Source organism: Bradyrhizobium sp. CW1 (genome assembly GCF_023100665.1).
GTDB classification, from domain to species: Bacteria; Pseudomonadota; Alphaproteobacteria; order Rhizobiales; family Xanthobacteraceae; genus Bradyrhizobium; species Bradyrhizobium canariense_D.
This window is the reverse complement of sequence record NZ_CP064685.1, coordinates 170285-285627: the sequence shown is the minus strand read 5'-3', so window position 1 is coordinate 285627 and position 115343 is coordinate 170285. Positions and strand designations below refer to the sequence as shown.

Here is a 115343-nt window from a genome sequence, read left to right as displayed (position 1 = left end):
GCGCACACGCTGCTCGGTCCGGAGGCGATTGAAATCGTGGCCATCAAAGAAAACCTCGCCTCTCCAGCTTGGTAGCTCGCCGACGATGGCCTTCATCAGCGTAGTCTTGCCTGCACCATTCCGGCCAAGCACGGCGACACCGCCGCGCCTGGGAATGCCGAGGGTAATGTCAAACAGCACCTGGCTGCGGCCATAACCCGCGTCAAGATGCCTTATGTCGAGGAACTGTTGTTTAAGCACGGCGTAAGTAGATCTCCTGGACACGTTTGTTGGCCTGGATCTCCGCGACGCTTCCTGTCGCAAGCACCTTGCCTTGGTCGAGGACGGTGAGGCGGTCGCAGATATCGCGGATGAAATCGAGATCGTGCTCTACGATAACGAGAGAGCAATGCTCCTTGATTGGTCGCAAGAGTTCGCCGGTGACGCGGCGCTCCTCCAGACTCATGCCTCCGGTGGGCTCGTCCAACAGCAGCAGCCGGGGCTTGCCCGCGAGCGCCATCGCAATCTCCAGCCATTGTTGTTGACCATGAGAAAGCGCTGCTGCGGCATCAAACGCACGATCAGCAAGACGAAACTGGGTGAGCATCATCATGACTTGGTCGTGCAACTGTCTGCGGCTGCGCGAGAACACAAGATCAAGAAGCGAGCAGTGCCCCTGCAGCGCGAGCAAGATATTGTCGTAGAGGGTGAGGGTTGGCAGCACCGATGTGATTTGGAACTTCAGGCTCATGCCAGCCCGAGCGCGCTCGGTGGGCGTGAATGCGGTGATATCAGCGTTGATGAAGCTGACCTTGCCTTGGGTCGGCACCTCCGCCCCGGCAATGCACTTCATCAGCGTGCTTTTGCCCGAGCCGTTCGGCCCGATCAAACCGTGGAACTCGTTCTCGCCGACCGTGAGAGCCGCGCCATCGAGTGCCGTAAGCTTGCCAAAGATCTTTCCAATGCCTGCGGCTTCAAGAAGCGGCATGATGCTGCGCCCTCTTCTTGTTTTGCGCTTTCGCGGCGAAGCCACCCACGCGCTCGCGCTCCGTCAACACTATGCTGATAAGCCCGAGCGGCCGGAAAAGGATCACGAGTAGCAGGAGCAGGCCCAGAATGATCGGCCAGATGTCGCGGTAATTGTCCGACAGCCAGAAGGAGAGGCCTTCGACAATGGCCGTACCGATCACCGCGCCGATCAGCGTGCCGGAGCCGCCGAACAGCACGTAGAGCACGACCTGCGTGGAGACCACAACGCCGATCATATTGGGCCACACAAAACCCTCGTGGAAGGCATAGAGGCTACCGGCCAGGCCTGCGATGGCGCCGCTGATCGCGAACACTATGGCCTTCAGATGCTGTGTCTTATAGCCGAAGAAAGCGATGCGCTGCTCGTTCTCGCGGAGTCCTGCGAGCGCGAGACCGAACTGCGAGCGCACCAGGAAGCGGCATGCTAAGTAGACAATGACGAGAAGCCCCAGTGCGAGATAGTAAAAGATCGGCCCTTCCGAGAGTTCGTAGGAGCCGAGCGTCATCGGCGGAATCGAGGGAATGCCGTTCTGGCCGCCAAGATAGTACCAGCCTCGCGCGAGACGATCGGCGGCATAGGCGCCGGTGAGCGTACCGAGCGAAACGAAGATCACGCTGGCTGGATGCCGGCCGAGTAGGAGGAAACCACCGAGCAGCAGCGCGAAGACGAGGCCGATTAGTGTGCCCGCCGGCAGCACTAAAAGGATTGAGGTGATGTCGAGATCGCGTGCAAGCAGCGCGACGCCATAGCCTGCCGAGCCGAAGAAGAGGGCCTGCCCGAAACTCATGATCCCGGCATACCCCCACACCAGATCGAACGAGAGAGCGAAGAGCGCCAGGATCACGACGCGAGTCGCAAACACCGTAAGATAGTCGTGCAGCATCACCGGAAGGACTAGTGCTCCAATCAGCACTAGCCCTTCGATGATGAGCAGGACCCGTCGCGCAGGGCCAACTTGCCCTGCAAAGGCGGTTTCCGCCATTTCAGCCGTCGCACAATTCACTTCTAATGTGGGCACCGATGGCCTCTCTACCGCGCTCATCGCTTCCGCCGCGACTCGTCAGCATTCCCTGGGATCAACAAGCCCATTGCTACGTTCCACGATTTCAAACTTCCCGCTTTTGCACACCGCCGTGTACATGTTCATCTTACAGTGCCGCTTGCCCGGCACCATCTCGGCGGGTCCGCCCGGACCTTCCGCGATCTTGGCGTGATCGAGCGTCGCAGCCACCGACTCGCGATCGACCTTCCCGGCTTCCTTGACCGCGGCCTCCCAAAGTTTCAGACCGCGATAGGTGCTGGGCGCGGCACTGCTCGCGGCAAACAGGGAATCTCCAGGATAGTCCTTTTCATAGGCCGCCTGAATTCTGGCGGAGACGGGATCATCTTTGGCGACTGCTTTGTAATAGTCGAGGCAACTCGCAAGCCCTTCCATCTCATTGACCGGATGGAGGCTAAGATAATTCTCATCCTCATTCACGGCAGCAAGCCGTCCGCCGTTCTTGAGATAGCCCGCTTCATAGAGCTGCTTGAATAAGGGGCCGACACCGGGTGGAATGACAGTGTTGAAGACAGTGTCGACCTTGTTAGAGATAATCCCGTGGACAGTAGCGGAGAAATCGACCTGGTCGAGAGGATAATACTCCTCGAACACGACCTCGCCGCCATTTGCTTCAATCAACTTACGGGCGTATGCATTCAGATTACGCGGCCAGATATAGTTAGAACCTGGAAGGGCAAACCTCTTGCCGCCGTTTTTGATCAGCCAAGGGATAAATGTGTCGCATTGCTGCGCCGGTGTGGCGCCGGTGCAGAACAGGTATGGTGTGCATTCCTGACCTTCATAGAATTGTGGATAAATATAGAGTGTCTTGCCCCGTGATACGATTACATCCTTGATCGCGTTGCGCATCGAGCTCGCGAGGCCGCCGAGGACCATGTCCACCTTGTCGCGCTGGATCAGCTTGCGCACATTGCCCACCGCCACCGATTCATTAGAGGCGGTGTCTTCGATATAAAGCTCGAGCGGCCGGCCCAAAAGTCCGCCGGAATTGTTGATTTCCTTGATCACCATTCTGGCGACGTTGGCATCCGCCTTTCCGGCAAAGCCGATTGGGCCGGTGAGATCGATCGCGATGCCGACCTTGATGGGGCCTTCGGCCGCATTGGCCCAGTCGGGGCGGATCACCCAACTGCTGGCTCCTGTGGCGATCGCACCAGCCGTGAAAGCGAAGTTCGAAAGGAAACGACGACGTGTGAGTTGGACGCGATCAGCAATCATATGACTACACCCCCCTTTGCGCGATGAGGCCTTGCGGGCGGAACTTGATGAAACAGATGGCAAGCACGAAGACGAGCACGTCGGCGACTACCGGTGCCACTGCCCAAGGTAGCGCCGCGGTAAGAGCGCCGATTACGCCGGCCCCTGCCACCGGTCCGATGAAGGAGCCGACGCCACCGACCATGACGGCAACAAATCCCTGGATCAGAAAACGAATTCCGAGATCGGCAAATAGATCGAAAACCGGCACGATAAGCGCACCGGCGAGCCCCGCTAACGCTGCGCCGAAAGCAAAGGTGGCGCCATAGATGAACGTCGTCGAAACGCCAGAGGCGCGCGCCAGCGCTGGATTTTCCAGCGTCGCCCGAACGCGCAGGCCGAAGCTCGTGCGCGACAGGAGCAGATAGCAGGCCCCCATCACCAAACCCGTGATCACGAGTATCGCGAAGCGCCAGGCCGAGATGTGCATAGTGGCGATAGCGATAGATCCGCCAATCGGCTCCGGAACCGTCAGATAGAAGCCGCCAATCAGGCCCCGCACCGTTTCTCGGATGATAAGACCGAGGGCATAGGTGCCGAGCATCGCCACGATCGGTGCCGCATAGAAGCGGCGGATAATGAGTGCTTCGAGTACAAAACCCAGCAATCCGACGAGGATCGGTGCGGCCGCCATACCGACCCAAACGGGGAGACCATGGCTATAGGCGAGATACGTAATATAGGCACCGAGCAACACGAACTCGCCTTGGGCAAAATTGAAGATGCCCATCATGCTCGCTATGACTCCGAGGCCCAGTACGATCAGGACCATGATCGCGCCGAAGCTCAGAATGTCGAATGCCGCCATGAATGCGTTAGTCATATGTTGCGATCCACCCGGACGCCATCGCAGCCCGTCTCACATCTTCTTCCAGTCGCCCATCTGTTCGAAAGCATGGGCGGCGCGGTAGACGGTGGATTCCTCGAAGTAACGACCGACCAGCATCAGGCCCACTGGTAGGCCGTCGACCATTCCGCAGGGCAGTGACATGGCTGGATGATGCGTAATGTCGAATGGCGCGGTATTGGTGAACATCTCGATCGCGCGAGTGAAATAGTCTTCGCGACTGGCGCCGGCAGGCGGCAGCGGCGTTGCCTTCATCGGCGTCGTCGGCATGAGTAGAAGGTCATAGGTCTCGAGAGCCTTGTCGTATGTTGCAGCGAGGCGGCGGGAAATATTGACGGCCTTGCCGTAAAACCTGGAACCAAATGTGTTGTTGATGTAAGTGCCGAGCAACAGGAACAGCTTGTTCGTCTCGGACAACGAGTCTGCCTGCCGCCGCCACCCGCGATGGAAATCCATCAGTGAGGTCGGGTAGAGATCGCCTCGGCTGAGACCATAGCCGTCGCCGAACATCATGGTCTGGACGGCGCCCTCGGTTCCGATCGGGGTCCAGATCGCCGCCCCCAGGAGATGCATCGGAATGGAGACGGTCTCAACAGTCGCACCAAGATCTTTAAAGCGCTTGGCTGCCTCGCGCACGCTTTCATTGACCGCAGCCTCCGCGGACGGCTGCTCGAAACCTTCCTTAAGGATGCCAATCTTCATCCCTTTGATGCCTGCACCCAAGGCCTTGGTGTATTCGTCAACCTTTGGTGCCTTGATGCGCGAATCGTAGCCGTCGTCACCGGCGATCACCTCGAGCAGCAGCGCGTTATCGGCCACTGTTGCCGTGATCGGTCCGGTGTGATCAATAAAGACCTCGATCGGCATGATGCCCGTGTAGGGAACGAGACCCCAGGTCGGCTTCATACCGTATGTGCCGCAGAACGAGGATGGCATGCGGATCGAGCCGCCCTGGTCGCCCCCGATCGCCATGTCGACCTCGCCCAGCGCGACCACAACCCCGCTTCCCGAGGAAGAACCGCCGGCCGAATAGCCCATCCTGTGTGGATTATGCACCGGACCGGTCGCATTGGTGTGGCTGCCACCCGAGAGACAGAAGGCCTCGCAGTGAACCTTGCCGGCAATCTCGGCACCAGCATCGAGCATGCGCGTAACGATGGTGGCGTCGAAGTCGGGTACGTAGCCTTCGAGGGTGGCCGAGCCATTCATCATGGGCACCCCGGCCAGCATGATGTTGTCCTTCAGGGCCACCGTCTTGCCCTTGAGCTTGCCGCTCGCCGCGCCCTTCACCGTCGACTTGCGGTACCAGGCGTTGCGCGGGTTCTCCTCCGGTGACGGCCGATAGCCCGGAGTGCGTGGATATTTGACCACCGGCAATTCGTCGGGCATTGCAGCGACGAGATTGTACGCTTCGAGCGAGCCCTGCATCAGGCCTAGGAACGAGGCAACGTCCTCATCGGTCAGTGAGAGACCACACTGTTCGGCGATGCTACGAAGCTGGGTTGGCGTGGGAAGGGCGACTGACATGAGGCTCTCCTAAGAAATTTCATCCCGGCATTTGGACGTGCCGCCCATCGATTATTCTACGATGGCCACTTACTCGCCACATACTGCGGAGCAAGTGCATTCGCCCAAAGTGGGCGCGCAACGTGATCTGGGTAATATTGGGTAAAACGGCTTCGGGTGCTGAATGCATTTGGGTGCGGAGCCCCTGCCGAGCCGCCAAACCTTGCCACTTCCTGTCGCGGTTAACGCGAGCAGCTCGTTTTTGACGAAGCGGCGCGGCGACACAAGCAAACCAGCGTCGTCAGCTTAGAGTTGCAATGTGGCAGCGATCTGACAGAGCAACGCAATGCATTAGCGGCTTAGTTTCCGCAGGGAAACATCCAGCTACTTCACCTTGGAGATGTGCTCCAAACATTTAATGGCCAGACGTTGAAAGCTGCAACGTATCGATTCAATTCCCTTCGGCGCGCCGCCAAGTACGGGGGGCCGTGCCAGTGCTGCGCTTAAATTCGCGACTGAAGTGATAGACGTCGCAGAAACCGCAGCGTTCGGCGATAGCATCGAGCCCCGCGTCAGTTTCCAAAAGTAACTTTTGCGCCATCAAAATACGCTCTCGGATCAGCCAGCGCCGCGGACTGATCTGTAGATACCTTTGGAATAGCCGCCGCGTTTGTGCGGCACTGAGACCGGTGACGGAGGCCAGTTCCTCGGCATGCCAGGATCGCGCTGGAGCCTGCCGCATCTTTGAGACGATGGCGCGCAATGGGGCTGGAAGACGAGACTCACCGTGCGGAGGTGAAGGCGCTGCTATGAGGTGCAGCAGTTCTGCCACAAGGTGATTGAGGGCCATATCGACGTTATCATCTCGAGCGCGCAAAACACCAAACAGCTCTTCGAACCACCGGTCGATGTTGTTCGGCGCCAATATTGTTGCGAGGGTTGCACCACCGCCGAACACCTTTCGCCGAATGGCTGCACAGTTTGGTCCGTCGATCCGTACCCATAGAACGGTCCAGGGATCGCTCTCGTCGGGCCAGTGCGCATGCGGTGTCTCGTTGGCGATCCACATCAATTGATTGCGCCCAACGCTCAATGTCCTTCCCTCGCTCGATACGAAGCCATGACCCGCTGTGCAGTAGAGAATGTCCTGGCCCGGATAGCTATCTCGCGCGATGTGATGGTCAGGGGCAGTGATGACTTTACCAGCCCTCAGCACCGTAAAGGCGCAGCGAGTCCAGGCGACATCAGGAAGGACATACTGATGGCTCTCAGGGAAAAATGTGCGCTGCAGTATTTTTACCATGCGCGTTTTATATAAGTCAGAGCGTGCTTTGTCCATTTCTACGCACGAGCTGCACATCTATGCTCGCTCACAACGACTAATAAGCAAACTCGCCGATGGGCCATCCTGGATGCACGTTTTGTCTCCTTGGGCGGCTGCTGCGAGTATTTAGGGAGGAGCTGGTGTCAATACTCAGCGCCCGCGAACAGCGCCTTCACGTTGAGCGCCGCACTTTCCTTATGCCGATATCGTGGAGGCAATCCACACAAGCGCGAGCCTTAAGCACCTTCAAGGGAGGAATCGATGGGTAAACCGAAAATCACCGTCGTAGGCAGCTTCGCGGTGGGACTTACCATTAGGGCTCCGAACATTCCCGTCTTCGGCGTCACAATGCTCGGCAGCAGTTTCGATATGGGGCCTGGCGGAAAGGGCTCAAACCAGGCGGTTGCGACCGCGCGGCTGGGGGCGGACTCCTCGCTGGTGGCCATCATCGGCAAAGACAAGTTCGCCGATATCGCAACCGATCTGTTCAAAGCCGAGGGCGTTGGTACAGTGCATGTCAAGCAAATCGCTGAGAGTCCGACGGCGGTGGGCTTCATCATTCTCAACGAGCGCGGTGAGAACTTCATCATCATGGACTATGGCGCAACCAACGCTATGGACCCGGCTTATGTAGATCGCGCCGAGAGCCGCATCCGGGAGAGCGACGTCGTCATGGCGGTGCTCGAACCCCCGGTCGAGGTAGCAATGCGAGCCATGGAGCTGGGCCGAAAACACGGCAAGAAAACTGTCCTTAATCCAGCTCCCGCCGCGCCGCTTCCTGATGAGATTTTCCCGCTAGTCGATTACCTGACGCCGAACGAGAGCGAACTTCGTATTCTGCTCGGTCTACGGCCGGACGATCCGCGCCCTTCGCGCGAGCTAGTGGAGATGCTGCGCAAGCGCGGCGCCGCCAATGTCATCGTAACCCTTGGCGACCGCGGCGTGCTCATTGTGACCGACACGATCGATACAGCCATCCCAGCCGCCGAGGTCGACGTCGTGGACACGACTGGCGCTGGCGACGCGTTTAATTCCGGCTTCGCCGTGGCTCTGGCCGAAGGACGGGATGTGATCGAAGCGGCGCGGTTCGGGGTTTGCTGCGGCGCCCTGGTCTGCACCAAGCTCGGGGTCATTCCTGGCATGGCAACACGTAGAGCAGTCGACGAGATGTATCGTACAAGTTTCGCGTCGGCTTGAAAGGATTCAGAATGAGCCTGAACCACATGCTTCCAGATGCCGACTTGGCCTGCTCCGTCGTCAAGAGAGGCATGAGCGAGGTGAGGATCGGCTGTGAGCCACCATATCCAAACCCGCCGCACTTCGTGTGGCATGGTCTCGCTGTCGCTGCAGGGCATCCGCATATCGAACCATGTGCACAGTGATGGCCGGCGGCTTGACAACTTTGTACATCGACACTCGACCGAAGGACGACACGCAGTTGATAGGTGGCGAGGCGACCCTCCGAAATTCCTTGACAGGCGCCGGTTCGACGCGCCGGACCTTTGGCAATAACTTTGAGAGCTAGTGAGCAAGATGCCGCGGATTTACGATTGGGCCGCGCGCGAAGCTGAGCGCACGGTGACCGTAGCCGATCTGTGCGCGGCCCGAGACTCGGGCAAGCGCTACACTCAAGTCACCGCTGAGACGGCGGACGAGGCAGCAGCTGCGGAGGAAGCTGGTGTCCAGATGCTGGTTGCCCGCGCCCGCAACGTGGAGGCCGTGCGCAAGGGTTCGAAACGGCTTTTCGTCACTGCGGCGCTGGGCTTTGCCGATGCCGTAACCCGGGACGATATCCTACGCACCGCATTGAAGGCGCTGACCGACGGCGCCGATGCGGTCATCACGGCACGCGGCATGGCGACCGTCTCTATGCTCGCGGCCGAAGATATCCCGGTCGTGGGTCACCTGGGACTCGTTCCAAGGAAATCGACCTGGGTCGGAAAGCTTCGCGCTTTCGGCAAGAATGCCGACGAGGCCTTGACGCTTTTTCATCGCTTCCGCCGCCTCGAAGAGGCAGGCGCTTTTGCAGTCGAATGCGAGGTTATCCCCGCCAGAGTCATGGCAGAGATCCGTCGGCGAACCGGACTGGTGACGGTTTCGCTTGGCTCCGGACCTGATGCGGACGTTATCTTTCTCTTCACCGAGGACATATGTGGTGGCGAAGGCCGGCGGCCCCGGCACGCCCGGACCTATGGAAACCTGCAAGCGTTGCAAGAGCGTGTCAAGGAAGAGCGTGTGAAAGCCCTCAGTGCATTTCGCGCTGACGTCAGTGCGAACGCGTTTCCGGGGCCGCAGGAAACCTCGATTATCGACGACGACGAATTCGCCGAGTTTATGTCAAGGCTGAAGCAAGAGGGCTTTTGAGTTCTGATCTGAGTCTCGTGCGGGCGATGACCGCGATGATGTCTCGGCGCCTGAGAATCTGGCCGCATAGGCGAGCTTCTCTCTTCAAAACGTTGATGGAGTAGCAAATATGGATGACATCTTATACGGGGCGCGCGACAAACGCGGGAATTGGACACCGAACAAGAGGCCCGAACGCGCGCCGATTTTTGTCTGGCCAGTGCAACCGAAGAAAGTTATTCGTTGGTTGCCGGGGTACTTCTTGCCCTGGAATACCCTCTATTTCGTGATCTCGCTTGTATCGTGGATCTATCTGACACCCGCGCTTGATACAATGCGGGAATTCCGCGCTGACTGGATTTTGCTCATTCTGCTGCGCAACGCTGGGCTAACGCTCCTAGTCTATGGCAGCTTTCACTTCATCCTCTATATCCAACGGCGCCAGGAAACCAACTTCAAGTATAATGCAAAGTGGCCCGACACCGACAATACGGCCTTTATGTTCGGAAGCCAGACGGCTGAGAACGTGTTTTGGACCATGTGTAGCGCGGTGCCAGTATGGACCGCATACGAGGCGGCCACCTGGTGGCTCTACGCTAACAGCTATCTGCCGTACGTCGATTTCGGACAGCACCCGGTGTACTGCGCCATCCTCGTGTTGGTGATGCCGGTCTGGCGCGAGTTGCACTTCTATCTGATTCACCGGCTCATTCATATCGGGCCGCTGTACCACATCGTACACAAAGTACACCACAAGAACGTAAACCCGGGGCCGTGGTCGGGCTTGTCAATGTCTCCCCTTGAACACATCGCCTATTTTTCCGGCGTGCTGATCCATTTCGTCGTGCCCTCCCACCCGGTGCATGCAATGTTTCAGCTCATGCACGCAGGGTTGTCCGCCGCGAAGTCTCACACCGGTTTCGACCGGGTGGTGGTGGACGATGCGAAGGCCGTCAACACGGACAACTTCTATCACTACCTCCACCACAAGTATTTCGAAGTGAACTACGGTGAGCGTCGCATCCCGCTCGACGAGTGGTTCGGCACAGCTCACGACGGTTCTCCGGAAGCGGACGAGAGGATGTACAAACGCATAAAGGCCAAGAAGTGGGCGCGCGGCAGTTAGCTCTGATGTTGCGGAATGTCCGTCCGGCTCTCTTCTTACGAGCACTGCGCACGCGCGGGAGCCTCCCGTCCGCCCGCCAAGGACATCTGCGCCGGTCGCGGATTTGCCAAGGCATCGGTGCAATTGTTGCGATATAGATTTAGAGGGATACGGAATGACCAGCCAAGGAGAATGGGTTTCCGCCTGTGCTACCAATGCATTGATGCCCGAAGAGACCCTTCGCTTCGATCATGGTAGCCGCACGTTTGTTATTGTTTGCTCTCCCGAGGGAGACTACTTCGCGATCGATGGCCATTGCTCCCACGAGAAAGTCCACCTAGCGGATGGCATCGTCGACGGCGGAATCATTGAGTGTCCCAAGCACTTCGGGACCTTCGACTACCGAACGGGCGAGTCGCGTGCTTTGCCCGCATGCGTCGACTTGCGCAGTTACGAGGTGAAGGTCGAGAACGACACCGTCTTCATCAAGCTCTAAACGGAGCCAAAGGGCGGAATGCAGGACAATGTCGAAGCAGAGCTTGCTTATACTACAGTCCCTTTGGGCGATGGAACGGCGCCAGCCCGACGGGGTCGAACGTTCCATCGATCAGAACATAGCGATGATCCAAGAAGCCGGGTTCGACGGCATTAGCACCTCGTGCACTGATCCTGCGCGCGTCGCCCTGATTGCACGTGCCCTAGACGGCTCGGGACTTGCAGTCGAGGGCATGTGCTTCCCGCAGACGATCGATCACCTGAAAGCTGCCATTGACCTTGCTCGGCGCCTCGACGTCGTGCATCTCGACGTCCAGCCTGACATTCGCCCGCGCCGTGTCGCCGACTGTGTCCCGCTGCTGGAAGGCTGGATCAGGGTGGCGCAAGATGCGAACATGCCGATCTACTTCGAGACGCATCGCAATAGGATGACGACAGATCTCCTGTTTACACTCGAGTTGATGGATCAGGTTCCCGAGATGCGGATGCTCGCTGATCTCTCGCACGTCCTATTGGGCCGCGAGTTTTGGTATCCGATCTCGGACGAAGACGAAGCGCAGGTGCGGCAGGTGCTCGACCCCACCTGGGCATTTCATGGCCGCGTTGCATCGCGCGAGCAGATACAGGTTGAGATCACGTTCCCTCAGCACAAAATCTGGTTGGATCTGTTTCTCTATTGGTGGAAGTATGGATTCAAGAGCTGGCAAAGGCGCGCTGGTGCGGATGCCCGTCTCGCTTTCGTCTGCGAACTTGGTCCGCAGCCTTATGCAATTACCGACCGACAAGGCAACGACAGCACAGATCGTTGGAAGGAAGCTCTCTTACTCAAATCCCTCGTGCGCAACGTGTTCGAGAGTCTGGCAAACGATGCGCCGCCTTCAACTGGCGATCGGGTGGCCACTTGAGTGCAAAATCCACAATAGTGATTGTCGGCGCGGGCGAAGCCGGCACAGCCGCCGCCATCGCCCTGCGCGAACGTGGATGGCGGGGCAGACTGGCCTTAGTAGGCAACGAAACTATACTGCCATATGAGCGCCCGCCTCTATCCAAGGCGCTCCTGCTCGACGAAATGAACCCTGGACCCAAGCTGATTGTGACGTCACAACGCCTTGCCGAGTTGGAAATAGAGTATCTCCAGGGAAGCGAAGCGGTCTCAATTGATCGCGCGGCCAACATGGTTACGCTCTCAAACGGCTCAGCGATAGCGTATCACCGTCTCCTACTGGCCACGGGAGGCCGACCTCGGAAACTGAGCGTTCCGATCGCCGAAGGAGCCGAGGTGGCGACACTACGGACGTACGAGGACGCCACGCGCATCCGCCATGTCATTGGTCAAGGATGCGACGTGATCGTGATCGGAGGCGGCTTCATCGGGCTTGAGGTTGCCGCGAGCGCCGTCTCGAGAGGTGCTTCGGTGACCGTACTCGAGGCAGGATCGCGGCTACTTACGCGGGCAGTGCCAGCTTCTATGGCCGAGTTGATCAAAGCCAAGCACGAACGTTCTGGCGTGCGCATCGAGATAGCCGCGATCGTCGAACGCATCGATAGGAGCGAAGGCCGTTCCAAAGTGGTAATGGCCGACGGTCGCTCGCGTGACGCCGATCTCGTGATCGTTGGGGTCGGCGCGACGCCGAATGTCGGCCTTGCGCAAGCGGCGGGACTAGCAATCGAGGACGGTATCGCTCTGGACGAGACGCTCGCGACTTCAGATCCGCACGTTTTCGCGGCGGGTGACTGCTGTTCGTTTCCTCACCGCCTCTACGAAAAGCGAATCAGGCTGGAGGCCTGGCGCAATGCCCGGCGGCAAGGTGCGGCGGCGGCGGCGAACATGTTGGGCGAGAACCGTCCTTACGAGGACGTTCCTTGGTTTTGGTCGGATCAGTACGACGAGACACTGCAAATCGTGGGCCTCGTTCCGGAAGGAGGAATTCCCATAATCAGAGATTTTGGTGCGAGGGCTCAGATCTTGTTTTACCTCGCAGCAGATGGACGCCTGGTGGCCGCATGCGGATTCGGGAGCCTAGGTGTCGTAGCGAGAGAAATTCGTGCCGCCGAAATCATGATCGCGAGGCGGCTTAGACCTCCAGTAGACGCGCTCGCAAGCCCCGAGATGAACATGAAGAAACTAATGGGTTAGAATAGAATTCAGTATCCGAGACCGCCTCAGCGCCGATCCTGATTGCAGCCGGAGAACTGGCGTTAATCCGATGCCTATGCTGCTCGCCGCTCGGGCGCGCTACGCGGCTGGCTTATGTGGTCCTCAATGACGCTGGAGCTATACGAGCGCGGGGTAGAACGGCTGGATGCTGATCGCTGCGCTCCCTGCGCCAATCAGCTTGCGCTCGACGTCGCGCCAGGATCCATCCCCGGCCGACTTTGGGGGGGCGCCGCGGCCACGATCGAATGGTCCTAGATACGAGGACCGAAAACCTGCCCGGAGTGCCCGCCGAGGGCCTCGTCTAGGACTGCGACTATCGATCACAAACGTCTATAATCTGCGGATGACCCTCGATCCAGAGCAGGCCAAATCTCCGTGTTGCAATCGGTCTGAATGAGAAGGGCCCCGTCCAATGCGGGGCCCTTCGTGATGTGGATCGTTCACGCTGGGGTAGCCAGAAGTAGGAGACGAAGCCCCGCCGTGCCTAATCCCCGACGTAGACGCCGCCTCGTTTTTTCGCGATCAGATAAACTATGATGCTAAGCAACGCGACGGCCGTGCCGTAGAATGGAAACACCCAGGACAGATTAGAGCGTTGGAGCCACAGCAGCAGGAATGGTGTGGTACCGCCGAATATCGTTGCGCCAATAGCGTACCCGAGCGCGACGCCGGTGGTCCGAATATTTCTGGGCATCAACGTTGTGGCAATAAAGTTATAGAGCGCCATATTGCAGCCGACCAGAGTTCCGCCCACCAACATAACGATTGAGAAGGTCAGAATGCTCTTCTCGGCATAGAGCAGGGATAGAAAGAACGACGGGATTAGCAGCAGGCGCATCATCACGAACGCCCGCGATGGTTTCACCTTATCCGCAAAGGCACCGATTGTCGGCGAGAACACCATCCAAATCGCGCCCATGACCGTCACGATGCCATACACATAAGTGCTGTTTTCCTTGAATACGCCATTGGCAATGTTAGGCAAACCGAAATTGTACGTGTAATTAGCGATCTGCACGCCGCCAACAACCAGAATCGCGGCGAAAAGGGACAGCCTTGCCTTCCAAAGCGCTTTCCACACTCCGCCGGTCGTTTTTTGAATGCGCGAGTCCTCGTCGACCCGATGCATGGCGCGAGCGATTAGGGTTTCTGGAAGGGTCTGCCGAAGATAGATGATGAGCAAGCCTAGAACACCTCCGACGCCAAACGGAACGCGCCAAGCCCAATCGCGCATGACTTCAGGGGACACGGCGCCGCTGACCAGGAAAGCAACCAAGCTGGCTCCGATCGAGCCCACCATGATGAATGTGCCATTGATCAGTCCGAGGTATCGTCCCTCCTGACCTGCCGGTGCCAATTCGATCGCGATCGCATTTGCAACGCCCGCTTCGGCGCCTACGGCGAGGCCTTGCACCAGCCGAAGGGAAACCAGCACGATGGTGGCAGTGATGCCGAGATCCTTGTAGCCTGGCAGCACTGCGATCATCAGCGACGATAGTGCCATGGCGGAAACAGCGATCAGCATCACGGCTTTGTGGCTGATGCGATCTGCGATCGGGCCGAGCAGCGCCGCCCCTAAAGGCCGTGCGGCAAACCCTGCTCCGAATACTGCCAGTCCCGCGAGCAGCGAGACGACAGGGTCAGTGGCTGGAAAGAAGTGCGGCGACAGGAATGCCGCCATGAAGCCATAGAGCTGCCAGTCGTAGAATTCGAGGGCGACGCCCCCGCCGAGGCCCAGAGTCATTGACCTCGTCGCGACGGACTTTTCGATCTCAACGACGTCCCCTACGGGGTGTGCTGTCAATTGCATGGTTTGCTTCCGCTCTTTTAATCAATTCGTCATGGATGATGGGTGCAGGAGTCCGAGGCGAGAGGTCATCGCCGTTCGTGGGCTTCCGTGGCGCTGATGCGGAATACAAGCGAGCACCTCCGCGCTGTGAGGGGCGAACTCAGGCGAGAAGACCGAGGTGCGCGGAGAAGACGTCCCCGAGCCATTTCGTTTTGATATTGCAAGCAGCCTGCATATGCGAGCGTCTGGCTCATTTCACCGTTTCCCTCCTGTTGCACCCGCGCTTTGCGCGTCGCGTTCGTCTTTCTATGGCGATGGCGCCGTGAGTTGGCGGCATCCTCCGCGGGCGAAAAGTGCCTCTCGCTCACGGTCGCTATTTCCCAACGCCGGTCGTACTTGCCCTAGTCCGTACGTGAGGAGCACAACACGCAGATAGCCCAATGTCAATATTGCGACACAGCAATACGGTCTTGGGCTAGCTAATTACTTGTTTTTGCGATCGGCAGAGCTCCTGCGGAAAATATGGAGCGCCTGTAAGGCGCTGGAGAATAGCGTATTCTAGCCCAGCTGCCGTATTTCCCGGCCCGATTGCGCTATCCCAATCCGCGCGTTGATTGCCTTGCGGGCCTGAAATGCTGAACGTCTCGACGAAAAATGGCTCTGAACCGCGGACTCCGCGGGAGCGATCAGCGCCCGCCTCTCTCAACGTCCGGGCGCAACTGAACAACACCAACAATTCAAGTGCTCAAAGGGGAAAGGCCATGGACAGCGGCGTTACGATGGGCTGAGTCGGAATCTCCGGTCGCCGTCCATGGGACTCACGCGCACGAGCAGGTGATCGCGTTCGCGGACATGTCGCTGTACTCCCATCCTAACCACCTTGACGAAGCATAGTGGAAGGCAAACGGCTGGGCCGCCGTCATCCGAGGTGTCGGCAATGCTTCAGTAGATTGCTGCGCGGCCCTGTCATACGGCGAAGACGGTTTGCGCTTTGCACTTCTTGCGAGGTGCGACGAAGGTGCGCATCACTAACAGTACGCACGAGTCAGTCGCCGTGGCGTCGCACATCGCCCGTTTTAGGAACTCAGCCACTGGGCGGTTACATCGCGAACCTAATACTGCGAACGGCTCCCTTACTCTCAAGCCGAGAGGGGAGCATGGCCAGGTAGTGGCATTTCAATTGGTGAAGACCGCCGCCTTATGGCTCGTCATGGTGGAGCCGTTCCGCACCAATGACGGAAGGCAAAGGCCCTTCCGTCGAATATCTCATTCTCCCCGATATCTGGGCGGGCGTTTTTCAAAGAAGGCATCCATGCCCTCTTGCTGGTCCGAAGTCGTGAAGGCCACCCGAATTGCCTGTCGTTCGAATTCCACACCCGCATCCAGAGGCGTCTGATACGCGGCGAGCACCGCTGATTTGGCGAGTTCGACGGAGCGCGGCGGCTTCTGCGCAATGAGGCCTGCGATCTCGAGCGCTCGCGCGCTCGCCGTGCCGGTGGGGACGATGTCCGCGATGAGCCCGGCACGCAGCGCGGCCTGAGCAGAAATTGGCTGACCGCCCAGAACCATCAACATTGCCAATGATTTTCCTGCTACGCGGGTCAATCGTTGAGTGCCGCCATCGCCAGGGATCACGCCAATATTGATTTCCGGCTGCCCAAACTGTGCATTCTCGCCCGCCACCACGATGTCGGCGAGCATGGCCAGTTCGTTCCCGCCGCCGAAACATACACCTTCAACGGCTGCAATGATGGGCTTCACGCAGGTCGTAATATCTCTCCAATCATTCCGCCTGATAGGGTTGTTGATGGCTTCGAACCCGCGCTGCTGCATTTCCTTGATGTCCGCGCCCGCACAAAAGAAGGCGTCGCCTCCTGTGAGCACGATGCAACGTACCTCCTCGTCGGAAACGGCAGCGCGGCAGGCTTGGGCAATATGTGCGATGAGTTCATTGCTCAGAGCGTTTCGTTTCGCATGTCTATTCATGCTCAACAGCCGAACATGTGCGGACGGCGTGGAGGCGATGACGAGGTCTGATGTGGTCAAAGCGTGATCCGCGAAGGTTTGGCTTGGAGTTTATGGCGCTTCTTCGCGCAAGCCGCGAACGAAGGCCACGGCGGCTAGCCGAACGCCCTTCTATTGCGGGCATCGGTAATGGTCTCGACTGAGAATCCGAATGAGGACAACACCTCGTCGGTGGCAGCACCGATCGGTGCTGGGTGGATCCGGATGCCTGGCGGGGTACGCGACAGGCTAATCGGAAGACCGGCCAACGGGACGGTTCCGCGCCCCGGTACATCTACTTGCCACATGATGCCATTGTGCGCAGTTTGGGCCTGACTGACCGCGTCCGCGATCTCATTGACGGCCGTGCAAAGGAGATCCACCTCAGACAGTCGCTGCACCACCGCCTCGGTCGTGAGTGAGGCTATCGCCTCCGCGCAATGTTCCTGAACCCTCGAAAGATTCGCAACCTGACCTTCGCGGGTTGACAGCTCAGGTCGCGTGCTGATGTCGGGTAGACCGAGCGCTTGGCACATCAGCCCAAGCGGATTGTCACGGAACAGCATAACCACCGACACCCAGCCGTCTTTAGTTTTGAAGAAGATCGACTGACTGATCCAGTTCGTCTTCGTTCCGTAAATGCTCTCGCTCGCAATTTCACAGAGTTGCATGGCGAGTGCAACATCGTACAGACAGGTCGAAACGACTTGGCCGAGCCCGGAGGTTTGACGTTCAATAAGGGCCGCGAGAACACCTTGTACAAGCGACATAGCAGCGCCGTAGTCAACGATAGGCGAATTGGTCAAGTGAGGCGGTTGATGCTCTTCAAGCCCGCCGCGAGCAAGCCCGCTGAAAGCCTGCGCCAACATATCCTGGCCGGGCCGGCTCGCCAGAGGCCCGCTTTCACCGAACCCGAACCCAGCGGCATAGACCAACCGAGGATTGCGCGCGCTCAGTTCGGGGAATCCGAGGCCTAGTCGCTCCATCACGCCCGGTCGGAAGTTATGCATGAGCACGTCGGCCTTATCGACCAGCTGAAGCAGGATTTCCTTGGCGACTGGGTTCTTGAGATCCAGGGCGAGTGTACGCTTATTCCGTCCCATGGCTGCATAGTAGGAGCTCATTCCGCCAACCCGAGTCGCCTCGAAATCGAGCCCACGGGTGATGTCGCCCTGGGGTCTTTCGACCTTGATGACGTCCGCGCCGAGATCGCCCAAGACTTGGCCGGCAAGAGGGACCTGCATCACCATTCCTACTTCCAGCACGACAATTCCATTAAGGGCGCCGGCTTTCGGGGTGAGCGTGTTGTCTGCGGGTTCAGCGATCACTTGGCGACCTCTCTAATGAATCTGATTTTGGCTGGCCACAAGCCGGCACACGAAAGCTACAGCACAACTCTAAGCAGGTCAAATCATATGCTAGCTCAATGCGGCATTGATATATCCCAATATATGTGGAATTGGATTGCGGCGCGGTCGAGCACTGTCCCCGGGAATTCCGGTACCAACGCCGGCGTAGAGCGATGATGAATTCGCCATCGCGCCCGCATGGCATTTTTCGACGAACCTAATTTGGATGGACACCGATGAATTTGAATTACATCGCCGGGGAATGGCTTGCTGCGTCGAACGCAGTGCCGAACGTGAATCCTTCGAACACGTCCGACGTGGTCGGCGAATTTGCGCAAGCTTCGGCAAGCGATGTGGAGCGAGCGATTGACGCGGCATTCGACGCTTTCCGAGCCTGGTCCCGTTCAACCATCCAGACTCGGCACGATTGCCTCAATGCGATCGCCGCCGAGATCCTTTCACGGAAGGAGGAACTTGGGCGGCTTCTCTCCCGCGAAGAGGGTAAGACCCTTCCAGAGGGGATTGGCGAGGTCACGCGTGCAGGACAGATCTTCCAGTTCTTCGCGGGTGAATGTCTGCGTCTCCCAGGCGAGAAGCTGCCGTCCGTTCGCGCTGGGGTGGACGTCGAGATTACCCGAGAACCCGTGGGCGTTGTGGGGCTCATCACGCCCTGGAATTTTCCCGTCGCGATCCCTGCCTGGAAGATTGCTCCTGCTCTCGCGTGCGGGAACACGGTCGTATTCAAGCCAGCAGAGCTGGTGCCAGGATCGGCGCACGCGTTAACGGAGATCATCTCGCGCGCAGGTATTCCGCCAGGTGTGTTCAACCTCGTCATGGGCCGCGGCTCCGTCGTTGGTGAGGCCATGCTGAAGAATATCAAAATTGCCGCGATTTCATTCACCGGCTCGACTTCCAGGGGGGAATACATCGCGCAGAGTTGTACGACGGCTCATCCGATGAAAAAGGTTCAGCTTGAGATGGGCGGGAAAAATCCGATGGTCGTTCTGGACGACGCCGACCTCAACGTGGCCATCGAATGTGCAGTGAACAGCGCCTTCTTCTCGACGGGCCAGCGTTGCACTGCCTCCTCCCGCTTTATCGTGACAGATGGCGTCCACGACGATTTCGTTGCAGCAATGGCAGAACGTATGAAATCCCTTGTAGTGGACGACGCCTGCAGAGCCGGAACCCACATTGGCCCGGTGGTCGATCAGCGTCAGCTCGATCAAGATCTCAGCTATATTCGTCTAGGCCAGGATGAAGGCGCCAAGCTCGTGGCTGGCGGCGAACTGCTTAGTCGAGATATGCCGGGCTTCTATTTATTTCCTGCCCTCTTCGCGGAAGTCGACAATCGAATGCGGATCGCACGAGAGGAAATATTCGGACCCGTTGCAACGGTGATCCGTGCTCGTAACTATGAAAATGCCCTGGAGATCGCAAACGATACCCCGTTCGGACTGTCGGCTGGGATTTGCACTTCGAGTCTGAAGTACGCGAGTCACTTCAAACGCAATGCTCAAGCGGGGATGATCATGGTCAACCTGCCAACCGCGGGGGTGGACTACCACGTTCCGTTCGGCGGCCGTAAGGGCTCATCCTACGGACCGCGCGAACAGGGCAGATATGCCGCCGAGTTCTACACGACAGTCAAGACGTCCTATTCCTTCGGCGGCAACATCTGACCAGGTGCCACTTCCGGAAGAGACAGCACAACCAGAATGCGCTTGGCGCATTCTGGTTTCAGATGATGGACATGTCAGCTTCGTTGGTGGGCTCTAACGATCCGGCCAATTGCCGCAAGGCCCACTCGAGATCCTCGATACGATCCGGCACGCCGATCGAGATTCGCAATCCCGAGATCAGCGACGGATCGACAAGCAGAGCGGAAGACGGCGTGGTGATCACTCCGCGTTGCAATGCTCGGGCGGCAACATGCTCGACGGCGCCACTCGGCAAATCCAGCCAGACGTGAAAGCTCGGTGGATGGTTGGGCCTAACATGCGGCCGTAGGATCTGTGAAGCGAGTTTGACGCGGTTCTTCGCTTCTTGTGCCAACGACTGACGCACCTTGGCGGCAAGGCCGTTCTCGATCCACTCGGAGGCGATCATGGAGGAGATGGGAGACGCCATCCAAACGGTCGCCCGCATGGCCTGATGGATACGGGGTATATACTGTTCGGGCACGACGAGCATGCCCAGGCGTAGGCCGGGCGCCAGACATTTCGACAGCGTATTGACGTAGAACGTCCGCTCCGGAGCCAGCGAGGCGAGAGGAATGCTGGCCTGGTCCAAGAAGCCGTAGGCATCGTCCTCGACGATTAGGATGTCGTGCTTGCGTGCAATTCGCACAATCTCCTGGCGGCGAGCGGCTCCCATGATTGTGGCCGTGGAACTCTGGACCGTGGGCATCGTGAACAGCACTCGCGCATTGCCCGAAGCCGCCGCTCTGTCGAACGCTTCCGGAACGAGGCCTTCGCTATCCATTGGAAGCCCGACCAGCTCAAGCTTGGCGAAATGAGCGTACGATTTCATGCCATGGTAAGTGGCGGCCTCGACGAATACCTTGTCACCCGGCTGACAAATGGCGCTCAGTGTCAACGAGAACCCGTGTTGCGCCCCATTCGTGACGACGAGATTGTCAGGTCCGGTATCGAAGCCGGTATCGCGCAACAGCCTGGCGAACTGGCTACGATGATCCATCACCCCGGACTGAGAGAGGTAGCCGACATAATCGGAGATGTCACTGGGGAACGTCCACCTGCTATCTGCGAGCACTTTCGGCAACCGCGAGGGGCCTGGTATGTTCAAGCTCAGGTCGATCACCCGCCCGCGAGACTGGACGCTCTGGCGCTGTTCTGCAACAAACGTCCCCCGGCCAACGTGGCCAACGAGCAGGCTTCTGCGTTGCCCCTCTGCGTAGGCCTTGATCACCGTGCCGACGCTGAGACCGAGGCGCTCCGCCAAGTCACGCTGAGTCGGGAGTTTCGCCCCGACAGCAAGCGACCCGGACGAAACGTCCTTCTCAATAGCCTCGAGTAAACGGAGAAAAGCGGGTGCCTTGCCGGGGCGCAGTTCGGGATACCATTTTTGCATTTCAACCGCTTATCTTAGAGGACCTTGACCTTCAACTCCCGAGGCCGAGCTCGCAATCATGAATTTGGGCGAGAAGCCGCTGATTTTCAACAGATTTCCGACGTGTCGAAAGACGGCGGAGCGCTCCGGATACAGGAGAGGTCAGTGACCGCCGCCTCGCCGCACCGTCACTCGCTCCATGAAGGACCCAAGCGTCACTTAGGTAGACCTGCCTCGATTGTGAAACCTAAAGTACCTTGACCGAAAGGAGCTCCGTCTTTTCGTCCGCGATAAGTGGGTTGCGCAATGGTCGGCCAAACGCTTTCGATTCCACCTCGAAGACGTCACCGCTGCGCGGCCTGACCCCGGCGGCGAAGCTCAAAACGCTCGCGCCGAAGAAATGCACGTGAACATCACCCGGCCGACGGAAACCGCGATACTTGAAGTGGTGATGTTCAAGGTTGCGGATGGTATGTGACATGTTGTCTTCGCCGGAAATGAATTTGTCAGACCAGATCGTTGAACCGGCCCGCGATACGCGCACGGTACCCGTTACGTCACTCGGGAGCTCGCCGAGCAAGGCTTCGGGACCGTAAGAGCACTCGCGCAATTTTGAATGGGCGAGATAGAGATAGTTCTGCTGCTCCATCACGTGATCCGAGTACTCGTTGCCGAGGCTGAAGCCCACACGCAGGACCTCCCCTTGGTCGCCGATGACGTAGAGGCCCACGACCTCTGCTTCATCGCCGCCATCTTCGGCCCACGCCGGCAAACTAAGCGGATGCTCGGGAGGCACCGCCCACGAACCATCCCCCTTGTATGCCCACTCGGGCTGCACCCCGATGCTTCCATGATTCGGCTTGCCACCTTCAAGACCGAGTTTGAACATGCGCATCGAGTCGGAGAGATCATCTGCTGCTAATTTTGCGTGCATGGCATCTCGAGATTCGGCGCTTCCGAGATGCGTTAGGCCCGTCACGGAAATGGTGCAGCGGGACGGCTCCGCATGATCGAGCGGCAGAAGCAACCTCTTCTCGGCAACAATTTCGTCATAATCGACTTCTCCCTCACCCCCCCGTGCCGAAATAAGTTGTTCCAAGGACGCATCCGAGCGCGCGGCTTCCAGCGCAAGCTCGCGGACGCTCGTCGCATCTTTGACGACCACCGGCTGGGCACCATCATTGAGAATGGCGCCCACCTGCCGACGGCCTTCCGGCGTCACAAATTGAACTAGTCGCATCTCGCGTTCCTTACACCTCAGAGGGCTGCAGGCGACCGCTGAGCATCAGCAGCGCCTCAAACAAATAATAGCTACCGAAGATAAGCTCGGCATTTTTGACGTAGTCCTCGGGCCGAGAATCTTCCCGTTTGTTGAAGCAGCCCTCGACCAACATGCCGACGGGTCTGTTGTCATCGTCTCCCAACGGGGTGAGATAGCCATCGACGAGAGCGGCGGCCGTCTTTTCCGCAGCATCTTTGTATTTTTGACGCTTGCCTTCACAGGGCGCGACCGAACTCAGCTTGAACAGAGTAGACGCCATGAAGGCGCTCGCGGCTGTGTCTCGTTCAGTATTCGGGGCCGCAGGATCGTTGAAGTCCCAGAAAGAAATGCCGTCGGCTGGCACGTGATCAATCCACCAATCCGCACCCTTGACTGCGGCAGCAAGGAAGCGCTCGTCGATGCCTCCCGAGAGGCAACTGATGGTCGAACCCAGCACGCCCCATGCCTGCGCCCTCGCCCAAACGCTGCTTTCGCTGTATCCCTTGTGCGTATAGCGTTGAAGCACTTCGCCACTCTGCACGTCGAGGGAAGAGGATTGAACGAAGGCACCATCTTCTCGTTGATGGATTGAGAGAACCCGGGCTGTATGTTTGGCGGCGACGTCCAGCATTTGGCTGTCGTTCGACTCCCTTGCAGCCCAAAAGAGCAGCAGAGATACCACCAAGCTATCGATGCTGCTTGCGGTCGCTCCAACATGTGATCCTTCTTCGGCATTTGCGCCGAGCGGCACCAAACCCAGCTTGGGGTCGAATCGATGTTTGATGTCTCTTGCCGCCGCGAGACCCAACTCTCGCGCTGACTTGCTTCCTCCGAGCAGCGCCCCCAGGCCCGCACCGTAGTAGAACGTCGCAGCCTTGAAGGCTGTGTCGGCATTTACGCGGGATACGAGACGCTTACAGACTGCGTCAGCCAAATGCTTGTAGCGCTCGCCCGCCTCGTCTCGCGACGCAAGCCACAACATTCCGAGCCAGTAGCCGCCGGTCCAATCACCATGAGCTGTCGTTTTCCAGATTCCGGTATTTGGATCGGCCCAATGCGGGAAACTATCGCCAACCTGCTGCGCTGTCGAACGAATGCGATCTTTGATGCGCTCGATCGCTTCATCCCAGTTCCTAGTCATCTCACGTCCTTGTTGCCGTTATCGGGCGCTTGGCCACTCCATACACATGGCAAGGGTTGCATGATTATTGAGATATATCAATCGCGGATTGGTTCAGCTCTCTTGGTTGACATCGGGGCATTGCCCTCTTATCGTCGCCCGACTAGCCCGCACTTGCTTGCCAAATTGCTCGTCGGGTCACGATTGGTGCGACGGTCTCGATTTGTCCTAAACGGCGCTCACATGGCCACTCGCGACTGGCTATCGGTCCGAGTCGCAACGGGCATCGGCCTCGAATACTGCGAACGTTCCCCTGCAGGAGCCGCGCGAATTCGTCCTCACAAGGCTAACGCAACGTCCAACAAGTTTCGGCTACGATCTGGCCGGACCCTTCGCGGTCGGAATGTACGAAGATCGGGCGGCGTCACCCGGCAAGAGCTCTAAAATTGGTACAACCCTCTGTCGTGCCTAAGAGGAGGCCGGACATCCCGAAGATCACCCTTCCGAGACTGACGCGCGTGGAGGCTGAGCAGATATCAACGAGCATTGGAACGAAGACCAGCAGATGCGTTGAGCCTGCGAGCGCCTCGGCCGACGTGAGAGACCAGCTTCAGTAGATCCTTCGAGACGAACATTCTCGCAGGTCATAGCCAAGATGAACAAGTTCTATCTTATGCACCAAGAAAGTCTGCGTGCTTCTCCCGCCGCCCTTGGTGTCCGGGATCGAGGACTTCGACTAGGAGGAGATCGCCGCGCCGTACAGACTTATCGGGTGTCGCACGCAGAATGCCGACCTGCTTTTACCTGCAATCTGATTAGTATGTCCGCGGAAGGACCGGATGGAGCCACACTCCTGCGAGTGCTTCGAAGATGGTCCCCCGCAGTTCAAAAAAGCACGCCTGCTCGGAAAGCTTCTGACGGAATGGGTGGCATCGCATGCCCTCACTGGCCCGGAACCTGAAAAAGAGGCCGCTGCTGGACTTCTCCAACAGCGGCTTAAGTCGAGGGAGGAAGCAGACAAGCCCGGTCTGCCAGCGGATCCGGCGTGCGCTCACATGTAGACCGGGTTCAAATCACGTGTAAGATCGGCGAATGATACGATGAGTAAAATCGGGTATAATGCGTTGAAAGTGACAGGCATCGGGAAACTTGCCAGTCTTCTGCCCGTCGGCCGTAAAGGTGCGTCGTTGGAAATCTACGCACCATCTTTGCGCAGCCTTCCGAAGGGCTCCATACTCGTGATGGCTACCTTGCCCATTATCGATTGGAATGACTGTCTGCTGCGCGGCTTGCAAAACGTTTCCGAGATAACGCGCGCCCACACGTACGCGGCCATCATGATGATCGATCCGTTCGCGTGTTGGGAGGACGTTGCCGAAGCGTTGAAAAAAGCTGGGGTCAGCGGAGTAGTAAATTTCCCACCAGCGTCCATGATTGAGCGATCTGCGGCTGGCGAACCGGTCGATTCCGGCCAGGAGCTCGAACTTCGGCGCATGGAATGGTTTGCTAGCCTGGGGTTTAAGATCTTGTTCGCCGCTGCCGATGATGCTGCAATGATATCGGCAGAGAGACGTCTTGGTCCGCATCTCCATGGCATTGTCTACTTGCCGGAAACGGCTCTCGCGCTGAGGATTTGCGACGAGATGGAATTGGCCAGGCTTGACCAACAGGGGTCGTCGATCCCAAAGTTCGCGCTCTTGGACGTGACAGCTTCAAGGCGGCCGTTGGGCAAAAACAAGAGGGCAACTGCTACTCCAAGATCCTCAGCCCCTTGATCTTGTTGTACAGAGTTTTTCTTGAAAGCCCCAGATACCGGGCAGTCTTCCCTCGATGCAGCTTGTTTCGTTTCAAGCCCTCGATGATCCACTCGCGTTCGGAGAACACGCTTGTCGGCTTCAGAGGTGATGACGCCGTCAACAGTGGCCTCAGGACATCAGCCGTAATGTGCGTTTGTTGCAACGTCACCAGCTGATTCACGATCTGGCGTAATTCTCTCAAATTGCCCGGCCAGTTGTGGCCTGCGAGCGCCAAGAACGCAGAATTTTCTATACCGAGCGTCTGGGCGTTCGAATCTCCTTTAGCCTCGACCGTGAAATGCTGAACAAGCTGCGGAAGGTCCTCGAGACGATCGGGCAGCGGGGGTAACCCAATATCCAGCCCGGCAAACAGCGCAACAAGCCGAGGGCATAGTACAGCGTTAAGAGCCCCCCCGCGAGCAACGGTTGCAGTTGCAATGATCCGTGCAGAGGAACGTGCCAGTGCTACGCTATTCAGCGGCGTGAAACTGCCGGTTTCCAGATAGTCGGCAAGACGCTCTTGCCCGTCCCGCGACAATTGATCGACATGCATGAGCAGGATCGTAGAATCCGTTGCGGTTTCCAGGAGCGACACTTGGCGTCGCCTGGTCTCAGTCTGCCCGGCGCCGAACAGGACGCCGACCGTATCGATGGCTGGGCCGGGCCGACATTGAAACAGCGCCGGCTTGGTCAGTTTCTTGTCGCTGAAGGCGTGGACCAGACTGGCTATTCGTCGCTTTCCTGACCCCGCCTCGCCCCACACCAGCACAGGACTGGGATGGCCTGCCAAGCGCCTTGCAGTCTCGAGCACGCGCTTCATGATTGAGGATTGCGCGATCACACCGTGCCTGAACCCGCTCAATTGGAGCTGACGCTCGAGAAGATCGACCTTCTCCCGCAACAAGTGAATGGTCTTGAAGCCTGAAGTCACCTCAAGGACCGACATTTCCAACGGGACGCGGTCGAGCGACGAGCCGCCGATGAAGCCCTGAACACCTGTTTCGCGGCAGATATCGAGGAGTTCGTCAGGCTTCGTAATTGGCCCGCCCCCCATCAGGCAGATCGTGTTCCTGTCGATGGATTGAGCGACGCGAGCAACAGCGCTTGTGCGCGCGGCGAGCTCGGACAGGCTGATCGTGGGGTCGCATCCGCTTTCGATCGGCCGGTTGAGATTGAAATTGATGCAGATGGCCTCGACGCCGGCTTCGACCATGCGCCTTGCCTCGGGCTGGGTGCGCGTATAGCCGATTGCCATCAGGCCGTGTTGTGCAGCTTTGACCAGGAGTTCGATTTCCCGCTCGTAGCCAAGGCCAGACTTTTCCAGCAGAGATCTTCTGTAGTCATCGATGTGGATCACGGAAGGAAAGTTGGTGACCCCGGAAAAGCCCCACCTGATGATGCGCTCGAGAAAGCGGTCGATGTCGAGCTTTGGATCGAAGGTACAGGCCCCGAAAAAGACTGGCAATTTCGTTGAAGGCAGGATCTCGGTCCGGCCGAAGCCAGCCACGAATTCGTTGCTGTTGCGGATCGGAAGAATTGAGGCAGGTGAAGAGCCACCCATTGCGCGAAACCGGCCGGCATTGAGCGCAAGCACGAAATCCGCGCCCGCCCGTTCGGCAGCTCTGGCGGCCATGCCTGATCCGATCCCCGCCCCGAGTACAAAAGAACGAGAGTTCCGGAAGAACCGCCTGATCCCGCCGCCCTTGACCTGGTCCACCCGCGTGTGCATGCCGTCCCGCCTCCTGCAGGGCAGGTCGGAAGGCTAGCTCCAATTTGCCGGCGCATGCAACCGTCGCAGCGCATTTCCGTTCATCATGAAGAGGTGGCAGTCCGCCGGCGAAGCCGCAAGACGAACCTTGCCGGACCTACTGGGCGCCGCCGCGTTCGGTGCCTTGGCAACCATCGATTCTCTGCCAGCATTGCCGTAGATGTAGGTGACGCTGCCAAGATGCTCGACGAAATCGACGTCGATCTCGATCCCAATATCGGTCTTCTCCGCCGCGGATGGAGAGAAATCATCGGGGCGAATTCCGACCGTGATCGGCTTGCCGACAAGCGATTGGTTCGGCTGGACGGGAACGAGGATTGTCGCGCCTGCATCGAGCTTGACGCCCATGCCCGTCGCGTGCGCTGATTCGATGTGGCCGCTGAGAAAATTCATCTTAGGCGATCCGATGAACCCGGCGACAAAGCGAGATGCCGGATTGTGATAGAGGTCGTGCGGACTGCCCACTTGCTCGATATTGCCGTCCTTGAGTACGACGATCTTGTCGGCCATTGTCATTGCCTCAACCTGATCGTGGGTCACGTAGATCATGGTGTTGCCAAGCTGCTTGTGTAACTTGGCAATCTGCACCCGCATCTGCACCCGCAACTCAGTATCGAGATTCGACAGCGGCTCGTCGAACAGGAACACTTTGGGTTCGCGTACAATGGCACGCCCGATAGCGACGCGCTGCCTTTGTCCGCCTGAAAGTTGCCGAGGCTTGCGTTCCAGCAGATGACCGATCTGCAAGAGTGATGCAGTCTCGGTGACCCTGGCCTTAATCCCGGCCTTCGGAACTTTGGCCATACGCAGGGGGAAGGCAAGGTTCTCGCGCACGGTCATGTGCGGATAGAGTGCGTAGCTCTGAAACACCATGCCGATGTTTCGGTCGGCGGCATCAACGTCATTGACGACTTCATTGTCGATCAAGAGCCGCCCGCCGCTGATACGCTCGAGCCCTCCGATCATTCGGAGCAGTGTCGACTTGCCTGAACCCGATGGTCCAACGAACACGACGAATTCGCCATGTTCAATGATCAGGTCGACATTCCGCAGGATTTGGATCGTCCCATAGGCCTTATTGATACCTTCCAGGCGAACATCGGCCATCACGCTCTCCTCGGTCGCTGGCTTCCAATGGTGGCTCGGGCTATCCCAACCTCAGACAGGCTGGACACGATGAAATCGGGCGATACCAGTGAGGGATCATCTCGGGGCGGCACGCCGGTCGTGACCAGCACGGTCGGAAGCCCTGCTCTCTTGCCAGCCTGAATATCAGTCTGAATCTGGTCTCCGATCATCAAGGTGGCGCTGCGTACCGTGCCCAGGCGGGAAAGTGCAGTCTCGATCATATGCGGCTCCGGCTTACCAACAATCAAAGGCTCCACTTTCGTGGCGGCAGCCACGGCGGCGATCGTAGCTCCTGCCCCGGGCTCGAATCCACCTGCCGTCGGCAACAGGAGGTCGGGGTTGGTGCCAATAAAGGCTGCTCCATTTAGGATCGCGTCGACCGCAATCCGCAGCTTCTCATGCGTAATTTGTCGATCGAGCCCCATGACCACGGCGTCGGGCTTTCGATCCGTCACCTCGAGCCCCGCGTCTGTCATGGCTTTCGTAAGGGATGGCGCGCCGATGACGAATATACGCCCAAACTTCGGGTATGTAGCGCGGATGAGCTCGGCGGCGGTGATGGCGCTGGTGACCACGTCCTTCGGCGCAATAACAAGCCCAAGGCCTTCCAGTTTTCTGACGACATCTGCTGGCGTGTGCGTCGAGTTGTTCGTCACGAAGCAGATGGGCAATCCGGCTGCCTGCCACCGTCCAAATGCCTCCACGGAATCGACGATAGCCGCGTTGCCGCGGTAGACGACGCCGTCGAGATCCGAAATGATACCGTCCACTGGCGGCCAAATGGGGGGAGAAGCGACACTAGCCATTCATCAGCATCCCGCCATTCACGTGTACGATCTGCCCGGTCATGTAGGAAGCTGCAGGACTTGCAAGAAAAACAGCAAGACCTGCGATATCCTCCGGCACGCCGACCCGTCCGAGCGGGATACGGCCCCCGTGACGTGCCTCGGTTTCCTCGCGCGGGCGCCCATGCATCGGTGTATCGATGATCCCGGGCGCAATGGCATTCACATTGATCTTGTGTGGGGCACATTCATAGGCGAGCAGCTTGGTGAGGTCGTGAACAATTGCTTTCGACAAACAATAGTCGGCGCCGCCCGCCTGGTAGTTAAAGACTGCACCTTGGGACGATAGCGAGGATCCGATATTGACGATCCGGCCCCCTTTGTCCTTCATGAAGCGCTCGATCGCGAGCTTTGAGCAGCGCAGGACCGCGACCGAGTTGATCTGGATGGTCCGCTCGATTTTGTCCGCATCGCCATTCAGGAGCGGTTGGGCAGATTTGACGCCCGCATTGTTAACCAGCACATCGAGCCGGCCAAAGTGCTTGGCGACCGCGTCCAGAACCCTATTAACATCGTCCTCACTTGCGACATCCATCGCCATCGGTAGTACGCCGTTGCCATGGGGCAGGCTTGCCAGAGTGCTCCTGAGAGTTTCCAGGTTGGCATCGGTGGCAAGGACATTCGCTCCACCAGATCGAAACGCATTCACGATGGCAGACCCGATGCCGCCCCCGGCACCGGTCACGAGCACCGTTCTGTTTGAAACTGAGAACTGTTCGGTCATTCCAACTCCAGGATCGTTTGGGATTTCAGAAACTCGTCAACGGTCTCGGCGCTCGGCATGGAGCTTTGCGCGCCGCGTCTAGTCACACAGAGCGCGGCTACCGCCAGCGCTTTCCTGACCGCTTCTCTCAAGGGCAGCCGTTCGGCCAGTGATGCGGCGAATGCTCCGTTGAAGGCATCGCCTGCGGCGGTAGTATCGACCGCTCTCACGGGAAAGGCTCGCAGGGCAAAAGAGCGGGTCTTATCAGCATAATAGGCGCCCTGTGCCCCGAGGGTGATCAGCGCGGCACCTGGCCCGAGATCAAGAAGCTTGGACGCAGCGTGGGCGGCACCTTCAAAGTCGTCGACCTCGATACCTGTCAGCTCAAAAGCCTCTGTCTGGTTCGGTGTGACGAAATCGACACAGCTCCACGCTGTCGACGGAAGCCCGGACCTCACTGGCGCCGGATTGAAGATCAGCTCGAAGCCCTTGTCCCGCTTCAGCTCGAAGAGCCTGTTGAGCGCTCCGACCGGCATACCCATTTCGGCGACCACGATCGCATTGTGCTGAATGAATTCCGCGGCGTTCTCAATCATCTGCGGCGTGACGTTTAGGTTGGCGCCGGGATCTATGACAATCATGTTAGTGCCGTCGTCACCGACCATGACCAGAGCCGAGCCGGAGACTTCGCCCGGCGCGATTTCGATCGCGTCGGCGCAAACGCCGGCCTCTGTCAGGGACTGCAGGAGCCAATGACCCGCATCATCATCGCCAAGGCGCGTGTAAAAGTGCGGTCTCAAGCCAAGCCGAGCCGCGGCGACAGCCTGATTGGCGCCTTTCCCTCCCGGGTGACGGGTCAGCGTTCCCATCAGGCTTTCACCTGGCGTTGGCAGCCGCTCGACATTGAAGCAGAGATCGAGGTTTGTCGTTCCGAAGAACATCAACGGCCTGGCACTCATTTTACAGCACCAAAGGTAAGGCCACGCTCCAGGTGGCGCTGGCCGATGACGATCAGGATCACGGGAATGATCATCGTCACGACCAATCCTGCCGCCATGACGGGATAGAATTGCACGCCCGGGTTTAGCAGCTTGAGCAGAGCGACGGTTACCGGCGCCTTGGTCGAAGAGAGGATCAGGCCGAGGGCAAAATTGTGCCACGCGAGCAGGAAGATGAGCAGAGAGGCCCCAATCAGACCAGGTTTCAAAAGCGGCAGCACGATATGCAACACGACCCTGACCGGCTTGGCGCCATCCATGGCAGCCGCCTCTTCGATGTCCTTTGGGATATCTTCGATATAGGAGCGGCTCAGCCAAACGATCATCGGCAGTGTGACGACCTGGTAGACCCAGATCATGCCGATATAGGTGTCATACAGGCCAATCGTTTGGAAAACGCTGAACAGGGGGATGACGACCAGTAGGACCGGGGCAAAGCGGAACCCCAGAATGAAGAAGGCAATGTCTTCTTTGAGGGGTATGTCCCGTCTTGCCAGCACGTAGCCGGCAGGGACCCCCACGAGCAGGGACACGATGACAGAGCCAAGCGCTATGACAACGCTGTTCGTGATCGGGGTCAGGAAATCGATCTTGATAGTGCCGTAGCTGGTTGCTCCGGCTTGGGCGACGTCAAACAAGACGCGAAAGTTTTCCAATGTCGGCGAGAACAGGAAGGTCGGCGGCCAGGTCATGACCTCTGCCTGCTGCTTGAGCGACATCATCACGATCCAGACAAGCGGGAAGGCCAGGATCAATGCGCAAATGCCGACGAGCAGGTTGAGGATCAAATTGACGGAGGTGGCGCGTCTCAGTCGCATACGTTGGCCCTCAGCTGACGCGCTGCCGCACGACGCGCCACAGCTTGACCATGGCGAACGTTCCCACCAGCACGATCATCCAGTTGACGACCATGAGGGCTGCACCACGCCCGAAGGCGAGATTCTGGAATGCGACAATGTAGGCGCGCACGGAAAGAACGGAGGTGCTATCTCCAGGCCCGCCTTGCGTAGTGCCAAAGATGATGTCGAACTGATTGAGCGATTCGATCAGCCGAAACACAGCCGCGATCAGAATGTAGGGAGCGATCAGCGGCAACTCGATATGCACAAAGGTTGCCCACCCTTTTGCGCCATTGACACGCGCGGCCTCCCTCACTTCTTCATTGATACCCTGAAGGCCTGCGAAAATGATCAGCGCAAAGAATGGCGTGTAGGTCCAGACGTCAATCAGGACGAGCGAGAACATTGCGGTGTTGGGATCTGAAATCCATGCAAAACGGGCGATTCCTGCAAGCGAGAGCAGATAGTTAAGGATCCCGCTTTGCGGGTCCATCATCGTCGTCCACATGAGCGCTACGCTCATCGGAGGCAGCACGAGGGGCAAGAGGATGACCGGCCGCATCAGCCGTGCAACGATGACTTCTGTCGCGAACAATTTTGCAAGTGCAAGACCGAAGGCAGCCTCCGCAACCACCGCCGATCCGGCGTAGACAAGAGTGGCCCGAATGCTGTTCCAGAAATCATCCGACTTGATCAGCGCTGCATAGTTGTTGAGGCCGACGAAGTGGACCAGCGGCCGACCGAACTTGAGATCCGTCAGCGACTGAAAGACGCCATAGAAGAACAGAAAAAGAAAGCCGAGCAATATGGTGATCGCTGGCGCTATGGCTGCGATGCTCCACCAGTCAAGATGCGACTGCTCGGCGCGCGTGACCGCCTTATCGTTTGACGCAACAAGTGGGCTGGCTGAAGACTGCAGCGTCACGAGCCCGTCGGATCCTCGAAGGTCCATCTCGGTCTATCTCTAAAATGCATGGGGCGGCGATGAGCTCGCCGCCCCATTTGTTTCACATTGACGAACGGATTTCCGAGGCAAGGGCGGCCAGCGTCGCCTTCACGTCGGCTCCGTTGACCATTTTCTGCATGGCTACGGCCCATGCGTTCATTGCTTCGGCAAAGCCTACGCGGGCTGTGAAGGCGAGTTGCGCCCGTTCCTGCACGGTTTTAAACGTGTCTACGAAATTGTTGAACTCTGGCTTTGCCGCATAGTCGAGCCAGGCCTTGTCGCTCCAGGTCGAGGCGCGCGGAGAGTTGACGAGCTTGCCGGCGATGGCGCCGTTCAGCTCGACTTGCTTCGATGTCGCCCATTGGATGAACAGCCAGGCGCCTCCTTTTTTCTGGGACGCAGCGTTCATCGCAAGCGACCAGATCCAGATATTCGACTCGAAGTTCTTGCTAGTCGGTGCGTGCAATGGGGGTGCGAACGCGATTTTGCCGGACGCGGGCTTGCCAGCCACGTCGTTCCAAAACCCGAACATATTAGAATCAATCGCCATCGCGGTGCGCCCTGAATTGATGCCATCAACGACCTGGTACCAGTTGTCATTGGCAAAGGACGGCGCCGCGCATTTCTTGATCATGTCCACATAGTCTTTGTGGAAGGCGATCGACTCGGGCGAATCCAGCCCTGTCTCCAACTTGCCGTCCTGGACGACGAAATCATGCACGCCATAGGACCTGGCAATCGAGATGGCAGCTGTGTGGATGCTGCTCCAAAAGCGCACGCCGCGCACGCCCAAAGGGGTGATGGCGGGATCCGCAGCCTTCAGCTTTTCGCAGGCGGCGGACATCTCTGGCGGAGTCGTTGGGACCCCAATGCCGTATTTTTCAAGTATGTCCTTACGGTAGAACAGCTGGATGTTCTCAAAGCCATGCGGGATCGCCCACACCTGCCCGCTTCCTGGCTCGATTTGGCCTTCCTTGACTTTCCAGGTCAGCGCATCCCGCAATGCAGGGAAGAAATCCTTGTAGTCGTAGCCCGCTGCCGTGAGCTTAGCGTCGTTCAGATACTGATCGAGCGGCTCGAGCAACTGGCCCGGTGCGAGATCCCAGGCCGGTTGAATGCCCGTACCCACCACGTCCCAGCTGCGGGATTTTGTACTGAGCTGGATGGTCAGCTTATTCCAATAGGCATCGTCGGGATACAGTTCGGGCGTCACCTTGATGCCGGTGAGTTTCTCGAATTCCGGCAACTGGGCCGCGACCGCGTCGGCATACGGATGAATGTCGTAGGCCCAGACGATCGACGTGCCTTCGAACTGGCGCCAGTTGATGTCCTCCGCCTTAGCTTGGGAAAACGCCATGGCCGTTCCGGCCAAAAGCGTGGAGCAGATGAGAGCTTTTTGTGCAAAACTAGCCGTATGGCCGCGCAAAGCGGCGAGCGTCCTTGGCATGATTCCCTCCGATGGGCTCTTTGGCCCGCAAACCACGCGCCCCCTCCTCTTCAAGCGGCCGCGGCGTTGCCGAGGCTAATCTTCGCGCATCTAACGAAAGCGGCCTTTGAGGCTCGGATTGGGTAAGGTTGGGTAAGTCAAAAAATCGGGCGATTGGGAAGTATCGATTGGAAGAAGCGGAGTTTGGAATGGGCCCCGGTTGACGACAACAGCCTGGCGAGCGCTGTGATGGCTGCGTTTGTACCCCAGTTCGAGACGAACAGCACTAAGGCGCACAGGGCGAGCATCGCGATCGGTGCTCCGTTGCCGTATACGATATACGGCTTCTGGAGCGCGATCCAAGCGGCGATGTGATGGGCGTTAGTGCAGCCAAGAGATATGGGCGCAGCAATATTCGCGTTGAAGCGGTCGCCGCCCTGCACGGCAATCCTGTCAGGAGAAAGCGCTCAAATGAATCTGCACCTACTCCATCCCGTCACAGGTGGAGAAGTCGTGAGATTCCCGGAGAGATCGTCGTGCATGGCGGCAATCAGCAAGCAACATAGACTCTAGAGAAGCTTGTGCGGCTTGGACCGCGCGCATACTCGCCTTCAATGAGCCGGCTCGACCATATCAGGAGCGGTCTCGTCTATTGGTTGAGACGGATCCTCCGATCCGTTTGCGGGCAAGAGGTATCGGCAGCCCCGATGGGATTGGCGGGACATCGGTCTCGGCGGGCAGTATATTGGTCCTCGATCCACGCTAAACCTAACCGAAAGTACTGGCGCATTCATGCGACCTCTCCGCTGACGAGGCTAGACGAGCGATCGCTTGCGACAGGTCGGACGAGGCGAGGTACCGCAGCAATCAGACGCTTGGTATAGTCCGCCCGTGGATTGAGGAAAACCTCATCCGTATCGCCACTCTCGACGACGCGTCCATGGCGCATGACCATGACCCGGTCGCTGAGATGGCGAATCACGCCGAGATCGTGCGAGATGAAGAGATAGCTCATACCGAGCTGCGCCTTGAGATCCCCGAGCAGGTCGAGCACCTGCGCCTGGATCGAGACATCCAGAGCGGAAACCGGTTCATCGCAGACGATCACGGCTGGCTTTGGCGCGATCGCACGCGCGATCGCGACGCGTTGGCGCTGGCCGCCCGAGAGCTCCAGCGGCCGGCGATCCAGGAATGCTGGCGATAGGCCCACCGACTCGAGCAGCTCAATAATGCGCAGGCGACGCTCCGACCCGGTGTCCACATCAAGGAGGCTGTCAGATATGATGCGGCCGACGGTCCAGCGTGGATCAAAGGAGCTGAGCGGATCTTGATAGATCACGGAGATCGAGCGGCGTCGCGCCCTACGCTTGCGTTCGGCGATTTCGCTCCACGCCTCTCCCTGGAACAGAACGGCTCCCTCGTCGGGAGTATCCAGAGCCATCGCCAGGCGGGCTGTGGTGGATTTACCTGATCCTGATTCCCCCACAAGGCCCAGCGTTTCGCCTGACCGAAGCTCGAAGGACACGCCGTCAACCACCGTCCGCGGGACGCCATCAGGGCCGTTGAATCGCTTCACAAGATTGGTCGCACTGAGGATGATTGCAGTGGATTTAGGCGAGTGTGGTTGTTGCAGCGGGCTCAGAGACTTGGGTAGGCGTGCAATCGCCGTGGACGACAAACGGGAGCCGCGGGGACGTCCCGAGGGTACCGCGTTCAGGAGCTGCGAGGTGTAATCGTGTTGCGGGTCGCCGAAGATCTGCGCAGCTGGTCCACGCTCGACGACCTCGCCTTCGCGCATGACCAGAACATCATCCGCCATGCGCGAGACCACCGCCAGGTCATGGCTGATCAGGATCAGAGCCTTGCCCCGTGCCTTGGTTTCCTCCAGCAGCGCCAGCACCTGTGCCTGCACGGTCACGTCGAGCGCGGTGGTTGGCTCATCGGCGATCAAGAGGTCTGGATCGAGTGCGAGCGCCGACGCAATGAGGGCTCGCTGGCGTTGGCCACCGGACAATTGATGCGGCAGCTGCCGGGCTTTGATCTCAGGCTCAGGAACCCCAACGAGTTCGAGCAGCTCAACCACGCGGCGTTTGAGTTCCTCACGGGAGTGGACAGCACGATGGAGAAGGAGGCCCTCGCCGATTTCTCTGCCGACCTGACGGAGTGGATCGAGCGAGAGAAGGGCGTCCTGCAGCACGAAGCCGATCTTCTTGCCCCGGATGAGCCGCCATGAACGTTCATTGAGGTCAGTCAGGTCTGTCCCTGTGAAGTTCATCTCGTGCGCATGAACATGTGCCCCATGGCCCGCAAGCCCGACGAGAGCGCGCGCGGTTACGCTCTTGCCGGAGCCGGATTCGCCGACGATCGCGAGGCAACGCCCCGATCGAAGCGAGAACGACACGCCACGCACGGCCGTGCCGTTTGGATTGTCGCGTCCGAATGACACGCGCAGCGAATCTACGTTGAGAAGACTTGGCTGAGGAGGCTGGGGGGGAAGAACATGCAACATGTCAGCCCTTTCCTTCGAGGCGGTTCTGCAGATAACGTCCGATCACCGTCACGCTGAGAGCAAAGATCACCACTGCCAGACCCGGCATGATCTCGAGCCACCACGCATAGATCACGTAGTTGCGGCCAGCATTCAGGAGCGCCCCCCATTCAGGGGCTGGAGGGGGAACACCGAGTCCCAGAAACGCAACGCCCGATGCCCAGATGATGGCTTGGCCGACGCCAAGCGTGATCATCGCGGTCAACGGGTTCATGGCATTGGGGAGGATGTGCCTTCGCACGATACGCCAATACGGGTGTCCAAGCGCCTTGGCTGCCTCCACATATCCTGCGCCCTTAACAGACAGGACCTTCCCCCTGATCATCCGGGCATAACCCGGGGTTGTTCCGATCCCGACCGCGATGACCAACGTCAGCACAGTCGTGCCGAAAACGGCCACGAACAGAAGCGCAAGGAAAAGCACCGGTAGCGCGAAGAGTGCGTCGAGCAAACGGCTGAGAACATTATCGATGGCTCCGCCGCAAAGACCGGCGGCGAACCCCAGAACGAGTGCAATTGACACGCTCAACGCGGTCGCGCCAAGACCAATGGTCAGGGACTGCCCTGCCCCTTCAACAATGCGGGAGTATAAATCGCGACCGGACTGATCAGTCCCCAGCCAGTGGCTTGGCGAGGGGGCCTGTAGTGAGGACGCCAGGTCAATCGCCAGCGGATCATGGGTCTGTAGCAGCCAGGGCGCGGCCGCCGCTGTTAAGAAGAACGTAACGATGGTTATGGCCAAGCAAACCCGCAAAGGAATTGCCTGTGCCGTTGAAAGTGCTTCCCTCCAATAGCGAGATTTGAGGACGTCTGGTAGCGCGGCAGAGCAAGTCATGCCAATTTGATCCTTGGGTCAACGATACTGTAGGCGAAATCGACGGTCACGCTGACAATGACAAACAGGCCAGCGGAGACCAGAATGACGCCGGAGACGACGGGAACGTCGCGCGTGGCTGTAGCGGCGACCAGGACGCCGCCAAGTCCCTGTCGGGCAAAGACGGCCTCAATTAAAACGGCACCGGACAGAAGCTTACCGAACGCCCAGCCTGACAAGGTGATTGCTGGCAAAGCTGCATGGCGCAGGACATGACGAAACCGCACACCGAGATCGCCCATGCCTCGCGTTCGCGCCGAAGTTACAAAGGGCAACTCGAGCAAACGCGTGAACTCACTCGTAACGACTTGCCCGAAGAGCCCAGACAGTTCCAACGCCAGCGCCAGGGTCGGAAGAATGAGGCCGATCGCCGAATTTCCTCCCACCACAGGAAAGATGCGAAGCTGTACGGCAAAGACGACGAGCAGGATGGTGGCTAGCCAGTAAGGCGGCACGGTCGCCAACAGAACCTGCATCCCGCTCAGCAGCTTTGCCCAGAAATTATCTCTCCCGGCTGCAAAAACTGTGGTCAGAATAGTGATCACCCACGCGGTTAAGAGCGCGGCGACCGCAAGGAGGACGGTTGGCCCAATCTGTTCGGCAATGATGGCTGTCACTGGCCGGTGCTGGTGGTAGGATTGGCCAAGGTCCCCCTGCAAAATCCCGGAGATGTATTTCGCGTATTGCAAGAAAATCGGCTGGTCGAAGCCATATTTTGCGTTGATTGCCGCAAGCTCTTGTCGAGGGGCCGCCCCTACATTGCCGCTGACGACGTTGAGAATGATCTGGGCGCGGTCACCTGGCAGCAGACATTGGACAAGGAAGGTGAATGTTGCCGCAGCCCATACGGTCGCTGCGGCGGACAGGATGCGATGTGCGAACCACACGGCCCGTCTGCGGGCTGCGACTTTCACGGGGCGGATTTCTTGTCGAAATAGCTATCATAGAAGACCGGCTCGCCGACGGAGCCGCGGTCGAGCCAAATGTCCTTTAGATGTGCTTGCACAGCTAGAGTGACGTCCAGGACTGCGAACCCCACGACAGGAGCGTCAGCGACGATCTTGCGCTCTGCTTCCTGATAGAGCGCGGTTCGCTCAGCATTGTCGAAGTGTTTTTCGGCCTTCTGAATAATGTCCCACAGTGCCCGGTCCTGGTAGCGTGAGGGATTGAAGCGATTGAGCTCACCATTAAGGTCAGGCTTCCAGGAGATGCGGAAGATTTCAGCGCCGGGAGCAACCCAGTAGAGAAGGACGACCTCGTAATCGTTCGGACCGAGATTTTTCCCGGCGAAGAAATCGGCCTGGTTCGTTGGCTGAAGCCGCACGTCGAAGCCGGCAGCCTTTGCCTGCTGTTGGATCACCTGCACGGCCTGCTCACCGTCGGGCTTCAAGAACGAACTCGAATAGGAGATGCGTACGACGAGCGGCTTGCCATGCTTGAGGCGAACGCCCCTGCTGTCACGCTCGGTCCAACCCGCCTGATCCAGGAGCTGATTGGCTTTGCCGACGTCATACCTGTATGACGGGGCAAGCTCGCTAATATATTCGGGCGAGCTTTGGCTTAGCGCGCCATTGCCTTCAAACGGCAAGGAGCCCAGGAACGAGGACTCGACCGCGGCTTTTCGGTCGGCGGCATAGGCAAACGCCTGGCGAACGAGCAGATCGTCAAAAGGCGAGCGAGCCGTATACAACGCCAAGCGCAGGGGCGTGCCACCCGTAATGTGCCGCAAGACAGTGAAGCGCGAGTTCGCATCTTTCCAAGCGACGGCTGGAACGTCGTAAGCTGCATCAGATTCCCCGGTTAGCAGAGAGCCATACCGAACGGTCTGATCGGGGAAGAACTTCCACTGGATCCCGTCAACGTAAGCCGGTCCCTGGTGCTTGGCTGTTGCCGGCGCGGAGTTGTAGTCGGGATTGCGGCGGAATATAACCTCTTTTCCCCGATTCCACTTCTGGACGATGAATGGACCCGATCCGACCGGGTTCTCGCAGTTCACCGCAAGTCCACGCTTGAGCGCCGTTGGCGACAGAATGCCCTGGGACGACTGGGCCAGAACATTGAGCAACGGCTGGAACGGCGCCTTTAGCGTTAGTCGAAGTGTCGCGGGCGCGATTGCCGCTGCCGATTCAAAGTTGTCGCTGAGGTAAGGAGCGGCCGTCGGATTGCGGAGGTCCGGATTGGTGCTGAGCCAGCCATTGATGTTGTCGGCGACTGCCTGTGCATCGAGCGGTGTCCCGTCGGTGAATTTCACGTTCGGCTTGATCTGAAACGTGTACACTTTCTTGTCGTCGGAGATGGTCCATGATGTAGCCAGCCATGGCACAATCTCCCCGTCCTTCGTCCGGGCGACTAGATTGTCGCTATATTGCCGCTGTAGATACCACTGCTGGACCCATCCTCCGAACAAGCAAGGCGGCTCCTGAAAGTGGCCATATCGAATAATGCCGCCGCGCCTCGTACTGTCGCTCGAACCGTCCTGAGCAAAAGTGCTGGGCGCATAGGCGATCTGCGAGAGCGTGGAGAGCGTTATTGCAATGGCTGCTGCCTTTTGCTTTCTGTAAGCGTGTGGCTGGCCCGCGAGAAGCGCAGATGATTGTGTGTCGGACAGAGACATATCGAACTCCAAGCTACTGATAGTGAAACCGCGAGGCAGACGGGCGATCAGGCCGTCGCCCGCTCTTGCGACGGAACGCCCCCTGGGAGCGCAAGGCCAAAACGGTCACGCAAGCTTTCTTCCCGATACTCGGTGCGAAACAGTCCGCGGCGCTGCAGTATTGGAACGACATGATCGATGAAGGCGGGCGCACCATCCTCCAACACATCTGGGATGATGTTGAAGCCATCAACTGCGCCGGCGCGGTACCATGCCTCGATCGAATCGGCGATCTGTTCCGGTGCGCCCGCGATCACGCGATGGCCGAAACCTTGAACGCTGCTTATGATCTCCCTAACTGTCCGGCCTTGGCGTGCCAAGCTTTCGATGGTGCGGTGATGACCGACCGAAAATGGGACATCATTTGGATCGGGCAGCAGTTCCTCGGGAATGGGTTTGTCAAGGCTGAGCTTTTCGGGCGCCACATTGATGCCTCGCGCCAAAGCGACAAGCGCGCCGGGCAGATCGAGTAATTCGTCGATCGCTCTCTTGCGGCGATACGCCTCCTCTTCCGTGCCGCCAACGAAGGTGACCAGGCCCGGCAGTATGATCGGCGCCGTCCGCCGGCCGAGTTGATGCGACAGCGCACGCAGGCGTCCGGCCTCGCGCAGCGCTGTCTCCAGGTCGCCTGCAGCAGCGAACACCAGATCGGCGCTGCGCGCGGCAAGCCGCAATCCGTCGTCCGAGCCTCCCGCTTGAACAATGATCGGGTGCACTTGTCGCGAACCGGGGTGCGTGAGCGGACCGCGGACGCTAAAGATATTGGTGTTGGGGTCGAGCAGTCGAAAGTGGGGATTGGCGTAGATTCCAGATGTCTGATCCCCGACGATTGTTCCATCTCCCCAGCTCAGCCATAGCCCACGGACCGTTTCGACGAAGTCTTCGGCGCGCTTGTAGCGCTCCTCGCGACCGAGCTCGCGCCCACCGAAATTGCCGACCGTCGCGGGGCTGGAGGTCGTGACAGCATTCCAGGCGGCGCGGCCGCCGCTAATGACATCAAGTGATTGGAAACGACGCGCCAGGTTGTACGGCTCATTGTACGTCGTCGACGCGGTTGCAATCAGTCCGATGTGTTTCGTCTCACGTGCGATTACCGTGAGAACAAGCGTAGGTTCAAGCCCGTTGAGTGGCGGTCGGCGGGTAATATCCCAAGATATTGCCGGGGTATCTGCAAGAAACACCGCGTCGAGCAAGCCGCGCTCGGCCACCTTCGCTGCCCGAAGATAATGCTCGATGTCAAAGAAAGCGCTCGGATTGGTGCTCGGCCAACGCCATGCTGCGGCGTGTCCGCCCGCGCCGTGAAGATTAAGCCCAAGATGAAGCGTTCGGATTGCAGAAGACATGAATTCTCCAGGCGCGGGATGGCATGCGCAGTTCAAGGGGTGTGTTGGCTCGGCTACGCTATCTGGCTGCTTCTTGCGCGCTCGCGCAGAGAACGAGCGGCATCCGAGGACGCGGAGAGGCCGCCGGTCGAGATTAGCGGATCAGGTGAAGCAACCCGCGCGCTCAAGGAGCCCGAACACTTGACCAAGCGCGAACCAGCTGGACCTCTGACGAATTCGCTCGAGCGACGGTCGGCCGGGGGACATTGTGTATTGTACTTGCCCGAAACTCTGCTGGTGAGCCTTACAATGCGTGCAACTCGCGCGATGACCAAAGCCGCTGTCATGACAACTCCACGGCCGACACCAGCGGCCTTCGATCGCGAGAGAATCAAGCGACGGGACATCAAACGCAATAGTTGCGTATTTCAATCTGCTACCGCGCGCTGGCATACTCTTCTACGACAGCCTCGTCGTCTTCGAGCTTGCAGGATTTGTGCGCGTGCAGTCTGGTTGTCGCAGTTTCTGAGCGCGATCCCAAAGTCACGCCGAGGCGAGTGATTGCAAATCTGATGTGTCTCTTGGAGCATCGTCGTTCGGGGCGCGCGCTCGGTGTCAGCGACGGGGGTCCTCGAGTATCCCTCGATAGGATAGAAGAACTTTCAGGCCGATCGGCGACGGACACAGCCCCACCGCTTGCCGGGCACCCTCGTTGCGCGCGGGCAGCGCTCTCAGCCCAGCACCGCCAGCATGAGTTTTAGTGGCCTCGCGTGCCTCTGTGGTGTGACTGTCAAAGCGTGTCAAGCTCATCGGTTAGTGATCGACTTGGGCGCGCGAGATCAAGCTTCTTGAGCAAGTGTCTTTGCCTCCTGGCCAAGCCTGCGCTCGCATGTCTCGCGATACCGGACCGATCCAGCGGGAGCTGAGATAAGGCGCTCCGCGAACCCAGCAGCGACGCCGCTGCGGGCTGGTCGACAGTTCTCGGCTCGGCGCTTTACTTGTCGATTGCCGCGGGCTGCCGACGTCACATAGTTGCCAACGTTGCTCACGACCTTTCTGATCGAGGCAGGATGCTGACGACTTCGCCGGAGATGCCGTCGGCTCAGCCACCTGGGTTGCGCTGCGCTTCTGGGACACCGACCTGACTGATCCACCGCTGCTGTTCATTCGTAAGCAGCTCCTGACGGGTAATGGTATTTAAAGCCCGCTCGAAGCGAACTTGTCGCGTGCATCCTGAATAGAATGCGACAGATCCCGCGACAGCTCGATGATCGGTCCAGCTGCGGACGCACCATCAAGGTCGCGCACAATGGCCCCGATGCAGCAATTGGTTGCTTCCAGCACCGCTAATGAGACCGACATTTCTGCGGGGGTGCGAACCCGAGCAAAATCGAATTGCGCCAGAGGGGCACCTAATCCGCGAAGGTGTTCAGCGGCGGAATTGTACGCCTGCCAACCTGGTTTTGGGAAAGCAAGGAGGGTCATTGCAACGGTCTCTGCTGCGCGACTGAATGAAGGGATCGTAGAAGCGATAGTCTGTAACCAATTGAGGCTACGGTTCTTGTCGAATGTCTAGAGCCCGCCGCGGCATTGAAGTGAGATCGTATTGACCTGATGCGGCTCAAGAACGTAGCCCCGCTTGTGCGGGCAAAAAAAGTCCGCGACCAGAGCGTTAGAGAAATCGTGTTGGCCTTCTGGGGAAGGAAATCCGCAGCCAAGCGGCAATTCCGGCCCCGAGTCGCTTATGTCAGTCGAACGGGACAACGCGTTTCCGTTTATGGGCGAGGCAGGCGTCTCTGCTCGGTGCGGGCGGGCGGACGGGTTCCGTTCCCTGCAATAACACTGAGGCAAACTTGCTCCAGGCCTAGTGTAACTCGCCGGTGACGAACTGCGCTCGTCCCATGCCGAATGACCAATCCTCATCCGCATTGATCACGAAACTTATCATGAGGTCAGTTGACGCTACTCCACAGGACGACGACAGCCTCTCGGCGAGGACGCGGTAAAACTCCAATTTGGACGCCTTGTCGCGCGGTCGGCTCGTCAACTGCAGCATGACCAATTTATCGGTCCGATTGATATCAAGACCTGTGTCAAGCGCGACGAGGCTGGATTTGGGGTGCTGATGCACCACCTGATAGCGATCGCGGGGCGGCACGTGGAGCGTTTCGACCAGAACTTCGTGAGTGACATCCAAAAGCCGTTGGATCTCCGCGTCACTTCGTCCCTCGATCAAATCGAACCGCAAAAATGGCATGGCGATGCTCCTGGAGGCTCAACTAACAAAGCTGCGGCCGGCAACCAAGGTGGACCGAGCAATGAAAAGCTGCAATACTCGTTGTATGTTTTCTCTGCCGAGATCGACATCATCATTCAAGATGACGGTCATCTATTTTTAAGATGGACGACGGAGCACGCCAACTCACGCGGCCCGAACACTTGCCAGGAAGCGATCGACATCCGCTTTCAGCAAAGTGGACTGGTGGTTCAGCCCACCTGCAGCCGCAAGCACATCAGCCGCAGCCACCCCGGTCTGGGCAGACGCCTCGCTCACCCCGACGATGTTGCGCGATACGTCTTCGGTGCCTTGCGCGACCTGCTGGATGCTGCGTGCGATTTCGCGCGTCGCGACACCCTGTTGCTCCACGGCGGATGCAATCGCAATTGCGATCTCGTTGATCGAGGATATCGTGCCGCTCACGCCCTCGATTGCTTGGACAGCCTCGCTCATGGCGCCCCGCATGCCGTTGACTTGGGTCGAGATCTCCTCCGTTGCACGTGCGGTCTGCCCTGCGAGCGACTTCACCTCGCTTGCCACGACGGCAAACCCCCTTCCCGCCTCGCCGGCACGGGCGGCCTCAATGGTTGCATTTAGCGCCAGCAGGTTCGTCTGGCTTGCGATCGCAGTTATTAACTGAACCACGTCTCCGATCTTTGATGTCGCGGCTACAAGACCTTGAATTGTGATATTAGTCCGTTGCGCCTCTTCAACGGCGCCTCCGGCGACCTTGGTCGAACGCGCCACCTGATTGCCTATCTCGGCGATCGAGGCCGAGAGCTGCTCAGTGGCCGACGCGACCGACTGCACGCTTGAGCTGGCCTCTTCTGCAGCAGTCGCAACCACTCCGGACTGGCGGCTGGCAGATCTCGCCGTCTCCGACATGCCTTGGGACGTCGTCCTCATAGCGGAAGCCGAGTGAAAGAGGGCATCGAGTGACGTGCTTACACCTTGTGCGAACTCGTCGGCCAGCTTGCCCAGGAGGCCCCGTTTTTCCGTCTCGGCCATCAATTTCATCTCGTCCTGTTCCTGGCGAAGGCGAGCGGTCTCTATCATGGCGTCCTGAAACACTTTGACGGTCGTCGCCATCTCTCCCACTTCATCCGCACGCGAGAGCGCAGGAATCGCCGATCTTGTATCGCCACTGGCGAGCTTTCGCATCGCCCGCGTGAGACTGGCGATCGGCCGCGTGATACTGCGGCTGAGAAGAATTGACGTGGCCACGACAAGCGCAAGGGCTATAAGGATGAGAAGGCCAATGCGCTTTGCTTCTGCCATGAATATCGCGTCTACGTCGTCCAGATAGATGCCGCCCGCGACTGCCCAGTCATAGGGCTTGAACCCCACGACATAGGCGATCTTGGGAAGTGGGTCGCCGACGCCGGCACGGGGAAAGCTAAAGGCGACAAAGCCGGATCCGCCGGACTTCACAAGATCGACTTGCAGCCGGGAGAAAAAGACACCGTTGGCATCCGAGGTGTCCTTCATGCTCTTGTTCTGAAACTTGGGATTGGGATGCGCGACCAGTACGGAATCCATGTCGAGGGCATAGAAATAGTCGTCCTTGCCGAAACGCAATGATTGAAGCAGTTGCTTGCTCCGTTCCAAGGCCTGCGCATCGGAGAGCCCTGCCGCTCGGGATCCCTGGTAGTCCAATTCAAGCACCTGCTTCGCCAGCAGGACGAGCTGCTGAAGCTTGTCTTTTCGGTCCTCGAGCAGGCTGCTCTTGAGGGCCGACAAGCCGACCCCGGCCACGGATGCAATACCTAGAACAGAGAGAACCACCATCAACATCAGCCTGGAAGAAATCTTGAACTTGGCAAGCATGAAAAATCCTCAACACGCTGAGTCCGACCATCACTCCGCCTCATCTATCGCACATTGATAAAAATTGCCTTTAGCCCACAGGGCCACCTTGATATCAGGGCCAGTCGAACAAGGGCGCTGGGATGTGAGTTTATGCAAGCCTCGTTGCGATCACTGCGGTTCGCGGCGAACCATTACCAGTTGAGATGACGGTCATCTCGTCTCTAGATGACGACGCGCGCCGCATGGTTCCCCAATGCGTCTTTCACGCGGCCCACATTGGTCGTTAGGATGATTGTGACGACATTCAAAATGTTGCTGCTGCTGGCTTCAAGAGTGGACTGGAATGGATCTCTCCGATCTCAAAGTGTTCGAGACGGTTCTGCGTCTTGGAAGTATCAGCCGTGCGGCAACGCAGCTGTGTACTGCTCAATCCAAAGTCACAACTCGTATCCGAGTGCTTGAGGGCAAGCTTGGCATTTCACTCTTCGAGCGTCACGCACGGGGCGTAACGCCAACCCCGGCAGCCCGCAGGGTCCTCCCCTATGTCGCGAGGCTTTCAAAACTTGCCGCGGATGCCCGAGCTGCGGCACGGGATGATGGTGTGCCGAGGGGCACTCTGCTGATCGGAAGCCTCGAGACGACCACCGCGTTGCGATTGTCTCCGCTTCTGCCAAGGTTTGCCAGCGCCTGTCCCCACGTCCAGCTCACGATCACGACCGGAAACACTACACGCTTGTTGAATGACGTCCTCGAGTATCGTCTCGACGGCGCGTTTGTCGCGGGCCCGGTCGATCACCCGGACCTGCATCAACGGCCTTTCTTCCACGAGGAGCTCGTGCTGGTAACGACCCCTTCGGTCCGGACAAAGGACCTGGCTGCCATCGGGCCCTTGAAGATGATCGTCTTTCAGACCGGCTGCTCTTATCGCACCCGTCTGGAGACGATGCTGATGGAAATGGGGATCACTCTGTCCGAGCCGCAAGAGCTTGGTTCTCTCGACGCCATCATCAGTTGCGTCTCCGTCGGCCTTGGTGTCACCTTGATGCCGAGAGGTGTCATTGCAGCTGCCGCCCGGGACGGCAGGGTCGCTGCGCATGCGTTGCCGCCTTCCCGGACGGCCGTTGAGACGGTGTTCGTCTGGCGAAAGGATGTCTATGTATCGAGCGCGATGACAGCCCTGTTCGATCTGATCGAATTCTGGCCGTAACTCGAGCCGTCCAGCCTAGGACCGCCGCTCGCCTTCGAAGTAGTTCAATAGGCCCGTGCCTGGTGCGCAGTTGACATACTCGAAAAGCTGGTTGTTCTCCGGCAGCACGAAGACTTCATGCCAGGTTCTGAGCTGGTTCTTCGCGCCGAACTTGCGGTAACGGGCCATTGCGGCGCGGAAGATCGCCCCGTGCGACGGATGATGCTCAGCCCAGTTCTCCATGTGGCCGAGCGAGAGAAAATATCCGAGCGCATGAGTCTCGAGCTCGGGTGCCCCGCCGACATCGCATGTTTGCTGAAACCGCAGCGAGCAGCAACCCGTTGCCTCAGGACTTTCGCGCAAGAAGTCCATTCCGCGTTCGAGGGGAGCTCGCAGGTCGCGCATGTAATCTTCGGTTTGGTCGGCATCGCAGCGCCCCCAAAAGGCCGCCGACCGAATCACCGTGAGGTTCCGGGGCGTAGCGATCCGCCACCGATTGGACCTGGTCTCGCGCGGCGTCGCGGATGGGAGCTCAGGCAGCGCCGACGGCAAGGGATCGACCGCCGCGAGTGGGATCCGGTCGCGCATCGCGCCGTAGTAGCCGCAATACGGTGTCGGGTAGAGCGCCACTTCGTTAGAGCGACTCATTCCGGCTGGATAATCGTTCCAATACAGCGTCTCAAGGCGTTCAATCGGAACGGTCAAGCTCTCACGGAAGTAGCCCGTTGCCTCCGAACACCTCGCCGAATCGTTCCACCAATTTGCCACGCGACTATCTTCGAGCCAATCATCACGACGGGTCCGGTCAACCCAATAGCTCGCAACCACATGCGTATAGAGGCCGTTGTGATCGACGAACCACGCATGATCGTGCACGTGCGGGCCGTTCGGCAGGCTGACGGCTTCGGACATCCACCGTATGAAGCCGGACTTGTAGACGGCTTCCGCGTTCGGTCCCTGGATGCCGTGAAATGCAACACACAAGGCGTCGCATTTGCGTGGGAAACCGACGGACCAACGCTGAACCACCGGCTCGAAACCTTTCGGCTTACGCAGCGGATTGATCCGCTCCAACACCTGAAAATTCATAGCGAGCTCCGTTCCCTAGTGGATTCCAAAATATGCCTTGTGAAGCTCGGAATTCTCTTTCAAGAGTTCAGCGCTTCCTTTGGCGACAACGAGTCCTTGTGCCAGCACGTAGCCGTAATCGGCCACGTCGAGCGTTTGACGCACGTTCTGCTCGATCAGCAGAACCGAAAGCCCGGCTGTCTTCAGTTGTCGGACTATTCCGAAAACCTCCGAGACAAATAACGGCGACAGTCCGAGCGAGGGCTCGTCGAAGATCACGAGTTCCGGATCGGCCATCAGCCCTCGCGCGATGGAGAGCATCGACCGCTCACCGCCGGACAGTGTTCCCGCGAGCTGGCTTCGCCGCTCCTTCAGACGCGGGAACACCTCGAACATCTCCTCCATCCGGGCCGCAACGCGCCTGTCGTCACGCATGATCAATCCGCCCACCTTGAGGTTATCAAGGACGCTCATGCGCGGCATCACGCGATTGCCTTCCGGGACCGTCGCGATCCCGAGGGCCGCGATCTTGTGGGTAGGCATGTTTGTAGTCGCTACGTGCCCAAAGCGAACCTCGCCTTTCCGGATCCGGGTCAACCCGAGGATGGCCCGGATCAACGTGCTTTTGCCGGCGCCGTTGGCCCCCAGGATGGCCGTTACCGTACCGGGCCTGACCTCGATGGTCACGTTCTTCAGAACGTCAGCGCGATCGTAGCCGGCGTTGATCGCATTGGCCGACAACGTCCGCGCCGCGGTTCGTCGCACGCTGATCATTGCCCTATCCCGAGATAAGCTGCCTGCACTTCGGGGTCGGCTATCAACCCGTCAAAACTGCCTTCGAAGACTTTTCGGCCGAAATTGAGCACGATGCAGCGATTGGAGACACGCCGGATGACGTCCATTTCGTGCTCCACCAGGACCACGGCGAGGTCCGGCATCTCGGACCTGAATGCGAGGAGATCGTCCATGAGTTCGCGCGTCTCATCCGGGGTCATACCGGCGGAGGGCTCATCCAGCAACAGCAGGCGCGGCCTGCCGATCAGCGCCCGGCAGATCTCGATCCGCCGACGATCGATCATCGCGAAAGAGTTCACAGGCTGGAACAGCCGGTCGGCAATCGCGGCGTTGAAGCGGGACGCAATCTCCCTTGCGCGATTGACCGTCTCCCGCAGCTCTCTGCCCCACCGCGCGCGCCGAAACATATTTGTAAGGAGACCGAGATCGCAATGGCAGAGGGCTCCGACCGCAATATTGTCGAACACGCTCTGATCGAGCATCAGCCTCGATCGCTGAAAGGTTCGCGCGACACCGGCACGACCGATCATCTGGGGCGCACAGCCAAAGAGGTCGCGGCCATCGAGCCGGATCGTTCCCGCGTTCGGGTCGTAAAGTCCCGTGATGACGTTGAAGAATGTCGTCTTCCCCGATCCGTTGGGCCCGACCAGCCCGATCGTCTCGCCGCGGCCGATTTCGACGTCGAAACGGTCGAGCGCGACCAGCCCGCCGAATGTCTTGGTGAGACCGGCACAATGCAGCAGAGTGCTACTCATTTTGGCGCTCCGTCGATGAAGCGGGACAGGTCCCTCACCGGACGAGGCAGGATGCCGCCCGGGCGGAACAGCAAGATGACGAGCACGAGCAAGGCGAACAGCAACAGGCGGAATTCCTGGATCGACTGCAGTTTTTCCGGCACTTCCAGGATGATCAGCGCGGCTACGACGGAGCCCCACAAATTGCCGATTCCGCCCAGCACCACGATTGGAGAGCATCAGCAGGGAGTCCCCGAGGCCCGCGCCGTTGGGTGTCACGAACCCGTTCATCATCCCGTAGAGCGCTCCAGCCATGCCGATGATGGCGTTGCCGAGGACAAAGCCGACGACCTTCCACAGCCGGATCGACAGGCCGAACACCGCCGCGGCGGTCTCATCGCTGCGGACAACGTCCAGGGCGATGCCGACCCACGAGTTTTCCAGACGACGGACGAGGATGAATACGAGGCCGAACATGCAGACCGAGAGCGTTGCATAGGGCAGATAGAACGACACGCTCCATGGACCAATCTGTTTGAGCCGGGCGAAATCGAGCCCCATGATCGAGAAGCTTCCGATCTTCAGCCCCTGGGGCCCGCCGAGGACGTCGTTGACTTCGAGCCAGGTCCGCAGCAGCACGCCGAAGGCGATCGTCACGAGCGCGGCATAGTGCCCGCGCGTTCGCAGCACCGGCAGCAACAGCACGAGGCCCATTGCACCCGTCACAATCGCGCCGATCAACGGCGCAAATGTGCGCGGAACGGTGGTGTATGCAGTCACTAGGGCGGCCGTATATGATCCCACGACGAAGAAGGCCGCGCCTGCGAAGTTGGCGATGCCGGCGAATGCGAGCTGCAAGTTGAGAGCGATGCAGGCAGTCGAGAAGATTGCTACCGTTGACAACATGAGAAGCGCGTAGTGATCGGCGTGAAACAGGACAATCAGGATCAACGCACACAGCAATGCCATGCCATTGGCAACGCCTCGGTAGTCGCCGCAGGTGGCGGCAATCTCCCGGCCGATCTGCGTTCGATCGGACACTCCAAACGCCAGAACGAAGGCTGCGAGCAAGGCGAGAACGACGGGCTGGGATTCGGCGTGCATCATCACGCCGCCGCCGGAAAACAGGAGCGCCACCACGGCTGCGACGAGGGCGCGCGGATGACGACGAATCCGTGGGACGGAGAGCGAGGGAGCCGGGCTTGAAAGGCTGCTCATGTCACACCCGTTCGCTGCGCTGTTCTGCAATGATTCCTGTCGGGAACAACGCAATCAGGATGATGATGACGGCAAAGGCCACCACATCGCGATAAGCGCTCGAGATCGGCATCGCCACCACAACCAGCGTCTGCACGCCGGCGAATAGAAATCCCCCGATGATCGGCCCGATCAGGCTTCCAAGACCGCCCACCACAGCCGAGGCGAATCCGATAATGCCGAGCAGAACGCCCATGTTGAAGCTGATCTCGCGGTAATACAGCCCGAGCATGCAGCCGGCAAAGGCGGCGAGCCCGATCCCAATGCGAAGGTCCCCAGCACCACGCGCTGCTGGTCGATGCCTGCAAGGCGTGCAACCTCGTCATCCTGGGCCACGGCGCGGATCGAGAGCCCGAACCGGGTGCGGGTCACGAACAGATGCGTTCCCACCACCAACAGCAGTCCGGCACATACGATGATCACACTATCGATACCCACACTGAAGGAACCGGCATTGATCATGCCACTCGGCAACAGAGCCGGAAACGGCTTCGGGTTGCCCCCGTTGGGCACGCCAAGCCGGATGGCCTCGCGTAGCACGGTGCCGGCCATTAAGGTCGCGAGCAGCACATTGATGCTGGGGGCGCCGCGCAAGGGGATCACAAGAATCCTCCCGATCACGATGCCCGCGAGCGCCCCGGCGCCGACCGCAGCCGCCAAACCGGTGAGCAAGGCCAGCGCAGGGGGCAGCGCAAAGAGAGCTCCCGAAACGCCGGCGGCTCCCAAGGCTGAAAAACTTCCGAGCGTCACGACGTCACCATGCGAGAACTTGATGACGTCGAGCACCCCAAAGAACAGCGAAAATCCAACGGCGATCATTGAGTAGATCACCCCCAGCATGAGGCCGTTGAACAGCTGCTGCGCTACGATCCCGATGTCCATCAATGTCTCCGCACGCTAGGGCGTCGCATGACGTCTGGTCAATTGAGGCGGAGTTTTCGTTTGCTGGCGGCATATTCGCTATCCGGCCAATAGACCCATTTACCATCCTGGGCGACATAGACGTTGGCCCTCAGAATGTTCTGCCTGTGGTCGTCGAAATTGATCTCGCCGACCAGCGACTTGTATGCCTTGGTCGTATTGAGCAGGTCCCTGACCTTGGCGCGGTCGGGGCCAACCTTCTCGATCGCATCCATGATCAGAGTGGCGGCGGAGTAGGCGAAGGGGCCATAGGCGTCCGGGTCTTCGCGAAAGCCCGCCTTGGCGTATGCGTCGAGAAACGCTTGACCCTGCTCATATTTGGTGATGGGAGCACCGTTGTGGAAGGAAATCGTTCCTTCCGCCGCGGCACCTGCGCCTTCCAGGAAGCCTGCGTTCATGATGCCAGAGACGCCCGCAAGCTGAGCGGTGACACCGACCCGATCCATTTGAGCCCGCAATCGGACGCCGAGCGGCGTCAGGCCGCCCACCATGATCAGATCTGGCTTCAGCTCCTTGATCTTGGTGAGCTCAGCCGTGAAGTCCTGCTGATCCGGGCTGACCGGAAAAATCGCGACGATCTCGCCGCCGGCCAATTTGAGATATTCGCTGAAATATTTGTTCTGTCCCTTGCCGTAGTCGGTGGTGTCGTGAACGACAACGTATTTCAGGAAACCCTGCTTGGTGAGGAACTCCGCTGCGAGCTTGCCTTCATTGATCATCGTCCCGTTGACGCGATGAATTTCGTGGTAGTCGTTGCCATAGGTGATCTCGGGCAGGATGGCGCCCCACACCACGACCGGCAATCCGAACCGGGCATAGGTATCAACCGTCGCGATGCCTACGGCAGAGCAATAGTGGGTCACACCGGCGATGATGCTACGATCCGATGCGGCCTTGGTTGCGACCTGGATGCCGATATTCGGCTTGCATTCGTCGTCCAAGGTGACGAGCTCGAAAATGTACTTTGCCGATGGGTCGGCGTTTCTCAATTGCACGGCCAACTGCGTGGAATTGCGGCCCCCGATACCGGGAGCTGAATTCCCGCCCGACAATGGTCCAATAAACGCAAGCTTTACGGTCTCCTTGGCCAAGACCGGAACTGTTCCGGTCGCCACCGCGACCAGCGCGCCGCATGTCAGCAGCAACAATTTGTTTATCAGCTTCATTGGCAATGCCCTCCCCTGCTCGGAAAAACTGTATCCATCGCGCACGAGCGAGACAGTGCGAATCTTCGCAAATGGGCGTGCGCGAACGGAGCACGAGCAGGTGGACCGGCGATGATCGCCTACAATCGAGACAGATTGCTGCTGCTTTGGGCAACGGATTGCCTTCGACGAGGCGGATGCGGACGCAAAAAAAACACCCCGTTGCAATCGGCAACGGGGTGACTGGGTCGCAGGACATCTGCGACAAGTCGAGGGAGGTAGTCTTCGTAATCACGACAGCCAGGGGCTCATCGCAGACGTCGAATAAATCCTTCATACCATCGCCACGGCAAATTCCCGCGGGGCGTTCGTGCAAAGGGTCTTGCACGAACACCTTGATGGCAATTGGCGGCTCATGCGATCTGGCGGCTGGCTGCCGGTGTGTTGCCGAATTCACTGGAAAGGTCGACTGCGACAGTCTTAGGCAGGCAGAGGACATTAACCGCCGCGGTCATCAGTGCGATCGCGATGGGATAGATCAGGCCGGCGTAGATGTTGCCGGTGTAGCTGACGAGCGAGAGGCTGATCAGCGGAACGAAGCCGCCGAATATCCCGGTGCCGATGTGATAGGGAAGCGACAGCGAAGTATATCGCAGCCGCGCCGGAAAGAGCTCGACGAGAAATGCGGCATTCGGCCCGCAGACCAGCGCTACGAAGATGAGTTGCGCCAGGATTAGCGCGGTGACGACCACGTAATTGTGCGCAGCCGTGGCGCTTGCAATCCCCATGTAGATGGGGACGTAGAGCGCGGCGGCGAGCAGCAGGCCGGCGACAATCAGCGGGCGGCGTCCGATGCGGTCTGACAGGGCCCCGCTCACGACGATCAGGGGCGTGCCAAGGGCTAGAGCAACGGCGACGCAGACATTTGCCGTCAGGAAGTCCACCTTGAGAACGCTCTGCAGGAAATACAGCGCATAGAATTGTCCAGTGTACCACACGCATCCCAGACCCGCCGTCGCGCCGAAGAGAGCATAGAGCGCATAACCCAACCCTTGTCTCGTCCCAAAACTTTCGCGAACCGGCGCGCGCGAGACCTTGCCGGCCTGGCGCATCTGCTCGAAAACCGGCGACTCGCTCAGCTTCAGACGAAGATAGATCGAAAACACGACGAGAAGTGCAGACAGTAAGAACGGGATACGCCAGCCCCAAGCACGGAAAGCTTCCTCCCCGAGCGATAGCCGACACGCCAGCACGACCAGAATTGCAACGAAGAAGCCCAAGGTGGCTGTGGTCTGGATAAAACTGGTGAAGAAGCCTCGACGGTTTACCGGTGCATGCTCAGCCACATAGATGGCAGCGCCACCGTACTCGCCGCCGATGGCCAAGCCCTGTACCAAACGGAGCAAGACCAACGCGACAGGTGCAGCAAAGCCGATATTTTCATATGTCGGCAAAAGGCCGACCGCGGTGGTCGAAATCCCCATTAAGATAAGTGTCAGCAGAAACGTGTGCTTGCGTCCCAATCGGTCGCCAAGACTGCCGAACAGGATGGCACCGAACGGCCGGATGACGAATCCGGTCGCAAAGGTCGCAACACTGATCAAGACGGCGGCGGTGGGATCATTGGCGGGGTAAAAAAGGGTCGAAAAGAACACGGCAAGGCTTCCATAGAGATAGAAGTCATACCATTCGATAACCGTGCCTGCACTTGAGGCAAGCACCACCGTCCAGATGCTCAGGTTCGGGGCGTCCGCTTTAGGTTCGCTCATCATATCTCTCCATGGGCCTTGTTGGGCACGTGTTTTCCCGGGCGCGTGCGCCGCAGCGCACGCGCCTTTTCCACCCGGCAATACATAGAAAGTTGCGGACCCGTTAGGCCGCGATAGAAGTTCGCGTCGGCGCATAGCGCGCAAGACATGCGCTTGCTTCTGCCGAAATTCGCTTCACCAGCTCACCGGCGGGTGGAATGTCGTTGATGAGACCGATTGCTTCTCCGACCGTGACATTGGCCGTATCGTAGTCGCCGGAGACCCACGCCTTCTCGACGCGCTGCAGCTCGGCTTCTTGCAGTGTGCGCAGCTCGTCTTCCCGGCCATGCCACCTTTCGATGAAGCCGTTCTTCATCAGGCGTCCGGTGTACTCCGAGGGCCAAGCCTTTTTGCGGACAACGTCGTAGACACGTGTCCGGATCGTTTCATCGCCGGTGGCTGCCAGCACCTTTTCCTTAGCGTTGCGATGAATGACCGATTCTTGCGTGGCCCAAAACCGCGATCCGATCAAAGCACCGTCGGCACCTAGCATTAGCGCGGCGGCGAGACCGCGTCCGTCAGCAATGCCTCCGGCGGCAAGAAGGAGAACGCGCGGCGCTCGTTGCGCGATCATATCGGCGACTGCAGGAACGAACGGCATCGTCGAGCGCGCCGTGAGTCCGTGGCCGCCGGCCTCCGTACCCTGTGCGATGATAACGTCCGCGCCGACGTCGATCGCCCGCTGGGCATGCTCGAGCGTATGCACCTGACAGATCAGGGGGATGCCGGCCTGCTTCACTTTCGGGGCATATGGCGCAGGATCCGAGAACGACAGCATGATCGCTTTCTTGTGCCGCTCCAGAGCGAGATCGAGCAGACCCGGATCGTTCGCCAGCGCCCAGGTGATGAATCCACAGCCGACGTCCGGGCGGCTCACCTTTGCGGACTGTTCTTCGAACCAGGCGCGGTTGGCATAGCCGCCGCCAATAAGGCCGAGAGCACCTGCCGCGGAAACCGCGGAGGCCAGCTCGCCGCCGGAGGCCGGATCCATCGGCGCCAGCACGATCGGGTGCTCGAGCCCAAAAAATTCGGTCAGTCTCGTCTTGATAGCCATGTCTCTTGCTCTCCTAGGCTTATGCCCGTCTCGGATACTGGGAAGCTAGATTGGCTGTTGACAACATAAAAGTGATTATTATTGATCAGAGTCATCATTCCGGGAGATGACCACATGGACAGCACGGATCTGAATTTCTTTTCCGCGGTCGCCACGGCCGGCGGAATCGGCCGCGCCGCCCACAATCTCCACACCGTGCAATCGAACGTGACCCAGCGAATTCGAGCGCTGGAGAACCAGCTCGGTGTCCGACTTTTTGATCGGTCCAAGAAAGGCGTTACGCTCACCTCCATGGGCAACAGGCTGCTTCCTTACGCCAAGCGCATCAGCGATCTGTTGGCCGAGGCGCATTGCGCAGTGAAGGACGAGGCGTGGCCGGGCGGGGAGCTGCGCATTGGATCAATGGAGACGACGGCGGCGTTGCGCCTACCACCGTTGCTCACCCATTACGGCATCGCTTATCCCGATGTTGACGTCCAAATCGAGACAGGCCCGACCGCAGCGCTGGTCGACTGCGTATTGTCTCGGAAGCTTGACGGAGCTTTTGTCTCTGCACCGGTCACGCACGGTGAACTGACCTGCACACCGATCGTGGAGGAGGAGCTGGTGCTGATCACGCCGCCGATGGTGACGTCCCCCCAACACCTCGGCAAATTCCTGGCTTCGGGAAGCGGCCGGAAGGTGATCGTGTTTCGTGCCGGTTGCTCCTATCGACAGCGTCTGTCCGAATATCTTGCGCATCGTGGTTTCGTCGACCTGCGCTGGATGGAAATGGGAACGCTCGACGGAATCATCGGTTGTGTGGCGGCTTCGGTCGGGCTGTCATTGGTGCCGCGCGTCGTCGCTGATTCTGCCGAACGACAGGGCTTGATCCGCCTGCATTCGCTGCCGAACGGGACCGGCAGGGCCACCACGGTGTTCGTTCACCGCAAGGACGCATTCGTGTCCTCCGCTCTGCGGGCGTTCATGGAATGCGCCGGATCGGGAACGAACCAAACAGCTCCGCCCGAGCAACCGGCAGTGGCGCTCAAGCAGCCTCGAAAGACGGCCTCGCCGCCTTGACTGATGCCACGATAAAGCGATGCACTTCTGCAACCCGCCGCGTTTCGTGCGTATCGGGATGCGACGTCAACCAGTAATTCCGCACGAAACGAATGTCGGGAAGCAGACGCTGCAATTCGGGATAGCGCTGGGCCACGTAATCATGAAGGATTCCGACGCCGTGTCCACCACGAACGGCCTCCATCTGCGCAACGACGCTACCGCATTCATAGCGTCGCGACATGAGCCGGCCGAGCACTGAGGCATAGTCCAATGCCCTGCTGTAGACGAAATCCTCGACCTGGGTGACGAACAGGCGGCCGGCAAGATCGGCCTGCGTCTTGATGGGACCCTCGCGCGCGAGATAAGCATCAGCAGCATAGACACTGAGCGTGTAGTCGGTGAGTTTGGACAGGATCAGCTTACCCTGCTTGGGCCGGTCCAGCGTGATCGCAACGTCGGCCTCGCGCCTTGACAGGGAGAATGTGCGCGGAAGCGGCACGAGTTGAATGACAAGGCCCGGGTGCTTCGCGGCCAGCGCGCCCAGCCGATCGGCCAGGAAGTAGTTGCCAAGCCCGTCCGGTGCCCCTACGCGCACGGTTCCGGTGAGGGCCTCGGCGGCGCCTCCAATGCTCGATCCCACTTTGAGGAATTCGCTCTCTGCGCGCTCGGCAGCCGCGACGAGCGCCTCGCCCGCCGCCGTCAGCGCGCAGCCTGTAGTGTGTCGTTCGAGCAGTTTGGCATTCAAGCTACTCTCCAGCGCGGTCAGTTGCCGGGCGACCGTTGCATGGTTCAGCCGTAGGCTTTTCGAGGCCTTCAGAATCTGGCCGGCACGCGCCACTTCTAGGAATATCCGAACGCGCTCCCAATCCATTGACTACACTTTCTGCACAACGGAGCCGCGAATTCGGCCGTTGATGCCGCATTTTTATGCGCTGCATATCTGGCTCGATCAAGCATCATGTTAGGGAGAGCAGCCAATGCCCGTGACTATTCCGAACTTCATCAATGGCGAGCTGGTGCCGAGCCGGGGCCCTCGCACCGCGCCGGTTTACAATCCCGCGACCGGCGAGCAATCGGCAACGCTCGGACTTGCCACGACGCAAGACGTGCGGTCGGCCGCTGCAGCCGCCCGCAAGGCCTTCCCGGGCTGGGCGAACACACCGCCACTGCGCCGTGCTCGTATTCTCAACCGTTTCCTGCGGATCATGGAGGATCGAATCGATGAACTTGCCCAAGTGATCACCGCCGAACACGGCAAGGTGCTTTCGGACGCGAAGGGCGAGATCCAACGCGGCATGGAGGTGGTGGAGTTCGCGACCGGCGCGCCGCAACTGCTCAAGGGAGAGATCACCGAGAATGTCGGGACCCGTGTCGACAGCCACTCGCTGCGTCAACCGCTCGGGGTGGTCGCTGGCATCACGCCATTCAATTTCCCGGCAATGGTCCCGATGTGGATGTTCCCGGTTGCGCTGGCCTGCGGCAATACGTTTATCCTCAAGCCGTCGGAGCGCGATCCCTCGGCCTCGCTCGTGCTTGCGCAGTGGCTGAAGGAGGCCGGGCTGCCCGACGGCGTGTTCAACGTCGTGCATGGCGACAAGGAAGCGGTGGATGCCATCCTAACGGATCCCGATATCGTGGCGGTCAGCTTCGTCGGCTCGACGCCGATTGCGCGATACATCTATGAGACGGCGACCAGCCACGGCAAGCGCTGCCAGGCGCTGGGCGGCGCCAAGAACCACATGATCGTGATGCCTGACGCCGACATGGACCAGGCCGTCGACGCTCTCATGGGCGCGGCTTATGGCTCCGCCGGCGAGCGCTGCATGGCGATCTCGGTAGCCGTTCCGATCGGAGACACCACCGCCGATCGTCTGATCGAAAAGCTGGCGCCCAAGGTCCGCGCGCTTAACATTGGTCCCGGTACTGACCCCGAGGCCGAGATGGGCCCGCTGGTGACGAAGCAGCACCTCGACAAAGTCCGAGGCTATATTGATGCCGGCGTTGACGAAGGCGCGAAGCTGATTGTGGACGGGCGCGATTTCCATCGCCAGGGCTACGAGAAGGGCTACTTCATCGGCGGCAGCCTGTTTGATCGCGCGACCACGGACATGAAGATCTATCGCGAAGAGATCTTCGGACCGGTGCTCGTGGTGGCCCGGGCCAAGTCTTATGACGACGCGGCCGACATGATCAACCAGCACGAGTTCGGCAACGGCACCGCAATCTTTACCAGGGATGGCGATGCGGCGCGTGAGTTTGCGCATCAGATCCAGGTCGGCATGGTGGGCATCAACGTACCGATCCCGGTGCCGATGGCATTCCATTCGTTCGGCGGATGGAAAGCCTCTCTGTTCGGCGACCATCACATGCATGGCCCCGAGGGCGTTCGCTTTTATACCAAGCTGAAAACGATCACGACCCGTTGGCCGACCGGCATCCGGGCCGGCGCCGAGTTCGTGATGCCGACGATGTCCTGATCTTCTCCGAATGGAAGGCCGTGGCAGCCCCACGGCCTTCTCAACCCGCCAGTTGGCCCGGCCCCCAAATGGTGAACTCTGGCAGTCGCGCCAGAGAGCTGAATTCGGCCGATCAATCCGTGAATATCGCTGGGCCGGGATCAGATTGGCCCTGTCGATCTCCATCGGCCGCTCGAGGCTGTCATGCTCGCTCTCATCAGCTCCATTGGGTCACTGGGAACGCTCACCTCTCGGCCAAGCTCCCGTGGTGAGCGCCCTCGGAGAATATTCGACCACTTCTCCGATGAGAGGGATCGCCGCAGCACGCACTCTCCGGCCGGCCGTGACATGAAGCCGCCAGGCGCGCTCGGCGCCCTTGAAGCCCTGAATCGGCGGATCATTCCAGAGCAACTCGATCGTCCCGTGCAGAATTAGGACATCGCCGACGACAAAGTCGACAAAAAGCAGTCCCGCCCTGGGATTGGACATAAAATTCCCAAGCGTGTTGAAAAAAGAATTACCCGCAAAGTCCGGAACGGTGATCTGGTTATCCGCCACGTGAATGAAGCCTGGCTTACCGCCGCGGTGAGAAATATCGCAATCGAACGATGATCCGTCATCTGAAGCCGCACATGAGGCGACGAAGAAGGTCGCCGAGTGGCGGATCAGCTCTCGTGCCGCATCGTCCAAGACGGCGAACGCCTCGACCTCGCCGGGACCGAGTTGCTCCGGCGCAGCGGATGGTGCCGCGCTGATATGGCGCGTGTGGATGTATTGAGGGCAATTGCCAAAGCTCTGCACGACCGCCACCTCGAAACTTGTCTGGTCGAGGGTGATCAGCGTTCCGTTCATGCGGTTTCGCCGACGATTGGTCAGGTCTATGCCCAGCACGCCCAAGCTGGCGCCCACGGAAAGATTCGTTCCGAGCAGGTCGAAGGTTTTCGGTAACGCTTCGATGCGCAGCCGTCCTGGATCCGGTGAAGAGACGAATCCGCGCGGGCCAAACTGGACCGAAGGGATCGGCCAGCCCGCTCGGTCCGACGAGCCGACAAGGAGGTATTCGAGTCCTGCGAAGAATTCACGGTGCTGATCCGGCATCCATGTGCGGATGGAGGTTTTCCCGCGCTCGCTCATTCTGTCGGCCACGCCGACGCGTCGCTGCACGTCGATCTCGCCCTGGTGAAAAGGAGACGAGCTCCGTTCGGAAAGGCTGGTCATGACCGCACCTCGAAGAAGATTTGCCGATCAGCTCGCAGGCGCGCTTGGCATCCGCTGAAAATTCGGAAGTGCTTCCAGCCGCCCCAGCCAGGCGACAATGTTCGGGTAGGAGGACAGTTCAATGCCTCCCTCCGGAGCGGCCCGTGTGTAGCTGTAGCAAGCGAGATCAGCCACGGTGGGATGGGTTGCCGCGAGAAACTCGTGCTTCGCAAGATGACCATCCATCACGCTGAACAGACTGCTGGCGATCTCGGCCGCTTGCCGGCCATCGACGGGCAAGTTGAACACCTTGCCCAGCCGAGCTGTCGCTGGTCCATATGCGAGCTGTCCGGCTGCCACGGACAGCCAACGTTGCACGGCAGCCGCACTGACGGGATCTTCCGGAAGCCACGTCTCGGTAGTGTCGTAGCGCTTGGCCAGATAGATCAGGATTGCATTGGAATCGGCAACGACGGCGCCGTCATCATCGATGACAGGTATCTGCCCGAACGGGTTCATCGCGAGATAGGCCGGCGTCTTTCGCTCGGCAGGGGGCGTCGGGATCAACTCGTAGGGAAGCGAGAGAAGGCCGAGCAAGAGCTCGACCCGGTGGCTGTGTCCGGACAATTTGCCGCCATAGAGCTTGATCGTAGCTGACATTCCCAATTCGCTTTCGCTATTCAAACGATGTCTCGGTACTTATCATTTCCCATTCGGGCGATAATCGAATGTTCCTTCAATTTACCATTGCGGTTTTCGCAACGATCCAGACGAGCAGAATGACTGGCCGCCTTTTTTCCCTCTGAACTCGCGCAACACGTTCTTCTGAACCTCTCCGATCGTATTCCGGGCAGCTCGCTCACGCAGAAATCGTTGTTCGGCAGGTTGTATGGAACCAGCCGTCCTTCAGCACCGCCACGCCATCCCTTTCCCCTGCAGCTCCTCCTGCCGTCGGGACGGCGGCCGCGACAACTCGCTCGCCGAAATCGATGTGGCAGTCCGACGACGGCGCTTTCGAGCACATCTGGAATGCGGTCGATCTCGAGTTCGAACTCCTTCGGATGAACGTTGTAACCGCCCGAAATGATCCCATCCTTCGCGCGCCGACCTTCAAAGGGAGCCGACGGCGGAACGCACGAGTTCTGTCGGTCACTGCTCCAACAGCTCGCTGAGAACGCGCTTCATCTCGGCCCCCCTTGATGGATCACTCAGTCCGCAACTGCCCGCTCAAGCTCGGCCACTCTGGGTCTGACCGTCTCCTGCTGCGAGGACTGGACCGGCCGTTCGTCCCCCTCGCCTGTCTCCATGTCGATAAAAACGGCCGGCTCGCGCTGCGAACGGTCAATCGTCAGCGAAAACACATCGAAACGATTATAGTAGCCTACGACATCGTGAAATTGCTTCGGTTCGACGCATTGCGCGACGTCAATATCGGCATATGCGATGCCTTCGCTGTCTGAGAGGACGTCGCTGATAATCTGCCCTGTTGGATCGAGGATCATCGATACAGCATGCGGTGTGCCCTCGATCACATCCAGCATGGCGGGGTTAGCCTGTCCGAGCGCGTCCTTCATACCTACGTCCATGCAGGCGGACGAAACGATGTTGAAGCATTTGGCTTCAAACGAATGAGCTCCAGCCCGGATCTCGATGGCCCTGCGTAGGTCATAGCCCCCCTTCTCCTTGGAGGGACGCGTCGGCCAGATCGGCGGGTAGGTCGAAATATGAACTTGCTCGCCCTGCGCCATCAATGAATAGCGGGCAAGTGGATTCGTATTCTCACCACAAATCAGCATGCCAATGCGGCCGATGGAGGTCTGCGCGACGCGCAACCCACGCGCGTCTCCGGCAGCCCAGATCAGCTTCTCGTAAAAGGTCGGAACGAGCTTGCGATGATGATTCAGGATCGATCCATCTTGGCCGATCAAAAGATTGGAGTTCCAGATACAGCCAAGGCTGGCAACCGTCCCTTCCGTAAAACCGATAGAGACCACGACGTTGTGGCGCTTGGCCGCCATCCTGACCTTTGTCAATTCCGCGCTGTCGAGCCGCAATGCCTGGGCCGACAACGCTCTGAAGAAATCATGAGACATGATCGGCGCCTGCAGCGCCGCCCACACGGGAAAGCCGGGAATGAACGATTCCGGGAAAGCAACCAGCGAGGCACCGTTGCGTGCCGCCTCGGCAACGAGGTCGCAGGCCTTGTCTGCACTTTTGGCCGCGTCGAGGAAAACTGAAGATGTGTGGCACGCGGCAGCTTTGAAGCGCGGCAAATTCGACGGCATTTGAGACGATCCTCTCGGTTTCTGGCACCACAGGTTAGTCTTTCGCCGGCGGGTGGCGAATGCGGAAAATCTGCACGAGCGGTTGCGCGTCTTCAGACGACCAGGACCGGCACGCGATAGATCGCGTTGCGTCGGCCGCCGGCCGGCTGATTCTCGCCCGATCGCGAGATCGCCCGAGACAGGAGACCGCAGCATCCCTCTTTTACTATCCAATCACAGGTGAACTTGGTCCAGGATCGTCCTGACACCTTCTCCAAGCGGCATCCCTGCCAGCTCCGCCCTTCATCGGCGCTCAGTTCGACCGCCGCAATTCCGTCGTCACCCCAGGCCCATCCCCAGACCTGCAAAACCTCGTCACGCCTGAGCTGACGATTCGGCTTTGGCGCCACGATGACCGATTGGGGGGCGATCGCCCACACCGGCTGGGTCGAGCCGTCCGGCGCGAGGTCGTTGTACCATGTGGTGGTGAAGACGCCCGGAGCCCGCTCCGAGCGCAATTCGAGCTTGCGGAGCCATTTGACGCTGTTCGTGCCGTAGAAGCCCGGGACCACCAACCGCAACGGATACCCGTGCTCAGGAAGCAGCGGCGCTCCGTTCATCTCATAGGCGAGCAAGACGTCGTCGGATATCCGGGAGAGCGGCAGATCCTTGATGTAATGTCCGCACGCGATGCCTCCGAAGTCGCCGGAGTCCGCCCCCTGTGACCAGACGAAATTTGCGCTCCTCGCCACGCCCGCTGATGCTAGCACATGATCCAGACGAACGCCCGCCCAGCGCACGTTGCAGACCCGCTGCGTGGGCTTGTCGGGCGCCAGCGGGCTGCCTGCACATTGATGCACCGAGACCAACTCGGTCTTTGGAAGCGACTTGAGCTGACCGACGGAGAAGCTCGCGGGCGTCTCGACCAGGCCGGCGATTTCCAGCGTCCAATCATCCCCATGAGTGACATCGAGAACACCGAGATGGCACAACACGATGCAGCCTTCGACTGGCGTGATGCGGTCGGTCAGCAGATGCGGTTCAGAGGGAATTCGGCCGAAGAAGCCGCGTACCTTGTACGTAAAGTCGTCAGCCATCGCAGCGCTCCCTCGCGCCGGCATTCTAGTACATCACGGGAGGACGTCGACCGTAAGAAATTCCGCAGATACACTTGCGCGTATTCGATCACTCGAATTCGTTCAGATACGCTCTGTCCGCCTTGAAGATCTCATGAAGGAACCGCAGCAGCGTACGCACCCTACCCATATATTCGATATCCTCATGGACGGAAATGTAGAGCGACCGCGTGACCACCACATCTTTCATGAGCCATACAAGGCGAGGATCCTTTTTTGCCGAGAAGAAGGGCAGAAGGCCGATGCCACGCCCGACAGCGATCGCATTCTGCTGGGCTGCCATGCTGGTCGATCGAAACACGACGCTCTCCGGCACCAGGACGTCGTGCAGCCACTGCACCGGCTGGATAGCCACGAGATCGTCGACATAATCAATGAAATCGTGACGCTTCAATTCTTCCATGGTGCCCGGCGTCCCCCGTTCCACGATGTACCTGGACGACGCGAACAGCCCAAGCTTGAACTCGCCAGCTTTTTTGACCGAAAGTTTGGGGCCCACGAGGGGAACGAAGCTGATGCACACATCCGCCTCGCGTTTGGTCAGATTGATCAGATGCCTTTCGGTCACAAGCTCCACGACAACGCCCGGGTGCTTCTCATTGAATTGGACCAACTTCTCGGCAAGGTAGAAGGCGGCAATACCCTCCATGCTCGTCAGCCGGACGCGACCAGTGGGCTCGGCGGGCGTGGCGCGGAAATCTTCCGATATCACCAGGGCCGCGCCCTCAATTTTCTCGGCCTCTTGGTAGAGCTTGTGCCCGTCCTCCGTCAGCACGAACCCGTTCGGCTTGCGGTCGAAAATCTTGATACCAAGATCTCGCTCAAGCTCTGAAATGCGCCGGCTGACCGTCGTGTGGTCGACTTTGAGGCGCCGCGCGGCCGGCATCAACCGCCCCTGCCGGGCGAGTTCAAGGAAGAATTTCAGGTCGTTCCAGTCGAACATTCGCTCCTGCGTGCCAATCCGGAAGAGGCCAACGACGAAAATCCGACGGTGGGTGACCGCCCCCCGCCCGATCAAACAGCCTTCTACGGCGGCTTTCAAGATGCCTGAAGGCGATTTCCGTGCCTTCGGTGCCTGAAGCCGCGGGGCGCAGCCCGCTCTCGCGCTCCAGCCGCAACGATCTCGGCCGTTATAGCTCTACCATTCCCTGAGGCACGCATTCTCGTTGATACAGATACTCGAGAATTTCCTTTCTATACTGCAGACTCCCGGCGTGGGTCGCCAGTTTGAGCCGGTCCCGCGGTCGCAAGGTATCGATCTCCCAAATCCGCCCGATTCGCGCAGCCGGTCCGTTCGAGAGCGCGACAATTCGATCGCTCAGGAAGATCGCTTCGTCTATGTCGTGCGTGACCATTACAACCGTGGTCGGGGTCTTTTCCACGATGCGAACCAGTTCGTCCTGAAGGCTCGACTTGGTCAGCGCATCGAGCGCGCCGAACGGCTCGTCCAACAGCAGCACCTTAGGCTCGACCGCAAAAGCGCGAGCGATGCCCACCCGCTGCTTCATTCCACCTGACACCTCGAAAGGGTATTTGTTGATGGCGTGCTCCAGGTGAACAAGCTTCAGCGCCTGCTCCGAGCGATCCTTCAATTCGGATGCCGCGGCACCCTTGAAGGCCTGTTTGACCGCAAGGCGAACATTTTCGTAGCAAGTCATCCAGGGCAATAGAGCATGGCTCTGGAAGACCATTGCGCGCTCCGGCCTCGGGCCAGAAATCGTCGTCCCGGCGCAGCGTATTGCACCCTTTGTAGGCGCCAGAAGGCCAGCAACAATGTTTAGCAACGTGCTCTTGCCGCAGCCTGAATGGCCGATCAAGCAGACAAACTCGCTGTCTTCGATAGCGAGCGAGATTCTATCCAGCGCAAGAAGCCCCTTGCCAGAACGGTCAACAAACGACATTGACACATCGTTGATCTCGAGATCCGCCATCGTCCTATTCCCGGAAGCTGAGGCTTTCGCCTATTCGCTTGAGCAAAATATCTAGCGCCAATCCAATACCGCCGACCAGGACGATGGCGACGATCATGCTCGCGATCTGGAGATTATTCCATTCGTTCCAGATGAAGTACCCGATGCCGCTCTGTGCGCCGACCATCTCGGCAGCCACGATGACGAACCAGGCGATACCGATCGAGATCCTCATTCCCGACAGGATCATAGGCACACTGGCGGGAAAGACGACGCGCGTGACATGCTCTAGTCGTGGAAGACCGAATACGCGCGAGACGTTCAGCCATTCAGCCCGCACGGAAGCTGTCCCGGTTGCCGTGCTGATCAACATCGGCCAGACCGCACAGATGAAGATGATGAAGATCGTCGAGACGGTGCTGTCGCGGAACGTATAGAGCGCCAGCGGCATCCACGCGAGTGGCGATACCGGCCGCAGGATCTGAATGAAAGGATCCAACGCGCGATGGCAAGCAGGCCATAGACCGAGCAGGAAGCCTAGGGGCACCGCGACGAGTAAGGCCAGCGTGAAGCCCAGTGCTACGCGGCCCATGGAATAGGCCAGATGCCATGCGATGCCCAGATTGTTGGGATTGCCGTGATCGAAGGCGTGTGTGATCAGATCCCAGCCGCGGAGCGCGACGATCCACGGTGAGGGGATCGCACCGGCCTGCTGACCCGGCGCGCTCTGGCCGGCAAGGCGGACATATTCGGCATCGGCGACGCTAACACCTCCCGACGAACCGGCGGTGAACCAGCCCCAGACGCTTACAAATGCGATGAAGATCGCGACCGAGGATACCCAGGGCTGCTGCAGCCGGCGTGACACCTCCATCAGCCCCCCTTCCGGACCGAAGCCAGGTAGTCCTGCGGCTTATTGGAATCGAATTCGTTCCCGAGAATCCTTTCGGTGCCGAAGCCGACCGCTGGCGGCGTCACGCCCTGCTCGCGCATGATCCGAGCGGCATCGGTCGCCAGCATCACCTTTTCGGCGAGCACCTTGTAGTCGACATCCTCCTTTAGCATGTTCCAGCGCCGGAGCTGGGTCATCAGCCAAACTGCTGCCGAATATTGCGGAAACGGCTGATAATCAACCCGCCGCGGATCTTTCCGGATGGTGCCAAGGCCGTCGGCATACGTGCCGCTCAAAACCTGCTCGAGGACAATTTCGGGAGCATTGAGATATTGCGGCTCTGACAGCACCTTCGCCATGCCGACCCGGTTCTCCGGCTTCGAGACATGAAGACTGGACGCGATGATGGCGCGGTAGAACGCCATGAATGTGTTGGGATTTTGCTGGATCCAGCTTTCCGCGGCGGTGACAGAGCAACAAGGATGTCCATCCCAGATATCCTTCGAGATCAGATGAATGAAGCCAGCGCCTTCGTAGACCGCGCGCTGACCGCCCGGCTCTCCGCCGAAAAAACCATCGATGCTTCCGACGCGAAGGCTCGCCACGTATTCGGTCGGAGGTACGATGCGGTATTTGACATCTTGGTCCGGATCGAGCCCGGCGGTAGCCAAATAGTTGCGCAGCTGCAGGGTCTGGTGACTTTGCTCGAACGGGACCGCGAATGTGAAGCCCTTCCAGTTCTTGGGATCCCGATTGTCCTTGTGCTTGTTGGCCAAAACGAGGGAGTTGCCGTTCTGGTTCAAGATGGTCAGCACCTTGATCGACTGGACGTTACCGCCGAGGCCGGCTGTCATCGTCAGGGGGACCGGCATCACCTGCTGCGAGACGTCCAGCTCGCCGTTGAGCATCTTGTCGCGGATCAGCGCGATACCGGCGATCTTCTGCAGACTGACATCCAGACCTTCCTTGCGGTAGCTGCCGAGCCTTTCGCCGTAGATCAGCGGAACGGCGCAGGTGATCGGGAGGAAGCCAACAGCCAGCTTGGTTTTCTCGAGAGGCCTTCGCTCCTGGGCAATTGCCTTCAAGGTGTCGATTGGCAGGATGCTGGAGAGAGCGCCGATGATCACCCCAGCGCCAACGGTGCGAAGCAGTTCCCGCCGCAAAACCGGCTGCGGGAAAAGGCCATGCAGAAGTGCCTGCTGGACGCTTTCGGACACGGCCTCTTCGACAGTCGGCTGCGCGGGAGCATGCGCTCCGCAACTGCACAGGCTGCCGATGAAACGATGGTGATGTGAGGCGTCGCGCATTTCTGTCCCCCTGGTCAAAATGTTCGGCTCAAAATCGTAACATTGACGCGCGAAGGGCCAACGGCGAAATTGTGCAGGAGCATCTGCAGTTCCGCGCATGCCATTCGGAATTCCCAGCTCTGGTTCACTCCGCCGATTACGGCATCGTCCTTGAGCGCCCGAACAGGATGCGATGCTGCATCTCGTCGAAGCGGCCATCCGCGTTCGTTTCCCGCGTCAACAACGACACCGCGATCGCCACGGCAAACGACAGCGGCATGCTGATGATGGCCGGGTTACGCAGCGAGACGAACCACCAGGCGCCGCTGACCTGGGCCAGCGGCTTACCGAGCACGTCGACCTGGATGGTCGGTGACAGCGCAATGAGCACCAGCGAGCTTAGCGTGCCGATCATGATGCTAGCGACGGCCGCTGGCGTCGTGAAGCGACGCCAGATGATGGCGAGGACCAGTGATGGAAAATTGGCGGCACAGGCGATGGAGAAGGCGAGCCCGGCCATGAAGGCCACGTTCTGGCCTTCGAAGGTGATGCCGAGCACGATTGCCAGCACCGAGATGGCAACGGTGGCGATCCGCGCCACTTTGAGCTGCTCAGCCTCCGATGCCGTACCGTGGCGAACGACGTTGGTCCAGACATCATGGCACAACGTAGCCACACCGGAAAGCGTCAGGCCTGCCACCACCGCCAGCATGGTGGCAAACGCAACTGCGCAGATGAAACCGAAGAAGGCGTCGCCGCCGACTGTGAGGGCGAGCAGAGGTGCAGCCATGTTGCCGCCACCGCCGGCTTTCATCACCGCCTCCGGGCCGACCAGCACCATGGCACCAAAGCCGATGATGAACACCATCAGGTGGAAGAAGCCGATCAGCCCGGTGGCATAAAGTATCGATAGTCGCGCGGCCTTGGAGTCCCGAACCGTGTATACCCGCATCAGGACGTGCGGCATCGCCGCGGTGCCGAACATCAGCCCGAGGCCGAGTGAGATCGCGTCCCATTGCCCCGAAACCACCTTCGAACCTGGCTGCAGCACTCTTGTGCCGTACTTCTCCGCCGCTGCGGCGAACAGCTTGAGCGGGTTCATGTCGAAATGCATCAGGACCAGGACTGCCAGGATCACTCCGCCGGCGAGCAGCAGCGCCGCCTTCACCACCTGCACCCACGTGGTGGCGAGCATGCCGCCGAACAGCACATAGATGAGCATGGCAGCACCGACCAAAGCCACCGACCAAGTGTAGGGCAGGCCGAACAGCAACTTGATCAACGATCCGGTCGCGACCATCTGGGCGATCAGGTAGAACAGGATCACCGCCAGCGTACCGACCGCCGCGGCGAGCCGCACCGGCTTTTGGCTGAGCCGATAGGCGACCACGTCCGCGAACGTGAATTTCCCGACATTGCGCAGTGGCTCGACAATCAGAAAGAGGATGATCGGCCAGCCGACCAGCCATCCAATCGAGTAGACCATGCCATCGAAGCCATTCGAGGTGACAATGCCGGCGATGCCGAGCAGCGCGGCCGCGCTGAGGAAGTCGCCGGCGAGCGCCCAGCCATTCTGCCATGCGGTGATCTCGCCGCCCGCGGCAAAGAAGTGCTCCGTGGTACGGGTGCGCCGCGCCGCCCAGTAAGTAATCAGGAGCGTCAGGACCATAAATGCGAAGAAGAAGCCGATCGAGAGCGAGTTGTTCGCCATCGCGAGGTCCTATCGTTCGAGGTCACGAAGGCTGGCATCGAATACCCGGTTCGCCCACAGCACATAGATGAGGCAGAGCAGGAACGATGAAACGATGACGAGAGGGCCGAGCACGATGCAAAGCGAGAGCCCGGGCGCAAGCACAGTGCCCAAAAGCGGCTTGTCGAATGCGAACAATGCCATGAAGCCGAAATAGATCGTGATCATCGTCGCACAAAGCAGCAGCGCGATCCGAAGGCGCCTGCTCGCAAGCGTGACAGAACGAGGCGCGACGCCGGAATTGACGGAAGTCTGCGCGTCCATCCACCCTCCCAGAAGGTCTTGATATCCACTACCGGCCAGCTTCCGCCGAGCCGCAAGCGTCGGGAACCACGAAACTTTGCAATGTACTGTGCAGATTTGCGGCCTCGTCGAAGGCGATGCTGTGTCGTCTCGACGGTCGCGGCGATGACAACCATGCCGGCAATGACGGCGCGCCTGCGACGGCATTGATCCTTGCATGCAAGGATTACGTTGGCGGCGCGGGCTTGGACACGCGTGAGGGCGGCACCACGATGGGTGGCGTGAGTCCGAGCTGCGGACATGCAGTCAAACCGGAAACCTCGCAGAATAGCGGGCGCGACCTCCATCGGTACCGGAAGTACAAGAGGAGTTCTATCGGGGTTCTCGCGCAGCGCGTCACACTGCCGATCTACTCGACTTTCCAGGCCCTGCACCGTGTCCGCGGTGGATTTGTCGGTCAGCGCACCCGTCCATCAAACAGACCCGTGCGTTCCTCCTGGAGCGAGGCATGGTGTGCGACAAAGCCTACATTCCCTGTTCGAGTTGCCCGGTATCTTGGCAATTAGCGCCAATGTTTTTCGCCTTGCATGTTGCGCATCATCGAGGGTTTAGCGGAAGACTCGCATCGATGGATGGGCGTATCGAGGGACTATCGAGCGAGATCGAAACGCTGGCCAGTCAAGACCGGGCCTGCCAGCGAGCCGAGCTAAGCGGACCCCACCAGCATGACGAACACGCTTGCTCATCCCGATGTCACCAGCGACGGCCTCTCTCTTGCGGTCAGGGTCGGAGCCGCGATTGACAAGGATGTGGCCTCTGCCGGCTTCTGGACGCCCGGGTCGGTCTTCAAGAGCGGCAGCGCCTCGCAGGTCGTGCCGTGCGGTTGGCTGGACCACGGTCGTGCCGGGGCATCGCAGCGCGTCTGAATGCCAAGAGAATTCGTCGTCTTCAGCGTAAAATCAGCCCTATCTGAACGTCATGAAAATGATGGCGAATTTGAAAACCGGAACGTCGGCAGATCACCGGCGCCATGACAGGTTCCATCCCGGACCGACCTGGTCCGCTACTGGAATCGTGGGTCGGGTTCTCAGTCCAAAGTGAACCATTTTCATGATTATTCCGTTGAGAGATTATTTTTCACGTGGTATGATGGATTTTCGAAATCCAAGCCCTCAGTGACCAAAATTCGAGGACGGGGAATGTTTTTCAGAGGAATGTAAGTGAGCGCAGAATTTTCAGGATCGGTGAATGTTTTTCACGATAGGCGATTGCCTGAGCCCGCTGTCCCCGCGGGTTATGCCGCGCTCATCGACACTTACAAGCTGGCCGTGCCGGTCCCCCGCACCCTTTCGGCCATCGGAGCCCGGCACCGCATCATTGAACAGGATGGTTGGCGGATCTACACGCCTCGCCATGCTCCCCAGGCCTCGCTTGAGGGACACCTGACTTTTGCCCTCAAGAACGAAGGAGTCGATCTTTCCGTCCTGAAGCGGCTTTTCCTAGTCGTTAACGAGGGTGACATCGCGGAGCTTGTCCGGCAGAAGCCGACCGGAATTTACACACGCCGCATCTGGTTTCTGTACGAGTGGTTGCTTGGCCGCGAGCTGAATCTGTCGCTTACAGACAAGGTCTCATATGTAGACGCCATCGATACCGACCTCCAGTTCGGAGGGGTTGGCACGAATTCCGCCCGGCATCGCGTTCGCAACAATCTTCCCGGCACCCCGGAATTTTGTCCGCTCGTTTTCAAGACGGCCGCGCTGAACCAATTTCTCGCGCAGAACTGGAAGGAGCGCGCGCGCGCTGTCGTCAGCGAAGTCCCGAAGGATTTGCTCGCGCGGACCGCCGCCTTTCTGCTGCTGAAAGATTCAAAGTCCAGTTACATCATCGAAGGCGAAAGGCCGCCTCAGGATCGCATTCAAAGATGGGGACGCGCCATCGGCGAGGCTGGACGCGCGCCGCTCGATGAGCAGGAGTTTTTGCGCCTGCAAGGCATCGTCATCGGAGACGAGCGTTTCGTGAAGCTCGGGTTCCGGCAGGAAGGCGGCTTCGTCGGAGAGCATGACCGCGATACACAGCGCCCTATCCCGGACCATATCAGCGCGAGGCATGAAGACATCGCCTCTCTTATGGCAGGATTGATCGCATTCGACCTCGCCGCCGAGAACGAGCTCGATCCCATTATCGCGGCGGCGGTGCTCGCCTTCGGCTTTGTTTATATCCATCCATTCGAGGACGGCAACGGACGCATCCATCGATACCTGATGCATCATGTCCTCGCGCGGCGCGGATTTAATCCGGCCGGGGTCCATTTTCCAGTGTCGTCGGCGATTCTAGACCGGATCGCCGAGTACAAAGGCGTGCTGGAAAGCTATTCCAGCAGGCTACTTCCGTGCGTACAATGGGAAGCGACCCCAAAGAATAATGTGAAGGTTTTGAACGACACCGGGGATTTTTACCGCTTCTTCGACGCGACCCCGCATGCCGAATTTCTGTACGAATGTGTACGCCAGACGATTGAGCTGGACCTTCCGAATGAGACGAGCTTCCTGCGCAACTTCGATATGTTCCGATCCGGAGTCGAAAACATCATCGACATGCCCGAGCGAACGCTCAACAACCTGTTTGGCTTTCTGCGACAGAATCAAGGAAGACTTTCAAAGCGGGCACGAGAGAAGGAATTCGCCGAGCTCACTCAAGATGAAGTTGTGAAACTTGAGCAATTGTACGCGGACTCATTCGGTCAAAGCGGAGCCTTAAGTGACTAACGGCGCGTCTTGCGCAGAGACAGGAAGCCCATTCTTTCCAGCGGTGGTACGGGTCGTGTCCACGGTTGTGGTGTAGCTCGGTAGAGCAAAGCCACCCGGTCGTGCGCCTCTAATAGCGCCGTAGCAGGCGGGCGCCATTGCCTGGCCACCGGAAATTCTCCGGTAGGATCGGGTTGCGACACGCCAACGGCAACAACGCAACCAGAGGAACCACCGATGATCGACGACATAATGCGAGCAGGCGCGACATTGCCGGGGCGCGGCCGATTTGGACCACGAGCAGGCGCTATGGCCTCGATTGGGCTTTGGCTGTGTCGGTTGCATTCGGACGGCTGCTTCGCCACTCAAAACGAGCAAGAAACAACAGCAATTGGCGTCTCCCGGCGACGGCCTATGCGGAAGCCCGATTGACCGACCCGCGTACCCGCTTCAAACCGTGACGTGGCGAGAAAGCTCGGGCGAGACTCACGAAATCCTCGGCCGGCATAGGCCGTCCGAACAAATAGCCCTGGTAACTGAGCTGTCCATGTCGCGCCAGGAACGCATATTGCTCCTCCGTTTCGACGCCTTCGGCGATGACTGAAAGGCCAAGGCTTCTGCTAAGCGCTATGATCATCTGGGCTATCGCGGCGTCATTAGAGTCAACCAGAACGTCCTTGACGAAGCTGCGATCGATCTTGAGCTGGTCAAGCGGCAAACGCTTCAGATATGAAAGCGCTGAATAGCCGGTTCCGAAATCATCGAGGCTGAAGCCGATGCCAATCGCTTTCAATTTGCCCATCTTGGCGATCACATCGTCGACGTTGCTGACTAATGTGCTTTCAGTGAGTTCGATTTTGAGGCGATGGGGATTGGCGCCGGTTTGCTCAATGATCGCGCGGACCTCTTCGACAAAATTCTTCTGACGCATCTGCAGGGCGCTGACATTGATTGCGATGGTCAGGCGTTCGGTCGCCGGATCGCTTGACCAGCGAGCCAGCTGACGGCACGCGGTCTTCAACATCAAGGCGCCGAGCGGAAGGATGAGGCCGGTGCTTTCTGCGACGGGGATGAATTCGCTAGGAGAAATCATCCCTTTATGCGCATGCGGCCAGCGCGCCAGCGCTTCTGCCCCCAGCAGCCTTCCTTCGTGATCGACCTGCGGCTGGTAATGCAGCAAAAGCCGTTCCTTCTTAAGGTCTTCTCGTAGATCGGTCTCGAGGGCAGCGCGGGCTGTAATCATAGTCTGCATGGCCGGGTCGAAAAACCGCAGGCCATTTCGCCCCGCCGTTTTCGCATCGTACATTGCCAGATCGGCTCTCTTGAGCAACTCGTCAACGTTGCACTCATCAGTCGAAAACAAGGTCACGCCAACACTTGCGGTACAGGGATATTCATACGCATCGAGTTGGAAGACCTCGGTGAAGGCTGCGAGTATCTTTTCGCCTATCGCTTCCGCCTGTAAAGCTGCGACCTTTGCTTTCTGTGTACCCAGATTGGCGAGAAGAACGACAAATTCGTCGCCGCCAAAGCGGGCAACTGTGTCATCCGCCCTCACACAATGCGAGAGGCGCTGAGCCGCACATTTCAGCAGCATATCGCCCATGTGGTGACCCAGCGAGTCGTTCAGTGTCTTGAAATTGTCCAGATCAATGAACAGCAAGGCGCCGTAGGAGTTGCTACGGATATTCGCATTGACCGCCTGGCGCACGCGGTCGATCAGCAGGACGCGGTTCGGCAGGCCTGTTAGCTGGTCAAAGAAAGCGAGTTCTTGGATCTTTTCCTCAGCGTGCTTCAGTTTAGAAATGTCATAATACGAGCCGATGTAGTTGGTGACCTCGCCCGTCTCGTTTTTCACAGCGGATATAGTCAGCCAGCGCGCGCAGTTTTCTCCGCGCCTGGTCCTGAGACTCATATCACCTTGCCAGCCGCCAGTTGCTTGAACGGAATCCCACATACTGCGGTAGAATTCGGAATCACGCCGATGAGACCGGAACAGTCTCGGGGTTTGTCCCACCAATTCTTCGATCGTATAGCCGGTTAAGCCCACGAAGGCGCGGTTGGCACTCAAGATTACGCCTTTGGTATCGGTGACGATCATGCCTTCCTGAGCATTGAAAGCAGCCGCGGCTATGCGCAATTCAGAGTTTGACTTGTCCAGAGCCTCCCTCTGTCGCTGCAGGTCGGCCTCAATGGCTTCGCGCCGCCTGATCTCTTGAGAGAGAGCGAGATTGTTTTCGGCCAACTCCGCTCGATGTCGATTGGACTCCACGAACTTGATTTGTAACCGCGCCGCATTTTGACGCATTCGCTCGAAGCCGATCGCCAGCATAAATAGCACGATGGCGAAGAGGCCAAGATAAAAAACGGAAACGGGTGAAAGCGTACGGCCGTATAGTTCATCCTCGCTGGCCAGCCGAAGGACGGAAAGTCGAGTGCCGGTAACTGGCGAGCGAAGTGCGAGATATCCTTTCAGTTCGGAAGCGCTGAGATTTGACAGCGGTTGTATGCGGCCAGACGAAATCTTGGCTAGCGAGGGGCCTTCGGTGACAACGGCCGAGTGCTCTCGCTCGATCGGGAGCAGCACCTGCCCATCGTCTCCCAGGAGGAATTCGCGCGGCTGGCCGAGGTCGTTGGTAGACACCAATGAGGAAAGTAGATTGAGACTGCTCACGGTCTCGACCGTTCCCCTTATCTTGCCCTTCTGGAGTACCGGTACGCTGACCACAATCAGGCGGCGCTTGTCGTCAATCTGAATATATGGTTCGGCCAGGGCGTTACGCCCCGGCGAAGCTGTCGTCGCGCTGGACGAGCCGACATCAACTTGCGCCACGCCGTTGCGATCGAAGAAAGCCAGCCGCAAATAGGCGGCTTGGCCCTGATATTTCTCCTCAACCATCGTCGCCTGAAAGCGGCGCTCGATTGCAGCCAAATTGGCGAAGAGGCCGTATTTGACGGACATTCCGAGATCGAGATTGCTGAAATAGTTGGAAATGTCCTCGCTGGCTGCGAGCCGTGCCGCGGCTTGCCGCCGTTCAGCTAAGAAATCGCTGACCTCCGCGGCGCGCGCTTCACCGAGCGACACCAGACGCGCATCGGCGTTTTGCCGCAACTCCACTTGCGACGTATAGAGATTGCCAATCAGATAAAACATCGACAGCAGAAACGCCGCTGCCGCTATCAAGAGCCAGCGTGGCGCTAACGATCGACTGAATCTAATCAGCGAAGATATCATTAATTCGTTTTCGCGAAATATTCCGGGAAAAATCGACGGATGCCTGGATAATATTTGTCCACCAGCCGGTCATAGAAGCCGGAGGCCTTGATCTCGCTCAAATACGCGTTGAATTCATTGCGCAAAGCTGGAGCGTCCTTCGGAAAGGCGGTTGCCAACGTTTGCTGCTCGGAGATCGGCCCCAGAATCTTGATTTTGCCCGCCCATTTGCGCAAATCCAGAATGGCATCCGGCACGTCGAGCAGTGTCAATTCGGCCTCTTTGTTGAGCATGGCCGGGACCATCTCGTTCAGGTTGGCGCTCTTGTTGTAAGCCTTTAAATCGATACCGACGTTGACCAGGCCGTAATTGGATGGATCCAAGCAGGTGCGCTCCATCACGAGTACGCTCTTGGATCCGATCGCCTTCCGGGTGTTGACGATGTCTGCCGCAAGATCCGCGCCGTCCTGGATAGGCTGCAGATCAGACTCGGCTGGTGCCACCAAGAGAACCTGCGAAGGAAGGGTCGGCTCGGAATATAGAAGAATGGCCTCACGCCAGGGCAGCACGGTGAAGCCGCTCGATATCACATCGCCTTTGATGGGATAGTCACCGGCCAGCGTCACTTCGCCATTTTTGCGCACCACATCCTTGCCGAGCAGGTCGCGGATGACCGAATAAAAATCTGAGTAGACAAGCTTGTAGGAGACGCCAATTCTTTTGGCGAAGCCCTGCATCAGCTCGACGTCCAAACCATCCCCCGCGCCGGTCACAAAGTTGGCGTAGCGGATGCCAAGATGGCGGATTTCGCCTCGCTGCTTGATCTCTGCAAGATCAGCTGCCCAGCCTGAAGTCGCGAAAAGGAAGACCATGGCGCCGCTTAGCGACCCGCGGACAAAGCGTTTCAGGGACATGGAGGCGCTCTTTACCTTTGTGCCAGTAGAAGCGCCTGCAATCTATAGCTGTGAGTTTAAGAAAGGATGGCGAAATACAACAAAGTAGATTTCAGTTTTCGGAAAAACCAGTTTGTCGGTAAAGGATTGATTGCAGGCCAGGTGCTGAGTGCAACGGAAGATTGTTCGATCCGGGCGTGCCTTTCAGTTTCTTGAGGTCGTTCAGCACCGACCGCCACGGACCCATCGCGCTCAACAGCGTGCTTAAGCATAATATGGTCAAGTATCCGGAAAACTGCTGCCAATGCGGCGTTTCGCCGGACAGTAAGTGATGCCCTTGCTGCCCTATTTGCGCATAGAACAGGACCAGCGGCGCGCCGCCCAACATGCTGGTCGTCAGGTACTGAAGAGGGGTGACGTCAAGCATCGCGGCAATGAAATTCACCAGTGGTGCGGGCACCAGCGGCGAGAGGCGTAGTCCGAGCAAGGTCAACCAGAGTCTCACAGCCGATTGCTGACATAATGAAGCGCTGCGACGTTGAATGTGCTTTCGATAGAAGAGAAACGCGCTCAAACCGCCAAAGGCACTGCCGAGCAGCACGGTGGCGCCTCCCTCCAACCCGTCCATGTAAAAACCGGCGGCCAGGCAAATCATTGGCATGGAGGGAAAGGACAGAAATGCAAGGACAGTGGATGTGACCAGAAACGCCACAGCGGTGCCGAGTGGATGCGCTTGGGCCATTGTTTCAAGCCCCGGAAACACCTGCCAAAAGGCCTCTCTCGAAATAGGTGATGCAAGATATGCCAGCGTCAGAAACATGACGACTGCTATATAGACGATCAATGGCTGGTAACCACGCATCGGCTATCCCAAGCTGGATAGAAGAGGCGGCATGTAATCAAAGCTGTTGTAAGTATTCCAGAAAAGAACCTTCTTGTTCTTGAGCGCCCCCGCTTTAGACATGGTGAGCAACGAGCGCCATGCTTTCAAAGTGAAGACTGGATCAAGGATGAGTCCGGCTTCCTCCAACTCGTTCGCCCACGCAACGTCGGCGGCTTCGACCAAGCCGTAGCCGGGCTGCCAGCTGGTGGAATCCGGCACGAATATCTCGTCTTGCATCACGCGAAGCACATCAGGGGAGATGCCTGGAAAGCGGATTTGCTGCAGCCACTGGACCGTGCTGCGAGCGAGTTTGGCAACATTCCCCTCCACAAATGGCAAGGAGGGTTGCCGGTTGACAAGCCATCGCGTCAGATATGATTTGTCCTGATCGGCCACTCCCACGACCTTGGTCTTCCATCCCATCAAATGGACGCCCAGGAGAAGGCCCAAGACCGTCGAGCCGCTGCCCATGGCGACAAAAATCACGTCGGGCGGTGCGCTCCACGCCTGAGCGGCGCTAAGGAACTGCGCCAACTCGGCAATCGCATTCATATGCCCCAACACACTCAGGTCGTTCGAGCCGCCTGGGGGAACGAGCGAATCCGTATCCGAATGTAGCCAATTTCTCGCATATTCCTGGGAAGCTTGGCCCACCAATTCAATGTTGTTCTTGGCTATGGCAACGTGTTCAACCAGGCCTCGCAAAATACCCAGCCGCGCCATGTCCGTGGTAGCTCCCGGCACCTCGAAAAGCACCAAGTCCAGGGCACAATTCAGCGGCTGTCCGTCACCGGTCAAATCGGCCACACGATTGGCTAGGGCAAACTGCAGAGCATGATTGCTAGAGACCGCGCCAACGGTCCCTAAACGCTTGGAGCCGGACCACTTCAGATTCGGGAGCAGGAATTCGTACTTCCGCGCCTTGTTGCCAAAGACGGGATAACGCGCACTGCTCTCATTCATCACCAAAAGATCAGAGCAGTCTATTTGTCGCGTCACAGATGACGGCAACTGCAATAGCTGGTTGTTTCCCCTCAAGAAAATGGGGGTCCATGGAATGGTGGCGCGGCCGTCAGCCTGCCTCAGGAAAACCGAGTTACCGGGTTCGCCCTGGCGAACGTAATCGGCAAATGACTTATCGCCGGAGAGCGTGTTGCCGATGAAAGGACCGCCTGCGGCATCGGGATCCAGCAGGGACGGAAAGAATCTACCGAGTGCCAAGGATTGCGATTTCAACGCTGCGGACGAGGGAGCCAAGCCGGCAAGATCAGCGGCGTGCGGGAGCGGCGACAACGGGAGGGGGCGACGTTGATGGGTGGCGACCGCGCTCAACGCGGCACCTCCGCTCAGCGCGGCACCGCCTAGGAGGGCCGCTTGCATGAAGTTCCGGCGAGAGAGGTTCATTGCCTGGATGCTACTCGGTGTAGCTTCAGGTTAACGCTTTTTTAACCCTATTCCAATCCGCATGCGCGCTCACGGGCGAAATATGAAAGGTTTGCTTAACGCAGACGCGTTGAAGGCGTGCTCAGTATCAAATCTAGCTCAAACCAGCTTGGCAGTACGGCGATTAGCCCCGCCGTATTGTTGTTTTGGCGCAAGGGCTTCGCCCATCGGACCGCATCAAGAGATATACTCCGGGTCGGCCGGAAAGTGGATCAGAAGGGGCCTTTTTGCTAGTGCGCGCACTTCCCGTCTGCGCCCCTATTGTATCCGGCGTTGGCGCCACTCGGCTGTTGCGCAATCTCCGCACGTCGTTGGTGTAGGCGCCGAAGCACGGCACGATCCGCTGGCGCCTTGGCCAGCACCGCGCCCGAACAATTGCGAACGAGAGTGGCTGACTCATAATCGCGGTGAGAAACACCAGACCCAAGCGCTTTTCCGATCCGGAATGCGTGTCCGGCCTGCGGCAAGCCAATGCCAGCGTGCCGACGACTCCAACGAGGGGCGGTTGTGCTACGCTTGTACTGTTTGGAAGACGACCCGCTGCCGAGCCGCCTGCCCGCAGTTGGGCCGACAGTCCGCTGAAGCCGACACGGTGACCGCGTCGACGTCGGATCGGCTCAGACACTCGAAATGAATCAGGCTTGCGGCCTGCGCCCCAGCGGAGCGCCTTTTGTGCGGATCAGTCGCTCTTCAAGCATATCCAGCCGATCCTGCCCCCAGAACCGTTCGCCTTTGAAGACATAGAACGGCGATCCAAAGACACCAGCTTCCAATGCGCGAGAGGTATTGGATACGTATTCCAGGCGGGCAGCACCTGCCGCCCCCTCCAACAGCGTCAAACCGTCATAACCGGCGCGATCCGCAGTTCTCAGCAGCGTGTCGCGGTCGGCGAGGTTCTCGTCCTCGACCCAAATCGCGCGCATCATTGCGTTCGCGAGAGTGTCGACATTCAAGCCTTGGTTTTGCGCCGCAATTACCATGCAGGACGCAAGATCCACGTCGACAGGAAAATAGGAAGGCTCGATGTTGACGATCATCCCGAGCCGCTCGCTCCAACGCTTAAGCTCCTCGATGCGATAGTCGCGTCGCTGCCATGAACGCTTTTCAAGAACGATCCCGCCGCTTGCTGCATAGACATCCTGCATGCGCATTGGGATATAGTGACACGAACTCCGTGACGCGCGGTTATCTGTGACAATCTGACCTGCCCTAAATAGGCCCAGTCCGACATCAGCCAGACATAGTAGTCGATGAATGGCGCATCTTGATCAAGCATAGCATCAGGCCTTCGGAAGGTGGTGGGCGTGGATCAGTCTCGGCTAATGACGATAAGGACGGTTGCGCGGGCGCCAACCCGCCGCACGTGGTGAACGAGGTGCCCCGGAAACTGCAGGAAATCTCCGGGGCCCATGACGACACTGCGGTCCGCGAACTTCACTTCGACGCGGCCCGTAATGACGTAGAGCGACTCCTCGCCGGAATGTTCTGCGTAGGTTGCCTCACTGAAGTGGGCCGGCGGCGTCATTAAGAAAGCTTCCGCCCGTCGGCCCGGCCCCGCTGGCGATAGGGATACAAAAGAGTATCCATGGACCGGATCCTCCTCCGGCTGCCGGTTCGCTGTACGAACCAGATGGATGTCCGAGTCCGCGACCTGTTCACCAAATAGCAGCGCCACGGGAATGTCCAAAGCACGAGAGAGCTTCATCACGGTTGCGATCGACGGTGCCTTGGCGTCTTTCTCGATCCGGGACAGGAAGCTTTTGTTCAGTCCCGTCGCGAGAGCCAGCTCGTCGAGTGTCATGTTCTTGTTGCGGCGCCAGGCACGCAAACGAGCGCCGATCCGTCCCGCCGGCAGCTGCTCTGAAACACTCGCTTCGAATTTGGTCGTCCGAATTGTCTTCTTGCTCATCATTCTTCATCACCGGACTGGCAGACCAGATTTCCACGATTTTTTGTCTCCCCAAGCATCGTGGCGACTGAATGTGCTTTGTCAATCAACGAAGAGGTCCAGCGCGGAGCGGTAGGCCTCGCGCGCTCGTCATGAGCACACCTCGTCTTAGTCCGTTATAGCGCGCCATTTCAATAGTGACGGACTGATATATGGTTCCCCCTGGGCAACAAGGTGCCCGACAGACTACACGTGGAAAAAACTGTCACGACCGGATCTGGATCGCAGAAGCCGGTCTTCGGGCGCTGATTTGCATCGACGAAAGCGGAAACGAGATCCGGCGCATGCAGGGCGAAGGTGCCGACCGCTTTCTGTTCCCGAACGATCTCTGCTTCGGTCCGAATGGACTGCTCTACATGACCGACTCCGGCATGGCTGCTGAGGATTTCATCAACGGGCAAGCCTTCGTCGACGACTATATGAATCTTGATTGGGACGGCCGTGTGTATGAGATCGATCCAGCGGCGATGAAAGTCCTGCGCGTGCTCGATCGCAAGATCCGGTTCACCAACGGCATTGCCTTCGGTCCCGACAATCAGCTCTATGCCAACGCGTCCTTCACCGGCGAGATCTACCGATACGACGTGCTCGGCGAAGCCTCGCCGAAACGTGCGGTCTTCGGCAACGTCCTGCAGCCTGATTCCAATCCTGACTTCAAAGGGCCGGACGGTATGGCCTTCGGGACGAATGGCCGCCTCTATTGCACGGTCTACAACCAGAAGAACGTCACGGTGCTGGACCGACGGGGCGAAGTCGTCGACCGGCTGATCCTGGATGGGCCGCAGCCGACGAATTGTGCCTTTACACTCGAGGGCAAGAAGCTGCGTGTCACTGAAGTCGGCAAGGGCCAGGTCGAGGAGATCGATATGCCCTGCGAAGGGCTGCCGCTGTATCTGCCGAAATTCGCCTGACGAGGCGCCTCACGGTTTTGTCCCGCGAGGCGTTCCGCCGACGCTCAAAGGAAGCCGATCGATAGCCAGGGCACGGCTGCAACGATCAGGGTGCCGATCAAGAGCGCGATCATGTAGCCCACGATCGGCTTCATGCCCTCGTCCGGGTTGATGCGGCTGATGGCGCAAGCCGCGTAGTAGCCGACGCCGAACGGTGGCGCGAATAGGCCGATGCCCATCGCGAGAACGACCACCATCGCGTAGTGGACGTCGTGCACCCCCACCTGCCGCGCGATGGGGAACAGGAGCGGGCCGAACAATACGATGGCCGGGATCCCCTCCAGCACGCTGCCGAGGATCACGAAGGTCGCGGTCGTCACCGCTAGGAAGACAGGGACGCCGCCGGGAAGGCCGGTCATGAACTTTGCCAACGAGGCTGAGAATCCCGACTGGGTCAGCGCCCAAGCCATGCCCGTCGCCGCGCCGATGATGAGCAGGATCGCCCCCGACAGCGAAGCCGTTTCGACCAGCATCGGATAGATACGGCGCCAGTCGAATTGCCGATAAATGAAGAGACCCGCACAGGCGGAGTACAGGATGCCGATGGTCGAGACCTCCGTTGCCGTCGCAACGCCTTCAACGACGGCGGTCCGGATCACGAATGGCAGTGCTATGGCCGGAATCGCAATCACAAAGGCGCGGCCGATCTCTCGCCCCGTCGCGCGTTTGACGTGGGACAGGTCCTCGCGGCGGTATCGCCACCACACCACGGCCGCGAGCATGAGCGCGAGCACCACGCCCGGAAGCAACCCGCCGGTGAACAGCCCCGAGATCGACACACCGGTCACCGAGCCGATCGTGATCAGAACCAGTGACGGGGGAATCGTCTCGGTCTGCGCGCCCGTCGCGGCCAGGAGCGCAACGAGATCGCCGGGCTTGGCCCCGCGCTGCCGCATCTCGGGAAACAGCACAGGAGCCACGGCAGCCATGTCAGCCGCCTTGGAGCCGGAAATGCCCGAGACCAGATACATCGCCCCGACCAGCACGTAGTGCAGTCCGCCACGCACGTGACCGAGAAGGCTCGCCAGGAAGCTGACCATGGCGCGCGCCATGCCCGTCATCTCGATCAGAAGGCCAAGAAAGACGAAGAGAGGCACGGCAAGCAGGATCAGGTGGCTCATGCCCTCGTCCATTCGTCCGATCATCACGACGTCGGGCGTGCCGGTTGTCAGGGCAAGATAGCCGACCGTGGCGAGGCCAAATGCAAACGCGATCGGCACCGCCGCAAAGACCATCGCGCCGACCACGAAAACGAAGAAGATCAGAAGATTCAGATTGCCAAGCGGCTTCAAGACCGGCGCCAGCAGAACGAACGTCCCGATGATGCCTGCGACGATCGCCAGGGAGGCCAGCAAGCTGCGCAGGCTCGCGATGCGGATGAGCCGGAGGACGGCTGCGATCAGCATCAGCCCGATCCCGATCGGCAGCGCCGCCGCACGCCAGGTGTTGACGATCTCGAGCGCCGGGGTCGTGACGAACGCCTCGTCCGCGGCGAACTCATAGGCCGGCCAAACGACGAGCACGAGAAATGCCAGCGATGCCGCTGCTGCGACGACGTCCAGGAACGCGCGAAGTTCCGCACTGAGAACGCCGACAATGGCGGTCATCCGCATATGCTCGCCGCGCTGGAACGCGATCACGGATCCGAGCATGGCGAGCCAGAGGAAGAGAATGCCGGCGAGCTCGTCGGACCAGACGATCGGCGAGCGGAACACGTATCTACCCACGATGCCCGAGGACAGGACTGCGATCTCCGCAAGGACGAGCAGTGCCGCCGGGACTGCGACGACGTGGCCAAGTATCCTGTTCGCTGTCACCACCCAACTGCGCGCGTCCCCTTGAGATCTGCCGGCCGCCATGCCGGCATCGACGTGCGGCGTATGGCTCATACTGGTCATGATAGCTGGCCCGCGGCTTTTTCGAGCTGAGACCACGCCTCCTCGCCAAACTTGCCCTTCCAGTCGGCGTAGAAGCTGGTTTTGGACAAGGCCTGGCGGAAGGCGCCACGATCCACATGGATGAACTTGAGGCCCTTCGCCGAGAGGTCAGTTCGCAATGACTGGCTGAGCTTCGCGATGTCCGCCCGCTGGTCGACGGCGGAGCGGTCGAGCTCGCGCGTCACAATCTCCTGTACGTCCTTGGGTAGGCGCTCGAAGGCGCGCTTGTTGCCCAGGATCCAGTAGCCGTCCCAGACGTGCCCGGTCAGGCTGCACGTGCTCTGCACTTCGTAGAGACGCGCGGTCGCGATGATCGGCAACGGATTCTCCTGGCCGTCGACAACCTTGGTCTGCAACGCGGAATAAACCTCATTGAAGTTGATCGGCGTCGGCCCGGCGCCGAGCGCCTTGAAGAGTGAGGTGAGCAGCGGCGCCGGTGGAACGCGGATCTGGAAATTCTTCAGGTCATCCGGCCTCCGCACCTCGCGGCCCGACGAGGTCACCTGACGAAAGCCGTTGTCCCAGGCCTTCGACACCGCCATGATCGGCGTCTTGGCGATCTGCGCCCGGATGTAGGTGCCGAGGTCGCCGTCCATCGCCTTCCATACGCTGTCGTAGTCAGCGAATGCGAACCCGGTGTTCACGATGCCTGCGCTAGGCACGAGGGTGGCAAGTATCGAGGACGATTGGTTGAAGAACTCAACGCCGCCGCTGCGAACCTGGGTCAAGAGCTCGGTATCGGAGCCGAGCTGGTTGGCCGGGAATAGCCTAATCTCCAGTCGACCGCTCGTCGCTTCGCGGATACGGTCGATCGCCTCCTGCGCCCGGATATTCACTGGATGCGTCGGATCCTGTCCGGTCGCGAACTTATAGACGAACTCTGCGGCATACGCCGGCCGGGTGAGAATCCCGCAGAGAGGAACGGCCGTGGCGGCCATCAACAGCGAACGGCGGCTGATGCTTCCGGTCTTCGAGACAGTCATGTTTTCCTCCTGATCCTGCGTTGACGTTGCTGCCGACTGCTTTAGTCTGCGCCGGCGTGCAGCTTTCCGGGTTCTTCGCTTGCCGGCTCTCGACCGCCGGCGTTCGGGGAAGAGCCATCGCTCGCCGCGCGACCCGCGGCGGGCGAAGCTCTTCACTGAGGTTTGGCTGAGTTGGCGCTTAGCGCCGGTACTCTAAAGCCACTGCTTGATCTGCCTCGCGACCTCTGCGGTGGAAATCCCGTAGCGGTCGTGCAGTGTCGGAAGTGCGCCGGCGTCAAGAAATTCGTCCGGCAATGCGATCTGGCGAAAAGGCGGATGGACACCGGAACGCATCAGAAGTCCGGCAACCGCCTCGCCAAGACCGCCAATTGTTGTGTGGTTCTCGGCAACGACGACAAGGCGGCCCGACTTACCGGCTTCCCGCAAGATCGTCTTGGCATCGAGCGGCTTGATGGTTGGAACATGCAGCACCGCAATATCGACGCTGTCGCCCCTCAAAGTTTGCGCGGCTTCGAGCGCACGCATGGTCATGATGCCGGACGAGATGACTAGGGCGTCCTCCCCGCCACGGATCAGCTTGGCCTTGCCGAGCTCGAATTTGTAGTCGTACTCGTCAAGCACGACTGGCACCTGCCCGCGCAGCAGGCGCGTGTAGACCGGTCCCTGATGCGCCGCGATGGCGGGCACCAGTTGCTCGATCTCATGGGCATCGCAGGGATCGATGACCGTCATGTTCGGCATCGCGCGAAACAGCGCAAGATCCTCCGCGGCCTGATGGCTCGGGCCATAGCCCGAGGTCAGACCCGGCAACGCGCAGACGATCTTCACGTTGCGGTCTTCCTCCGCGATCGTCTGGTGTATGAAGTCGTAAGCCCGCCGCGATGCGAACACGGCGTAGGTGGTGGCGAACGGCATGAAGCCTTCGGCGGCGAGGCCGGACGCGGCGCCGAACAAAAGCTGCTCGGCCATGCCCATCTGGTAATAGCGGTCCGGAAATTCCTTCGCAAAGATGTGCAGGTCAGTGTACTTGCCGAGATCGGCCGTCATGCCGACCACATCGAGACGGCTGCGTGCGAGCTCGACGAGCGCGTGTCCAAAGGGCGCCGGCTTCGTCTTCTGTCCCTCGGTCGCGATCGATGCGATCATGGCCGAGGTGGTCAGGCGAGGCTTGCCCGGCTTCGGTGCGGATCTGACGGTCTTCATGCCTGCCTCCCGGCTTCCAGCGCGGCGAGCGCGAGCTGCCATTCGTGCTGCTCGACGCGGATGAAATGGCTCTTCTCGCGCTGCTCCAGGAATGGAACACCTTTCCCCATCAGCGTGTCCGCGATGATCATCCGTGGCTTGGGCTCAGGATGGGACTTGGCGGCGTCGAAGGCGGCAACTACGGCATTGAGATCGTTGCCGTCGACGCGCTGCACGAACCAGCCAAAGGCCTGAAGCTTGTCCACCAGCGGCTCGAATGCCATGACCTGCGTGGAAGGACCGTCCGCCTGCTGATTGTTGACGTCGACGATGCCGATCACATTGTCGAGCTTGTAGTGGCCTGCCGACTGGATGGCCTCCCAGACCGAGCCTTCATCAAGCTCGCCGTCAGAGAACAAGGTGTACACCCGCGCCTCGGATTTCTTACGCTTGAGCCCCAGGCCCATGCCGACTGCGATGCTGAGCCCAAGCCCGAGCGAACCGCCCGACATTTCCATTCCGGGTGTGTAGGAGGCCATGCCCGACATCGGCAGGCGGCTCTCGTCGCTGCCATAGGTTTCGAGCTCTTCCTCGGGAACAATCCCCGCCTCGATCAAAGCCGCGTAGAGGGCGATGGCGTAGTGCCCGTTCGACAGAAGGAAGCGGTCGCGTCCTTCCCAGGACGGATCCTCCGGCCGGTAGCGCATTGCGTGGAAATAGGCCACCGCGAGAACGTCGGAGATGTCCAGCGCCTGGGCGATATAGCCTTGGCCCTGGACTTCACCCATGCGCAGCGCATTGCGGCGAATGTTGTAGGCGCGGTCCGCCAGCTTGGGCGTGTTCGCAAGCGTGTTGGTCGGCGTTTCCATCGATCTGACCTTGTCTCGCTAACTCAGTGGATGAGCATGCCGCCGTTGACGTCGATCACGGCACCGGTCACATAGGCCGAGAGGTCCGACGCCAGGAAGGTGTAGATGCCGGCGACGTCTTCCGCCGTGCCGAGGCGATTGAGCGGAATGCCTTCCAGGATTTTCGCTCTCATCTCATCGGTCAGCTTCCCTGCCGTGATGTCGGTGCCGATCAGGCCGGGCGTGACGCAATTCACGCGAATGCCATCCGGGCCAAACTCCCGTGCCATCGCTTTGGCGAGGCCAAGCACGCCGGCTTTCGCCGCCGAGTAGTGCGGGCCGCCAAAAATTCCACCGCCACGCTGGGCCGAGACCGACGACATGCATGCAATCGATCCGGATTTCCGTGCGCGCATATGCGGGATCACCGCCTGAGAGAGAAACAGGATGCCCTTGAGATTGACGTCCTGAATGCGATCCCAATCGGCCGCCGAAATTTCCAGAAACTTCACCGGCTGGGTGATGCCCGCATTGTTGATCAAAACATCGATGCCGCCGAAAGATTCGATCACGCGGGCGACCGCCTGCTCGCAGGACGACTTGTCGGCGACGTTGCACCCTAGCCCAGTGTGGGAGGTTCCAAGCGACGTCGCAGCATCCGCGGCAGCGCCAGCGTCAATGTCCAGAATGGCGACCCGAGCGCCCTCGCCGGCGAACCGCCGGGCGGTGGCAAGCCCGATCCCGCGCGGCGAGGCTGCGCCCGAAATGATGGCCGTCTTACCGCTGAGCAGCATCAGTTCCTCCCACGAATTTATTCTTCCTTGGCAAGGCAAGGAATGACCCGCGGAGGATGAACGGACAAGCGCGCAGTTGTCACGGACCGATGAATCTGGTTCACTTGTGGGATGCTGTCGAATATCCCCATATCGGCAATTCGCGCCTTTGAAGCGGCCGCCCGCACTGGATCGTTTCGCGATGCGGCGAATGAGCTTCACTTGACCCCGAGTGCCGTCAGTCACGCGATCCGCAAGCTGGAGGGCACGCTTCGGACCGTTTTGTTCGAGCGCAGCGCCCGATCCGTGCGGCTCACGCCGGCCGGCGAGAACCTTATGCGTCACACGGGAGCGGCATTCGACCAGCTCCGTCGCGGCCTCGAGGAAGTCGCTGCGCGCGGGCCACAATTGGTGCGCGTCCATTCCGCGCCCAGCTTTGCCGCGCAATGGCTGGCGCCACGGCTTGCACAGTTTCTCGCCGCTTACCCGAAGCTCGAAGTTCGACTGGCTGCAAACACCGACTACGCACGCTTCAGCAATGATGATTTCGATATCGACATCGTCTACGGTCCGCCGCGCGCGGAAGGTGTCGAAATTGTTCCTCTGCCGGAGGAGACGGTCACGCCGCTCTGCTCGCCCTCGCTCGCAAAATCGATACGAAAGGCTGCCGATCTGCTCGATCAGACGCTCATCCGCTCCGACGTCAAGCGGGTGCAGTGGCACCAATGGTTCACCGCAAATGGCTTGGAAGCCCCTGCGCTTCACGGCATGAGATTCGACCGGAGCTTTCTTGCGATTGCTACGGCTGCGGAGGGATTGGGCGTCGCGCTGGAATCGACCCTCCTGGCCGAGCGCGAACTGGCGAGCGGACGATTGGTCGCTCCGTTGGCACGACGCGCTAACGATATCCGCTACGTTGGTCACCGCCTGATCTACCCGCGCGCCAGCCGACAGAGATCGGCGGTACGAGCCTTCGCAGATTGGCTCATGGCGCAACTCGGGGGGGAAGGCGCGGTACCACCGAGCTAAGGTGATCGCAGAGAATCGGCGCCGAACTCGATCCGAACTGTTTACGTCTATACGTTTTATAGCGATCGACGAGTACCGAAGTGCTCCCGACCTGGAAGAAGCCCGCGATGCATCGGACGTCGATTGGCCTGCCGATCGCCACGTGCGCGACGGCAGCTACTTCTTCGACAAGGCCCACGGATTTATGCAGGTCGTCGACGGCGAGCCCGTCGTGGTGAAAGCGCGCAACGGCCGCAGCGCCGAGGGCATCCCGGAAAAGCATGTGCGCATCATCCGGAAGCCGATCCCGGTCCGCGACTCCGTGCGCGAGGTGTTGAAGGCGCAGGAGCTCGACCGACCGTGGAAGAACGCCCAGGTCAGGCTGCGCATCGCCTAGTCGAACTTCGCCCGCGACTTCGGCCCGATCAACTTCACCACCGTCTCCATGGTGGAGGATGAAGAGATCGTCGAGGTGCGCGAGACGCACCGCCGGCCGAACATCCAGCCCTTCCTCGACGACCTGGACTGCTGGCTCGTCGCCTCGATCGAGGACTACGACCTCGAGACGAACACCGCGAAGCCCGGGCCGATCGGTGATCGCGCCGGCGGCGGCCCGGAAATCACCAGCGCGGCAGACGCGCTCGCGGTCGTCCTCAACGAGCGCGGCTGCATCGACATCGACCAAATCGCCGAGCTTCTGCACGGGACTGCGACGACGTCGTCGCTGAACTCGCCAGCGCCGTTTTCCGCGACCCCGCGAACGGCTCGTGGCAGACGGCGGACTCCTACCGGCAGGATGTTAGCTGCCTGCTCCAGCGCGTTTTCTTCAAGCGACGGCGTGCTGGCTTGCAGTTCCCCCTCGTCACAGTCCGCCGATCCTAGGAGTGCTCAAACCAGCAATGCTAGGGACTACAAACTGAACGTCCGCTTCCGAGCCATCTAGCATGACCAATTCGCACCGGCGAAACGCCAATCCAGTTCGGGAAAGTAGCAAGAAAAAGTGTCGTGATTTGAGCACGTCTGGAGACCCGTCAACGCGTAGGCGGGCGCCAGTTTCGGAAATCTCAACGAGAACGCAATCGCGCCACCATTTTCCATTTACACCCAACAGGGTGACCCAATGCTCTCGTTCGAAACGCACGCGCTTTGTTTGTCGCTTGCTCCAAAGCATCGAGATCACACCGCTCAGCAGCGCCTTCAAATCATTTCGTCAGAAAAGAAGCCGAAGAGCTGTTTGCGAGCGACATCAAGCCGGCCACGCTGGCAAGTCGGCAGTTGAAAGAGAATTATTGCCTTTGACCTCAGAGGCAAAGCGAGGTCTTAAATTACTTAACCTTCATAATAACGCGAAGAGGCTCGAACATGCGATCATCCTGGCAGCGCGTGGGCAGCAGCGAGAACAATTCGTGTTACGCCCGACTGCGGCCATGCCTCCGGTCAACGTACCCTGAGCGCAAGCGCACGGAACGTGTCGGCGAGATGATGATCATTTGGGGCACTTATCTGGTCAATCAAATCCGGCGGGCCATCCGCCGGCGGAGATCGTGAGAGTCCAGCATCGTTGCGCCGGCCTCGTTAGCCATCAGTGACCCTGGAGGACCGGCGCCGCCCCAGTCGTTCGGGCTCACTCCGGCGTAGTTCGACAGGAAGAGATCCTGCCGGCACTGGCGATGGCAGCTCAGGAGCTCTCGTGTCCTCTGGTTGGAGTTGGTGCGTAGTAGGGCGCGGCTCCATCAGCTCGAGCACCGCTCGTCCCTTGTCCGTGATGCGCCACCCTCCATGCAAGCGGTCGACGAGTTGCTGCGTAAAAAGGTCGAGCTCGGGCACACGGGCGCCCATTCGTTTGGTGCGTGCCGCCCAATCCGGACCGCTCGTGGCCAAAATGGCCATGTCTCGCTTGAGGTCCGGCATGGATGCGAAGCCGTTCGGGTAGCTCACAAGGATCTTCAACACCGTGACCTGGAAATTCACATGAGCACTATCGGTCTTGTCCGTATCTAGCGCCACATGGTTGGCGCGGAGCGAAGAGCTTGCATTGCGACCTGCCGAAGGCGCTCCGCCGTGATCTCACCTTTGTTGGCGGCCTCCAAGATCTTGGAAGCGACATGGGCCCGAGTGCCGGTTTCGCTGCGAGGCAGACTGTCGCAAACCTCCTCAAGAACAGCACGCAGAAGCGCAGTGGTCGTTGCGTCCAACACTTGGCGACTCCGCAAGGCGCAAAGAATGGTAGCAGAGAAAGCACGGTGAACTCCTCAAAGAACTACTAGCTGATTCCAAAGTCGAGTATGAACTTCACCACAGTCGTCGTTGCTTGTTGATTGTCCAAGACGTTGCCGCCATGCCCTCGAAGCAGGACAGTTGTGCTGGTCTGGCTCCGCCACGCCAGCGCTAGAGGAAGCGCCTCCGTGATGGAATTCAGCGCTGGAGGGGCTCTTTTTGACGATTTTCGCCGCGATGTCCGTGCGATGTCTCGCCACTTGCCAGAGTGTCTATTTTCCCGCGGAGAATCCATCGCCGGGGCAGCCGCAGCGGGCGTTCCGGTACAGACAGACCGTCAGTGTTTATGTCCGATCGTTTTTCTTTCTTTGAGATTTCCCTTAAGCGCCGTGGGCGAAGCTGGTCATGGTCCGTCAGCACGAGCGAGGGCACGCCGGTATAGCAGGCTCACGAAGCAGTCGAGCCGCCGCCAGATAGGAAGCGAAGAGGGCGTCATTTCTGCTGCTAAGCACGCCAATGGGCCCGCCTGCAACAGTTTCGTCACGCCGAGCTGGCGAGCGGTGTCGGTCACCGCGTTGGCTCCCGCGCCATTAGGCCCTGGTCTGTGAGTGGCCATGTCATGACCATGTCCCAGTCCTCGTATTTTGCTGAATGCATCTAGGGAATGTCGATGAAGCAGACCAAGCAAAACGAGAGATCACAACGTGGGAACCTCGTCGGCAAAGTACTTGGTCGGAAAACGAAAAAACTGACCGCGACGATGAAGCGCGCCGTGCCCTCAAGATAAAAAAAATCTGAGCGACCGGATCCGCCATCTCAATAGAGACACGCTCCACGCCTCCTCGCACTAAGCTCGTCAGGTGGCGCCCCTCCAAGGTTCGCTCGCTTCCTCTCCGCTAGCGCCTCTCTGCACCTGTTTGCTGTCACGTTGTGAGGGGCCCGCCGATTGGAGCTTCCTATCTCCTGGCGTCCGGATCGAGCATGACGTTGTCGATAAGCCGGGTCGGGCCAACATAGCCTGCTGCACAAATGGCGACCGGACGCGATAACGGGTTCGTGGCCGGTTTTAGCGTTTCAGCGTCCACGATTTCGAGGTATTGCAACTCATCCAACGCCTCAAGGGGAGGCCTGACAAGCGATAGCAGCCGGACGGGATCGCACTCTCCTTCGCGAAACGCGGTTTCCGCCGAGAGCAGGCGCCGGCTGATCGCCAATGCACGGTTGCGCTCCGGGGCGCTGAGATAGCGGTTTCGGCTGCTCATTGCGAGGCCATCCGGCTCGCGGACCGTCGGCACGGTGACGATATCGATCGGCAGATTGAGATCAAAGGTCATGCGGCGGACCACTGCACATTGCTGCAAGTCTTTCTGCCCGAAAAAGGCGACATCCGGCTGGACCATGTTGAACAGCTTGCAGACAACGGTCGCAACGCCGCGGAAATGGCCGGGCCTGAACGGGCCGCACAGGGACTCCGCGAGTGCACCGGGTTCAACAAAGGTATCAAACTGAGGCGGGTAGAGTAGACGTCCCGCACCTCCGGAGCAAAGAGGACGTCGACTTCTGCCTCCCGGCAAAGTTGTTCATCGCGAGGGAAGTCGCGGGGATAGGTGGTGAGATCTTCGGTTAGGCCAAACTGCGTAGGATTAACGAAGATGCTGACGACCGTGGCGTCGCAACGAGCCTGGCTGTCTTCGACCAGGGCCATGTGGCCCTGGTGCAGGTAACCCGTCGTGGGCACCAATCCAATGTGTCTGTCGGGGCCCCGAGCCTCAGCTAAAGCGCGACGCAGTTCAGCAACGGATCGGATGGTTCGCATGATTACGACCCTGAGGTTGGTTCGTGTGGAGGCCAGTTTGCGACGAGCTCCTTGAGCGCGTCCGGAAGGCGATAGGATTCCTGCCCTCCTGGGAATGTACCGTCACGAACGTCAGTCGCCCAGCGCGAGAGCGCCTCCTGCATCAGCTGAAATCCATTCGAATAGGCGCGCACGAATTTGGGCGGCTTACGGTCGGTAAGACCCACGACATCATGAAACACGAGCACCTGCCCCGAACAATCAAGACCGGCTCCGATTCCGATGGTCGGAATCTTCAGGATCTCCGTCGCCCGCGCTGCTAGCTCCGCCGGGATTCCCTCCAGCACGAGAGCAAAACAACCAGCTTCCTCCAGACGATGCGCGTCCTCGAGCAGGCCGAAGGCGTCGGTGGCAGTCCGGCCCTGCACCTTGAAACCCATGACATTGACGCTCTGTGGGGTGAGACCGAGATGTCCCATCACGGGAATTTCACAGTCGACCAGGGCGCGTACCATATCGAGGCGGTTTGCACCGCCTTCGAGCTTCACCGCATCGGCGCCACGCTGGAGGAAGCCGCCGGCGTTGCGGATGGTCTCTTCCCGGCTCACGTGGAAACTGAGGAAGGGCGTGTCGGCAATGAGAAGGGCACGCGGTCTTGTCCGCGCAACCGCTTCGAGGTGATGATTCATCATCGAGACGCTGACTGGCAAGGTGTTGTCGAATCCGAGGCAAACATTGCCAACTCTGTCGCCGACGAGGATAATATCCACGATCGGATCAGCGATGCGCGCTGCAACCGCGTCGTAAGCGGTGGTCATTGCGATCCGCCGCCCCTCCTCCTTCCATTGCTGAACAAGGGGTATCGTAACTCGCTGGGTTGGCGACTGCGGCGTGTGGCTCATCTCGGTCCTGATCTGTTTTCTTAACGCAGGCACTTCAACTCCCGGCGCTTCCTAGGCGAGAGGAGAGATAAGGGTCAATCCACCGATACACAAAGAAAGCTTTCCCTCCAAACTGGAAGAAGGGCGCACCGAACCTCCCAATGATGGCGCAATCATCGTGGGAATGATTCTCTGCAGCCGAGAGGAAGGTCGCGGTACGAGTCATGGATCGCAAAGCGGCGGATATGGACCAAAAACGCCGATGATCGGCCCGGCTGGCAATTCTGATGGGAGGCCGCAAGCTCATGGTCGGCAAGCTCTGCAACGCCGCCGCCGCACTCACTTTCACCGCGGTGGTCGTCGGTGGATTTTGGAGCCTTTCGAACAGCTATTTGATTTGTGGGCTTGCGCTAGTCGCTTCAATATTCGCCCGTCGCTCGGTTGAGCGCTCGTTCATCAAGCGCGCCCATCGCGACATGGTGCGCATTCATAGCGCCGACTGGGGCTGTGCCGACGCTACGGGCACGGGCTTAGCCGACAAGCCATCGAGCGGCCATGCTCGTGATGACCTTCTGGTGACGAGCCGTCGCATTCTAGCCGACGGACCCGTCTTGATGACCAACCCTGCTTCACCTTTCCAGGCCGCCCGCATCGAACGCCTGCGGGACTTGCTCGGTCAGGCCCCCGAGCCTTGCAGCAGCCCTGTAAGTGGCAATGGGCACAACGCAAGGTCTGATCAAAGAACGGGAGAGAATACCTCAGCATGCGGCGGCAGCTGATACGTTGCGAGCCTTCTTGGGCTGCCGCGGCAATTTCCGCTGCGCAGCTCCGGCCATCAGCGACGGGGCAGCCAGCGCCCCCCCCCGGGATATAGTGGAGCATGCGTCATCTTGAGCCGCCCGTCTGAACGCAATAGACACATGTGCTGACGGCTGGCGCATGGCAACATGGTATCAAGTTCCGCACCTTCGTAGCTCGTGAAAGACGCGGGCTTCATCCTAGCGAAGTCGACTAGGCCAGAAGAAGCCCTGCTCCCTCGTCACCGCCGGGCGGCCTTGGTCTTGAGGCGGCTGCGTTAAGCTGGCGGATGGATCCATCAGGCCGGTACGAAGTCTTGCGGGCCAACAGCCGAGGGCGTGCACTGTCCCGGGACGGTGATGACGGCTTCCTGGACCAGCTGCTCGAGCCGGCGCAGCGCGCCAAGCGAGGTCCCCGCGTGGATCGTGCCGATGCCGCCGGGATGTCCTGTGCCCCAGGCTTTCAAGAGATCGAGGGCTTCGGCCCACGGACCTCGCCGATCGGAATGCGGTCAGGGCGCAGGCGAAGAGGGAGCGCACAAGGTCGCAGAGCGAGATCACGCCATCCTTGGTCCGCAATGCCACGAGGTTCGGTGCCCTGCACTGAAGCTCCCGGGTGTCTTCGATAAGAACGACGCGGTCCGATCCTTTCGCGACCTCGGCAAGCAGCGCATTGTCAGCGTGGTCTTCCCGGTCGAGGTGCCGCCGGCGGCCAGGATGTTCTTCCGTGCGGCGACCGCATTGCGAAGCGCGATCGCTTGGCTCACGTTCATGATGCCTGCGGCGACATAGTCGTCCAGCCCGAACACGGCGATCGCCGGTTTGCGGATGGCAAAGGTCGGCGCGGCAACAACCGGCGGCAGCAATCCTTCGAAACGTTCCCCCGTTTCCGGCAGCTCAGCCGAAATCCGGGGCGAGCCGGGATGAACTTCGGCTCCTACATAGTGCGCGACCAGGCGGACGATTCGTTCGCCATCCGCTGCCGAAAGGCTCTCTCCGGTGTCTGTAAGGCCGCTCGACAGTCGGTCGATCCACAGCCGGCCGTCGGGATTGAGCATCACCTCCACAACGGTCTGATCTTCCAAAAAGCCCGCAATGGCCGGCCCAAGGGCGGTGCGGAGCATGCGCGCCCCGCGCAACTCGGCTTCCAAATGAAATGAATGTATCGCCACGGCTGCCCCACATGATCGAGGCCCTGCCCTTCAGCGGCCTCATGTGAGACAAGTAGAAAAAGCAGATCCTACGCTATCGCAAGACAGGATCATCGCCGTCGTAGTCTGGCGTAGAAACGGCAAGAGTCGGAAAGGAAGGTTCGATAAGCTCGTGTTCGGCGGCGCTGAAAAAGGAGCACTCGTTGGGCATCAGCCCGTCAAGCTCGCGTCACCACTCCAGGTGTTCATCCGCCTCCAGCACCGCAGCTTCGCTCGCCGGGATAGCGGCATGAGCCGAGCTCCAGCCGCAGGCCGGTTGGAGTAGGGCCGAAGTCCTCTTCTTCCCTTTCCGACTTCGAAACCATGGAACGGCAAACCAGGCGAGCGCCGCCAGCTGTAGCAGCACGTTCAGTCCGAACGCGGTCTGGTAGGCAATCAAAGGATGGTGGCCGGCCTCAACGGGCCATCGCTCAAGAATCAGGCCCGTCCCGTACTGCACGATGAAGGCCCAGCCAAATTGCAGGACGTTCAAACCACCATTCGCGCGCGCGACCAGTTGGGGCGGGAAATAATCTCCTATGATGGCGTAGGTCAAAGCGGTGGCCGATCCGGCCACCGACACGACGCACCACGGCAGAAGTGACGGCCAGGGCGGATGCAGGATGATGACGATCTCCGCTCCGATCAACAGGGCCGCGACGGCCGCGAACAACACTTCCATATTCCTGCCACGGCTGCGCACCCAGGTTGCAAGCACGCCCAAGACTAGCGCCCCGAGGCTCAAAACAGTCGCCATCACGAACAGCTCGCTGACGAGACTTGTTCGATTGAGCCGTTCGATATCGCAAAGCCAAGGTGCCGCCCACAAGGACTGCAGTGCCCACGCCGACCCGATACAGGTTGCCGACAGGGGGCAATCCGCCAGAAGCGTTGATCAGAGTAGATGGTTTTCAGTGTGGCCGGCTTCGTGCTGCCTGATGGGCTGTCGACTCGTTCGGGAGCGACCAGATAGATCAAAATGGCAGCGAGCGCGCTTGCGGCGGCCAGCACCGCGAACAGGCCGCGCCAGCCTATCCAGTCCAGGAGCACCTCGGCAGGAGCGGTTGCCGTGACCGCGCCCAACGAACCCAGCATGATCATAAAGCCATTGATGAGGGCCAAACGTTCTCTAGGAAACCAGAGGACGATCATTTTAAGGCCCGACATCAGCGCTGCTGCACTCCCAAGTCCGATCATCGCGCGGGCGATGAGAAGCGAAACGAAACCCGTCGATAGTCCGAAGAGCGCGGCCCCCGCTGCTGCCACAACCAAGAGCAAGCTCTGGACCCGGCGCGGCCCGTAGCGATCTAGTAACATGCCGATCGGAATCTGACCCGCCATGACGACCAGGAAATAGATCGACGTGAGCAGCCCGATGTCGGCAGCGCCCAGCCCGAGGTCGGAGCCAAGGGGTCCAGCGATCAGCGTATTGATCGTCCGGAACAGGTAAGCAAGGTAGTACCCGGCCGCGAAGGGAAGAAAGATGCAGGCGATGAGCCGCCACACAGGAAGCGGTTCGATGCGTGCCACAGGCGTTGTTTGCGCGGCGAACCCTTTCTGTACGCTTCTGCCGTTCTGGACGGTGCGTTCAACACAACGAGCTGGACAGGTTCCGAAAGTTCACCTTGCTGCCGCCCTCCTCGGCGGCAGCGCGCGGCTCGGAGCCCCCCTCTACAGCGGGTGCGGACGAACCCTCCTGAAGAAGTTCTTCTGCAGTTCGCCTCTCTGATACACCGCTACCGATTTCAGAGGCACGCCAGCTCGCCCTTCCGAGCCGATCAATCGTCTCCTGAATCAATGGTTGGCCAAACCGCACTCCGCGCTCGAGCTGTTGGACCAAAACCTTGCAGCGTTCTTGGCCGAGGAGGCATGCGTCCCGCTGCTGGGATGATTGCATGGCCGCCGTAACGGTGAGGTGATAGCGCGCATGCAGGGCCACTGTCTCGGCAACGATCGCGACCTCGCGCTCGAGCCTTGCCATCTGACCACTGAACCGGTCCGGAGTTTCACGAATGAGCCCTTCGGCCGCTGGCGCAGGAGCCAGAAAACGCTGAAGCGCCGTGTCGACGACCATGCTCTTGCCGACTCCCGCGCGTTCGGTCGCGGCTTCAAGCCGCTCGAAGATGCTTTCGGAGAGCTGAACGATGATCTTCTTGGTTCGCAGACCTTCGTTCGAGTTCGGCTCCACCTCGCCATCGGAACTTTTCCCAATCGAGCTGGCCTGACCTTCAGCCTCACCATCGATCTGCATTGTTTCTTCAGCTCCTCAATTGCGACCGCACGAAACGGCACATGCTATCCGTGCGGCGTGGCTTTCCGGTCGAAACAGATGAATCGGCCCAGCGATGATGCGTCGACAGAAGGGTCAATCCGACCACGACATCAATCGCGCCGACATCGGCGTCGTAGTCTGGCGTAGCCAAAGAAAGACGAGGCGGGCTCAAGATGAGCCGGATCTTTCAGCCTCCTGCGCGGCAGCTAGGGGCCACTCGCGATGGCCTTCTGGGACGTCAAGAAAGCTCCCCGCGCTTCACGACTCTGTGTCGGTCTGCCTTCGCGCGCGCCCGCTCGGCTCACCTAGGCCGATTCGGGCTTCTTGGAGGCTTGCACGTCGATGCTTACCTCCTTCAGGACGCTGGATCCGCTCGCAAGTCGTCGTCCCAGCGCTTCGACAAAGCGGTCGTACCGCTCACCGCCCTTGGCGCGGGCGGCAGGGCTCGAATGCTCCGGCAATGCCGGAGTTGAGGTCAGCCAGAACCGGATGAAGAGCGCGACGGTCTCAAGCGTGATGCCATCATTGCGTTCAAGACGCTCGAGCACCCGCACAATCCGATCCAGCCGTTTTGCTATCACAGCCTCGCGCCGATCGGAATCGTCCGGAGAAAGGAAGGAACCTATTGCGGCCTCGACCACCAGCGACTTGGACCGGCCACCGCGGCTTGCGAAGGCCTCAAGCGTTTTGAACGTTTCGGGATCGAGATAGATGCTGAGCTGGACCTTTTTCACGCTGCCTCGCTCACAGGTCCATTCCATCGTCGGGATCGAGGGTGACGGTTCGCGCAACTCCCTGCATCGACCGGCTCATCAGTTGCGCCTGGACGGCATCCTCGTCACCCTCGTCGAGCTCGGGGTCGAACTCGTGCTCGCCGGCCGGCGTCTTGATCTCGATTTCCTCATGCAATTCCGGCTCGCGGCGTAAGCCGCCGTTCGCCTCGTCGCTCCTGCCCGTGCGCCTGGTCAGCAGCTGGCCCGACGGCGATATTTGGGCGCGGGCTGACCAGTCATCTGGGCGGGTGGGCTGCTTGTTCGGCTCCAAGCGGGGCGGCTTCAAGACACGTCGCTGGAATTGCGGATCCTCATAGTAGCGGACCTTGTTGGCACGGACCGGGTGCACACCGGAAATCATCACGACCGCGTCTTGCGGAGACAGTTGCATGATTTCGCCGGGAGTCAGCAGCGGACGAGAGGTCTCCTGGCGGCTGACCATCAAGTGCCCAAGCCACGGGCTCAGGCGGTGGCCCGCATAGTTCTTCATGGCTCGCAATTCGGTCGCAGTTCCGAGCGCGTCGGAGACGCGCTTGGCGGTGCGCTCGTCATTGGTCGAAAAGGCGATCCGGACGTGGCAATTGTCAAGGATCGCATGGTTCGGACCGTAGGCGCGTTCGAGCTGGTTAAGGCTCTGCGTGATGAGAAAGCTGCGGATGCCGTAACCTGCCATAAAGGCGAGTTGGCTCTCGAAAAAGTCGAGCCGGCCGAGGGCTGCAAACTCGTCAAGCATCAGAAGCAGCTTCTGCCGGCGCCGGTCGGGATCAAGGCTCTCGGTCAAACGCCGTCCGATCTGGTTCAGGATGAGCCGCATCAAGGGTTTGGTGCGGACGATGTCCGATGGCGGCACCACGAGGTACAGTGAGACGGATTCAGGACGGTCGACGAGATCACGGATGCGCCAATCGCTTCGCGCGGTGATCTTGGCAACTACCGGATCACGATAGAGCCCGAGGAAGCTCATCGCCGTCGAGAGCACACCCGAGCGCTCGTTCTCGCTTTTGTTCAAAAGCTCGCGTGCCGCTGATGCGACGACTGGATGGATGCCTGTCTCAAGATGCGGAGTCGCCAGCATTGCATTGAGCGTAGCCTCGATCGGGCGAGATGGATCCGAAAGGAAATTTGCAACCCCGGCGAGGGTCTTATCGGCTTCGGCGTAGAGGACGTGCAGAATTGCCCCCACCAGGAGTGAGTGGCTGGTCTTTTCCCAATGATTGCGGCGCTCGAGTGCACCCTCAGGATCGACGAGAATATCCGCGATATTTTGAGCATCTCGCACCTCGCAGTCGCCACGGCGGATCTCGAGGAGTGGATTGTAGGCGGCGCTGGCCGGATTGGTCGGATCGAACAACAGCACGGGCCCAAATTGCGCGCGCCACCCAGAGGTCAACTGGAAGTTCTCACCCTTGATGTCATGGACGATGGTGGAGGCCGGCCAGGTCAGAAGGGTCGGAATGACGAGGCCAACACCTTTCCCGGAGCGCGTCGGCGCAAAGCAAAGCACATGCTCGGGCCCGTCGTGGCGCAGATAATGACGTCCGAACCGGCCGAGCACGACGCCGTCAGGGCCTAACAGCCCGGCCCGTCTGACTTCGCGTAGATCGGCCCAGCGCGCCGAGCCGTAGGTGGTGACGTCCCGCCCTTCATGGGCTCGCAGGACCGAGAGCAACATGGCGAGCGCTATGGCCGCGATGCCGCCGCTTGCAGCAATCGCGCCACCCTCCAGAAAAACGACGGGCGCATAAGCATCAAACTTGAACCACCAGCCGAAGAAAGCTGCCGGCTGATAAATCGGCCAATGCCCGAGCTTGAACCAGGGAGCCCCAAGCTGTTGCTGGAACGCAAGCCGCCAGGCTGTCCATTCGGTCGCAGCCCACAGGAACGCGAGCACGATGAGGCAGACCAGGATGACCTGGTGCCAAATGATTTTTGTTGCCGACATGATCGGGATATCTCGGCATATCGACGTGCGCACACAACTACAATGGTGCTCGCGTCGCAGTGGCGCGCGTGGCAGCGCAGAGATCGGCGGGGACAAAGCCGAGATACGTAGCCAACGCCCATTCAAGCGAAGCGGGACTGATCGAGGTTTGCATCATGAGACGGCGCCGAAATGCCGATTATGTGCGTAAGAGCTCATGGATGGGCAGAAAAACGCTGACTTCGCTCAAGTAATGTGAAGCGTTCCTGAAGATTGCCCTCCTGGAGCGCTCAAACGCTGGAGGGACGGACGACCTTCGATCCTCGCGAAGTGTCGCTGAATGGGTCCCGGAGTTCTGACGATCGCGCAATAGATAAGCTCACCCGCCGCCAAGCTGCCCTTTCCCAAGAGCCACCTGAATCGCATGAGGTTATGGTGTTTCGGCAATGCTGCTGGCTCAGGTAAGGGTGGAGGTGTGGCGCATTCAAAGACGCGCCTGCTCAGATTGACGACGCCGCTTGCTGGTGCTGTGACCCTGCTACTTGCCGGGATAGTCGTGACAGACGCGGCCGACTGCCCACGGCAGGATGTGCTCGGCACCTCCCGCGTCCTCGAGGTCGACGCAAAGGCCCACGCGCGCGTTGGATTGAACAGCTTTCGGGAAACGCTCCCTTTGGCTGACCATGAGGTCGTCCTCACCTTTGACGACGGGCCGCGGCCGCCGAGCACGCAAAAGGTACTGGCGGCGCTCGCCAAGGAATGCGTACGGGCCACGTTCTTTCTGGTCGGCAAGTCCTCCGCGAAGTCTCCAGAGCTCGTTCGCCGAATTGCTGCCGAGGGCCACACCATCGCACACCACAGCTGGTCGCATACGATGATGTCGAAGATGACCTTCGAACAGGCCAAGAAGGATATTGATCGTGGAATTGCCGCCGATGAGACGGCGCTCAAGGGCGCCTCCGCCCAAAGCCCGCCATCGCGCTTTTTCCGGTTTCCGTATTTCGACTCGAGCCCAGCGATGCTCGAATTCTTGCGTTCGCGCGGGATGGTCGTGTTTGGAGCTGACCTTTCGGCGGGCGACTGGGAGAACCTAACCCCAGAACAAGAACTAAAGACAGTTACCGAGCGGCTGGAGGTCGCAAGCAAGGGCATCATTCTCCTGCACGATGCCCAGGCCCGAACGGCCGCAATGATGCCGGCGTTCTTGCGCTATCTGCACGAGAATGGCTATCGCATCGTGCATCTGGTGCCGGCTGGCCCGATCGAGAGCAACGCTGAAGTCACCCCAGCGGCAAGCCGCAGCAGTTCGCGGAAATGACAGCGGGTAGATTGGGTCAATCTAACCAACTGGTTCTCACGGTGCGCCCGGGTCCAGATCGATGCCATGGCACGGCCGTATCGCCCACTAGCGACGCTATCTTCTTGGCGAGATCGGTCCCTTTTCAGGAGGGATTCCGATCCAACCGTTGCCGCCGCCGTCGGCGATATCGGCCTTATCCGATCCGGAGATTCTCGGCTGATACTTTGCCGGAACCACCAGCCTTGGCCTCGAAGCTGATCCGAGCGCCTTCTGCCAAGCCGGTGTATCCGGCCTTTTCAACGGCGCTGATGTGCACAAAGACGTCGGGGCCGCCGTCATCCGGCTTGATGAAACCGTAGCCCTTGGTCGTGTTGAACCACTTTACAGTACCGATCGTCACCGTCACTTCTCCTAAATGAACACATGCCATCTAGCGAAAACTCGCACCTGCATCAAGATATCCAGGAGGAGACAGTTGCTCGGAACCGGGCACGCAGAATGGTCGAACCAGCGAGAGGTTCGCGAGCTGAGAGAACCCCGTCTCGCCGCTATGCGGCGAATGTCCCGGCCCCCCAAGACCCGCTGGGGCGTGGTTGCAGTGAGCGCGACTACAGCGAACTTCTTCTGGCGACAAAAGGACAGCGGGCTTCGCTTGTACGTGGGCGAGCGCAGCCGCAGCTAGCGCCGCAGTCGTGGATCGCAGCCCAGCGGAGAAACTGCCAGTCAAAGTGACAGGCCCCGTTTGCGGCCCCAGGACCAATCGACATTGCCTGGACCTGCGATCCCGCTCACCTGTTTGCCCAGTTCCCGCTCTAGTGAAGGAGCCCAAGGCACGAGCTGAAAGCCGAGCCCATTATCAATCATGGCAAAGCGCCCCGAGGCGAGGGAAAGCCGCTGTCGGTATGTCCCCGAAACCTGTTCACCTGATCGAGCAGGCAGATGCGTAAGCCCCGTCTCCTCCGCGAGGCGCCGGCCGGCGCGATCGAGCTCGCGACTTTGCAAGGTCTCGATCAGATTGCGGCCAAGCCGCACCTTGTCGCCGTGCCGCTGTGCAAGCCCGTACTCTGCCAGCACATCAATCCGCTGTTCCAGGGCTGCCCGGACCTCTGCGCCAAAACCGGCGCGCGAGAACTCAGCAGGCTCGCGCGCCACAAGCTGCCGGTCGAGCCATGTGGCACCTTCCGCGGTGACCTGCTTTTCGAGGACGAGTTCCGATCTTACCGCGAGTGCGATGCGTGTCCGTCCCCTCGCATCCTCAAAGCGGCGGAGCTCCACGACGCCTCCAATCGGCCCGTCGCCAGCCGCCTCGATATCGGGGAGTTTGAGGTGATGGACGCGCCCGTCTATGCCGTCGACAATGGCAAAGGCATTGCCCCTCAATTCGTCGTCGTGTCCGCGGGCGACGAGACGGCCAATGATCGGTTGACCGTGATGCTCGCCTTCGAGCGCAAAGGAGGACGGTGAGCGTGCGATACCATCCTTGGCAATCGCCTTGTGCAGCCGCTTGATGATGTCGCCGCGCTCGCCAAGCGCTCTCAGGCGTGGCTCGGCGTCTTCGGCCAAGACCCAGCGAGCGGGCCCTGCCGGCTCTGCCACACCCAGGCGCTCCAGCATCCGCATCCGCCCGATCCGAATGTCTCGTAACGGGTCCCGGGCACCATCCCGTTCCGGCCTTAAATCGATGACCCCATCGGCCAATGCCGCTTGCCGCGCGAGCACCCGGTCGAGCCTGGTCCAGCGCTCGGCGCTCACCTCGGCTTCCAGCGCTTCGCGGATCTGGAGCTCGGATCGGGGACCCAATTCGCGGGTGACGAGATCGCCGGCTCGGGCCCGCAAGCCGTTTGCGATGTAGTCGCGACTGATGACGAGGTCTTTTCCATCATCGGCGCGGCCGCGCACGAGAATATGAATGTGCGGGTGTTCCGTATTCCAGTGATCGACCGCGACCCATTCGAGGCGCGTTCCAAGGTCGCGTGAGGCCTGATCCATGAGCTCACGGGTGAAGCTGCGCAGGCTGGTGAGCTCGCCTGCATCATCGGGCGAAACGATGAAGCGGAAATGATGCCGGTCACCCTCGCAGCGTTCGGCGAAGCCGCGGCCGTCTGCTTCATCTCCGAGAGCATCAAAGAGCTTGCTTGGCGCCCCGTCCCGGGTGACGCCGTCACGCTGCAGATAACCAAGATGGGCCCGCAGCGCCCCGGGCGTGCGCATTTGGCGAACCACCCGCGCCTTGACCATGGCGCCGCGAGACCGGTTGCTGAGCAGTTTGGACGCTGCAAGGCTCGCGGCCCGCCCACGTCCGAAGTTTGTTCCACGACGATAGCCGCGTGACAGACCGCCGGCCTTCTGCGCGGCTCTGAGGGCCTGCGCCAGAAACGGCTTTGCCCCCGGCGCTCGCGTAGAGCGAATGCGGCCAGGGCGGATTCGGAAGTCGTCCTTACCGGCCATGGTTTGCCGGCAGAGTGCAAAAAGCTGAGCCGCGGCTGCAATTTGGCAAAACTGAAAATGTGCGCTCAAGATTCGCAAGTTGCATTGGATGATTGAAACTAAAGCCAGATTTCTCACAACCGACCGGCCGCACCTTGCGGCTTTTATCCTGCCATCCCCGGTCCGCTCCTTCCGCCCGCGTCCTCATCACTCTCCAAAATGCGAGAACTTGCGATGGCATGCGAGGAGATGCGATTATCGTCATTGAGACTTCGATTCGTCCGATCGCGGCACGAACAGACCACTCGCATGGGGCACAAGTCCAGTTGTGTTGGGGGTCAGCGTGTCTTTCGATGAAGGCGTTTCATGCAGAGCGGATACCGAGCTCCGTTCGCTCGACCAGGGATGAAATCGCGGAACAAACGGCGCGGCCTGCTTCCAATCTGTGCTGGGAACGGGGACCGAAGTATCGCGCCAGCGCTGTATGATGCCGGTCAATGGCTCGAGTTTGTTCAGGTAGGCCAGGGTTTCTTCAGGCAGCGCGCGCCCCGTCGTCAGATGCTTCGCGTAGCGCTGGGGGCCTGCGTTGTAGGCGGCGAGAAATCCGTCCGAGCCGAACCGGTCCAGCATCTCTCGCAGGTAGGCGGCCCCTGCGAAAATGTTGTCATGGGGGTCAAAGGGGTCGATGCCTAGATTGTAGCGGGCGCTCAGGTCGACCCACGTCCCTGGCATGATCTGCATCAAGCCCAGGGCACCTCGAGATGACACGGCCTGCGCTTTGCCACTGCTTTCGACCTGGATCACGGCACAAACCAATTGCACGGGAACTGCAAACCGGCGGGACGCCTCGGCAATGAAGGCCGCATATGGGACGAATTTGCCAAGGCACGTTGAGGGCGGAGCAGGCGCCTGCAATTCGGATTGGGCTCGACAGCTCGACGGCAATTCGACAGCTGCCAAAGCTGCCAGGAATGCCGCGATGATACGGAAGGATGGACGGCATGCCCGCATCGCCTCGAGCGCAACCTGGGAGCAGTCAGCGTGCGGCCTTTGCAGCTGATCATCATCTGCGCGCCCGCATCTGCTGACGAGCTTGGCCGGAAAGGAGCAAAGGGATTGTGGTCCGCGGGAGCATGATGAAGCTGCAACCCGATGAAGCGAGGCAAGCATGGTCATTCCTCCTTCGTCCACACTGGCAAAGCTTGGCCGATGACGGCGGAGGCCGCGATCGGCCCGAAATAGCGGCCGTCAAAAGAGTCGGCGGATTGCCAGTTCATCAGAAAGATTTGATTGTCCAGCAGGACGCGGCATCCCTGCCAGGCGGGCAAAGGCCGCCCACGGCCATCACGCTCGCGGGCCTCGCCCATCTCGATGCCGTCGACGAGGATAGTGAGTTCTCGTCTGCAGACGGTGTGCCCAGGGAGCGCCAAGACCCGCTTGAGCATGGGAATGCCGAGCGGCAGATAGCCGTTCAAATCAAGGAAGGACGCAAGCGGGTCAGGCGGGCGAACGGCTACGAGCGAGGTGACACGGAGACGCTCCACCGCCTGCAAGCGGTAAAGACCGATCGGCACGCTGTGCGAAGCGTTCCAAACATACCATGGCGCTGTGCCCCGGTCGGCGGAGAGCGCAAGAGCCGTGCCCCCGCACATTGCAAGAATTGTTATGAGCTGGCCCATCAGAGTGTCACCCTTTGGCGCCGGAGCCACGCCTGGTGGCGCGCACGGGTGTAGCTTCGCGGAGTCTCATTCACCGAAAGGCGGTTGTGCGCGTGGTGCCAGTAGTCGGGCGCCGCGTCGGCGGGATCGATGCCGAGTGCTTCCACCGCCTCGATCAGTTGCAGGACACGTTCGACCTTCGGCCAACCGGACAATCTCAGCAGGCTCTCGCCGCCCGGACTGATCCAAGGCACGGTCGAGTAGCGCTGCCCTGGCGCGGACGCGCGCAGAATATCGATGCGTGACAGTACGGTTCCGAAGTCATTGGAGCTCCAGCGTACGAACGCAAAAATGCTCCCAGGCGCAAATGAAAGAACACGCCGGTGATGGCCGATGATCGTTTCCGATATAGGCCGGCCGAACCGAATGCGGTTTTCGATGCGTTTCTCGAGCCACAGGAGCTCAACCGTCGTGAGATCATTCATATTGAAATTCCATATCGCAAGACGGCGGGCGCGGTGCTGAGACGTGGCGATCTGAAATCCAGGACGAGGAGGCGTGATAGGCAGACGACAAGTGGGGCAAAGCACGACTGCTTCGCGCTCACGGCCGCGTCAGAACGCCAAGCGAGCCTGAAGACGAGACAACGCTCCTGCAGGTCCAGGACTGCGAAGGCCCATTTCCACGAACCAAGACGCAGCTCAGCCGCTCTCGTGCGGAGGTTGGCGTACGTGGGCTCACTGGACAGCCAGGACCGGCTCTGCAGGGACGTGGACTGGGGGTCCGTTAGAAGGAATCCGAAGGATTCCTGGTTAGGAAAGTTAGAGGAAGCGGAAGCTCCTCTGTGGCAACGGCTTTTCCGCGATAGCGGTCCCTGATCGCACGCGTTTTCGGTCCCGGATGGCACGGTGGCGCTGGTCCCTGATAGCACGGCGGGATTCACAGGTTTTCCCCCGAGCTGGAGATAAGCCCGCGCTTGCGCAGCCGGTGGGTAAGCGGGTCGACCGCAGTGGGAGCGAAGTTCAGCCGTTCCGTCCCATTTGGGTCGTGCGAGATGACCAGTTCATATCCCGGCAATCTCTGCTGTCGAACGATCTGGCGCAGGTCGTATGCGAAGTGCTTGAGTGGCGATAGGCAGCCCGATTTGGCGTGGAGGTGCACAAGATCAAAGCTCCAGCCGCCCTTTTGGCGACCGCCGTGCTTGCGCACGAGGCGATAAAGCCAGCGCTCCAGTCCACCAGTCAGATCGAAATATGCGCGGTCGATCGTCAGCACGAGCGCTTCGTTCAGAACACCCGTGTAGAACCAGTCTGGCAGGATCAGCTCGAGCCCGCGGGCGCGGCCGTGCATATCCGCGGTCTCTTTCCATTCATTGATCCACGAGAACCGATGCTGCCGGCGCTCCGTCGGCTGGCGAATGGATGTCATCACGGTGGTCGATTGCAAGCGGTCGAGCGCAGCCTTGAGGCGATCGTAGTCGCGCACGCTTGTGCCGCGTCCAACGAAAGTCAGGATCTCGTAAGGGGTGGCGGCCATCAACCGCGATGTCTTCAAACCTGCATCACGCGCCTGGATAATTTGCGAGGCGGCCCAGATCAGCACGTCCGCATCCCAGATGGTCGCCATGCCATGTTCCGGCACGGCTTCGACACGGATTTTGATTGTCCCGGCCCCGAAATCGATGGGAACGGTCCGCTTTGACTTCGCCAGCGAAAAGAACGGATAAGCCATTAGGTCTTGCGCGTCGCGCGGCGCGAGATCACCGGGAAGAGCGCGAAACAGATCGAGCTGCTCCCGTTCTGAGTTGCGCCGCCAGCGCGCAAAGGAGTTGCTGTCCGGCATGGGTCAGCGCCGCTCCTTGCCTGCGTAGGCGATGGGCGCGTGCCGCTTGGCGGGCAAGACCGTGCCAACCCCGGGATCGCTGGTCGACGTTTTGGCGCCGCGGTCCACCCATGCTTTCAGGTCTTCGAGCGCGTAGACGACGCGGCCGCCTAGCTTGCGGTAGGTCGGACCTGTGCCATAGGTGCGATGCTTTTCGAGGGTGCGGCCGGAGAGGCCAAGAAAGCGTGCCGCTTCTGGTGTGCGAAGATAGCGCTGCGGCGTGCCGGCGTTCGGGTCGGGCATCGGATCGCTCCCGTGATGTCATGGAGCGCGACGGAGTTTGATCGCGCGTCGACGGACATCATGGAGGAGCGAACGCACGTGAGGGGATGCCGAACATTGTTAGGACGATTTCGGCACCCCTCCTTTTGGTTTCGCGTTGCGATCGGCAAAAGAGGACTGCAGGCTTTGGTAGTCAGCAATCGGCCGACGATTCTGCTGCGCAGCCAGGGACGTCTCAGCTGTTGGGCGTGGTGCGGGAAAGTTCGACGCGCTCCGATGCGCCGCAGGCGATCGGCACGCATGAGGCGTAAGATCCGACCGCGGGCCGCCCGCCGGTGCAGTCAGCGGGAGGGCGAGAGGCGCCAAACCTGACCTGGTTGCATCAGTTGTACGCTATCCAGATCTATTTCTTGCGGGATCTCGATCGAAACAATGCACGGTAGCCGGTACGCACGATGAAGCGACCGGCTTTGACCAGGCGAATGGTACGGCTGCGCAGGTCGTGGGTCTTCCAGCCGCGGTCGATGAGCCGCCTTTTGCCGAACATCACCTCGGCGATCGTTCGATAGGATGCGCCATCCTCATGCCCATCCCGCGCTCGCAGAGCCAGGCCGAGCCTTTTCCGCTGCTGGGCCGAAAGCCGATGAAAGGCAGATCCCGGCGGGCGGCCGTTCAGCGCTCGCCATAAGCGATGTGCGGCGTGGGCGCGCGCGACGAAATTCTCGTCAAGCGGCAATTCGGTGGCATATCCGGTACCGAGGTGCGGGGCCTCTCTGAGCCATAATCGATGCTGCGCGCCCTGGACCAGCAAGAGGGCATGCCAGCCGTCCGGTGCTTGCCTCATGGTGGCCGACGTAAGGTCAGCAAGCGGAAGTACTACGTCCGAACCTTGAGAGCCGGACGCGCTCCGAACGATCGGCACCACCGTTGGCATCGCCTCGGGCGCCCAGAAGATGGTCTGCTCGTAGAAAGACCGTAAGCGCGAAGCCGATACCCTTGCTTCAGAATTCGAATGAACGTGCGAAAGAAGCCTCCGGCTTGGACGGAGGTTTGGGATGGGATTGGACAGCAAAAAGGACGTCCATTTGGACGGCTCAACGAGGGGGTCGGTGAGCCGGCTGGAGGTTCTTGAAGGACCATCGGGGCGCCGCGTACGTTCGGAAGCCGAGAGAGCTCGGATCGTCGCCGAGAGTCTGTTACCCGGTGCCCAGGTGTCCGAGGTGGCGCGCAAGCACGGAGCGACGCGCTGGCAGATCTACGATTGGCGGCGGCGGTTTCGACAGCGAGGCATGTTGCCGCCGCGCGAGGCATCGCAGCCGACATTCGCGCCGCTGGTCGTGGAAGGTGCGTTGGAGGAGCGTCAGGTTCCGGCGATCAAGCTCGAGATCGCGATCGGCGATGTCGTGCTGCGGACGGACACAGCCATAGATGGCGAGCAGCTGTCCCGTGTGATCCGCGCGATGCGAGCGTCACGATGATCGCGGCCGGTGCCGATCTGAAGATTTACATCGCGACGCGGCCGATCGACTTCCGCTGTGGCCACGATGGGCTTGCGGCGAAGGTGCAGGAGATGCTTCGTCTCGACCCGTTCAGCGGCGCAGCCTTCGTGTTCCGATCGAAACGAGCGGACCGGATCAAGATTTTGGTCTGGGATCGAACGGGTCTGGTGTTGGTGCACAAGCGTCTTGAAGGTTGCAAGTTCGTTTGGCCAACGATCGCAGACGGCGTGATGCGAATGTCGCCCGCGATGTTCGCTGCCTTGTTCGAAGGGCTGGATTGGAGGTTGGTCCGCCCGGAAGAAGCGCGGCGTCCCCAGGCGGCTGGATAACTGCGGCAGAATGACTCGGAAGCTATTTTGAATGTGGCACGCGCGGCGGCGATGTGCTCGAAATAGCGCATGAGCATCGCGGCGCTGCGCGACGAAAATGAACAATTGAAAGCGCTTTTGGCGCAAACGCAGGCGGCCTTGAGCGAACATCAGGCGGCGCTGGCGACGTCGGAAGAGGCGCGGCGTCGGTTGGAGGTCATTCTCGGCGAATTGCGACGCGAGAAGTTCGGCGCGACGTCCGAGAAGCTGCGGCCAGATCAGTATCACTTGCCGCTGGAAGACGTGGAGATCGCGCAAGGCATCCTGGACGCGGCGCAGGAGAGAGCCGAGGCTGTGATCAAGGGCCGATCGCGGAGCGCGCCGGATCAAGGTTCTCATCGCAATCGCGGCTGCCTGCCTGCCCATTTGCCGCGGGTGGAACGGATCATCGAGCCTGCGAGTACGCTTTGCCCGTGCGGTTGCGGCGCCATGACGAAGATCGGCGAGGACGTCAGCCAGCGCCTCGACGTGATCCCGGCGCAATGGCGCGTGCTGATCACACGCCGCCCAAAATACATCTGTCGCCGCTGCTCCGGCCCCGTCGTGCAGGCGCACGCACCGGAGCACGTCGTGCCCGGCGGGCTGCCGACCGAAGCGGCCATCGCGCATGTGATCGTCTCCAAATTTGGCGACCATACGCCATTTTACCGTCAGGCCGAGATCTATGCGCGCCAGGGCATCCGACTTGATCGGGCGACACTGGGCAACTGGTCCGGCCGCGCCTGCTTCCATCTTCAGCCCATCGCCGACCACATGCGCCACCACCTGGCCATGGCGGATCGGCTGTTCATGGACGAGACCAAGGCGCCGGTACTCGATCCCGGGCGCGGCCAAACGAAGAAAGGCTACTTCTGGGCGATTGCCTCAGACGACCGCGGCCACAGCGGCCCAAGTCCGCCGATCGTGCTGTTCCGATATGCCCCCAGTCGCAGCGGTGCCTTCGCTGAGCAGTTCCTGGATGGCTTTGGCGGACGCTTCCTGCAATGCGATGCCTATGACGGTTATGATCGACTGACCGAAGTCGCTCGACTGCAAGGGCCTTGGACGCTCGTGCATTGCTGGAGCCACTTGCGCCGACGCTTCGTCAAATTGGCCCGCAATAGCAAATCGCCGATCGCCGAGGCCGCCATTCGGCACATCGCACAGCTTTACGCCATTGAAGCCATGGTGCGCGGTGCATCGCCGGACATCCGGCTCGCCGCACGAAAGGAGCATTCGTTGGCTCTCGTCGCCGCTTTGAAAATGTGGTTCGAGAAGCAGCTGTCGATGATCTCCAGCGGTTCGACGCTCGCCGAGGACATCCGCTACGCGCTCAATCACTGGCAAGGTCTGACCCGCTTCCTCGAAGACGGGCGCCTCGAGCTCGACACGAACCCTGTCGAGAACGCCATCCGGCCAGTCTGCCTGACCAGAAAAAATGCGCTCTTCGCCGGTCATGAGGTCGGAGCCGAAAACTGGGCCTTGCTCGCCTCGATCGTCGCCACCTGCAAGCTCAACGACGTCAACCCGGCCGCCTACATCGCCGAAACACTCGAGACGATCATCGACGGCCATCCCCATAGCCGCATCGAAGACCTCATGCCGTGGCGATTCCGCAAAACGTCAAGCCAGCCTCAATAGGGTTGCGGCTAAGCGCTTACGAAAGACCCTTGCGGGTCATGGGTGAAAGCAGCGCCAAATACGCGAATGCTTCCTATCCTGCGGATGGACATCCGCAAGCTTTTTGGAGCAAACACGCGTCGATTTCGGTTAGACCTGCGCCTGACCCAAGAGGCGGTGGCAGAGCGCATGGGTGTCGACCGCGCGTTCATCAATGGAGAGAGGGTTGCAAAACGTGACCCTGCTTACGATCTGGCAAGTCTCGCAGGCTCTGGAAGTTCGACCCGCCCAACTGGTCGAGGAGAAGGCGAGCAAAATTCGTGCGTGATTGTGCGCTCGACCGCATCTACTCCGGGCTGAACTCTCCAAGCGCGATTGACTCGATAGCCGGTCAATAAGGGCTGTGGGAGTGCCAAGTTGCCGTGGAAGCGATCACCAAGTGATGCTCAAGAAGATCCATGATGGTCGGAGAGAATTGACTTCTCAACTCGGATGGCCAAATCCTGCTATCTACCTGCGCCACCGCGCAACCAGATGACGGTAGCCGTGATCTGCCAGCCATCTAGCGCGCCTCAAATAGCTCTCGAATGCAGTTTGCGCCCGCATCGATTCTCGGTCCGGATCAAATGTGCAGCACGATTCGGGCCACTTCCTTCCAGTCGGCGCCATCTGCCGCGGCGTCGAGAAGGCGCCAGTACGTCACCAGATGCTCCTCATCATAGGATGTGAGCGCTGGATCTGTGGGGGCGCAGGCGGCGACATGCGGCTCAAGGGGCGGTGTTTGCATGGTAAATCTCGCAAGAATGACAATAGACGTGCGCAGGCACGGTTCCTCAGTTCAATGTGAAGAAGCAACTTGCGCCGATGGATATGCGCAAGTTGGTGGGTCGGAATTTTTTAAAACTGCGGAAGCAGAAAGGCTTCACGCAGGAGAAATTCTCAGAGGCGTCCGGCTTCACGCAACAATATATCAGCGGATTGGAACAAGGTCGGCGCAACCGTGGTGACGCTGTTCGAACTCGCAACCACACTGGGTGTTAGCCACGTGAATCTTGTCTTACCGGACCAGGAGTTCTCCAGGAGCTTCCTAAAGCACCGAAGAGGAAAAAAGATTGACCAGTAGAGCATCGTACCGCGGCGAGACGTTCCCCTGCCGCCTGCAAGAAGCCTCGCACGAGCGGTTCGACGAGGTTTTTGTTCGAGCTCTGCTTGCCGGTTTTATGCGGTCGGACCTAAGGAGGGTGTAGCCTCCTGCCCTTACAATCCATCCGGCAATGCTCAAGCGTGAGTGAAGGGCTTCAAGATGATGGTCAAAACGGGACCGCGTAGACGCCGAACTTGCCATTCCGATTGTGCCTCCGCCCGATTAGACGCCCGATGCAAGGTCAGCAAAGCGTTAGCGCTGCAGCGGTGACTTATGAGGTTGAGGCGCTCGGTCCCCGGGCTCCGCAAAGCCCCTCGCTGCCCCAAGAGCAAGCTGTCTACGATACCGGCATTGACCAGACCAAAATAGATATCGGTACCCACGAGAGGTGATGTGAGAACCGCTCCAATGGAACAGCAGCGTGATCATCTTGCCGCCTTAGGCTGGAAAAGAAGCCCCGCCCGATCAACTCAGGCGGGGCTTTGGACCGAGCCTCACTCCCCGTTCTTGCGCGGGCGCGACCACAGGAGCGTGTAGCCCTCTCCGCCTTCGTCATCGAACAGGTTCGCGTAGATCGGCGCGTTGAACGACGGGTCGTCAAGCTTGAGCGAGAGGTAATCGCGGCCCTCCTCGGAGCGCTTGGACCAGGCTGCCCCGATCTCCGCCCGGCCCACATAGATGCGGTGGCTGGGAGCGTTATCGTTGGAGCGGTTGGTCTCGGCGACGATGCGGACGCCCCTGGCCTGCAAACTCAGGGTGACGATCTCGCCCTGGAAATCGTTGCCGACTTTCTTGAAAGAACCGATGTTAGCCATGTCACTTCTCCTGTTGTGTTTCGAGCCCGCGACCACCGCGGCCTCGATGGCGATCTAAAGGCCGAAGACGATCGGCGACGCACCCGCTAGCAGGCCGGAGCGCAGCGGAGGACGCCGTTGGAGCGACTTTCTTGTCTCGCGAGGAATGGGCGCAAGCCCAGGGGAAGAAAGTCGCATCAACGGCGTTGCGGCTCAGACGATCGAGGCGCAGCCGCTCTTGGGCCAGATCGAGCCATCAAGGAGGCCACGTGCGTCCGCGCGCTGAACCGCAATCCTAAGGAGATGAGTGGCAAATTTCGGTTGTTCTGAGCAAGAGGTCGGGACGGGCCGGCGCAGAAGGAGAAACAATCTGCCGCAAAGGGCGGTATCGTCTCCCGCAGGAATGATCGAGCGCGGTGCGCCCCACGCAGCTATGCGAGCCAGACAGAGATTGGTGGGCCTTGCATAAAGGCTTCAAAGGGAGACGCGGTTGCCTTTCGCTCGAGCTCGACGCCGTCTCGTTCAACCTGGTCTCTGTGCGAGCTTGCTCGACCTGATGACGACGCAGCCTCATCGCTCGAGCGTGGCGGCTGGAAGAATTGGTCGAGGTGTATTCTCCACCACCCCGGCCGAGTGAGACGGTGGGGGGCCTCGCGAAGCGGTCAAACGCGCCCATGCCGTGCCGCCGATGCAAAGCGCACCTACGCAAGCGAAGGCCTCCCGCCAGCTCGGCGAACGCACCCCGATCTGGGACAGGGCAAACACCACATGGTAGCCGGCGATTGCCGCGGGACCGCGAAGACGGTTGCGACCGGGACGCGCAAGGTCAAGGACCGATTAACCGCGAGAGTGAGCTGACCAGCGGCAAGCGTCAGCGCGCCAGAAGCAATTCCGATAAGCAGTGCGCCGAAGAGGCCCGCGCCATCGCGAAAATGCCGATATTCCGACACTGAGCGCGACGAAAAACGGCAAGGCATAGACCGCCAGCGCAAGGATCAGCCAGCAGAACAAACCGATGCCGAGCGTGTTGAGGGCAAGCCCAAGGGCGAGCATGGCGGTGGCTCCAATGCATAGACGTATTGGTCGCGCCTCCACCACCACCGCGGCGCGGCTTCGGACCTAAAATCGAAACGAGGCGGAGTTGCGGCGTGCAACGCCACCTTGGCGTCTTCGACGGCGCTCATGCGCCGCCGAACTTCCAAACGGGAATACCGAGCCGCTTCGCCTTGTCAGCGAGATTGTCCTGAATTCCCGTGCCCGGGAAATGCATGACGCCGATCGGCAGGAGTTCGAGCACGGCGTCGTTGCGCTTGAACGGCGCCGACTTGGCGTGTTTCGTCCAGTCCGGCTTGAAAGCGATCTGTGGGACCTTGCGATTGGTCGCCCATTTGGAGGCGATCAGTTCGGCGCCCTTGGGAGAGCCGCCATGCAGGAGGACCATGTCCGGGTGCTTGGCATGAACCTTGTCGAGGCGATCCCAGATGAGGTTGTGGTCATTGAAGTCGAGCCCGCCGGTGAGTGCGATTTTCGGCCCGGGTGGCAACAAGACCTCGGTTTCGGCGCGGCGTTTGGCGGCAATGAAGTCGCGGGAGTCGATCATCGCTGCGGTGAACGTGCGGTGGTTGACCAATGATCCCGATCGCGGGCGCCAGGATGCGCCGGTGTTGACCTCAAATTGTTCGATGGCCTGGTCACGGAAGAGTTCCAGGCAGTTGCGGCGTTCGATCAGCGTGACGCCTTCGGCGGTCAGGCGCTCGAGTTCGACCGATCGCACCTCGGACCCGTTCTGCTCGCGTTGGCTCTTGTGCTGCGCTTGTTCGTTGTTATCGAGCTGCCTTTCGACGCGCTCGACGGCACGATGGAACAGGTTGACGGTCGACCAGAGCAGATCGTCAAGGTCCGGCTCAAGCCGGGTGTCGCTCAAGGTCGCGACCAGGGCGTCGAAGATATCGGCGACGGCGCCGCCAACCATCTTGCCCTCTGGGAGTGGTCTTGGATCGGGCTGGTCGTCGAAG

General features: G+C 59.7%; 94 protein-coding genes and 9 pseudogenes (2 of these 103 running past the window's edge). 23 read left to right on the top strand and 80 right to left on the bottom strand.

Annotated elements, in window-relative coordinates; all coding sequences use genetic code 11:
* The 7 genes from IVB54_RS40955 to IVB54_RS40925 form a co-directional block, all read right to left on the bottom strand.
* Positions 1-240: the beginning of an ABC transporter ATP-binding protein gene (locus IVB54_RS40955; RefSeq protein ID WP_247369468.1), read on the bottom strand. The gene continues 462 nt to the left of window position 1, outside the view; only the first 240 of its 702 coding nucleotides appear in the window; the start codon lies at positions 238-240; its stop codon lies beyond the left edge, outside the window.
* Positions 233-967: an ABC transporter ATP-binding protein gene (locus IVB54_RS40950; RefSeq protein ID WP_247369471.1), complete on the bottom strand. Its 735-nt coding sequence runs from the start codon at positions 965-967 to the stop codon at positions 233-235. The genes IVB54_RS40955 and IVB54_RS40950 overlap by 8 nt, the downstream gene beginning before the upstream one ends.
* Complete coding sequence (locus tag IVB54_RS40945) at positions 954-1991, bottom strand: branched-chain amino acid ABC transporter permease (RefSeq protein ID WP_247285613.1); 1038 nt, start codon at positions 1989-1991, stop codon at positions 954-956. Before IVB54_RS40945 ends, IVB54_RS40950 begins: the two co-directional genes overlap by 14 nt.
* Positions 1992-2069: 78 nt before the next feature.
* Complete coding sequence (locus IVB54_RS40940) at positions 2070-3290, bottom strand: substrate-binding protein (protein WP_247337861.1); 1221 nt, start codon at positions 3288-3290, stop codon at positions 2070-2072.
* 4 nt (positions 3291-3294) lie between these two features.
* Positions 3295-4152 (bottom strand): branched-chain amino acid ABC transporter permease, encoded by an 858-nt coding sequence (locus IVB54_RS40935; protein WP_026233434.1) that lies wholly within the window; start codon positions 4150-4152, stop codon positions 3295-3297.
* A 36-nt stretch (positions 4153-4188) separates the two neighbouring features.
* A complete protein-coding gene (locus IVB54_RS40930) occupies positions 4189-5703 on the bottom strand; it encodes an amidase (protein ID WP_247298915.1) in 1515 nt (504 codons plus the stop codon).
* 430 nt (positions 5704-6133) lie between these two features.
* Positions 6134-7021 carry an AraC family transcriptional regulator gene (locus tag IVB54_RS40925; protein WP_247298918.1) on the bottom strand — a complete coding sequence of 296 codons (888 nt, stop codon included), beginning with the start codon at positions 7019-7021 and terminating at the stop codon, positions 6134-6136.
* A 246-nt stretch (positions 7022-7267) separates the two neighbouring features.
* Here IVB54_RS40925 and IVB54_RS40920 point away from each other — a divergent pair, with 246 nt between their 5' ends.
* The 6 genes from IVB54_RS40920 (at position 7268) to IVB54_RS40895 (ending at position 13086) form a co-directional block, all read left to right on the top strand.
* On the top strand, positions 7268-8203 hold the full coding sequence (locus IVB54_RS40920; protein WP_247337857.1) for a ribokinase: 936 nt from the start codon (positions 7268-7270) through the stop codon (positions 8201-8203).
* Positions 8204-8539: 336 nt separating this feature from the next.
* The gene (locus IVB54_RS40915; protein WP_247478129.1) at positions 8540-9370 is read left to right on the top strand and encodes a 3-methyl-2-oxobutanoate hydroxymethyltransferase; all 831 of its coding nucleotides are present in this window, start codon (positions 8540-8542) and stop codon (positions 9368-9370) included.
* Between the two features lie 109 nt (positions 9371-9479).
* The gene (locus IVB54_RS40910; RefSeq protein ID WP_247298921.1) at positions 9480-10475 is read left to right on the top strand and encodes a sterol desaturase family protein; all 996 of its coding nucleotides are present in this window, start codon (positions 9480-9482) and stop codon (positions 10473-10475) included.
* A gap of 154 nt (positions 10476-10629) precedes the next feature.
* The gene (locus IVB54_RS40905) at positions 10630-10950 is read left to right on the top strand and encodes a Rieske 2Fe-2S domain-containing protein (RefSeq protein WP_247298923.1); all 321 of its coding nucleotides are present in this window, start codon (positions 10630-10632) and stop codon (positions 10948-10950) included.
* Positions 10951-10978: 28 nt separating this feature from the next.
* Positions 10979-11854 (top strand): sugar phosphate isomerase/epimerase, encoded by an 876-nt coding sequence (locus IVB54_RS40900; protein WP_247777613.1) that lies wholly within the window; start codon positions 10979-10981, stop codon positions 11852-11854.
* Complete coding sequence (locus IVB54_RS40895; RefSeq protein WP_247478089.1) at positions 11851-13086, top strand: FAD-dependent oxidoreductase; 1236 nt, start codon at positions 11851-11853, stop codon at positions 13084-13086. Before IVB54_RS40900 ends, IVB54_RS40895 begins: the two co-directional genes overlap by 4 nt.
* A 505-nt stretch (positions 13087-13591) precedes the next feature.
* Here IVB54_RS40895 and IVB54_RS40890 read toward each other — a convergent pair.
* The 3 genes from IVB54_RS40890 to IVB54_RS40880 form a co-directional block, all read right to left on the bottom strand.
* Positions 13592-14917: an MFS transporter gene (locus IVB54_RS40890; RefSeq protein ID WP_247478086.1), complete on the bottom strand. Its 1326-nt coding sequence runs from the start codon at positions 14915-14917 to the stop codon at positions 13592-13594.
* A 1245-nt stretch (positions 14918-16162) separates the two neighbouring features.
* Positions 16163-16942, bottom strand: a complete 780-nt coding sequence (locus IVB54_RS40885) for an enoyl-CoA hydratase-related protein (RefSeq protein ID WP_247300055.1) — start codon at positions 16940-16942, stop codon at positions 16163-16165.
* Between the two features lie 74 nt (positions 16943-17016).
* A complete protein-coding gene (locus IVB54_RS40880; protein WP_247300053.1) occupies positions 17017-18228 on the bottom strand; it encodes a CoA transferase in 1212 nt (403 codons plus the stop codon).
* 257 nt (positions 18229-18485) lie between these two features.
* On the opposite strand from IVB54_RS40880, the gene IVB54_RS40875 reads away from it, so the two are divergent.
* Entirely contained in the window at positions 18486-19931 is a 1446-nt protein-coding gene (locus IVB54_RS40875; RefSeq protein ID WP_247777612.1) for an aldehyde dehydrogenase family protein, read from the top strand.
* 58 nt (positions 19932-19989) lie between these two features.
* Here IVB54_RS40875 and IVB54_RS40870 read toward each other — a convergent pair whose 3' ends face one another.
* The 3 genes from IVB54_RS40870 to IVB54_RS40860 all read right to left on the bottom strand — a co-directional run bounded on the left by IVB54_RS40870 (position 19990) and on the right by IVB54_RS40860 (position 23723).
* Positions 19990-21342 (bottom strand): PLP-dependent aminotransferase family protein, encoded by a 1353-nt coding sequence (locus IVB54_RS40870; RefSeq protein ID WP_247300047.1) that lies wholly within the window; start codon positions 21340-21342, stop codon positions 19990-19992.
* A 226-nt stretch (positions 21343-21568) separates the two neighbouring features.
* Positions 21569-22561 (bottom strand): AraD1 family protein, encoded by a 993-nt coding sequence (araD1, locus tag IVB54_RS40865; RefSeq protein WP_247410757.1) that lies wholly within the window; start codon positions 22559-22561, stop codon positions 21569-21571.
* 10 nt (positions 22562-22571) lie between these two features.
* Entirely contained in the window at positions 22572-23723 is a 1152-nt protein-coding gene (locus tag IVB54_RS40860; protein ID WP_247478079.1) for a glycoside hydrolase family 88 protein, read from the bottom strand.
* A 1079-nt stretch (positions 23724-24802) separates the two neighbouring features.
* On the opposite strand from IVB54_RS40860, the gene IVB54_RS40855 reads away from it, so the two are divergent.
* Positions 24803-25477: a hypothetical protein gene (locus IVB54_RS40855; RefSeq protein ID WP_247371500.1), complete on the top strand. Its 675-nt coding sequence runs from the start codon at positions 24803-24805 to the stop codon at positions 25475-25477.
* Here the strand turns inward: IVB54_RS40855 and IVB54_RS40850 are convergent.
* The 17 genes from IVB54_RS40850 to IVB54_RS40770 form a co-directional block, all read right to left on the bottom strand.
* Positions 25452-27227: a phosphoenolpyruvate hydrolase family protein gene (locus tag IVB54_RS40850; protein WP_247777611.1), complete on the bottom strand. Its 1776-nt coding sequence runs from the start codon at positions 27225-27227 to the stop codon at positions 25452-25454. The genes IVB54_RS40855 and IVB54_RS40850 overlap by 26 nt on opposite strands.
* Positions 27228-27260: 33 nt before the next feature.
* Positions 27261-28373, bottom strand: coding sequence for a sn-glycerol-3-phosphate ABC transporter ATP-binding protein UgpC (gene ugpC, locus IVB54_RS40845; protein WP_247337842.1), 1113 nt, complete (start codon positions 28371-28373; stop codon positions 27261-27263).
* Positions 28373-29200, bottom strand: coding sequence for an HAD-IIA family hydrolase (locus IVB54_RS40840; protein WP_247440355.1), 828 nt, complete (start codon positions 29198-29200; stop codon positions 28373-28375). The genes ugpC and IVB54_RS40840 overlap by 1 nt, the downstream gene beginning before the upstream one ends.
* Positions 29193-29963 carry an SDR family oxidoreductase gene (locus IVB54_RS40835; protein WP_026233437.1) on the bottom strand — a complete coding sequence of 257 codons (771 nt, stop codon included), beginning with the start codon at positions 29961-29963 and terminating at the stop codon, positions 29193-29195. The genes IVB54_RS40840 and IVB54_RS40835 overlap by 8 nt, the downstream gene beginning before the upstream one ends.
* The gene (locus IVB54_RS40830; protein WP_247777610.1) at positions 29960-30901 is read right to left on the bottom strand and encodes a ribokinase; all 942 of its coding nucleotides are present in this window, start codon (positions 30899-30901) and stop codon (positions 29960-29962) included. Before IVB54_RS40830 ends, IVB54_RS40835 begins: the two co-directional genes overlap by 4 nt.
* A complete protein-coding gene (locus IVB54_RS40825; protein WP_247369497.1) occupies positions 30898-31758 on the bottom strand; it encodes a carbohydrate ABC transporter permease in 861 nt (286 codons plus the stop codon). Before IVB54_RS40825 ends, IVB54_RS40830 begins: the two co-directional genes overlap by 4 nt.
* 10 nt (positions 31759-31768) lie before the next feature.
* On the bottom strand, positions 31769-32704 hold the full coding sequence (locus tag IVB54_RS40820) for a sugar ABC transporter permease (RefSeq protein ID WP_247369499.1): 936 nt from the start codon (positions 32702-32704) through the stop codon (positions 31769-31771).
* An 82-nt stretch (positions 32705-32786) separates the two neighbouring features.
* Positions 32787-34172 (bottom strand): sugar ABC transporter substrate-binding protein, encoded by a 1386-nt coding sequence (locus tag IVB54_RS40815; RefSeq protein WP_247478073.1) that lies wholly within the window; start codon positions 34170-34172, stop codon positions 32787-32789.
* Positions 34173-34309: 137 nt separating this feature from the next.
* Positions 34310-34594, bottom strand: a complete 285-nt coding sequence (locus IVB54_RS40810) for a hypothetical protein (RefSeq protein WP_247369503.1) — start codon at positions 34592-34594, stop codon at positions 34310-34312.
* Positions 34595-34941: 347 nt separating this feature from the next.
* Positions 34942-36660, bottom strand: a complete 1719-nt coding sequence (locus tag IVB54_RS40805; RefSeq protein WP_247371507.1) for an ABC transporter ATP-binding protein — start codon at positions 36658-36660, stop codon at positions 34942-34944.
* Position 36661: 1 nt separating this feature from the next.
* On the bottom strand, positions 36662-37441 hold the full coding sequence (locus IVB54_RS40800; RefSeq protein ID WP_247478071.1) for an ABC transporter permease: 780 nt from the start codon (positions 37439-37441) through the stop codon (positions 36662-36664).
* Between the two features lie 89 nt (positions 37442-37530).
* On the bottom strand, positions 37531-38487 hold the full coding sequence (locus IVB54_RS40795; RefSeq protein ID WP_247376991.1) for an ABC transporter permease: 957 nt from the start codon (positions 38485-38487) through the stop codon (positions 37531-37533).
* Complete coding sequence (locus tag IVB54_RS40790) at positions 38484-40187, bottom strand: ABC transporter substrate-binding protein (protein ID WP_247369511.1); 1704 nt, start codon at positions 40185-40187, stop codon at positions 38484-38486. The genes IVB54_RS40795 and IVB54_RS40790 overlap by 4 nt, the downstream gene beginning before the upstream one ends.
* Before the next feature lie 47 nt (positions 40188-40234).
* Entirely contained in the window at positions 40235-41569 is a 1335-nt protein-coding gene (locus IVB54_RS40785; RefSeq protein WP_247478068.1) for an NtaA/DmoA family FMN-dependent monooxygenase, read from the bottom strand.
* 1176 nt (positions 41570-42745) lie between these two features.
* A complete protein-coding gene (locus IVB54_RS40780; protein ID WP_247369516.1) occupies positions 42746-43033 on the bottom strand; it encodes a hypothetical protein in 288 nt (95 codons plus the stop codon).
* A 379-nt stretch (positions 43034-43412) separates the two neighbouring features.
* Positions 43413-43805 carry a tautomerase family protein gene (locus IVB54_RS40775; protein ID WP_247369519.1) on the bottom strand — a complete coding sequence of 131 codons (393 nt, stop codon included), beginning with the start codon at positions 43803-43805 and terminating at the stop codon, positions 43413-43415.
* Between the two features lie 165 nt (positions 43806-43970).
* Positions 43971-45653, bottom strand: a complete 1683-nt coding sequence (locus tag IVB54_RS40770) for a methyl-accepting chemotaxis protein (protein WP_247369521.1) — start codon at positions 45651-45653, stop codon at positions 43971-43973.
* A 325-nt stretch (positions 45654-45978) separates the two neighbouring features.
* Here IVB54_RS40770 and IVB54_RS40765 point away from each other — a divergent pair, with 325 nt between their 5' ends.
* On the top strand, positions 45979-46842 hold the full coding sequence (locus IVB54_RS40765; RefSeq protein WP_247369523.1) for a LysR family transcriptional regulator: 864 nt from the start codon (positions 45979-45981) through the stop codon (positions 46840-46842).
* 15 nt (positions 46843-46857) lie between these two features.
* Here the strand turns inward: IVB54_RS40765 and IVB54_RS40760 are convergent, their stop codons facing one another.
* The 8 genes and pseudogenes from IVB54_RS40760 to IVB54_RS40725 all read right to left on the bottom strand — a co-directional run bounded on the left by IVB54_RS40760 (position 46858) and on the right by IVB54_RS40725 (position 55603).
* Positions 46858-47910, bottom strand: coding sequence for a phenylacetaldoxime dehydratase family protein (locus tag IVB54_RS40760; protein ID WP_018458442.1), 1053 nt, complete (start codon positions 47908-47910; stop codon positions 46858-46860).
* 15 nt (positions 47911-47925) lie between these two features.
* Positions 47926-48663 carry an ABC transporter ATP-binding protein gene (locus IVB54_RS40755; RefSeq protein WP_247285561.1) on the bottom strand — a complete coding sequence of 246 codons (738 nt, stop codon included), beginning with the start codon at positions 48661-48663 and terminating at the stop codon, positions 47926-47928.
* Positions 48660-49439: an ABC transporter ATP-binding protein gene (locus IVB54_RS40750; RefSeq protein ID WP_247478065.1), complete on the bottom strand. Its 780-nt coding sequence runs from the start codon at positions 49437-49439 to the stop codon at positions 48660-48662. Before IVB54_RS40750 ends, IVB54_RS40755 begins: the two co-directional genes overlap by 4 nt.
* Before the next feature lie 288 nt (positions 49440-49727).
* Positions 49728-50324 (bottom strand): annotated as a pseudogene (locus tag IVB54_RS40745) (branched-chain amino acid ABC transporter permease); the annotation flags it as partial.
* Between the two features lie 313 nt (positions 50325-50637).
* Positions 50638-51557 (bottom strand): annotated as a pseudogene (locus IVB54_RS40740) (branched-chain amino acid ABC transporter permease).
* A 38-nt stretch (positions 51558-51595) separates the two neighbouring features.
* Positions 51596-52762 carry a branched-chain amino acid ABC transporter substrate-binding protein gene (locus IVB54_RS40735; RefSeq protein WP_247478064.1) on the bottom strand — a complete coding sequence of 389 codons (1167 nt, stop codon included), beginning with the start codon at positions 52760-52762 and terminating at the stop codon, positions 51596-51598.
* A gap of 392 nt (positions 52763-53154) precedes the next feature.
* Positions 53155-54510 carry an MFS transporter gene (locus IVB54_RS40730; protein WP_247777609.1) on the bottom strand — a complete coding sequence of 452 codons (1356 nt, stop codon included), beginning with the start codon at positions 54508-54510 and terminating at the stop codon, positions 53155-53157.
* A gap of 103 nt (positions 54511-54613) precedes the next feature.
* Positions 54614-55603: a nitronate monooxygenase gene (locus IVB54_RS40725; RefSeq protein WP_247478060.1), complete on the bottom strand. Its 990-nt coding sequence runs from the start codon at positions 55601-55603 to the stop codon at positions 54614-54616.
* A gap of 114 nt (positions 55604-55717) precedes the next feature.
* Between IVB54_RS40725 and IVB54_RS40720 the strand changes: the two genes are divergently transcribed.
* Positions 55718-56665 carry a LysR family transcriptional regulator gene (locus IVB54_RS40720; RefSeq protein WP_247403142.1) on the top strand — a complete coding sequence of 316 codons (948 nt, stop codon included), beginning with the start codon at positions 55718-55720 and terminating at the stop codon, positions 56663-56665.
* Here the strand turns inward: IVB54_RS40720 and IVB54_RS40715 are convergent.
* Positions 56631-57518 carry a LysR family transcriptional regulator gene (locus IVB54_RS40715; protein ID WP_247478058.1) on the bottom strand — a complete coding sequence of 296 codons (888 nt, stop codon included), beginning with the start codon at positions 57516-57518 and terminating at the stop codon, positions 56631-56633. The two genes, IVB54_RS40720 and IVB54_RS40715, sit on opposite strands and share 35 nt — an antisense overlap.
* 106 nt (positions 57519-57624) lie before the next feature.
* On the opposite strand from IVB54_RS40715, the gene IVB54_RS40710 reads away from it, so the two are divergent.
* A complete protein-coding gene (locus IVB54_RS40710; RefSeq protein ID WP_247478056.1) occupies positions 57625-59124 on the top strand; it encodes a CoA-acylating methylmalonate-semialdehyde dehydrogenase in 1500 nt (499 codons plus the stop codon).
* 210 nt (positions 59125-59334) lie between these two features.
* Here the strand turns inward: IVB54_RS40710 and IVB54_RS40705 are convergent, their stop codons facing one another.
* From IVB54_RS40705 to IVB54_RS40660, 10 genes are all read right to left on the bottom strand, one after another.
* Positions 59335-60321, bottom strand: a complete 987-nt coding sequence (locus IVB54_RS40705) for a pyridoxamine 5'-phosphate oxidase family protein (protein WP_247478053.1) — start codon at positions 60319-60321, stop codon at positions 59335-59337.
* Positions 60322-60348: 27 nt separating this feature from the next.
* Complete coding sequence (locus tag IVB54_RS40700) at positions 60349-60960, bottom strand: glutathione S-transferase (protein ID WP_247478050.1); 612 nt, start codon at positions 60958-60960, stop codon at positions 60349-60351.
* Positions 60961-61508: 548 nt separating this feature from the next.
* Positions 61509-62585: a carbon-nitrogen hydrolase family protein gene (locus IVB54_RS40695; protein ID WP_247478048.1), complete on the bottom strand. Its 1077-nt coding sequence runs from the start codon at positions 62583-62585 to the stop codon at positions 61509-61511.
* A gap of 92 nt (positions 62586-62677) precedes the next feature.
* Positions 62678-63661 (bottom strand): molybdopterin-dependent oxidoreductase, encoded by a 984-nt coding sequence (locus IVB54_RS40690; protein ID WP_247478047.1) that lies wholly within the window; start codon positions 63659-63661, stop codon positions 62678-62680.
* An 88-nt stretch (positions 63662-63749) separates the two neighbouring features.
* The gene (locus tag IVB54_RS40685; protein WP_247285610.1) at positions 63750-64643 is read right to left on the bottom strand and encodes a LysR family transcriptional regulator; all 894 of its coding nucleotides are present in this window, start codon (positions 64641-64643) and stop codon (positions 63750-63752) included.
* 187 nt (positions 64644-64830) lie between these two features.
* Positions 64831-65631, bottom strand: coding sequence for an ABC transporter ATP-binding protein (locus tag IVB54_RS40680; protein ID WP_247478046.1), 801 nt, complete (start codon positions 65629-65631; stop codon positions 64831-64833).
* Between the two features lie 4 nt (positions 65632-65635).
* The gene (locus tag IVB54_RS40675) at positions 65636-66484 is read right to left on the bottom strand and encodes an ABC transporter permease (RefSeq protein WP_247371543.1); all 849 of its coding nucleotides are present in this window, start codon (positions 66482-66484) and stop codon (positions 65636-65638) included.
* Positions 66484-67908, bottom strand: coding sequence for a CmpA/NrtA family ABC transporter substrate-binding protein (locus IVB54_RS40670; RefSeq protein ID WP_247369543.1), 1425 nt, complete (start codon positions 67906-67908; stop codon positions 66484-66486). Before IVB54_RS40670 ends, IVB54_RS40675 begins: the two co-directional genes overlap by 1 nt.
* Before the next feature lie 37 nt (positions 67909-67945).
* The gene (locus IVB54_RS40665) at positions 67946-69499 is read right to left on the bottom strand and encodes a cation acetate symporter (RefSeq protein WP_247478041.1); all 1554 of its coding nucleotides are present in this window, start codon (positions 69497-69499) and stop codon (positions 67946-67948) included.
* A gap of 9 nt (positions 69500-69508) precedes the next feature.
* Complete coding sequence (locus IVB54_RS40660) at positions 69509-69802, bottom strand: DUF485 domain-containing protein (protein ID WP_247299963.1); 294 nt, start codon at positions 69800-69802, stop codon at positions 69509-69511.
* A 704-nt stretch (positions 69803-70506) separates the two neighbouring features.
* Between IVB54_RS40660 and IVB54_RS40655 the strand changes: the two genes are divergently transcribed.
* Entirely contained in the window at positions 70507-70707 is a 201-nt protein-coding gene (locus IVB54_RS40655; protein ID WP_247299960.1) for a hypothetical protein, read from the top strand.
* A 294-nt stretch (positions 70708-71001) separates the two neighbouring features.
* Positions 71002-72549: a Fic family protein gene (locus IVB54_RS40650; protein ID WP_247777608.1), complete on the top strand. Its 1548-nt coding sequence runs from the start codon at positions 71002-71004 to the stop codon at positions 72547-72549.
* Positions 72550-72940: 391 nt separating this feature from the next.
* On the opposite strand, the gene IVB54_RS40645 is transcribed toward IVB54_RS40650, so the two are convergent.
* The 6 genes from IVB54_RS40645 to IVB54_RS40620 form a co-directional block, all read right to left on the bottom strand.
* Complete coding sequence (locus tag IVB54_RS40645) at positions 72941-75682, bottom strand: EAL domain-containing protein (RefSeq protein ID WP_247478039.1); 2742 nt, start codon at positions 75680-75682, stop codon at positions 72941-72943.
* Positions 75683-75762: 80 nt separating this feature from the next.
* The gene (locus tag IVB54_RS40640) at positions 75763-76656 is read right to left on the bottom strand and encodes a transporter substrate-binding domain-containing protein (RefSeq protein ID WP_247482325.1); all 894 of its coding nucleotides are present in this window, start codon (positions 76654-76656) and stop codon (positions 75763-75765) included.
* A 91-nt stretch (positions 76657-76747) separates the two neighbouring features.
* A complete protein-coding gene (locus IVB54_RS40635; protein ID WP_247299952.1) occupies positions 76748-77497 on the bottom strand; it encodes a VTT domain-containing protein in 750 nt (249 codons plus the stop codon).
* A 3-nt stretch (positions 77498-77500) separates the two neighbouring features.
* Complete coding sequence (locus IVB54_RS40630) at positions 77501-78850, bottom strand: pyridoxal-phosphate dependent enzyme (RefSeq protein WP_247369555.1); 1350 nt, start codon at positions 78848-78850, stop codon at positions 77501-77503.
* A 746-nt stretch (positions 78851-79596) separates the two neighbouring features.
* A complete protein-coding gene (locus IVB54_RS40625) occupies positions 79597-80112 on the bottom strand; it encodes a DsbA family protein (protein WP_247456387.1) in 516 nt (171 codons plus the stop codon).
* Between the two features lie 158 nt (positions 80113-80270).
* Positions 80271-80873, bottom strand: a complete 603-nt coding sequence (locus IVB54_RS40620) for an XRE family transcriptional regulator (protein WP_247285523.1) — start codon at positions 80871-80873, stop codon at positions 80271-80273.
* 188 nt (positions 80874-81061) lie between these two features.
* On the opposite strand from IVB54_RS40620, the gene IVB54_RS40615 reads away from it, so the two are divergent.
* Complete coding sequence (locus IVB54_RS40615; protein ID WP_247478033.1) at positions 81062-81820, top strand: SMP-30/gluconolactonase/LRE family protein; 759 nt, start codon at positions 81062-81064, stop codon at positions 81818-81820.
* A 44-nt stretch (positions 81821-81864) separates the two neighbouring features.
* Here the strand turns inward: IVB54_RS40615 and IVB54_RS40610 are convergent, their stop codons facing one another.
* The 5 genes from IVB54_RS40610 to IVB54_RS40590 form a co-directional block, all read right to left on the bottom strand.
* The gene (locus tag IVB54_RS40610; protein WP_247777648.1) at positions 81865-83718 is read right to left on the bottom strand and encodes a TRAP transporter large permease subunit; all 1854 of its coding nucleotides are present in this window, start codon (positions 83716-83718) and stop codon (positions 81865-81867) included.
* Between the two features lie 35 nt (positions 83719-83753).
* Positions 83754-84779, bottom strand: coding sequence for a TRAP transporter substrate-binding protein (locus tag IVB54_RS40605; RefSeq protein ID WP_247299942.1), 1026 nt, complete (start codon positions 84777-84779; stop codon positions 83754-83756).
* Between the two features lie 192 nt (positions 84780-84971).
* Complete coding sequence (locus tag IVB54_RS40600; protein WP_247478030.1) at positions 84972-85982, bottom strand: transketolase family protein; 1011 nt, start codon at positions 85980-85982, stop codon at positions 84972-84974.
* The gene (locus tag IVB54_RS40595) at positions 85979-86830 is read right to left on the bottom strand and encodes a transketolase (RefSeq protein WP_247299938.1); all 852 of its coding nucleotides are present in this window, start codon (positions 86828-86830) and stop codon (positions 85979-85981) included. The genes IVB54_RS40600 and IVB54_RS40595 overlap by 4 nt, the downstream gene beginning before the upstream one ends.
* A 23-nt stretch (positions 86831-86853) precedes the next feature.
* On the bottom strand, positions 86854-87603 hold the full coding sequence (locus IVB54_RS40590) for a glucose 1-dehydrogenase (protein ID WP_247299936.1): 750 nt from the start codon (positions 87601-87603) through the stop codon (positions 86854-86856).
* A gap of 111 nt (positions 87604-87714) precedes the next feature.
* Between IVB54_RS40590 and IVB54_RS40585 the strand changes: the two genes are divergently transcribed.
* A complete protein-coding gene (locus IVB54_RS40585; RefSeq protein WP_026233713.1) occupies positions 87715-88611 on the top strand; it encodes a LysR substrate-binding domain-containing protein in 897 nt (298 codons plus the stop codon).
* 94 nt (positions 88612-88705) lie between these two features.
* A pseudogene (locus IVB54_RS40580) lies at positions 88706-89379 on the top strand (lactate dehydrogenase); the annotation flags it as partial.
* A 786-nt stretch (positions 89380-90165) separates the two neighbouring features.
* On the opposite strand, the gene IVB54_RS40575 reads toward IVB54_RS40580, so the two are convergent.
* The 4 genes and pseudogenes from IVB54_RS40575 to panB form a co-directional block, all read right to left on the bottom strand.
* Positions 90166-90561 carry a hypothetical protein gene (locus tag IVB54_RS40575; RefSeq protein ID WP_247299934.1) on the bottom strand — a complete coding sequence of 132 codons (396 nt, stop codon included), beginning with the start codon at positions 90559-90561 and terminating at the stop codon, positions 90166-90168.
* Positions 90562-90587: 26 nt separating this feature from the next.
* Positions 90588-90788, bottom strand: a complete 201-nt coding sequence (locus IVB54_RS40570) for a hypothetical protein (RefSeq protein ID WP_018459031.1) — start codon at positions 90786-90788, stop codon at positions 90588-90590.
* A gap of 975 nt (positions 90789-91763) precedes the next feature.
* A pseudogene (gene panC / locus IVB54_RS40565) lies at positions 91764-92623 on the bottom strand (pantoate--beta-alanine ligase).
* A gap of 2 nt (positions 92624-92625) precedes the next feature.
* Positions 92626-93504 (bottom strand): 3-methyl-2-oxobutanoate hydroxymethyltransferase, encoded by an 879-nt coding sequence (gene panB / locus IVB54_RS40560; RefSeq protein WP_247478025.1) that lies wholly within the window; start codon positions 93502-93504, stop codon positions 92626-92628.
* A 284-nt stretch (positions 93505-93788) separates the two neighbouring features.
* Between panB and IVB54_RS40555 the strand changes: the two genes are divergently transcribed.
* Positions 93789-94262, top strand: a complete 474-nt coding sequence (locus tag IVB54_RS40555) for a hypothetical protein (protein ID WP_247337824.1) — start codon at positions 93789-93791, stop codon at positions 94260-94262.
* Positions 94263-94630: 368 nt separating this feature from the next.
* Here IVB54_RS40555 and trbB read toward each other — a convergent pair.
* The 5 genes and pseudogenes from trbB to IVB54_RS40530 form a co-directional block, all read right to left on the bottom strand.
* Positions 94631-95404, bottom strand: a pseudogene (gene trbB / locus IVB54_RS40550) (P-type conjugative transfer ATPase TrbB); the annotation flags it as partial.
* Between the two features lie 256 nt (positions 95405-95660).
* Positions 95661-96976, bottom strand: a pseudogene (locus IVB54_RS40545) (MFS transporter).
* Positions 96977-97058: 82 nt separating this feature from the next.
* A complete protein-coding gene (locus tag IVB54_RS40540) occupies positions 97059-97721 on the bottom strand; it encodes a hypothetical protein (protein ID WP_247478022.1) in 663 nt (220 codons plus the stop codon).
* A 326-nt stretch (positions 97722-98047) separates the two neighbouring features.
* Complete coding sequence (locus tag IVB54_RS40535; RefSeq protein ID WP_247478020.1) at positions 98048-98476, bottom strand: CopG family transcriptional regulator; 429 nt, start codon at positions 98474-98476, stop codon at positions 98048-98050.
* 10 nt (positions 98477-98486) lie between these two features.
* Positions 98487-100457 (bottom strand): conjugal transfer protein TraG, encoded by a 1971-nt coding sequence (locus IVB54_RS40530; protein WP_247299929.1) that lies wholly within the window; start codon positions 100455-100457, stop codon positions 98487-98489.
* Between the two features lie 508 nt (positions 100458-100965).
* Between IVB54_RS40530 and IVB54_RS40525 the strand changes: the two genes are divergently transcribed.
* Entirely contained in the window at positions 100966-101754 is a 789-nt protein-coding gene (locus tag IVB54_RS40525) for a polysaccharide deacetylase family protein (RefSeq protein WP_247300063.1), read from the top strand.
* Between the two features lie 175 nt (positions 101755-101929).
* Here IVB54_RS40525 and IVB54_RS40520 read toward each other — a convergent pair whose 3' ends face one another.
* The 8 genes from IVB54_RS40520 to IVB54_RS40485 form a co-directional block, all read right to left on the bottom strand.
* On the bottom strand, positions 101930-102136 hold the full coding sequence (locus tag IVB54_RS40520) for a cold-shock protein (protein WP_026233366.1): 207 nt from the start codon (positions 102134-102136) through the stop codon (positions 101930-101932).
* Positions 102137-102459: 323 nt separating this feature from the next.
* Positions 102460-104184 carry a DUF3363 domain-containing protein gene (locus tag IVB54_RS40515; RefSeq protein WP_247478123.1) on the bottom strand — a complete coding sequence of 575 codons (1725 nt, stop codon included), beginning with the start codon at positions 104182-104184 and terminating at the stop codon, positions 102460-102462.
* Between the two features lie 240 nt (positions 104185-104424).
* A complete protein-coding gene (locus IVB54_RS40510; RefSeq protein WP_247367885.1) occupies positions 104425-105339 on the bottom strand; it encodes a lytic transglycosylase domain-containing protein in 915 nt (304 codons plus the stop codon).
* Positions 105336-105842 carry a S26 family signal peptidase gene (locus IVB54_RS40505; protein WP_247367878.1) on the bottom strand — a complete coding sequence of 169 codons (507 nt, stop codon included), beginning with the start codon at positions 105840-105842 and terminating at the stop codon, positions 105336-105338. The genes IVB54_RS40510 and IVB54_RS40505 overlap by 4 nt, the downstream gene beginning before the upstream one ends.
* Positions 105842-106306, bottom strand: coding sequence for a DUF2840 domain-containing protein (locus IVB54_RS40500; protein WP_247367877.1), 465 nt, complete (start codon positions 106304-106306; stop codon positions 105842-105844). The genes IVB54_RS40505 and IVB54_RS40500 overlap by 1 nt, the downstream gene beginning before the upstream one ends.
* Before the next feature lie 454 nt (positions 106307-106760).
* On the bottom strand, positions 106761-107663 hold the full coding sequence (locus tag IVB54_RS40495; protein ID WP_247777644.1) for a replication initiator protein A: 903 nt from the start codon (positions 107661-107663) through the stop codon (positions 106761-106763).
* 3 nt (positions 107664-107666) lie between these two features.
* Positions 107667-107945, bottom strand: coding sequence for a helix-turn-helix domain-containing protein (locus IVB54_RS40490; RefSeq protein ID WP_018457391.1), 279 nt, complete (start codon positions 107943-107945; stop codon positions 107667-107669).
* A 382-nt stretch (positions 107946-108327) separates the two neighbouring features.
* Positions 108328-108768, bottom strand: a complete 441-nt coding sequence (locus IVB54_RS40485; protein WP_247777643.1) for a DUF2285 domain-containing protein — start codon at positions 108766-108768, stop codon at positions 108328-108330.
* A 211-nt stretch (positions 108769-108979) separates the two neighbouring features.
* On the opposite strand from IVB54_RS40485, the gene IVB54_RS40480 reads away from it, so the two are divergent.
* The 4 genes and pseudogenes from IVB54_RS40480 (at position 108980) to IVB54_RS40465 (ending at position 111718) form a co-directional block, all read left to right on the top strand.
* Positions 108980-109402, top strand: a complete 423-nt coding sequence (locus tag IVB54_RS40480) for a transposase (RefSeq protein ID WP_247383198.1) — start codon at positions 108980-108982, stop codon at positions 109400-109402.
* On the top strand, positions 109399-109752 hold the full coding sequence (tnpB, locus tag IVB54_RS40475) for an IS66 family insertion sequence element accessory protein TnpB (RefSeq protein WP_247383196.1): 354 nt from the start codon (positions 109399-109401) through the stop codon (positions 109750-109752). The genes IVB54_RS40480 and tnpB overlap by 4 nt, the downstream gene beginning before the upstream one ends.
* A 69-nt stretch (positions 109753-109821) precedes the next feature.
* Positions 109822-111411: an IS66 family transposase gene (locus tag IVB54_RS40470; RefSeq protein WP_247776553.1), complete on the top strand. Its 1590-nt coding sequence runs from the start codon at positions 109822-109824 to the stop codon at positions 111409-111411.
* A gap of 84 nt (positions 111412-111495) precedes the next feature.
* Positions 111496-111718, top strand: a pseudogene (locus IVB54_RS40465) (helix-turn-helix transcriptional regulator).
* Between the two features lie 182 nt (positions 111719-111900).
* On the opposite strand, the pseudogene IVB54_RS40460 reads toward IVB54_RS40465, so the two are convergent.
* Positions 111901-112177, bottom strand: a pseudogene (locus IVB54_RS40460) (DUF2285 domain-containing protein).
* 77 nt (positions 112178-112254) lie between these two features.
* Here IVB54_RS40460 and IVB54_RS40455 point away from each other — a divergent pair.
* Positions 112255-112513: pseudogene (locus IVB54_RS40455) on the top strand (helix-turn-helix transcriptional regulator).
* A gap of 515 nt (positions 112514-113028) precedes the next feature.
* Here the strand turns inward: IVB54_RS40455 and IVB54_RS40450 are convergent.
* On the bottom strand, positions 113029-113349 hold the full coding sequence (locus IVB54_RS40450) for a DUF736 domain-containing protein (protein ID WP_018458991.1): 321 nt from the start codon (positions 113347-113349) through the stop codon (positions 113029-113031).
* 1159 nt (positions 113350-114508) lie between these two features.
* Positions 114509-115343, bottom strand: partial view of a DUF2493 domain-containing protein gene (locus IVB54_RS40440; protein WP_247299924.1) — the 3' portion only. It continues 89 nt past the right edge of the window; the window shows 835 of its 924 coding nt (coding positions 90-924); its start codon lies off the right edge, out of view — the gene reads right to left on this strand; the stop codon is at positions 114509-114511.

Bases quoted from the DNA above. Each gene is read 5' to 3' on its own strand.
- IVB54_RS40950 (WP_247369471.1), bottom strand. From the start codon at position 967: ATGCCGCTTCTTGAAGCCGCAGGCATTGGAAAGATCTTTGGCAAGCTT.
- IVB54_RS40945 (WP_247285613.1), bottom strand. From the start codon at position 1,991: ATGGCGGAAACCGCCTTTGCAGGGCAAGTTGGCCCTGCGCGACGGGTC.
- IVB54_RS40940 (WP_247337861.1), bottom strand. From the start codon at position 3,290: ATGATTGCTGATCGCGTCCAACTCACACGTCGTCGTTTCCTTTCGAAC.
- IVB54_RS40935 (WP_026233434.1), bottom strand. From the start codon at position 4,152: ATGACTAACGCATTCATGGCGGCATTCGACATTCTGAGCTTCGGCGCG.
- IVB54_RS40930 (WP_247298915.1), bottom strand. From the start codon at position 5,703: ATGTCAGTCGCCCTTCCCACGCCAACCCAGCTTCGTAGCATCGCCGAA.
- IVB54_RS40925 (WP_247298918.1), bottom strand. From the start codon at position 7,021: ATGGACAAAGCACGCTCTGACTTATATAAAACGCGCATGGTAAAAATA.
- IVB54_RS40920 (WP_247337857.1), top strand. From the start codon at position 7,268: ATGGGTAAACCGAAAATCACCGTCGTAGGCAGCTTCGCGGTGGGACTT.
- IVB54_RS40915 (WP_247478129.1), top strand. From the start codon at position 8,540: ATGCCGCGGATTTACGATTGGGCCGCGCGCGAAGCTGAGCGCACGGTG.
- IVB54_RS40910 (WP_247298921.1), top strand. From the start codon at position 9,480: ATGGATGACATCTTATACGGGGCGCGCGACAAACGCGGGAATTGGACA.
- IVB54_RS40905 (WP_247298923.1), top strand. From the start codon at position 10,630: ATGACCAGCCAAGGAGAATGGGTTTCCGCCTGTGCTACCAATGCATTG.
- IVB54_RS40900 (WP_247777613.1), top strand. From the start codon at position 10,979: ATGTCGAAGCAGAGCTTGCTTATACTACAGTCCCTTTGGGCGATGGAA.
- IVB54_RS40890 (WP_247478086.1), bottom strand. From the start codon at position 14,917: ATGCAATTGACAGCACACCCCGTAGGGGACGTCGTTGAGATCGAAAAG.
- IVB54_RS40875 (WP_247777612.1), top strand. From the start codon at position 18,486: ATGAATTTGAATTACATCGCCGGGGAATGGCTTGCTGCGTCGAACGCA.
- IVB54_RS40870 (WP_247300047.1), bottom strand. From the start codon at position 21,342: ATGCAAAAATGGTATCCCGAACTGCGCCCCGGCAAGGCACCCGCTTTT.
- araD1 (WP_247410757.1), bottom strand. From the start codon at position 22,561: ATGCGACTAGTTCAATTTGTGACGCCGGAAGGCCGTCGGCAGGTGGGC.
- IVB54_RS40860 (WP_247478079.1), bottom strand. From the start codon at position 23,723: ATGACTAGGAACTGGGATGAAGCGATCGAGCGCATCAAAGATCGCATT.
- IVB54_RS40855 (WP_247371500.1), top strand. From the start codon at position 24,803: ATGAGTAAAATCGGGTATAATGCGTTGAAAGTGACAGGCATCGGGAAA.
- IVB54_RS40850 (WP_247777611.1), bottom strand. From the start codon at position 27,227: ATGCACACGCGGGTGGACCAGGTCAAGGGCGGCGGGATCAGGCGGTTC.
- ugpC (WP_247337842.1), bottom strand. From the start codon at position 28,373: ATGGCCGATGTTCGCCTGGAAGGTATCAATAAGGCCTATGGGACGATC.
- IVB54_RS40840 (WP_247440355.1), bottom strand. From the start codon at position 29,200: ATGGCTAGTGTCGCTTCTCCCCCCATTTGGCCGCCAGTGGACGGTATC.
- IVB54_RS40835 (WP_026233437.1), bottom strand. From the start codon at position 29,963: ATGACCGAACAGTTCTCAGTTTCAAACAGAACGGTGCTCGTGACCGGT.
- IVB54_RS40830 (WP_247777610.1), bottom strand. From the start codon at position 30,901: ATGAGTGCCAGGCCGTTGATGTTCTTCGGAACGACAAACCTCGATCTC.
- IVB54_RS40825 (WP_247369497.1), bottom strand. From the start codon at position 31,758: ATGCGACTGAGACGCGCCACCTCCGTCAATTTGATCCTCAACCTGCTC.
- IVB54_RS40815 (WP_247478073.1), bottom strand. From the start codon at position 34,172: ATGCCAAGGACGCTCGCCGCTTTGCGCGGCCATACGGCTAGTTTTGCA.
- IVB54_RS40805 (WP_247371507.1), bottom strand. From the start codon at position 36,660: ATGTTGCATGTTCTTCCCCCCCAGCCTCCTCAGCCAAGTCTTCTCAAC.
- IVB54_RS40790 (WP_247369511.1), bottom strand. From the start codon at position 40,187: ATGTCTCTGTCCGACACACAATCATCTGCGCTTCTCGCGGGCCAGCCA.
- IVB54_RS40785 (WP_247478068.1), bottom strand. From the start codon at position 41,569: ATGTCTTCTGCAATCCGAACGCTTCATCTTGGGCTTAATCTTCACGGC.
- IVB54_RS40780 (WP_247369516.1), bottom strand. From the start codon at position 43,033: ATGACCCTCCTTGCTTTCCCAAAACCAGGTTGGCAGGCGTACAATTCC.
- IVB54_RS40775 (WP_247369519.1), bottom strand. From the start codon at position 43,805: ATGCCATTTTTGCGGTTCGATTTGATCGAGGGACGAAGTGACGCGGAG.
- IVB54_RS40770 (WP_247369521.1), bottom strand. From the start codon at position 45,653: ATGCTTGCCAAGTTCAAGATTTCTTCCAGGCTGATGTTGATGGTGGTT.
- IVB54_RS40765 (WP_247369523.1), top strand. From the start codon at position 45,979: ATGGATCTCTCCGATCTCAAAGTGTTCGAGACGGTTCTGCGTCTTGGA.
- IVB54_RS40760 (WP_018458442.1), bottom strand. From the start codon at position 47,910: ATGAATTTTCAGGTGTTGGAGCGGATCAATCCGCTGCGTAAGCCGAAA.
- IVB54_RS40755 (WP_247285561.1), bottom strand. From the start codon at position 48,663: ATGATCAGCGTGCGACGAACCGCGGCGCGGACGTTGTCGGCCAATGCG.
- IVB54_RS40750 (WP_247478065.1), bottom strand. From the start codon at position 49,439: ATGAGTAGCACTCTGCTGCATTGTGCCGGTCTCACCAAGACATTCGGC.
- IVB54_RS40735 (WP_247478064.1), bottom strand. From the start codon at position 52,762: ATGAAGCTGATAAACAAATTGTTGCTGCTGACATGCGGCGCGCTGGTC.
- IVB54_RS40730 (WP_247777609.1), bottom strand. From the start codon at position 54,510: ATGAGCGAACCTAAAGCGGACGCCCCGAACCTGAGCATCTGGACGGTG.
- IVB54_RS40725 (WP_247478060.1), bottom strand. From the start codon at position 55,603: ATGGCTATCAAGACGAGACTGACCGAATTTTTTGGGCTCGAGCACCCG.
- IVB54_RS40720 (WP_247403142.1), top strand. From the start codon at position 55,718: ATGGACAGCACGGATCTGAATTTCTTTTCCGCGGTCGCCACGGCCGGC.
- IVB54_RS40715 (WP_247478058.1), bottom strand. From the start codon at position 57,518: ATGGATTGGGAGCGCGTTCGGATATTCCTAGAAGTGGCGCGTGCCGGC.
- IVB54_RS40710 (WP_247478056.1), top strand. From the start codon at position 57,625: ATGCCCGTGACTATTCCGAACTTCATCAATGGCGAGCTGGTGCCGAGC.
- IVB54_RS40705 (WP_247478053.1), bottom strand. From the start codon at position 60,321: ATGACCAGCCTTTCCGAACGGAGCTCGTCTCCTTTTCACCAGGGCGAG.
- IVB54_RS40700 (WP_247478050.1), bottom strand. From the start codon at position 60,960: ATGTCAGCTACGATCAAGCTCTATGGCGGCAAATTGTCCGGACACAGC.
- IVB54_RS40695 (WP_247478048.1), bottom strand. From the start codon at position 62,585: ATGCCGTCGAATTTGCCGCGCTTCAAAGCTGCCGCGTGCCACACATCT.
- IVB54_RS40690 (WP_247478047.1), bottom strand. From the start codon at position 63,661: ATGGCTGACGACTTTACGTACAAGGTACGCGGCTTCTTCGGCCGAATT.
- IVB54_RS40685 (WP_247285610.1), bottom strand. From the start codon at position 64,643: ATGTTCGACTGGAACGACCTGAAATTCTTCCTTGAACTCGCCCGGCAG.
- IVB54_RS40680 (WP_247478046.1), bottom strand. From the start codon at position 65,631: ATGGCGGATCTCGAGATCAACGATGTGTCAATGTCGTTTGTTGACCGT.
- IVB54_RS40675 (WP_247371543.1), bottom strand. From the start codon at position 66,484: ATGGAGGTGTCACGCCGGCTGCAGCAGCCCTGGGTATCCTCGGTCGCG.
- IVB54_RS40670 (WP_247369543.1), bottom strand. From the start codon at position 67,908: ATGCGCGGAACTGCAGATGCTCCTGCACAATTTCGCCGTTGGCCCTTC.
- IVB54_RS40665 (WP_247478041.1), bottom strand. From the start codon at position 69,499: ATGGCGAACAACTCGCTCTCGATCGGCTTCTTCTTCGCATTTATGGTC.
- IVB54_RS40660 (WP_247299963.1), bottom strand. From the start codon at position 69,802: ATGGACGCGCAGACTTCCGTCAATTCCGGCGTCGCGCCTCGTTCTGTC.
- IVB54_RS40655 (WP_247299960.1), top strand. From the start codon at position 70,507: ATGACGAACACGCTTGCTCATCCCGATGTCACCAGCGACGGCCTCTCT.
- IVB54_RS40645 (WP_247478039.1), bottom strand. From the start codon at position 75,682: ATGTTTTATCTGATTGGCAATCTCTATACGTCGCAAGTGGAGTTGCGG.
- IVB54_RS40640 (WP_247482325.1), bottom strand. From the start codon at position 76,656: ATGTCCCTGAAACGCTTTGTCCGCGGGTCGCTAAGCGGCGCCATGGTC.
- IVB54_RS40635 (WP_247299952.1), bottom strand. From the start codon at position 77,497: ATGCGTGGTTACCAGCCATTGATCGTCTATATAGCAGTCGTCATGTTT.
- IVB54_RS40625 (WP_247456387.1), bottom strand. From the start codon at position 80,112: ATGCGCATGCAGGATGTCTATGCAGCAAGCGGCGGGATCGTTCTTGAA.
- IVB54_RS40620 (WP_247285523.1), bottom strand. From the start codon at position 80,873: ATGATGAGCAAGAAGACAATTCGGACGACCAAATTCGAAGCGAGTGTT.
- IVB54_RS40615 (WP_247478033.1), top strand. From the start codon at position 81,062: ATGGTTCCCCCTGGGCAACAAGGTGCCCGACAGACTACACGTGGAAAA.
- IVB54_RS40610 (WP_247777648.1), bottom strand. From the start codon at position 83,718: ATGGCGGCCGGCAGATCTCAAGGGGACGCGCGCAGTTGGGTGGTGACA.
- IVB54_RS40605 (WP_247299942.1), bottom strand. From the start codon at position 84,779: ATGACTGTCTCGAAGACCGGAAGCATCAGCCGCCGTTCGCTGTTGATG.
- IVB54_RS40600 (WP_247478030.1), bottom strand. From the start codon at position 85,982: ATGAAGACCGTCAGATCCGCACCGAAGCCGGGCAAGCCTCGCCTGACC.
- IVB54_RS40595 (WP_247299938.1), bottom strand. From the start codon at position 86,830: ATGGAAACGCCGACCAACACGCTTGCGAACACGCCCAAGCTGGCGGAC.
- IVB54_RS40590 (WP_247299936.1), bottom strand. From the start codon at position 87,603: ATGCTGCTCAGCGGTAAGACGGCCATCATTTCGGGCGCAGCCTCGCCG.
- IVB54_RS40585 (WP_026233713.1), top strand. From the start codon at position 87,715: ATGCTGTCGAATATCCCCATATCGGCAATTCGCGCCTTTGAAGCGGCC.
- panB (WP_247478025.1), bottom strand. From the start codon at position 93,504: ATGAGCCACACGCCGCAGTCGCCAACCCAGCGAGTTACGATACCCCTT.
- IVB54_RS40555 (WP_247337824.1), top strand. From the start codon at position 93,789: ATGGTCGGCAAGCTCTGCAACGCCGCCGCCGCACTCACTTTCACCGCG.
- IVB54_RS40540 (WP_247478022.1), bottom strand. From the start codon at position 97,721: ATGCAGATCGATGGTGAGGCTGAAGGTCAGGCCAGCTCGATTGGGAAA.
- IVB54_RS40530 (WP_247299929.1), bottom strand. From the start codon at position 100,457: ATGTCGGCAACAAAAATCATTTGGCACCAGGTCATCCTGGTCTGCCTC.
- IVB54_RS40515 (WP_247478123.1), bottom strand. From the start codon at position 104,184: ATGGCCGGTAAGGACGACTTCCGAATCCGCCCTGGCCGCATTCGCTCT.
- IVB54_RS40510 (WP_247367885.1), bottom strand. From the start codon at position 105,339: ATGACCATGCTTGCCTCGCTTCATCGGGTTGCAGCTTCATCATGCTCC.
- IVB54_RS40505 (WP_247367878.1), bottom strand. From the start codon at position 105,842: ATGGGCCAGCTCATAACAATTCTTGCAATGTGCGGGGGCACGGCTCTT.
- IVB54_RS40500 (WP_247367877.1), bottom strand. From the start codon at position 106,306: ATGAATGATCTCACGACGGTTGAGCTCCTGTGGCTCGAGAAACGCATC.
- IVB54_RS40495 (WP_247777644.1), bottom strand. From the start codon at position 107,663: ATGCCGGACAGCAACTCCTTTGCGCGCTGGCGGCGCAACTCAGAACGG.
- IVB54_RS40490 (WP_018457391.1), bottom strand. From the start codon at position 107,945: ATGCCCGACCCGAACGCCGGCACGCCGCAGCGCTATCTTCGCACACCA.
- IVB54_RS40485 (WP_247777643.1), bottom strand. From the start codon at position 108,768: ATGAGGCAAGCACCGGACGGCTGGCATGCCCTCTTGCTGGTCCAGGGC.
- IVB54_RS40480 (WP_247383198.1), top strand. From the start codon at position 108,980: ATGGGATTGGACAGCAAAAAGGACGTCCATTTGGACGGCTCAACGAGG.
- tnpB (WP_247383196.1), top strand. From the start codon at position 109,399: ATGATCGCGGCCGGTGCCGATCTGAAGATTTACATCGCGACGCGGCCG.
- IVB54_RS40470 (WP_247776553.1), top strand. From the start codon at position 109,822: ATGAGCATCGCGGCGCTGCGCGACGAAAATGAACAATTGAAAGCGCTT.
- IVB54_RS40450 (WP_018458991.1), bottom strand. From the start codon at position 113,349: ATGGCTAACATCGGTTCTTTCAAGAAAGTCGGCAACGATTTCCAGGGC.